General features: G+C 41.5%; 96 protein-coding genes and 4 pseudogenes (1 of these 100 running past the window's edge). 44 read left to right on the top strand and 56 right to left on the bottom strand.

Going from position 1 to position 115,343, the window contains the following annotated elements; translation table 11 throughout:
- Together Q4557_RS08405 and Q4557_RS08400 are read right to left on the bottom strand one after the other, a co-directional pair.
- A protein-coding gene (locus tag Q4557_RS08405; protein WP_303412055.1) for a S8 family serine peptidase crosses the window boundary here: on the bottom strand, positions 1-2,154 show its 5' portion. The gene continues 1,623 nt to the left of window position 1, outside the view; the window shows 2,154 of its 3,777 coding nt (coding positions 1-2,154); the start codon lies at positions 2,152-2,154; its stop codon lies beyond the left edge, outside the window.
- 206 nt (positions 2,155-2,360) lie between these two features.
- The gene (locus Q4557_RS08400) at positions 2,361-4,445 is read right to left on the bottom strand and encodes a winged helix-turn-helix domain-containing protein (protein WP_102476928.1); all 2,085 of its coding nucleotides are present in this window, start codon (positions 4,443-4,445) and stop codon (positions 2,361-2,363) included.
- Between the two features lie 782 nt (positions 4,446-5,227).
- Between Q4557_RS08400 and metK the strand changes: the two genes are divergently transcribed.
- Positions 5,228-6,379 carry a methionine adenosyltransferase gene (gene metK, locus Q4557_RS08395; protein ID WP_102439707.1) on the top strand — a complete coding sequence of 384 codons (1,152 nt, stop codon included), beginning with the start codon at positions 5,228-5,230 and terminating at the stop codon, positions 6,377-6,379.
- A gap of 142 nt (positions 6,380-6,521) precedes the next feature.
- Here the strand turns inward: metK and Q4557_RS08390 are convergent.
- A pseudogene (locus Q4557_RS08390) lies at positions 6,522-6,989 on the bottom strand (flavin reductase family protein); the annotation flags it as partial.
- A 450-nt stretch (positions 6,990-7,439) separates the two neighbouring features.
- On the opposite strand from Q4557_RS08390, the gene Q4557_RS08385 reads away from it, so the two are divergent.
- Positions 7,440-8,030, top strand: a complete 591-nt coding sequence (locus Q4557_RS08385; protein WP_157936101.1) for a GNAT family N-acetyltransferase — start codon at positions 7,440-7,442, stop codon at positions 8,028-8,030.
- A gap of 47 nt (positions 8,031-8,077) precedes the next feature.
- On the opposite strand, the gene Q4557_RS08380 is transcribed toward Q4557_RS08385, so the two are convergent.
- From Q4557_RS08380 to Q4557_RS08370, 3 genes are read right to left on the bottom strand one after another with little or no spacing between them, the layout of a single operon-like run.
- Entirely contained in the window at positions 8,078-8,443 is a 366-nt protein-coding gene (locus tag Q4557_RS08380) for a hypothetical protein (RefSeq protein WP_102439710.1), read from the bottom strand.
- 50 nt (positions 8,444-8,493) lie between these two features.
- On the bottom strand, positions 8,494-9,036 hold the full coding sequence (locus Q4557_RS08375; RefSeq protein ID WP_102439711.1) for a GNAT family N-acetyltransferase: 543 nt from the start codon (positions 9,034-9,036) through the stop codon (positions 8,494-8,496).
- The gene (locus tag Q4557_RS08370; protein ID WP_102439712.1) at positions 9,033-9,260 is read right to left on the bottom strand and encodes a hypothetical protein; all 228 of its coding nucleotides are present in this window, start codon (positions 9,258-9,260) and stop codon (positions 9,033-9,035) included. Before Q4557_RS08370 ends, Q4557_RS08375 begins: the two co-directional genes overlap by 4 nt.
- A 193-nt stretch (positions 9,261-9,453) precedes the next feature.
- On the opposite strand from Q4557_RS08370, the gene Q4557_RS08365 reads away from it, so the two are divergent.
- Entirely contained in the window at positions 9,454-9,870 is a 417-nt protein-coding gene (locus tag Q4557_RS08365) for an META domain-containing protein (RefSeq protein WP_303412048.1), read from the top strand.
- Between the two features lie 71 nt (positions 9,871-9,941).
- Here the strand turns inward: Q4557_RS08365 and Q4557_RS08360 are convergent, their stop codons facing one another.
- Both Q4557_RS08360 and Q4557_RS08355 read right to left on the bottom strand, forming a co-directional pair.
- Entirely contained in the window at positions 9,942-11,279 is a 1,338-nt protein-coding gene (locus tag Q4557_RS08360) for a dicarboxylate/amino acid:cation symporter (RefSeq protein WP_102439714.1), read from the bottom strand.
- Positions 11,280-11,475: 196 nt separating this feature from the next.
- A pseudogene (locus Q4557_RS08355) lies at positions 11,476-11,697 on the bottom strand (hypothetical protein); the annotation flags it as partial.
- A 275-nt stretch (positions 11,698-11,972) separates the two neighbouring features.
- On the opposite strand from Q4557_RS08355, the gene Q4557_RS08350 reads away from it, so the two are divergent.
- Positions 11,973-12,428, top strand: a complete 456-nt coding sequence (locus Q4557_RS08350) for a GNAT family N-acetyltransferase (RefSeq protein ID WP_102439716.1) — start codon at positions 11,973-11,975, stop codon at positions 12,426-12,428.
- Positions 12,429-12,518: 90 nt separating this feature from the next.
- Here the strand turns inward: Q4557_RS08350 and Q4557_RS08345 are convergent, their stop codons facing one another.
- The 3 genes from Q4557_RS08345 to Q4557_RS08335 form a co-directional block, all read right to left on the bottom strand.
- Positions 12,519-13,886 carry an L-serine ammonia-lyase gene (locus Q4557_RS08345; protein ID WP_303412043.1) on the bottom strand — a complete coding sequence of 456 codons (1,368 nt, stop codon included), beginning with the start codon at positions 13,884-13,886 and terminating at the stop codon, positions 12,519-12,521.
- 190 nt (positions 13,887-14,076) lie between these two features.
- Positions 14,077-15,369 (bottom strand): serine/threonine transporter, encoded by a 1,293-nt coding sequence (locus tag Q4557_RS08340; RefSeq protein WP_102439718.1) that lies wholly within the window; start codon positions 15,367-15,369, stop codon positions 14,077-14,079.
- Between the two features lie 498 nt (positions 15,370-15,867).
- Positions 15,868-16,641, bottom strand: coding sequence for a ribonuclease H family protein (locus Q4557_RS08335; RefSeq protein ID WP_102439719.1), 774 nt, complete (start codon positions 16,639-16,641; stop codon positions 15,868-15,870).
- A 102-nt stretch (positions 16,642-16,743) separates the two neighbouring features.
- Between Q4557_RS08335 and yjjX the strand changes: the two genes are divergently transcribed.
- The 8 genes from yjjX (at position 16,744) to Q4557_RS08295 (ending at position 24,940) form a co-directional block, all read left to right on the top strand.
- Positions 16,744-17,301 (top strand): inosine/xanthosine triphosphatase, encoded by a 558-nt coding sequence (yjjX, locus tag Q4557_RS08330; RefSeq protein WP_303412042.1) that lies wholly within the window; start codon positions 16,744-16,746, stop codon positions 17,299-17,301.
- An 81-nt stretch (positions 17,302-17,382) separates the two neighbouring features.
- Positions 17,383-18,423 (top strand): NADP(H)-dependent aldo-keto reductase, encoded by a 1,041-nt coding sequence (locus Q4557_RS08325; protein ID WP_102439721.1) that lies wholly within the window; start codon positions 17,383-17,385, stop codon positions 18,421-18,423.
- 148 nt (positions 18,424-18,571) lie between these two features.
- Positions 18,572-19,822 (top strand): cysteine desulfurase, encoded by a 1,251-nt coding sequence (locus Q4557_RS08320; RefSeq protein ID WP_303412041.1) that lies wholly within the window; start codon positions 18,572-18,574, stop codon positions 19,820-19,822.
- Positions 19,823-19,914: 92 nt separating this feature from the next.
- Complete coding sequence (locus tag Q4557_RS08315; protein WP_303412040.1) at positions 19,915-20,361, top strand: SufE family protein; 447 nt, start codon at positions 19,915-19,917, stop codon at positions 20,359-20,361.
- A 34-nt stretch (positions 20,362-20,395) separates the two neighbouring features.
- Entirely contained in the window at positions 20,396-21,577 is a 1,182-nt protein-coding gene (locus Q4557_RS08310; protein ID WP_303412039.1) for a membrane dipeptidase, read from the top strand.
- A 590-nt stretch (positions 21,578-22,167) separates the two neighbouring features.
- Positions 22,168-22,356: a hypothetical protein gene (locus Q4557_RS08305; protein WP_303412037.1), complete on the top strand. Its 189-nt coding sequence runs from the start codon at positions 22,168-22,170 to the stop codon at positions 22,354-22,356.
- Between the two features lie 447 nt (positions 22,357-22,803).
- Complete coding sequence (locus Q4557_RS08300) at positions 22,804-23,721, top strand: FAD:protein FMN transferase (RefSeq protein ID WP_303412035.1); 918 nt, start codon at positions 22,804-22,806, stop codon at positions 23,719-23,721.
- Positions 23,722-23,743: 22 nt separating this feature from the next.
- A complete protein-coding gene (locus Q4557_RS08295) occupies positions 23,744-24,940 on the top strand; it encodes a hypothetical protein (RefSeq protein WP_303412033.1) in 1,197 nt (398 codons plus the stop codon).
- A 132-nt stretch (positions 24,941-25,072) separates the two neighbouring features.
- Here the strand turns inward: Q4557_RS08295 and nqrF are convergent, their stop codons facing one another.
- The 7 genes from nqrF to cobA all read right to left on the bottom strand — a co-directional run bounded on the left by nqrF (position 25,073) and on the right by cobA (position 32,284).
- Positions 25,073-26,290: an NADH:ubiquinone reductase (Na(+)-transporting) subunit F gene (nqrF, locus tag Q4557_RS08290; protein ID WP_102438461.1), complete on the bottom strand. Its 1,218-nt coding sequence runs from the start codon at positions 26,288-26,290 to the stop codon at positions 25,073-25,075.
- A gap of 125 nt (positions 26,291-26,415) precedes the next feature.
- Positions 26,416-27,024 carry an NADH:ubiquinone reductase (Na(+)-transporting) subunit E gene (nqrE, locus tag Q4557_RS08285; RefSeq protein WP_076540866.1) on the bottom strand — a complete coding sequence of 203 codons (609 nt, stop codon included), beginning with the start codon at positions 27,022-27,024 and terminating at the stop codon, positions 26,416-26,418.
- A gap of 5 nt (positions 27,025-27,029) precedes the next feature.
- A complete protein-coding gene (locus Q4557_RS08280; RefSeq protein ID WP_076540771.1) occupies positions 27,030-27,650 on the bottom strand; it encodes an NADH:ubiquinone reductase (Na(+)-transporting) subunit D in 621 nt (206 codons plus the stop codon).
- A complete protein-coding gene (locus tag Q4557_RS08275) occupies positions 27,650-28,420 on the bottom strand; it encodes a Na(+)-translocating NADH-quinone reductase subunit C (protein ID WP_102438459.1) in 771 nt (256 codons plus the stop codon). The genes Q4557_RS08280 and Q4557_RS08275 overlap by 1 nt, the downstream gene beginning before the upstream one ends.
- Positions 28,410-29,627, bottom strand: a complete 1,218-nt coding sequence (locus tag Q4557_RS08270) for an NADH:ubiquinone reductase (Na(+)-transporting) subunit B (protein WP_303412029.1) — start codon at positions 29,625-29,627, stop codon at positions 28,410-28,412. The genes Q4557_RS08275 and Q4557_RS08270 overlap by 11 nt, the downstream gene beginning before the upstream one ends.
- Complete coding sequence (locus Q4557_RS08265; RefSeq protein ID WP_102438455.1) at positions 29,627-30,988, bottom strand: Na(+)-translocating NADH-quinone reductase subunit A; 1,362 nt, start codon at positions 30,986-30,988, stop codon at positions 29,627-29,629. The genes Q4557_RS08270 and Q4557_RS08265 overlap by 1 nt, the downstream gene beginning before the upstream one ends.
- 483 nt (positions 30,989-31,471) lie before the next feature.
- The gene (gene cobA, locus Q4557_RS08260; RefSeq protein WP_303412026.1) at positions 31,472-32,284 is read right to left on the bottom strand and encodes a uroporphyrinogen-III C-methyltransferase; all 813 of its coding nucleotides are present in this window, start codon (positions 32,282-32,284) and stop codon (positions 31,472-31,474) included.
- A gap of 238 nt (positions 32,285-32,522) precedes the next feature.
- Here cobA and Q4557_RS08255 point away from each other — a divergent pair, with 238 nt between their 5' ends.
- The gene (locus Q4557_RS08255; protein ID WP_102438451.1) at positions 32,523-33,422 is read left to right on the top strand and encodes a phospholipase A; all 900 of its coding nucleotides are present in this window, start codon (positions 32,523-32,525) and stop codon (positions 33,420-33,422) included.
- A 125-nt stretch (positions 33,423-33,547) separates the two neighbouring features.
- On the opposite strand, the gene Q4557_RS08250 is transcribed toward Q4557_RS08255, so the two are convergent.
- The 4 genes from Q4557_RS08250 to Q4557_RS08235 form a co-directional block, all read right to left on the bottom strand.
- Entirely contained in the window at positions 33,548-35,269 is a 1,722-nt protein-coding gene (locus Q4557_RS08250; protein WP_303412024.1) for a hypothetical protein, read from the bottom strand.
- 694 nt (positions 35,270-35,963) lie between these two features.
- Entirely contained in the window at positions 35,964-36,737 is a 774-nt protein-coding gene (locus tag Q4557_RS08245; RefSeq protein WP_303412022.1) for a phosphoadenylyl-sulfate reductase, read from the bottom strand.
- Complete coding sequence (gene cysI / locus Q4557_RS08240; RefSeq protein WP_303412020.1) at positions 36,730-38,421, bottom strand: assimilatory sulfite reductase (NADPH) hemoprotein subunit; 1,692 nt, start codon at positions 38,419-38,421, stop codon at positions 36,730-36,732. Before cysI ends, Q4557_RS08245 begins: the two co-directional genes overlap by 8 nt.
- Positions 38,422-38,521: 100 nt before the next feature.
- Complete coding sequence (locus Q4557_RS08235) at positions 38,522-40,306, bottom strand: assimilatory sulfite reductase (NADPH) flavoprotein subunit (RefSeq protein WP_102438443.1); 1,785 nt, start codon at positions 40,304-40,306, stop codon at positions 38,522-38,524.
- A gap of 341 nt (positions 40,307-40,647) precedes the next feature.
- Here Q4557_RS08235 and Q4557_RS08230 point away from each other — a divergent pair, with 341 nt between their 5' ends.
- From Q4557_RS08230 to Q4557_RS08210, 5 genes are all read left to right on the top strand, one after another.
- Entirely contained in the window at positions 40,648-41,841 is a 1,194-nt protein-coding gene (locus Q4557_RS08230; protein WP_102438441.1) for a Re/Si-specific NAD(P)(+) transhydrogenase subunit alpha, read from the top strand.
- Positions 41,842-41,846: 5 nt separating this feature from the next.
- On the top strand, positions 41,847-42,122 hold the full coding sequence (locus Q4557_RS08225; protein ID WP_102438475.1) for an NAD(P) transhydrogenase subunit alpha: 276 nt from the start codon (positions 41,847-41,849) through the stop codon (positions 42,120-42,122).
- A gap of 5 nt (positions 42,123-42,127) precedes the next feature.
- Complete coding sequence (locus Q4557_RS08220) at positions 42,128-43,507, top strand: NAD(P)(+) transhydrogenase (Re/Si-specific) subunit beta (protein ID WP_076540751.1); 1,380 nt, start codon at positions 42,128-42,130, stop codon at positions 43,505-43,507.
- Between the two features lie 203 nt (positions 43,508-43,710).
- A complete protein-coding gene (locus Q4557_RS08215; RefSeq protein ID WP_102531996.1) occupies positions 43,711-44,727 on the top strand; it encodes a sensor domain-containing diguanylate cyclase in 1,017 nt (338 codons plus the stop codon).
- A gap of 173 nt (positions 44,728-44,900) precedes the next feature.
- Positions 44,901-46,253 (top strand): MipA/OmpV family protein, encoded by a 1,353-nt coding sequence (locus Q4557_RS08210; protein WP_102438473.1) that lies wholly within the window; start codon positions 44,901-44,903, stop codon positions 46,251-46,253.
- Positions 46,254-46,359: 106 nt separating this feature from the next.
- Here Q4557_RS08210 and Q4557_RS08205 read toward each other — a convergent pair whose 3' ends face one another.
- Positions 46,360-47,391: a hypothetical protein gene (locus Q4557_RS08205; protein WP_303412018.1), complete on the bottom strand. Its 1,032-nt coding sequence runs from the start codon at positions 47,389-47,391 to the stop codon at positions 46,360-46,362.
- Between the two features lie 23 nt (positions 47,392-47,414).
- Complete coding sequence (gene hldE, locus Q4557_RS08200; protein WP_102438437.1) at positions 47,415-48,845, bottom strand: bifunctional D-glycero-beta-D-manno-heptose-7-phosphate kinase/D-glycero-beta-D-manno-heptose 1-phosphate adenylyltransferase HldE; 1,431 nt, start codon at positions 48,843-48,845, stop codon at positions 47,415-47,417.
- 103 nt (positions 48,846-48,948) lie between these two features.
- Here hldE and Q4557_RS08195 point away from each other — a divergent pair, with 103 nt between their 5' ends.
- Together Q4557_RS08195 and Q4557_RS08190 are read left to right on the top strand one after the other, a co-directional pair.
- Entirely contained in the window at positions 48,949-49,875 is a 927-nt protein-coding gene (locus tag Q4557_RS08195) for an LpxL/LpxP family Kdo(2)-lipid IV(A) lauroyl/palmitoleoyl acyltransferase (protein WP_102476913.1), read from the top strand.
- A gap of 206 nt (positions 49,876-50,081) precedes the next feature.
- On the top strand, positions 50,082-51,047 hold the full coding sequence (locus Q4557_RS08190; RefSeq protein WP_102438432.1) for a L,D-transpeptidase family protein: 966 nt from the start codon (positions 50,082-50,084) through the stop codon (positions 51,045-51,047).
- Positions 51,048-51,184: 137 nt separating this feature from the next.
- Here Q4557_RS08190 and Q4557_RS08185 read toward each other — a convergent pair whose 3' ends face one another.
- Complete coding sequence (locus Q4557_RS08185) at positions 51,185-51,397, bottom strand: hypothetical protein (protein WP_303412012.1); 213 nt, start codon at positions 51,395-51,397, stop codon at positions 51,185-51,187.
- A gap of 55 nt (positions 51,398-51,452) precedes the next feature.
- On the opposite strand from Q4557_RS08185, the gene Q4557_RS08180 reads away from it, so the two are divergent.
- Both Q4557_RS08180 and Q4557_RS08175 read left to right on the top strand, forming a co-directional pair.
- Positions 51,453-52,733, top strand: a complete 1,281-nt coding sequence (locus tag Q4557_RS08180; protein WP_133149796.1) for a pitrilysin family protein — start codon at positions 51,453-51,455, stop codon at positions 52,731-52,733.
- Entirely contained in the window at positions 52,730-54,355 is a 1,626-nt protein-coding gene (locus tag Q4557_RS08175; RefSeq protein WP_303412009.1) for a pitrilysin family protein, read from the top strand. The genes Q4557_RS08180 and Q4557_RS08175 overlap by 4 nt, the downstream gene beginning before the upstream one ends.
- 70 nt (positions 54,356-54,425) lie before the next feature.
- On the opposite strand, the gene Q4557_RS08170 is transcribed toward Q4557_RS08175, so the two are convergent.
- Positions 54,426-54,851, bottom strand: a complete 426-nt coding sequence (locus Q4557_RS08170) for a GFA family protein (RefSeq protein WP_102438428.1) — start codon at positions 54,849-54,851, stop codon at positions 54,426-54,428.
- Between the two features lie 141 nt (positions 54,852-54,992).
- Positions 54,993-56,387: an ammonia-forming nitrite reductase cytochrome c552 subunit gene (gene nrfA / locus Q4557_RS08165; protein WP_303412006.1), complete on the bottom strand. Its 1,395-nt coding sequence runs from the start codon at positions 56,385-56,387 to the stop codon at positions 54,993-54,995.
- Between the two features lie 249 nt (positions 56,388-56,636).
- Here nrfA and narQ point away from each other — a divergent pair, with 249 nt between their 5' ends.
- Together narQ and Q4557_RS08155 are read left to right on the top strand one after the other, a co-directional pair.
- Complete coding sequence (gene narQ / locus Q4557_RS08160) at positions 56,637-58,373, top strand: nitrate/nitrite two-component system sensor histidine kinase NarQ (protein ID WP_303412005.1); 1,737 nt, start codon at positions 56,637-56,639, stop codon at positions 58,371-58,373.
- Entirely contained in the window at positions 58,366-58,995 is a 630-nt protein-coding gene (locus tag Q4557_RS08155; protein ID WP_102438422.1) for a response regulator, read from the top strand. Before narQ ends, Q4557_RS08155 begins: the two co-directional genes overlap by 8 nt.
- Before the next feature lie 137 nt (positions 58,996-59,132).
- Here the strand turns inward: Q4557_RS08155 and Q4557_RS08150 are convergent, their stop codons facing one another.
- Positions 59,133-59,504, bottom strand: coding sequence for a YacL family protein (locus tag Q4557_RS08150; protein WP_102438420.1), 372 nt, complete (start codon positions 59,502-59,504; stop codon positions 59,133-59,135).
- Between the two features lie 257 nt (positions 59,505-59,761).
- Between Q4557_RS08150 and Q4557_RS08145 the strand changes: the two genes are divergently transcribed.
- Complete coding sequence (locus Q4557_RS08145) at positions 59,762-60,730, top strand: zinc transporter ZntB (RefSeq protein WP_303412004.1); 969 nt, start codon at positions 59,762-59,764, stop codon at positions 60,728-60,730.
- A gap of 55 nt (positions 60,731-60,785) precedes the next feature.
- Here Q4557_RS08145 and fkpA read toward each other — a convergent pair whose 3' ends face one another.
- Positions 60,786-61,538, bottom strand: a complete 753-nt coding sequence (gene fkpA, locus Q4557_RS08140; protein WP_303412003.1) for an FKBP-type peptidyl-prolyl cis-trans isomerase — start codon at positions 61,536-61,538, stop codon at positions 60,786-60,788.
- A gap of 150 nt (positions 61,539-61,688) precedes the next feature.
- Here fkpA and Q4557_RS08135 point away from each other — a divergent pair, with 150 nt between their 5' ends.
- The 6 genes from Q4557_RS08135 (at position 61,689) to pepN (ending at position 68,319) form a co-directional block, all read left to right on the top strand.
- Complete coding sequence (locus Q4557_RS08135) at positions 61,689-62,654, top strand: WD40 repeat domain-containing protein (RefSeq protein ID WP_102438414.1); 966 nt, start codon at positions 61,689-61,691, stop codon at positions 62,652-62,654.
- A 21-nt stretch (positions 62,655-62,675) separates the two neighbouring features.
- Positions 62,676-62,888: a SlyX family protein gene (locus Q4557_RS08130; protein WP_076540726.1), complete on the top strand. Its 213-nt coding sequence runs from the start codon at positions 62,676-62,678 to the stop codon at positions 62,886-62,888.
- 134 nt (positions 62,889-63,022) lie between these two features.
- Positions 63,023-63,559: a peptide deformylase gene (gene def / locus Q4557_RS08125; RefSeq protein ID WP_102438412.1), complete on the top strand. Its 537-nt coding sequence runs from the start codon at positions 63,023-63,025 to the stop codon at positions 63,557-63,559.
- Positions 63,559-64,926, top strand: a complete 1,368-nt coding sequence (locus tag Q4557_RS08120) for a COG3014 family protein (RefSeq protein ID WP_102438410.1) — start codon at positions 63,559-63,561, stop codon at positions 64,924-64,926. Before def ends, Q4557_RS08120 begins: the two co-directional genes overlap by 1 nt.
- A 68-nt stretch (positions 64,927-64,994) precedes the next feature.
- A complete protein-coding gene (gene lpoB, locus Q4557_RS08115) occupies positions 64,995-65,588 on the top strand; it encodes a penicillin-binding protein activator LpoB (RefSeq protein WP_175609517.1) in 594 nt (197 codons plus the stop codon).
- A gap of 97 nt (positions 65,589-65,685) precedes the next feature.
- The gene (pepN, locus tag Q4557_RS08110; protein WP_303411998.1) at positions 65,686-68,319 is read left to right on the top strand and encodes an aminopeptidase N; all 2,634 of its coding nucleotides are present in this window, start codon (positions 65,686-65,688) and stop codon (positions 68,317-68,319) included.
- A gap of 126 nt (positions 68,320-68,445) precedes the next feature.
- Here pepN and Q4557_RS08105 read toward each other — a convergent pair whose 3' ends face one another.
- On the bottom strand, positions 68,446-69,744 hold the full coding sequence (locus Q4557_RS08105) for an endonuclease/exonuclease/phosphatase family protein (RefSeq protein WP_368506492.1): 1,299 nt from the start codon (positions 69,742-69,744) through the stop codon (positions 68,446-68,448).
- A gap of 212 nt (positions 69,745-69,956) precedes the next feature.
- On the opposite strand from Q4557_RS08105, the gene Q4557_RS08100 reads away from it, so the two are divergent.
- From Q4557_RS08100 to Q4557_RS08085, 4 genes are all read left to right on the top strand, one after another.
- Positions 69,957-71,333 (top strand): DUF4397 domain-containing protein, encoded by a 1,377-nt coding sequence (locus tag Q4557_RS08100; protein WP_198589932.1) that lies wholly within the window; start codon positions 69,957-69,959, stop codon positions 71,331-71,333.
- 180 nt (positions 71,334-71,513) lie between these two features.
- Complete coding sequence (locus Q4557_RS08095; protein WP_102438403.1) at positions 71,514-72,077, top strand: CIA30 family protein; 564 nt, start codon at positions 71,514-71,516, stop codon at positions 72,075-72,077.
- Between the two features lie 92 nt (positions 72,078-72,169).
- A complete protein-coding gene (locus tag Q4557_RS08090; RefSeq protein WP_303411995.1) occupies positions 72,170-72,769 on the top strand; it encodes an HAD family hydrolase in 600 nt (199 codons plus the stop codon).
- 187 nt (positions 72,770-72,956) lie between these two features.
- Positions 72,957-73,940 carry a hypothetical protein gene (locus tag Q4557_RS08085; protein ID WP_102438399.1) on the top strand — a complete coding sequence of 328 codons (984 nt, stop codon included), beginning with the start codon at positions 72,957-72,959 and terminating at the stop codon, positions 73,938-73,940.
- A gap of 248 nt (positions 73,941-74,188) precedes the next feature.
- Here the strand turns inward: Q4557_RS08085 and Q4557_RS08080 are convergent, their stop codons facing one another.
- The 5 genes from Q4557_RS08080 to Q4557_RS08060 form a co-directional block, all read right to left on the bottom strand.
- A complete protein-coding gene (locus Q4557_RS08080) occupies positions 74,189-74,422 on the bottom strand; it encodes a hypothetical protein (RefSeq protein ID WP_102438397.1) in 234 nt (77 codons plus the stop codon).
- A gap of 120 nt (positions 74,423-74,542) precedes the next feature.
- Positions 74,543-74,890, bottom strand: a complete 348-nt coding sequence (locus Q4557_RS08075; protein WP_102438467.1) for a DUF3024 domain-containing protein — start codon at positions 74,888-74,890, stop codon at positions 74,543-74,545.
- 108 nt (positions 74,891-74,998) lie between these two features.
- Positions 74,999-75,829 (bottom strand): class I SAM-dependent methyltransferase, encoded by an 831-nt coding sequence (locus tag Q4557_RS08070; protein ID WP_303411992.1) that lies wholly within the window; start codon positions 75,827-75,829, stop codon positions 74,999-75,001.
- A gap of 131 nt (positions 75,830-75,960) precedes the next feature.
- Positions 75,961-76,806 carry a trypsin-like serine protease gene (locus Q4557_RS08065; protein WP_303411989.1) on the bottom strand — a complete coding sequence of 282 codons (846 nt, stop codon included), beginning with the start codon at positions 76,804-76,806 and terminating at the stop codon, positions 75,961-75,963.
- A gap of 124 nt (positions 76,807-76,930) precedes the next feature.
- Positions 76,931-77,275 (bottom strand): hypothetical protein, encoded by a 345-nt coding sequence (locus tag Q4557_RS08060; RefSeq protein WP_303411987.1) that lies wholly within the window; start codon positions 77,273-77,275, stop codon positions 76,931-76,933.
- A gap of 1,312 nt (positions 77,276-78,587) precedes the next feature.
- On the opposite strand from Q4557_RS08060, the gene Q4557_RS08055 reads away from it, so the two are divergent.
- Positions 78,588-78,803 carry a TIGR02450 family Trp-rich protein gene (locus tag Q4557_RS08055; protein ID WP_303411985.1) on the top strand — a complete coding sequence of 72 codons (216 nt, stop codon included), beginning with the start codon at positions 78,588-78,590 and terminating at the stop codon, positions 78,801-78,803.
- Between the two features lie 31 nt (positions 78,804-78,834).
- Here the strand turns inward: Q4557_RS08055 and Q4557_RS08050 are convergent, their stop codons facing one another.
- The 3 genes from Q4557_RS08050 to Q4557_RS08040 form a co-directional block, all read right to left on the bottom strand.
- On the bottom strand, positions 78,835-79,506 hold the full coding sequence (locus Q4557_RS08050) for a nitroreductase family protein (RefSeq protein ID WP_303411983.1): 672 nt from the start codon (positions 79,504-79,506) through the stop codon (positions 78,835-78,837).
- A gap of 63 nt (positions 79,507-79,569) precedes the next feature.
- Positions 79,570-79,743, bottom strand: coding sequence for a YbaM family protein (locus Q4557_RS08045; RefSeq protein ID WP_303411981.1), 174 nt, complete (start codon positions 79,741-79,743; stop codon positions 79,570-79,572).
- Positions 79,744-79,897: 154 nt separating this feature from the next.
- Positions 79,898-80,272 carry a PH domain-containing protein gene (locus Q4557_RS08040; protein ID WP_303411979.1) on the bottom strand — a complete coding sequence of 125 codons (375 nt, stop codon included), beginning with the start codon at positions 80,270-80,272 and terminating at the stop codon, positions 79,898-79,900.
- 421 nt (positions 80,273-80,693) lie between these two features.
- Between Q4557_RS08040 and Q4557_RS08035 the strand changes: the two genes are divergently transcribed.
- Both Q4557_RS08035 and Q4557_RS08030 read left to right on the top strand, forming a co-directional pair.
- Positions 80,694-81,425 carry a nucleoside-diphosphate sugar epimerase gene (locus Q4557_RS08035; protein WP_303411977.1) on the top strand — a complete coding sequence of 244 codons (732 nt, stop codon included), beginning with the start codon at positions 80,694-80,696 and terminating at the stop codon, positions 81,423-81,425.
- A gap of 1,403 nt (positions 81,426-82,828) precedes the next feature.
- Positions 82,829-83,299, top strand: coding sequence for a hypothetical protein (locus Q4557_RS08030; protein ID WP_102532013.1), 471 nt, complete (start codon positions 82,829-82,831; stop codon positions 83,297-83,299).
- Between the two features lie 271 nt (positions 83,300-83,570).
- Here Q4557_RS08030 and cydC read toward each other — a convergent pair whose 3' ends face one another.
- A complete protein-coding gene (gene cydC, locus Q4557_RS08025; protein WP_303411973.1) occupies positions 83,571-85,361 on the bottom strand; it encodes a cysteine/glutathione ABC transporter ATP-binding protein/permease CydC in 1,791 nt (596 codons plus the stop codon).
- Positions 85,361-87,241, bottom strand: coding sequence for a cysteine/glutathione ABC transporter permease/ATP-binding protein CydD (gene cydD, locus Q4557_RS08020; protein WP_303411970.1), 1,881 nt, complete (start codon positions 87,239-87,241; stop codon positions 85,361-85,363). The genes cydC and cydD overlap by 1 nt, the downstream gene beginning before the upstream one ends.
- A gap of 350 nt (positions 87,242-87,591) precedes the next feature.
- On the opposite strand from cydD, the gene Q4557_RS08015 reads away from it, so the two are divergent.
- The gene (locus tag Q4557_RS08015; protein ID WP_303411968.1) at positions 87,592-88,473 is read left to right on the top strand and encodes a sensor domain-containing diguanylate cyclase; all 882 of its coding nucleotides are present in this window, start codon (positions 87,592-87,594) and stop codon (positions 88,471-88,473) included.
- A 43-nt stretch (positions 88,474-88,516) separates the two neighbouring features.
- Here the strand turns inward: Q4557_RS08015 and Q4557_RS08010 are convergent, their stop codons facing one another.
- Positions 88,517-89,590, bottom strand: a complete 1,074-nt coding sequence (locus tag Q4557_RS08010; RefSeq protein ID WP_102438376.1) for a DUF3626 domain-containing protein — start codon at positions 89,588-89,590, stop codon at positions 88,517-88,519.
- A 277-nt stretch (positions 89,591-89,867) separates the two neighbouring features.
- Here Q4557_RS08010 and Q4557_RS08005 point away from each other — a divergent pair, with 277 nt between their 5' ends.
- The 3 genes and pseudogenes from Q4557_RS08005 (at position 89,868) to Q4557_RS07995 (ending at position 92,521) form a co-directional block, all read left to right on the top strand.
- A complete protein-coding gene (locus Q4557_RS08005) occupies positions 89,868-91,286 on the top strand; it encodes a DEAD/DEAH box helicase (RefSeq protein ID WP_102532017.1) in 1,419 nt (472 codons plus the stop codon).
- A gap of 304 nt (positions 91,287-91,590) precedes the next feature.
- Positions 91,591-91,953, top strand: a pseudogene (locus tag Q4557_RS08000) (DUF6445 family protein); the annotation flags it as partial.
- An 88-nt stretch (positions 91,954-92,041) separates the two neighbouring features.
- The gene (locus tag Q4557_RS07995; protein WP_303411965.1) at positions 92,042-92,521 is read left to right on the top strand and encodes a hypothetical protein; all 480 of its coding nucleotides are present in this window, start codon (positions 92,042-92,044) and stop codon (positions 92,519-92,521) included.
- Between the two features lie 102 nt (positions 92,522-92,623).
- Here the strand turns inward: Q4557_RS07995 and dbpA are convergent, their stop codons facing one another.
- From dbpA to Q4557_RS07960, 7 genes and pseudogenes are all read right to left on the bottom strand, one after another.
- Positions 92,624-94,027 carry an ATP-dependent RNA helicase DbpA gene (gene dbpA, locus Q4557_RS07990; protein WP_102438372.1) on the bottom strand — a complete coding sequence of 468 codons (1,404 nt, stop codon included), beginning with the start codon at positions 94,025-94,027 and terminating at the stop codon, positions 92,624-92,626.
- Positions 94,028-94,156: 129 nt separating this feature from the next.
- Entirely contained in the window at positions 94,157-95,038 is an 882-nt protein-coding gene (locus Q4557_RS07985) for a pirin family protein (protein ID WP_303411963.1), read from the bottom strand.
- Positions 95,039-95,237: 199 nt separating this feature from the next.
- A pseudogene (locus Q4557_RS07980) lies at positions 95,238-95,633 on the bottom strand (DUF2391 family protein).
- A 45-nt stretch (positions 95,634-95,678) separates the two neighbouring features.
- On the bottom strand, positions 95,679-97,091 hold the full coding sequence (fumC, locus tag Q4557_RS07975) for a class II fumarate hydratase (RefSeq protein WP_303411961.1): 1,413 nt from the start codon (positions 97,089-97,091) through the stop codon (positions 95,679-95,681).
- Positions 97,092-97,264: 173 nt separating this feature from the next.
- Positions 97,265-97,624, bottom strand: a complete 360-nt coding sequence (locus Q4557_RS07970) for a group 1 truncated hemoglobin (RefSeq protein WP_102438364.1) — start codon at positions 97,622-97,624, stop codon at positions 97,265-97,267.
- Between the two features lie 426 nt (positions 97,625-98,050).
- Positions 98,051-98,707 (bottom strand): hypothetical protein, encoded by a 657-nt coding sequence (locus Q4557_RS07965; protein WP_102438362.1) that lies wholly within the window; start codon positions 98,705-98,707, stop codon positions 98,051-98,053.
- Positions 98,708-98,929: 222 nt separating this feature from the next.
- On the bottom strand, positions 98,930-99,652 hold the full coding sequence (locus tag Q4557_RS07960) for a hypothetical protein (protein WP_303411958.1): 723 nt from the start codon (positions 99,650-99,652) through the stop codon (positions 98,930-98,932).
- A 281-nt stretch (positions 99,653-99,933) separates the two neighbouring features.
- Here Q4557_RS07960 and Q4557_RS07955 point away from each other — a divergent pair, with 281 nt between their 5' ends.
- Positions 99,934-100,161, top strand: a complete 228-nt coding sequence (locus Q4557_RS07955) for a hypothetical protein (RefSeq protein WP_133126443.1) — start codon at positions 99,934-99,936, stop codon at positions 100,159-100,161.
- 133 nt (positions 100,162-100,294) lie between these two features.
- Here the strand turns inward: Q4557_RS07955 and Q4557_RS07950 are convergent, their stop codons facing one another.
- A complete protein-coding gene (locus Q4557_RS07950; protein WP_102476887.1) occupies positions 100,295-100,744 on the bottom strand; it encodes an SMI1/KNR4 family protein in 450 nt (149 codons plus the stop codon).
- A gap of 413 nt (positions 100,745-101,157) precedes the next feature.
- Here Q4557_RS07950 and Q4557_RS07945 point away from each other — a divergent pair, with 413 nt between their 5' ends.
- On the top strand, positions 101,158-103,572 hold the full coding sequence (locus Q4557_RS07945) for an ATP-binding protein (protein ID WP_198589930.1): 2,415 nt from the start codon (positions 101,158-101,160) through the stop codon (positions 103,570-103,572).
- A gap of 167 nt (positions 103,573-103,739) precedes the next feature.
- Here the strand turns inward: Q4557_RS07945 and Q4557_RS07940 are convergent, their stop codons facing one another.
- The 7 genes from Q4557_RS07940 to Q4557_RS07910 form a co-directional block, all read right to left on the bottom strand.
- Positions 103,740-105,899 carry an ATP-binding cassette domain-containing protein gene (locus Q4557_RS07940; RefSeq protein WP_303411954.1) on the bottom strand — a complete coding sequence of 720 codons (2,160 nt, stop codon included), beginning with the start codon at positions 105,897-105,899 and terminating at the stop codon, positions 103,740-103,742.
- Between the two features lie 3 nt (positions 105,900-105,902).
- Positions 105,903-107,513 (bottom strand): ABC transporter transmembrane domain-containing protein, encoded by a 1,611-nt coding sequence (locus tag Q4557_RS07935; protein WP_198589346.1) that lies wholly within the window; start codon positions 107,511-107,513, stop codon positions 105,903-105,905.
- Positions 107,506-108,882: a TolC family protein gene (locus Q4557_RS07930; RefSeq protein ID WP_102438349.1), complete on the bottom strand. Its 1,377-nt coding sequence runs from the start codon at positions 108,880-108,882 to the stop codon at positions 107,506-107,508. The genes Q4557_RS07935 and Q4557_RS07930 overlap by 8 nt, the downstream gene beginning before the upstream one ends.
- Positions 108,879-111,110 (bottom strand): response regulator, encoded by a 2,232-nt coding sequence (locus Q4557_RS07925; RefSeq protein WP_102476885.1) that lies wholly within the window; start codon positions 111,108-111,110, stop codon positions 108,879-108,881. The genes Q4557_RS07930 and Q4557_RS07925 overlap by 4 nt, the downstream gene beginning before the upstream one ends.
- A gap of 2 nt (positions 111,111-111,112) precedes the next feature.
- Positions 111,113-112,462: an HlyD family type I secretion periplasmic adaptor subunit gene (locus Q4557_RS07920; RefSeq protein ID WP_102438345.1), complete on the bottom strand. Its 1,350-nt coding sequence runs from the start codon at positions 112,460-112,462 to the stop codon at positions 111,113-111,115.
- 43 nt (positions 112,463-112,505) lie between these two features.
- Entirely contained in the window at positions 112,506-112,829 is a 324-nt protein-coding gene (locus Q4557_RS07915; protein ID WP_102438343.1) for an Hpt domain-containing protein, read from the bottom strand.
- A gap of 184 nt (positions 112,830-113,013) precedes the next feature.
- Positions 113,014-115,343: cadherin-like domain-containing protein (locus tag Q4557_RS07910; RefSeq protein WP_303411944.1), on the bottom strand; the 2,330-nt coding region annotated here is incomplete at its 5' end.

Here is a 115,343-nt window from a genome sequence, read left to right as displayed (position 1 = left end):
ATCATTAATGAATGAAGCCACATAACCTTGATAACTGCCATTACCAAACTCATCATCAGGGTATAATTCACGACCCCAAGCTAAGTGATTCCATTCTGTTTGGAAAGTGTCTGGGTTCCAACCTAGATAAGTCGGAAACTCAATCGCGTTTGGGCGTTTAGTAATCGAGGTGCTGTGACGCGCTTTTACCATCCAACCAAGGTTAAGCTCAGGCTTACCTTCAGACATTAAGCTAATGTAACCATTTAGCTCAGTTGCTTTTAAGTTAGCGTCAGTATGATCCGCAGTGCTCATCAACGGCCATTGTGGCAGTTTATTAGCATCAACTATCATAGACACAGGTATAACCACACTTGAATTAGCAGGGATATTCACTGATTCAGGCAAGTTAAGTGTTAATGCTTCATGGGCAGCTTTATCACCGACCATTTTAAACGATAAGCTGTAGGTCTGAGCGGTATCTGAGACATTGCGAACAGTGATATTCTTATGAACTGTTTTAGTATCTGCAATTTCATGCATACCAAATTGAACGTAAGGTTGATTTGAAGCGCTTTCCCAAGCCACTAAAGGCGAGCTGATTGCAGCATCTAAATCTTCAACACCATGACCAATAGAATAGATTTCAGCAGGGGTAATTTCATCACTTTCTAAAATACTATCGATATTAGCAGTGTTAGCTAAAACAGCTTTAATTTCAGCAGGACCAAAACCTGGGAACTGACTTTTAATCACCGCAGCAGCGGCAGCAATTCTTGCAGCACCTGCCATAGAGCCAGAGCGCATACCGTACTTAGCTGCAGTTTCATCTGCATTGGAAATATGTACCACTGGCTGATTGTCAGTGAAAGTGACAATTTCAGGCTTTAACGTTTGTGAGCCACGCACTGGGCCCATTGCAGCCCATTCAGGTACAACAAGTGTTTCACCATCGTCAGCATAGTTTACTGCACCAACAGTAATTGCCGAAGTCGCACTACCTTCAGCTGAAATCCAGTTACGGTGTTTAGCTTCAGCGTCACCATAAAGTGAGTACTCAGCTAAATCTCCAGCATGAGTGACGACAGTCATACCTTGAGCTGATACACGTTCAATCATCAATTGCAGTAAGCTTACCGAGGCATTACCATCGATATCAAAAAATGCACCCGCGCCAGAAGCCTCTAGTAATGCAATATCGATACGGTCACTAATATCACCATCTTGGTTAGGGTCAAGAGCATGCTCAAAGGCTTGAACAAGTTTATCTAATGAAGGTCCTGACGCCGTAATATAAGTAGGGTCCCAACTTGCGCCCGATACGTTATAGACTTTATAAGCATGAAGTGATGCACCAGGTGCAAGTTGATGCACGATACTCGCAAGCTCAGTCCCCATGCCTGTAGGGTATACCCAACCATCCCAAGACTCATAGCTTAGGTTTTGATCGATTGGGTTAGCGTCATTACCGTAGTTTTCGCTTGAAAAATCCCAACCACCTGCAACTACCGCTGTAGGGAAGCCGCTATATTCAATAGCGCCATTTTCTAAGGCTTCTAAATAACTGCCAGCCGGTGGAGGCGTTTCAGGGTCATTATTTTCGCCATAAACACCTGAACCACCAAATATTGGTAAAGTGTAATCAATACCGGTAGAAATGATTGCAACGCTAACACCAGCACCAGCCGATTCATTGCCAGTATATGGAGTCAGTAAGGCGACTTCTTCATCGGCCATTACCGTAGCATTTTGCTGAACAGACTGAGTCGCTTCAGTTTGCTTAACGCTGCTAGTATTGCTGGCACTGAAAATACGTTGCACTGCATCAAGCGCCTTAACTTGAGCAACTGAGCCGCTTTGCAGTTCAACATTGATTATATTCGCAACTAACCCTGAACGCGCTGTTAATATTGCCTGCGGATCAATGGCTTTAATTTGGTTGAATACTTGATCTTGTAATTTGCTAACTTCAGCAAGGCGTTGCGTGTAATCGCGTTTATCACCTTGGCGCTCGATAGCTGCGGCATTTGTTAAATATAGAGTATAGGTCGCGCGTTCTTGCTGCTGAGCGCTACCATATGCTGATACTGATTCGGTCTGAGCATTCGCATGTAGAGCACCCGACAGAATGGCGGTTGAGACGCATAATGCGAGCGTGCATTTATTAAATTTCATTTCCATTCCTTCACGTTATTTTTTGTTATTCGGCCTTTTTCAGGCTCTAACCAATTAATAACGTGCAAGGAACATTGTCACAACAACCTCAGATTCATTTAATACTCATATTTATATCTGCGCTTGTCTAGCTTATATCTTTTAATTATCTTTTTTATTTAAATACAGGCATTTAACTACGAAAAACATAATACTAACAACACTAGTTAGAGGCGATAACCAACAACATCGGCCTCGTTAGCAACCTTTAATGTTAACAATAAAGACTGTTCATCAGCGCTTGATAAACCAAAAAACTTGCGCACTGTATTCGCTGGAAATGACATCACAGTTTGTATCTCGCCAGCAGCATTGATTCGTTGGATCAGGTCTTGTTTTACTGTGCGTTCGACGAAATATACAAAGCCATCTTCATAGTAAAATGAGCCAAAATCATATTTAGCTAAACGATCGGTAATCTGGCTAACTTCATTAGTATTGGCATCAAAACGCCAAATACCATTTAAATTAAACTTCGACATATACAGTATATCTGGGGACTCACCTTCAACAGCATAATTCCCTTGGCCAAACTTAATTGGCTGTAATTTATCATCAAGTGAATAACGATAAATGCCACTACTCTCATTTTCAGTGCCTTTAAAATAGATAGCCTTGCCATCTTTAGACCAACTGATGTTTTCGGCTGCAAGATCGCCAATATCAACTCTTTCAAATAGTTCCGACTGAATATTACCTAAATATAAGGTTTGTTTATCATTACGGTTGATGGTGACGGCAAACATCTCACTGGTGGGCGATACCCCCACGACCCCTGCATTCCCCATGCTTTTAGTCAGGTTTTTACTAGTGACTTGGTTATTTTTCCAGGTGGACCACAATTTTGAACGATTTGACAAAAATAAAATATCACCAGTCTTTTTTGAATAACGGGCATACATGTCTCGTGAAGATGAGGAGATTTTTCGCAGTACTTTTTGGTTTTGATAGCTCAGTTGTGCAATATACTCTTTTGAAATGTGCTCGCTAATAAATAGCGTCTCGGTCACATCGGAATAAGTGACGCTACTGATTAAGCCAGTAAATGGAATGGTATGCTGAACATTACCTAACAGATCAATTTTAGAAATCACTAAATTTGATCCTTCAATATGATTCACATAAAAGCTGTCATTTTGATAACTAAAGTCATAGTCAATAATACTGACACTATTCGCTATTAAATCAACAACATCACTTTCACCACGTTTTAATAGCAGGCTCATTTGAAGTGATGAACTTTTTTCTCTGATAAACGCAATTTCATCATTATTGGTCAATTGATGAGGCGAAAAGTCTACCTCGTTTTTACCGGGCTTGGTTAATTGTGTACTTTGCTTTGTCGACATCGAATATGAAAACAAAGCCACTCTATCAGTTAATTGCTTCGCAAAAATAAGTGTATCTTCATCATTTTTTGACCAGCTCAGTACTCGTTTAAATGGCAAATAAAAGCAGCCCTCAGTCACAAGATCATCGGTATTTTGCTGTAAATGCCTTACTCTTACTTGGCAAACACCACTAGCTAAAACTCGCACGTAAGCCAGTTTTTGATCGGACGGCGACCAAGCGGGAGAAGCTTCTTCACTATCGACAAACGAAATTAATTTCAGTGGCGAGTCATTGTTATTAAGCTCTTTAATATAAATTTTGCCCGGTTGCTGACCATTACGCCATTGCATCGCAAGGTATTTGCCATCATTGGACACGGCAATATGCTCTTCAACCCCTTCAAAATTGGTCACTTTACTTTTTATTGGTGACGCCAAAGCGGCTGCGGCTTCAGGCTCTGTAAAAGATTTGATAAATTGATAAGCGGAATAACTGAGTAGTATCACAAATGCGAGCACAAAAACTGCCAACACGGTATGTTTACGGCCTGCCTTTTTGTGAGTGATATCTGAAAGACTCGTCTCCTCATTAGCTGAAGAAATTAATGAAATCGGTAACACTAATTGGTAACCAAGTTTTGGTAATGTCAGCAGTAAATCAGCTTCAATATGTAAATCTTTAAAGGATTTTCGTATTAGCCATACTGAATTAGTGAAACCTTTTTCACCAACAGCTTGGTTACCATCCCAGATGGTATCAATTGCTGTTTGGCGAGAAACAATATGATCTGGACTATCAATAAACAGTTTCAGCAACTCAAACACTTTAGCCGACAACTTAATTGTCTTATCACCACAGCTTAAGGTCATTATGCTGCAATCTAACGTACACGGCCCTATTTGATACTGAAGTAATGCCATCAAGTCTCACCTAGTAATTTGTTATTATTATTATTTTCACTAGTCATCATAAATATAAATCAAATAAAAACCATTCTACGCACAAGTTGTTTGATACAAAATTAATTAAGCCACTGTTAATAAAGGAATTGACCAGTGTTACAACTTGTATCGAAATATAAACAGTCACTTTATATAAATAAATATTATGAGTTATAGCTTGGTAGTATACAAAATAGCGTACCAGCTAACAATTACGTTTACATTTATTTAACAAGCGATTTGTGTTGATATTAGCGCTTTTTTTAGTGATAAATGCTAAAGGCACAGCAGCATTATTTAAAATACAACTTACTTGTCTGATTTTATTCAATAAAGACACGAGGTTAACCACAGTATTTTTTCAGAGCTTAGCCTCTCTTAAGGCTTATCAAACTCTGTATAGGTACAATAAAGTGGAATCTTGCTGGTTTACATAAGGCTTAATGACCATATTTCTAGTAAGTCAATAAGGGGGCCTCTATTGATAAGCCCAAATCCACTGGCTAAATAAATTGTTTAATTTAGCATACAGCCTTAAAAAATATCACCACAAAAAACACATTAAACTAATACAATCATAAAGATAAGCACAACTAATTCCTAAACAAGCTTTTAGGTTGAATTTAATTATTTGCGGCATTGCACAATTTTTGACTTATTATCGTATTGGGGGGTGTTATCATTTTTAAATTCGACTAAAATAGACGTCTAGATGTAGATACCTCTACACGTTCAAATTCAAAAAGACGAGATTTCCCATTATGGCAAACCACTTGTTCACCTCTGAGTCGGTCTCAGAAGGTCATCCAGATAAAATCGCTGATCAGATTTCTGATGCAGTATTAGACGCAATTTTAGAGCAAGACCCTAAAGCGCGTGTTGCTTGTGAAACTTACGTAAAAACAGGCATGGTATTAGTCGGTGGTGAAGTCACAACTTCTGCATGGGTTGATATCGAAGAAATCACGCGTAAAACAGTGCGTGAAATTGGTTACACCCATTCTGATATGGGTTTTGATGCTGATTCTTGCGCCATTTTAAATGCCATTGGTAAGCAGTCTCCTGATATCAACCAAGGTGTTGACCGCAGTGATCCTGCAGAACAAGGCGCTGGTGACCAAGGTTTAATGTTTGGTTATGCCAGCAACGAAACTGACGTATTAATGCCTGCTCCTATTACTTACGCTCACAAACTTGTGAAACGTCAATCTGAAGTACGTAAAGATGGCACCTTACCTTGGCTTCGCCCAGATGCAAAAAGCCAAGTTACCTTTGCTTATGATGAAGGTAAAATTGTTGGTATCGATGCAATCGTTCTATCAACTCAACATCGTGAAGATGTTAGTCAGGAAGACTTAATCGAAGGCGTAATGGAAACCATCATTAAGCCAGTTTTACCATCACAGTGGTTAAACAAAGATACTAAGTACTTCATCAACCCAACTGGCCGTTTTGTTATTGGTGGCCCTGTAGGTGACTGTGGTTTAACCGGTCGTAAAATCATCGTTGATACCTATGGCGGCATGGCGCGTCATGGTGGTGGTGCTTTCTCAGGTAAAGACCCATCAAAAGTTGACCGTAGTGCTGCATACGCAGCACGTTATGTAGCGAAGAACATCGTCGCTGCAGGTCTTGCAGATCGTTGTGAAATCCAAGTTTCTTATGCAATCGGTGTAGCAGAGCCTACCTCAATTAGCATCGAAACATTTGGTACCGGTAAAGTATCAGAAGACGTATTAATTAAGTTAGTTCGTCAACACTTCGAACTGCGCCCTTACGGCCTAACAGCGATGTTGGATTTGGCTCGCCCAATTTACCAACAAACTGCTGCTTATGGTCACTTCGGCCGTAACGAATTCCCATGGGAAGCGACTGATAAAGCTGAAATCTTACGTGCTGATGCCGGTCTATAATTAGCCCTCATTACAGTATGTAAAACTAAAAAAACCGTCAATTGACGGTTTTTTTATATCTATAATTTGCTGATTGATTCAACTTGGACTATTTCGCTATAGTTTTATTTCGCTACAGTTCTGCAGAGCACATAAACTGTCACTACTTACGAGTAAGCTTAACCTTCTCTCTGGTTAAGCAGTAATCACTGCCGGCCATTCTTCCTATGGCATCTAATTTGTCACTATCGATTCTAAAATCCTCAATGATGTCATCTTTAACATGAATAGCGACGACATTACCTAATATTAAATGGCCTGATAACGGTTCATTGCCCAAATCAATAATCTGATTAAGCTGGCACTCAAAGCTAATTAGCGCTTGCTTAACGAGACTCGGCTTAACTATAGATGCTGGGGCTTTTTCAATGTTGGCATACTCAAATTCATCTATATCCGCAGGAATATGATGGCAAGTTTCATTCATCACCGCTAAATCAGGATAGCTCACTGTATTGATGACAAATTCACCCTGTTGGCGAATATTAGTTAACGTATCCTTTTCCTGACCATCATCCATGCCCATAGGGTTGAAACACAGCACTGGCGGGTTAGCGCTGGCCACAGTAAAAAACGAAAAGGTGCTAAATTGGCCACCCCATCAACAGAAATAGTGGAAACCCATGCGATGGGTCTAGGCGTTACTCCACCAATCAATAACTTATATATTTGTTGCTTACTTAACTGTTGTGGCGACAATAACATTAGGCTCTCGCAAATATTCTTAATAGGGTAAATCACATTCAACTTTAACAGTACTATGTCAGGTATGTACGCTGTATAGGTTTTAAAAATATGTTAACCCAACACATTTTGATCGGTTAAAGATGAAACTCCTTTGCAAGATATCAAACCGCTGTTCAGAATGACAATTGCTCAATTCTAACAAGGGAGTAATGAAGCGAGTCTTTTCTATCTAAGCCATCAATTAAACATTAAAATTGTGCCATCCAATAACAAAAGAATGAGCTTTCACCTTTCAGAACTTTATCGCTCTACATACTCAATAGGTAAAAATTTAATGCGTAAAACCCAATGGTTATTTGATGATGTCACTCAATTCAAAACGTCAATAGCACCAGCGATGACAGCCGGGCAACAAAAGTGCTGGTCAATGCTGAAACAGTTTTACAAACAACAGATGCCTTATTCAAAGCCAACAATGAAAGAAGATATAGCGGTGATCATGGCTCAAGATACTCAGTTACAGCAGTCGAATATTGATAAAGAAATGAATGAACCTGTTAATACAGTTTCTAGTGCCGCTATTGCTAAAGGAAAGAGTCGCAATAATCCTGACAATAGTATTATTGCGGTAGTAAGAATAAAGCCCATTGGCCAATATCAGTTGGTAACCGGCCTTGTCGTTGCTAGTGAGTATAGAGGCGGTGGACTTGCCCATACATTGCTAGCATTCATTGCTGAAAAACTAAAATGCGAGCAATGTTTTGTATTTTCCTTACCCCATTTAACCCAACTTTATCAAGAGCATGGCTTCAATGAGGTAAAACTGGCGACAAATGATATTCAACAACTTTATCTAAAACATCATTCACCACAAAAACCATTGGTGCTAATGCAGCTGCAGACTCAACTTTCTTCTAGAAAATAGTTTAAAAGCAACCGCTTGTTAAAAACTTCGCGTTAATAATCGTTTCGTTAACAGTGATCAAAATGCGCAGTTTCGACACACATAAAGGAAATCTGCTGTAATGATAAAACTGGTACATTCATCACTCGACCATTGTCAGTATCAAGTAGGTGATTGTCAGTACTCAGCACAATTTGCTCTTGATAACCATTTGAACGCCCGCATAAAATCCATTGGTCTTGCCATTTTACTGCATATATTGACTGAGCATTCCCGCTGGTTGTCGGCTGCTTATTAAGCTCAAATGCTTCACAATCCAAATCATTAGCCGCAAGCACACCCACTACAATTTTTAAATTCTCGAATGCTGATAGTCTTAACGACAAATAAGATGCAAATAACTCATTAAACAGCTGAGTTGTATTTTGTTCCATAGTGACCTCTTAAACCTCATCTTGATGTCTTTTTCGATGAGAGTACGATACTAATTAGCTAACACCAGTAAATAATAATCACGCTGCTGAAAGCCAAAATAATCGACCACTTCCATCGATGCCTTACGGGTATGTGCGGCAAAAGATAATGCATTATCTTCAGCAATGAAGGTGACCATATAAGGTAGCTTTTTGCCTACATGCCTTGCTAACTGACTAACCAGTTGTTCAAAAATACCTTGGCCGCGATGATTACTATGGATCCAAATAGGACCATATTGGCAACTGTTACTCTCAGATAAACGGCTATAACCCATTTCGATACTGGGTAAGCGCTTTAATATCGCTTGATAGATAGACCAAGATTTAAATAGGGACCAAGGGCCAGCAATAACATAACCAATAATCTTGCTATCGCAGCAAGCCAGCATTATCCAGCCTTGATTAATTAAGCTGGTAATTTGCGGCTCCGAAAAGTGTTGCCCTGCCATCCCCTGTCCATTTGCCCCTAGCTCATCATGCATATGAGTTAGCTCAAGCTGAGCAATTTCAGCGGCATCATCTCGTTGGGCTAATCGATAACTAACTTTCATTTATCTTGCTCATCATCAGTTGAGTTTACGGCTTGTTTTTGCGCCCAACTAAAAACCAGGGCTACCGGATAAGGCGCCATGATGACAAACCCAAGCCCAATTAAACACGCCACGACTAACATGCCAGAGACTTGACTAGCCACTTCAGTGAATAAATACAAACCAGCGCCGACGGCGACAAAAATCAATCCAACTGCATGCAAAATTTTAAAAATGTTACTCATTAAACTCACTCTTTTTGGCTAATAGCCTTATTGTATCGCCTTATCGGGCAGATTCGGCTGATTTAACATTTATTGATTAAATAAGGCGGTAATAAAATCAGTAAATTATCATTAATTATTATTCAAGATGAAAAAATCAATGTGACTCAGTATATACTATGGCTATTAACGACCCTATTTGGAAATGCCTCTCATGTTCAAACCTCTCCTCGGCGCGTGTTGTATTATTTTTGGACTCAGTGCTTGTCAAAGTGCGCCGCCTCCAGTTGAACAAGTCAATCTACTTGGCAGTTGGCATATTGAAACCGCGCTATCAAATCCTGTGATTGATAATAGCCCTGCACAAATTACCTTTGCTGAAGAAGGTAAATTATCTGGCAACAACAGCTGTAACCGCTTCTTTGGTGATTATAGCCAGCAACAAGATAAGCTAAGCTTAACGCCTGCAGGCACTACCAGAATGGCCTGTGTTGAAGTATTGATGCAGCAAGAGCAAAGTATTATGAAAGCAATGACGTTAGTCACCAATATCAAACAAGCGAAATCGGGTAAGCTATTACTAAAATCTCAAGATGGCGCCACCTTATTGGTATTGGCTAACCAAGATTAGCTTGCGATTAAACAAAAAAAGAGTGAAGCCATGGCTTCACTCTTTTTGTATCAATCGCTCACAGCATGATGCTAGCTAGGTATTTTTACCTGTGACTCAGTTTGTTGTAATTCAGTTTCTGCCTGCTGCACAATCATCGCAGACTGCTCCATATCCGCATTATAATGCTCAACATCAAGTTCATCTTCAGAGCGAGCAATCATAGTCGTTGCCACTAAGTCTCCTGAAACGTTAACCACTGTTCGCGCCATATCTAATATTCGGTCGATACCGGCAATAATTGCCACACCTTCAAGTGGTAAGCCTACCGTTGTTAACACCAAGGTCAACATCACTAAACCAGCGCCAGGCACACCCGCAGTGCCAATTGAGGCTAAAGTCGCGGTAAGAATAATCGTTATGTATTCAACCCAAGTTAAATCCACCCCAAATGCCTGAGCAACAAATAACGCAGTCACGCCCTGATAAAGCGCTGTGCCATCCATATTAATGGTGGTTCCCAGTGGCAATACAAAGCTTGAAATCTTTTTATTCACACCTAAGTTTTCACTGGCACACTTCATGCTCGCAGGCAGGGTTCCTGCTGAACTTGAAGTGGTAAATGCCACCGCCATCGCATTAGCAATGCCTTTAAAAAACTGCAGCGGATTGAGTTTGCCAAACACAGTTAATACTAAGCTGTAAAAACCAAGAATATGTAATGCACACCCCAAATAAACCGCTACAATGACTTTAATTAGCGGCAACAACATCTCTAAGCCATACTCACCTGCAACCCAAGCCATCAGGCCAAACACGCCATAAGGTGCTAACTTCATCACCATGTCAGTCAGCTTGTACATGGCTTCTGCTAAGCTTTCAAATAGCTTAATCGCAGGCTTGCCACGCTCGCCGATTAACACCAGTGAAATACCTAATGCCACAGCAAATACAATTACCTGCAGAATTTGACCACTGGCTAGTGCCGCGACAGGGTTAGTCGGCACAATATTAATCAAGGTATCCATTAAGCTTGGCGCTTGCTTTACATCGGCTGCAGCTGCTGCCCCTTTAAGACCAAGACCTGCACCAGGCTGCATGATATAACCGACAAGCAGGCCAATACTGATAGCAATCGAAGTGGTACCTAAATAAAAGGCAAAAGACTTAAAGCCAATTCGGCCCATTTTCGCCGTATCCTGCATCGAGGTCACACCAACAATGAGCGAGCAAAATACCAAAGGAATAATTAACATTTTGATGGTATTTACAAACAAAGTACCAATGGGTTTTAAATAGTTGGCATCTTCACCTAGGCTTACCCCAGTAATAATACCTAGCACCATACCTATGAGGATTTGTAACCACAAAGGAACTGACATCCAGCGAGACCAGGCCCGACCAAGAAGTGAAGGAGCATGTTTTGACATGATTTAAAACCCTGTAAAATTGATAGTTGAGTAATTAAGTACGCTGCTTATGATATGACTAACGAATGCACCGCTAAAGGTGGCATATATCACGATAAAAATCGGCGACGCATACTAGCATGACACCTCAACTACATTAGATGATCTAGGTCACCTTATAAGGTCTATACACTATAAATTACAGGGTTTAAGCGCATTAAGCTTCAAAAACAGTTTCAGCCTCATCAGTACCGACCTTTAGAGTATAAAGTGCTGCCGGAGGTCGCTCCCTTTCAATTAAGTAACTCCAGTAATCATCATCAAATCCCGCGAGAAAATTATTGCCCTCGCCACGTGATTTTAAGATTAACCACCACCAGACCATGCCCCAACAGCCAAAGGTGACTATGGTGAGCAAAAAATGCAACAAATGATTAATCGAAGGCTGTGTAAGCGATCTGACTGTAGTAGCATGAGCTAAGTGAATCCTATTAGGGTGGCTAAAATATCGCCTAACCCTAAATTGATAGCGTCGGTAAATCGATGAGCTGACAGCTTTATTAGCCTGAACCGTAGAATTTAATCCTGATTGACATTGAGCATGTGGCTTTGCCATAACTGCCCCCAAAAACAAAACAAGTATAATTATTAAGCATAGCAGCTTAGACTTTAGTCGAATAAAAATTAGCACTATTTTTATATCAAGGAGCCACAATGAAAATAAGAAAAGGCCAACTATCAGATTTATCAGCATTAGTTGAATTTAACCAAGCCATGGCAATGGAAACTGAGCAGCTTCACTTGGATAATGAACAGCTCACTAAAGGGGTGAGCACTATGCTAAGCAGCCCAGAAAAAGGCTTTTATTTAGTGGCTGAGATAGATGGTGACATCGTGGGTTCATTAATGGTCACCCTTGAATGGAGTGATTGGCGCGCAACTAACTATTGCTGGATCCAAAGTGTGTATATACGCCCGCAAAACCGCCGCCAAGGAATATATGGCAAACTTTATCAGCAAGTTAAAGCAATGGCTGAGGACATGGGTGGCGCGGCCAGTTTCAGATTATATGTAGAGCATGATAATCATGCCGCTCAGCAAACCTATAAGGCACTCGGCATGGAGCAAAGCCATTATTTGATGTTTGAACAGCTTCCAGAAGCTCACTAATCAGCGTCAACTATCAAAAAATCTCAATAAAAAAGGCTTTCAAATGAAAGCCTTTTTTATTGAGTTCAAGCTGTTATCTCAAACTAAAAATTAAGCACAAAGGTTAGTCACTTTAATGGCTAAGCCACCCTGACTGGTTTCACGGTATTTAGAGTGCATGTCTTTGCCAGTCTCATACATAGTCGCGATCACTTTATCTAAGCTTACTCTAGGCTCTGAATTACGACGAAGCGCCATACGTGAGGCATTAATCGCTTTAACCGATGCTATGGCATTACGCTCAATACAAGGCACCTGCACTTGACCTGCGACTGGATCGCAAGTTAAGCCAAGGTTATGCTCCATGCCAATTTCAGCCGCCATACACACTTGTGAAGGTGAGCCGCCCATTAACTCAGCTAAGCCCGCCGCCGCCATAGAACACGCCACACCCACTTCACCCTGACAGCCCACTTCAGCACCAGAGATTGACGCATTACGTTTATAAAGCGAGCCGACTGCCGCTGCTGCTAAAAAATAACGACTGCATTCTTTAGGGCCAACCTTTTGAATAAACTTATTATAGTAAGCTAATACCGCAGGAATAATCCCAGCAGCGCCATTGGTTGGTGACGTCACCACGCGGCCACCAGCAGCATTTTCTTCGCTCACAGCTAAGGCAAATAAGTTAACCCAATCAATTATTTCCATTGGATCATTACTTAAACGCTCACAGCGTAATAACTCACGATGTAACGCTGGCGCTCGACGTGACACTTTTAGCGGCCCCGCTAACACCCCTTCAGTATGACAGCCCTTTTCAATGGCGTTTTGCATGGTTTTCCATACTAAACTAAAGCCAGTGTACATCTCTTCTTCAGTGCGAAAACACAGCTCATTTTGCTTCATCAAACCGCTGATGCTTAAACCTGACTCTTTGCAGTGCGCCATGAGTTCATCAGCAAAATTAAAGTGATAAGGTACTTTTACCCCATTAGAGTGTATTTGATTAAACTCAGCTTCATCAACAATAAAGCCACCACCGATTGAATAGTAGGTATTTGAGTAAACACGCTCATCACCAATCCAAGCATGCAACTTCATCGCATTTTCATGTAATGGCAGCGTTTCAGGATGAAACACTAATGCATCAGTAGGGAACGCCACATGATGAATCGCATCACCAATGATAATTTCTTCGGTTTTAGCCACTTGAGCAATGAAATGTTCAATAGCTTCAATATCCACAGTTTCAGGCTCATTACCGGCTAAACCCATAATAATAGCGATATCAGTATGATGACCCTTTCCCGTTAGTGAAAGAGAACCATAAACATCCACGGTAAATTTAGTAATTTGTGTTAGCTGCCCTTGTTCAATTAAATCATCAACAAACCGATTAGCCGCTTTCATTGGGCCTACGGTATGCGAGCTTGATGGCCCAATACCAATCTTAAAGATTTCAAATGCACTAAACATAGATGTACCTCAACACTTTTGTATCTAAGCGCGCGGTTTTGGCTATCATGTCAAATCAACATCGATTGTAGTTAATCAGTTGAGTTAACTTAATTCACTTGGACCAAAACAACACACTAAAACAGCAAAGATAAAACAGAAAAGAGGAGCATCAAAGATACTCCTCTACTACAGCAAAACTTGAATTAATTTAGCTCATTAAGCCAAATAGAATCGCTGTCATAGCCAGTAAACCAGCAATAACCACAAACACATTACTAATGCGGCCACGGTAAGCTTTTAGCGCAGGTACTTTATGGACAGCATACATAGGCATTAGATAAAGGATTGCAGCAATAATCGGACCGCCCAACGCTTCAATCATGCCTAAAATGCTTGGGTTAATAACCGCAACAATCCAGATGCTGAAGAACATGAAAGCCAAAATGAATTTATTTAGCTTAGCCTCTGATACTTCTTTATTACTGCTACGTAATTGCTTAGTGATCATGCCTTTTAAACCTTCAGTCGCCCCTAAGTAGTGGCCAAAGAAAGAAGAAATAATCGCAATAAACGCAATAATAGGGCCAAAGTAGCTCACAAAACCACTTGAGTGAACATTGGCTAAGTAAGACAAAATAGCTAAGTTTTCACTCTTTGCTTCAGCAAGTTGCGCTGGGCTTAATGATAAAACACAAGAGAACACGAACAGCATCACGAAGCCTACAAGCATCATTGAGGTGTTACGTAAAATCACATCTGCTTTTTTAGCTGCATTGTTGCCATGCTCACGCTTAAGTGACACAGAGAATTGTGAAATTGCAGGAGAATGGTTAAAAGCAAAGATCAATACTGGAATAGTTAACCAAACAGTACCAAAAAACTCACCTGCCGATGGCACCACTTGCAAAGCATCCATTTTCCAGTCAGGAATTAAGTAAAATGACATAAATGCCAAAATCGCAACCAGTGGGTAGACTAAAAATTGCGTCACTTTCAGCATGAATTTTTCACCCGCAACCATCACTGACATCATGCCAATAATAAGTAATGCCGATAATAAAAAACGTGGCGGTGAGGCAAAGCCAAGCTGGTGAACAATAAAGCTATCAACTGTGTTAGTAATACCAACACCATAGATAAGCACAATAGGAAAAATAGCAAAGAAGTATAACAGCGTGATCGCTTTACCCGCATTAACGCCAAAGTGCTCTTCTACCACTTGAGTAATATCACTACCCGGATTCTTAGAAGAGCACACAAAGCGAGATAAACCGCGATGAGCAAGGTAAGTCATAGGTCCAATAAAAACGGCCATCATGACTAAAGGCCAAAAACCGCCCATACCCGCGTTAATAGGTAAAAACAAAATACCGGCGCCAACAGCGGTGCCAAATAGACTTAACATCCAAGTGGTATCTTGACGACTCCAGCCTTTAACTTGAGTTTGCTCACCTTGAGTTGCTACAGCAACATCCTGCGCACTGATTGAATCTCTTTGCATGGAATAACCTTTGAGGTAACTAATTTGGCGCGGAGAATACAGTGTTCTTATTTGAGAATAGTGACCTAGTTCATTTTTTTGATCCCACACAGCAATAAGAGAGGCGCAATGTGCGCATGATCAAATATTAACTTGGTTACTAATACAGCTTCATTAACAACAATTAATTTAATTGCCAACATTAGATACAAATGTTCAACTGCGAATGTACTGCAAAGTCACAAGCCAAAGGGGTTTAAACACTAATAACCTAGTGAATACTTGACTATTTCAATCAAGTAACTCAAGGTTTTTCGATGATAAAATAGCCTTATCACTGTCGAAAGGGAAACGAGAAGGTTAGCTTGAAATAGAAGATTAGCTTGAAAAAGAAAGTTAGCTGGAAATAGATAAGTAAGCTAAAAGCAAAGTTAATATTCACCCAGCAAAGCGTCGAATTTACATTTTTACAGCGGTAAATTCGACTCAACTGAAGTTATATACGATATAACAATATCGCTAGCCCGTTCTTAAACTTAATATGGCGGCGACATCCAGCGCCTTGTCATATTTGACAAACCCAGTCAGTTTTTGATCAATGGCATAAATCGACATACGGTCGGCCAATTCATTGCCTTCAATCCCCACATGAGCGGCAACGTGTTCAATCTCCATATCATCTTTAATGGCATCATAAAGTTCATGAGCCTGCTTAATGACTTCAAGATTGGCGATATCACCGGCAGTCTTGCGTTTCCAGCCTTTTGACTTCCAGCCATAAGCCCAATTAGTGATGCAATTAATCGAATATTGGGAGTCACTGAGTATTTTAACCGTTTGATTAGCCTTAATGGCCTTTTGTGCCACTAATATCGCTTGATAAAGCGCATTCAATTCGGCGCTATTATTGGTGCCATTGGGATTATATAAACCAAACCACAACTCAGCGACTGCGCCATTACGGTAAATCGCCATGCCTGAGCCCGCTTTACCAGGGTTGGGCTCACAGCCGCCATCAGTGAATATCATCACCTCATGAGTGGATAAATCAATCTTAGCTTTGCTGGTCGATGTTGTTTTAGTCGCAGTGCTAGCTTTACTTTTCGCGCTAAAAGCCGCTTTACCTATACTTTTACTTGCCGATGCGCCAAATGCCGCTTTAGCCTCTGCTTCAGTCGGGAAAGATTTGTATTTTGCTTGGGGAAATTTATCCACCTGCTTCTTGGTATAATCCCAACTGGTAAAAATGCCGGTCTCACGCCCTGCCCAAACCACATAAAACTTCTTCGCCATAATGACTTCTCTATAAAATCGCTTAAGATACTCAATGCGCACCAGTTTAGCGTATGACGTAGCAAAATCACCAACTGTTCAGTAAAACTTGGATACTAATTTATGCCTCAAGCACCATTAACGATTATTGTCGGCTCAAATAACCCCGTAAAAATCAATGCCGCCAAAGTGGCCATCAGTCAGTATTTTCCTGATCGTAAAATCAATTGCAGCGGCATGCATGCGCCCTCGTTAGTGGCCGAACAACCCATGACAGATGCAGAAACCAAATTAGGGGCCATTAATCGCGCCCAGTTTTGCCAGTCGCAATACCAATCAAATGCCCAAGAAGCTGACTTTTTTATCGCGATGGAAGGCGGTGTTGATAATTTTGACCATGGCCCTGCGACATTTGCTTATATGGCCATCATTCATAAGCAACAACTATCAGTTGGTCGCAGCGCGCTACTGCCATTACCCACTCAAGTTTACCAAGCGCTAGAGCAAGGTGAAGAGCTGGGCCATGTAATGGATAAACTCTTTAATACCCACAACATTAAGCAAAAAGGCGGCGCAATTGGATTACTCACTCACGGCTTAGCAACCCGCGAAAGCATTTACACCCAAGCGATTATTTTAGCGATGGCGCCTTTTATGAATGCTGAATTTTTCAACAATTAGTTTACCCATAGGAATAAGTTACTTTGTTTTATGGATAAAGATTGCTAACTTCGAAGTAACTCGTTTCCATAGGAGAATTAAATGGAATATCAACGCATAGCGCATTCTAGCCTTGATGTTAGCAAGATTTGTCTTGGTACCATGACATGGGGCGAACAAAATACCCAAGCCCAAGCTTTTGCACAAATGGATTACGCCATTGGTCGTGGAATTAACTTTATTGATACCGCTGAAATGTATCCTGTGCCACCCAGTGCTGACACCCAAGGTGAAACTGAGCGCATTATTGGTCACTACCTTAAACAAAGAGGTAATCGCGATAATTTAGTCATTGCATCAAAAGTGTCAGCCGCAGGCCCTAAAAGTGATTTTGTTAGACCAAACATGGCCTTAGATTGGGTCAACATCCACCAAGCAGTTGATGCATCACTTGAACGATTACAGGTTGATACCATCGACTTATATCAGCTGCACTGGCCTGATAGACACTGTAATTACTTCGGTGAGCTACTTTACGACCAACTGGATGATGAACATCAAACCCCTATTTTAGAAACCTTAGAAGCATTAGCTGAAGTCATCCGCCAAGGAAAAGTGCGCTATATCGGCGTGTCCAATGAAACCCCTTGGGGCTTAATGCAATACCTTCGATTAGCTGAAAAGCATGGCTTACCCCGCATCGTCAGTGTGCAAAATCCTTATAGTTTGCTTAATCGCAGCTTTGAGGTGGGCATGTCTGAAATCAGCCACCGTGAAGAATTGCCTTTGCTGGCCTACTCACCTTTAGCTTTTGGCGCATTAACAGGTAAATATGAAAATAATCAGTGGCCTGAAAACGCCAGATTAACGTTATTTAAGCGCTTTGCCCGCTATAACAGCACAGCAATGGCAATTGAAGCTACTCAAGCTTATGTGGATTTAGCCCGTGAGTTTGGTTTGTCGCCAACCCAAATGGCCTTAGCCTTTGTTAATTCAAGACGCTTTGTCGCTTCAAACATTATTGGCGCTACCAATCTTGAACAGTTAAAAGAAAATATCGATAGCCTTGATGTTAGTTTGTCCGCAGAGCTTATTGGCCGCATCAACGAGCTGTCTAACCTTTATCGCTTGCCTTGCCCATAACAAGTGTGAATAACAGGGGTTAATAAGACCTTTTGCCAATCAGCATATTGATGCTTGCAATAAGCGCTACAATCTATGAAGATCGTAGCGCTTTTCTTATGCTGAAGCGATAACTTCAGCGATTCATCATTAACTTAACGAGCTTTCAATGACAGTGCCTGTGGATACCGTTTTAATTAATAATACCTTTGATCACCAAGCGATCCGATCTCAGTTTCCAATATTGGATCAACAGCTAGATGATAATCCATTGTGTTATTTAGACACGGCAGCCACCAGCCAAAAGCCTGTTAGTGTCATTGAGGCAATGACTCAGTATTATCAGCATGATAACGCTAATGTGCATCGCGCCGCCCATCAGTTATCAGCCAGAGCCACAGCCAACTATGAACACGTTCGTCATCAAGTTAAGCAATTTATTAATGCTAGCCAAACTGAAGAAGTTATTTTCACTCACGGCACCACTGAATCTATCAACATGGTCGCTGCAGGCTTAAGCAAACAGCTTAAAGCTAATGATATTATTTTAGTTGATAGCGCCGCCCATCACGCCAACTTAGTACCATGGCAACAATTAGCCAAAAATACCGGCGCTGTGGTTAAACCCATTCCACTGAACGAGCATTTATCCATTGATATCAACGCTTATTCAGCACTGCTTAGTTTAAAACCTAAGCTTGTGGCCATAAGCCATGTGACCAATGCGCTGGGGTCGGTAAATGATGTCAGCCAATTAGTTGAGCTTGCCCAGCAAGTAGGTGCACTCACTCTTGTTGATGGCGCTCAGGCCATCGCCCATATCGATGTCGATGTACAACAAATTAACTGCGACTTTTATGTGTTTTCAGGCCATAAAATGTATGGCCCCACTGGCGTTGGGATCTTATACGGCCGTTATGCCGAGCTCGATAAGCTTGAACCGCTGCTAACAGGCGGCGAAATGATAAAGTCGGTGAGTTTTGAAGCTACCACCTTTGGGGAACTGCCCAATAAATTAGAAGCGGGCACCCCAGCGATTTCAGCGGTTATCGGTTTAGGCGCAGCAATTAGTTTTATCAATGGACTGCCAAAAGCTGAGTTACTGGCCCATGAGCAAAGCTTACTGAACTATTTGCAAAATGAACTCAGAAACTTAGGCGATATAACCCTTATTGGTGCAACGCCGCATAATATTGGCGTGGTTGCGTTTAACTTGGCACAAGAGCATCATCAAGATGTTGGGATACTACTTGATCAACAAGGCATAGCCGTTCGTTGTGGCCACCACTGCGCCATGCCATTAATGCAGCAGTTAAACATTAAAGGTTGTTGCCGAGCATCCATTGGCCTCTATACTAATAAGCAAGACATTGACCTGTTTATCGCGGCGCTGGGTAATGTTAAAGATCTACTGTTATAGCCTTAAGTTATAGCCTGATGTTTTAGCCAGGCTTTTTAACCTTAGCTTTATAGCTGCAAATACTCTCCACCACCTGATAGTAAATTGAGAAAATGACTAACCAATTACCACAACCCCAAGAGCACTGTTTTAAATCGCTAGATAATAAGGTCGCACAAGCCGTCAGCGCGATTGAGTCAGCAAGCAACTGGCAAGATAAATACCGTCAAATCATGCTGGTTGGTAAAGCCCTACCGACACTTGATGATGCCTTTAAGCTAGAGTCAGCCCAAGTAAAAGGCTGCGAAAGCCAAGCGTGGCTTTACCATAAAGCGATTGATGGCAAACATTTTTTTTGTGCCGACAGTGATTCACGTATAGTTAAGGGTCTAATTGCTATACTGTTATATGCAACTCATACAAAAACCAGTGCCGCCATTAGTGCATTTGACTTAACTGAGTATTTTGAACAATTAGGACTTAGCGGCCAATTAAGCCCCTCTCGTACCAATGGGCTTACCGCACTCGCCAATGCTATTAAGCAATACGCCGCAAACTAATCAATAATGATTACGAGCGTTAAAAGGAATAACAATGTCTGAAAGCGCTTGTAACCAAAACAGAAGAACCCTACTTAAAGGGATCGCTGCAACCAGCTTACTTTGCCCGCTGTATAGCACTTCTGTGTTTGCCGCCTCCAAAAAGCGCCTCTATATTGATGGTTTATCATTTCTGCCCGAAAACCTAGCAGATGTTCGCGAATCAAAACTTGATGCTTACATCTGTGATATCTCCGCTATCGAACCTATTACACAGCCCGATGGCACCACCAATTACAAACGCACCTACCAAGCCTGTATTGAAAGTATAAAACAGGCTAAAAAAGTGGTCGATGATAACCCATCAGTGTTATTACAAGGGCTAACAGGCAACGACATTGCCAAAGCCCGAAATGAGCAGCGCACCGCGGTGTACTTTCAAATCCAAGGCGCTGACTGTGTTGAAGCCGATGCCGATAACGCTAACAGTGGCGATAAGCCTTGGCCACAACTAGACCAATTTCACCAACATGGTTTACGGGTGCTGCAATTAACCCACCACTACGGCAACCGCTTTGCCGGTGGCGCATTAGACAATGATGGCTTTCAAAGCCTCAATAAGCCACTGACCGCTGATGGTAAGGCATTAATCGCCGAGCTTAATCGTCGCAATATTCTTATCGATGTCAGTCACTCAAGTCCGCAAACCGCACTGGATACCGCTAAAGTCTCCACTAAACCCATAGTGCAAAGCCATGGCGCTGTGCGCTCCATCGTCAATAATGCTCGCTGTTCACCCGATGAAGTGATCCGCGCTATTGCCGACACTGGCGGTGTGTTTGGTATTTTCATGATGAGCTTTTGGCTCACCAATAAGCCTGTGCCGACCATTGATGATTATATTCGTCAACTTGATAGGGTCGCTAGACTGGGCGGCATGGATGCAGTAGCCATTGCCAATGACTTTCCGCTTCGAGGGCAAGAAAACTTACTGGCGTTAAATAACAATAACGCTGAAGGGGTTAAACAATACCTGGGTTGGTGGCAAAGTCTTGCTGATAAAAATGTATTAGGCTTTGACCATACGCCAGAGCATGTGGTGATCCCAGAATTTAACCATATCGACAGAATGAACCGTATTGACGATGCACTGGCCAAAGCCCGTTATAAGTCGAGCGACCGAGATCGTTTCCTCGGTGGCAACTGGCAAAGAGTGCTTAAACAAGTGTTGGTTTAAATTACATCAGATTTAGAACTCTGGATTTCACACTGTATTTCCAAACTTCGTTTGGATTAACATCGTGGCGCTTCGTTCACACCTGATTTATTTTTTTAAATATTTCCAAACTCCGTTTGGATTAACGTCGTGGCGCTTCGCCCACACCAGATTTAGACTGTAAGTTTCCTTTGTGTATTTCCAAACTCCGTTTGGATTAACGTCGTGGGTTTTCCACCCACACCCGACCAAAAGGGTATCAACAGCAATACCCTCTTGGATCACCCTGCCGCCCCTAACGAAAAATGCTGAAAAGCGCATAGTTTTCGATGGGGATTGATCCAGCTTTTAACTTCGTTTGTTGTTAACTTCAGACTTATTCGAAAATGCTAACGCTTCCGATGGTGCATCCCTGCACCGCGAAAGCTATGCTCACATCCATGTGAGCATCACGCTATTTTCTTCAACGTCCTCAATTCAAATTGAGTCTTTTGGATTTTTAGCTTTATATCTTTTTAATCTTTTATTTGGCACGAATACAGTCAAATCGAAGAAGCAATAATCCCAGTGTAGATGCAGCAGCGAACTTCTGACTGCCAAGGATGGCGGGAATGTCATTATTTGTCGGGAACAAATATGACCAAAACATGGCGAAGTTTCACAGTGTGAAACGCTCTGAGCGAGAGGCATGGATGCCGAACTGGCCGTTTAACATGGATGTTATTTGTTTTCGCAAAGCCCACATGGATGCGTTTGCGGCGTGTCTTGGATATATCAAAATCAATGTTAGCTTTGTGTGATAAAAACAACGACAGAATTGCATATTATAGAAATTAATTATGCAGAAAATAGAATTTAAAAACGTCAACAGTAAAAATACAAAAAACTTAGTTCTTATTGTATTTCTGGCGAGTAGTTCACAATTACCCCTGTTATAAAAGTTATTATTAATAATAAAAACTCTTCTTCATTAAAATATATAATAGTTAAGCATATACTAATTAATGAATATATAAATTGACCTGTAATATAACTTTAGAATAAATATGACTTCAATCTCAAACCCGAATAATAAAAGTAGTAGTAAAGTTTACATCCCTTCATGACAATGTAATCTATAAATCTAATTTTTAGATTACTACATTATGAAAAAAATAATTTTTAACATTTCTATCTTTCTATTTACTTATATCATTATAAATTCAGTTGCATCTGCCCAGGATATGAAAAGCCTTCGGGGAGAGACTATGGGTAATAAATATAAAGTTACTTGGTTAGAAACTAAAATATCTGCAAAAAGAATGGCTGATATTAGAAGTCAAATAGAACAACGTCTAGATGATGTGAATCAATCAATGTCAACTTGGCGTAAAGACTCTGAAATCAATAAAATAAACAACTCACCTAAAGCTACACCCATACGCATTAGTTATGACATGAATCACGTCATAACTAATGCTATTCATGTTGCTCAACTCACTAATAATGCACTGGATATCACAGTTGGGCCTTTAGTTAATTTATGGGGGTTTGGCCCTGATGGCCAAGTCACTGACTTACCATCAGAACAAGCAATCGAAGCAGCCATAAAATCCACCGGAATTAGCAATATAACCCTTAAGAATCAGTATCTCACAAAAAACGCGGCCAATCTAAAAATTGACCTTTCAGCTATAGCAAAAGGTTACGGTGTCGATGTCGTAGCTGACGTATTGGAACGCAATGATATTCATGACTATCTAGTTGATATTGGCGGGGAGTTAAGAATTAAGGGATTAAATGCTAGCCAACAGGCTTGGAAGGTGGGAGTTGATAAACCCTTTGCTTATTCAACAGGACAAATGGAAATTATCACCCCTGGGGACTCCGCCGTCGCGACATCGGGGAACTACCGTAAATATTTCGAAAAAAATGGCCACTACTACTCGCATTTAATTGACCCTAGAACAGGAAAACCCGTATCTCATACCGTTGTTTCAGTCACGGTAATTGAAAAAAATTCTATGACAGCTGATGCATTGGCTACCGCCTTTATGGTGCTCACTGTTGAGGAATCATTGGCTGTTGCCAATGAACACAATATCCCAATCATGATCATTGAGGATAAGTTTGGAGAGTTGATTACTCACCATTCAGAAAGCTTTGAAAAATATATTAAAGAATAGTTTTAAACTATTAACAGGAAAAATGATGAAGAATAAATTTAAACTAAGTGTATTATGTATTGCTGTATTAGGTATGACTGCCTGTAGTGATGATGATAAAGATACATCTGGGCTTGAAAGCCAAATAAAACAGCTTGAACAAAAAAATGCTGAATTAAACTCTCAAAATACAGAATTAAGTTCAAAAAATGAATCATTAGCAGAAGACAATGCTAATTTAACAACTAAAACTGAAGAACTTCAGGATAAAGCAGTAGGCTACATTTCTACTTTCAACCAACAATGCGCTGAAGAAGGCGTAATGTTTGATTATATTGACCCGAATGCGCCAGCAGAAGAAGCTCCGCAAATGTCCGCCTTTGCTTCAGCGATGGCAGCTAATGAGTGTTCTAGTTGCCACACTTACGACAATGATGATCCCGTTGAGATTCCTCATGGAAATTTTGGAAGTTGTAGTAATTGTCATGATGGCCACAATGAAACACCACCTGTTGATCCGGGTAATCCACAGGATCCAACGTTCCCACAACCTGAACCAGACGACAGTCTCGTTGATGGAAAAACTGGGGCATCGGGTTCTTTCTACTACGGCAGCTCTTCATTCCTAAACGCTGACTATTTAGCACAAAGACTCAATGGTAGTATTTACAACTACGAGTGGGTAGAAGCCACAGAAAGTGGTGAAAATACCGCTAAGACATTGAAAACAGCTTGTGGTTTAGAAAATCGTGAATTTATTAAAGACATGTACCCTAACGACGGTAAAGAGTACAAACTAAACGGCTTTAATAACCAAATGGGTTCTAAATTAATTTCCACTGTTAGTAAATTTACTGATGAAGAAACAACTGAAGAAGTTGAATTGCCTAATGTTGCTATTTTCGGCTACGGCATGAAACTAGAAGATAATGGTAACTATTACGCCTCGATGAATATTGGTAAGAATAACACTTGTTATAATGCAGTTATGCATGGTGACGTTCGATTGGCATATTACGAATACTCACCAATGCTATCAAGTAAGCCTGATCGTAATATGGGTGCTCGAATTTTAGGTACTATTGATTACGAGCGTACAGCACTAAAAGGATTTGACTGGGTTACTGAAGTTCCAGGACTTGGTGCTGGAGAAGACTTTACTCCATCGGATGTTGACTGGACAAACGTTGGTTCTTGTTCATTAGTGATTAAAGTTGATGGTATTATTCCTCTAGGATAATTCACACATTGCGATATAAAAAAGCTGAAACCTAGGTTTCAGCTTTTTTTATTTTTGAAAACTTACTTTTAGTAGCTCATTTTTAGTTAGCTTGTTTATCTTTAATTAACGCCAAGCCTTTCAAACTAAACACTAGCCACCAAAGTCATCTAGCAAGATATTTTCTTCTTCAACACCTAAGCTTTCTAGCATGCTGATCACAGAGGAGTTCATGATTGGAGGGCCACACATGTAGAACTCACAATCTTCTGGCGCTTTATGATTTTTAAGATAGTTTTCCAATAATACCGTATGAATAAAGCCGGTATAGCCGGTCCAGTTATCTTCAGCTAAAGGCTCTGACAAAGCTACATGCCATTCAAAGTTGTCATTTTCAGCCGCTAAGGTATCAAAATCATCTTGATAAAAAATCTCTCGCGCTGAACGCGCTCCATACCAAAATGACATTTTACGTTTTGTTTGCTTACTCTTAAGTTGATCAAAAATATGCGAACGCATCGGCGCCATACCTGCACCACCACCAACAAACACCATTTCTGCGTCTGTTTCTTTGACAAAAAACTCACCGAAGGGCCCTGAAATAGTTACCTTGTCGCCAGTCTTTAGATTAAAGATATATGACGACATTTGCCCTGGTGGTAAATCATTGCTTGGCGGCGTAGCAATACGCACATTCAGCATGATGGTGCCTTTTTCATCAGGGTAGTTCGCCATTGAATAAGCACGCAATACATCTTCATCAACGGTTGAAACTAGGCTAAATAAGTCGTACTTATCCCAGTCATCACGATATTGCTCAGGAATATCAAAATCAGCGTATTTCACCTCATGGGCAGGGGCTTCAATTTGAATATAACCACCGGCTTTGAAATGAACATCCTCCCCTTCAGGGACTTTCAGCAGCAGCTCTTTAATAAAGGTCGCTTGGTTGTCATTAGAAACTACCTCACATTGCCACTTTTTAACCCCAAAGATCTCTTCATCCACTTCTAGTTCCATGTCGGTTCGCACCGCAACCTGACACGCTAACCGGCAGCCTTCTTTGGCTTCTTTTTTGGTGATGTGGTCAAGCTCTGTGGCTAAGATATCACCGCCACCTGATTTCACTGTGACCCGACATTGGCCACAGGTGCCGCCACCGCCACAGGCCGATGGAATAAAAATACTGTTGCTCGCCAGTGCGCCAAGCAGTTTATCACCAGCAGGTGTGCACACACTTTTGTCTGCATCACCATTAATGCCGATGGTGACATCACCCGTACCCACCAATTTGCTTTTGGCGAATAAAATTATCATTACCAGCAAACTTACCACTATGGTAAACATGCCTATGCCAATTGCCATTTCCATTAAATGCACCTTCTCAACAGTTGCTGATAACAAGCAGTCTCATGGGTCAGTTTTACCAAAACCACTGATTCAAGCATGAGTGAGTCATCTATAAGCGAATTCAAATTTGTTTGCATTTTCACGCCTTACAAAGTGATGCCAGCAAATGACATAAAACCTAATGCCATTAAACCTGTAGTAATAAAGGTAATGCCAATTCCTTGCAGCCCTAGTGGGATAGCATGAAATTTCATCCGTTCACGCAGCCCGGCGAGTAAGACAATGGCCATCGCCCAGCCCACTGCACTACCTGCTGCAAACACCACAGATTCGCCTAAGTTATAATCACGGTTGGCCATGAAAATAACCCCAGCAAAAATGGCACAGTTCACCGTTAGTAGCGGTAAGAAAATACCTAAAGATTGATACAGAGTTGGAATGTATCTTTCTAAAAACATCTCCAAAATCTGCACTAATGCGGCAATCACCCCAATAAAGGTAATTAACTGTAAGTAGCTTAAGTTAAGCTCAGGGAAGCCTGCCCATGCCAGTGCACCTGGCGCAAGGATATTCACGTAAATCAGCTGATTTACCGGTACGGCTAATACCATCACCACAATCACTGCAATGCCCAAACCAAATGAGGTTGAGACCTTTTTAGACACCGCGAGGAAGGTACACATGCCTAAGAAAAAAGACAGTGCCATGTTGTCGATAAAGGCCGCTTGAATAAATAAATTAATATAGTGTTCCATTGCCATTATCCTCTCTTACGCTGCACAACATTGATCGCCCAAATCATCACGCCGATCAAAAAGAATGCGCTTGGTGGCAAGGTGAACATTTCATTGGCAAGATACCAACCACCGTTTTCGATAGTGGTAAATATCTCTTTGCCAAATAAGGTTCCGCGTCCTAGTAGCTCACGCACAAAGGCGACACTTAATAAAATCACCCCGTAGCCCATGGCATTACCTAGCGCATCAACAAATGCCAAATGCGGTGGGTATTTCATCGCAAAGGCTTCTGCGCGGCCCATGATGATACAGTTGGTAATAATCAAACTGACAAATACAGATAACTGCTTTGAAAGCTCATAAGCCACGTCCTGCAACACCATATCAACGATAATTACCAAAGAGGCAATCACCGTCATTTGCGCAATAATACGCACGCTGCTAGGGATAAAATTGCGAATGCTCGAAATGATCACATTGGAGCACACTAAAACAAAGGTCACCGCCAGTGTCATTACCAATGCGGTTTGCATTGAATTACTCACAGCCAGTGCAGAGCAGACCCCTAGCACTTGCATCGCCACTGGGTTATTGGCAAAAATCGGTGAGGTCAGAATTTGTTTAGTTGAGATAGTCGTACTCATTATTTCGCCTCCGTAGTGGCAAACTGGTTAAGAAAGGTTTGATAACCTTCTACACCAAACCAAAATTCAACCGCACGTTGAATGCCCATGCCCGTTCGGGTTGCGCCACTAACGCCATCAACACCGTGAATATCGCCAGCTTTAGCACCGCCTTTGATAACCTTGATGGAAATTTTGCCTTTATCATCAAATAGCTGCTTACCTTTCCATAAGTCAGTCCACTGGGGATCTGTTACAAAATCAGCAATACCAGGGGTTTCACCGTGTTCGTAGAAAATAATATTCTCAACGGTATTTAAATCAGGCTTAAGGGCTAAATAACCATAAATCATCGACCACAGTCCTTTACCATAAATGGGCATCACCACACTGGATAATTGACCATTAGCGTCAAAGACTTCAAATACGCGGATATTATCCGCACGGCTTTTAATTTTGGCGGTATCTTTTTTAGGTTTTGATGATGTATCTGGGTTTATCGCTGCCATACGCTCATCAAAATCAAGTAGATTGTCATGATCAACAAACTCACCCGACTCTAGATTGACCATTTTAGGGCTTACTCTTTGTTCAAATAATTCCCTAAAATCGCCGCTGCTGATATCAATATTGGCGGCCCGTAATACAAACTGCTGCACTTCATCACGCTTTTTAACCAGCTTACGTTCTTTTAAAATTTCAGCGGTACCGGTGATCATAAACGAACAGACTAAACTCAGGCTGATGATAAAAATCATCGTGCCAGCTATGCTATCTTTCTTAAAGGCCATGGCGTTTTAGTCTCCGTTTAATGTTGGCACGAACCACCAGATAATCGAATAATGGCGCCCATAAATTTGCGAACAATATCGCCAACATGATCCCTTCAGGCAATTTCACGTTCAACACCCGGATCAGCACCGTCATAAAGCCAATTAATGCGCCATAGGCGTATCGACCACTGCGGGTATATGAGGCGGTCACTGGATCGGTTGCCATAAACATCATCCCCAGTGCAAAACCACCGGTAACTAAATGCCATGTCCACGGCATAGAAGCCATAGAGCTTTTCGCAGGTCCAACTAAGTTAAACAATATTGCTGTAGCGATCATGCCGAACATAACCCCAGCAACCACTCGCCAATCTGCCACTCGAGTTAGCAGCAATACACCGCCGCCAATCAAAATAGCTAAGGTGCTGGTTTCACCAATAGAGCCTGGAGTGAAGCCTAAAAATGCATCTATCCATGCAGGATCTGATAAGGCGCTAATCCAGCTAACATCGGCAAACATATTCGCGCGACTGGCTGCAGCTTGGGTTAAGGTGGTGGCACCTGAAAAACCATCAGCAGCAACAAATTGGCTTAAGGCTGCGACTTCTGTGGGGTAGGCAAAATAGATAAAGGCATAACCGGCTAACGCTGGGTTTAAAAAGTTATAACCCATGCCGCCAAACATTTCTTTGGCTACGATAACCCCAAAGGTCACTCCTACAGCAATAATCCATAAGGGTGTCGATACCGGCACTATGATAGAAAACAGTAATGCTGTAATAAAGAAGCCTTCATGTAATTCTTGGCGCCGCACTTTGGCAAAAACCACTTCCCACACTAAACAGACAAACAAGGTCATTAGGTAAATTGGCACATAATAACTCGCACCATAAGCCATTAAGCTGACAAAACCTGATTGTTCGGTTAACTGGCCAAACAGCATTGAAAACAAGCCAGCCTGCCAAGCCTCAGGTTGAGTTGCCCCAGCCATGATGGCAATTTGCGCTTGTAAGCCTAGGTTGTACATCCCAAAAAATATGGCGGGCAGTAAACACATACCCACAATATGCATGGTACGTTTTACATCAATGGCATCACGAACATGCACTTTACCTTTGGTACTGCGGCCACGAGCAATCCACAAGGATCGCAAGTAACTTTTCATCGAGTCGCCATGAGCATAATAGCGATCTTGATGATCCGGTTTCTTTTGTTGCTGACTCATTAACCTTCCCTCTCGATGATATCTAGGCAAGCACGTAACTCTTTACCAAAGTCATACTTTCCGGGACAAACAAAGGTACAAAGTGCTAAATCTTCTTCATCTAATTCTAAAGCGCCTAATAGCTGTGCTTCATCGGTATCTCGCACCACCAGATCTCTCACCAACAAGGTCGGTAAAATATCCAAAGGCATAACGCGGGCAAGCTGACCAAAAGCCATCATCGCACGAGGAGAGCCACCTGCATGGGTGGTAAAATCAAACAGTTTTTTAGTACGGCTAAAACCTGACATCATGATACCTGTCAGTGAGAACTTTTCTTTATTACGGCGCACCCAAGGTAATAACTCGTGACGGGCGTTTTCAGTTAGTACACAAACTTGATTATGATAACGACCTAAATAGTTATAAACCCCAACTGCGGTATGGCCACAAAGTACGGAGCCCGATACCACCCGTGAGTGAATATCTTCAATTTCATTTTCGACTAGCTCACCCAAGTCTGCCCCTAATTGGGTCCGCAGTAACCTTGGTTTTAACACATTGGGTCCAGCAAATGACACCACTCGCTCATTAAATAGCTCACCGGTTTGAAACAGCTTGCCAACGGCAATCACATCTTGATAGCCAATATGCCAAACTACCCGCTCAACACTTACTGGATGCAGCAGATGGATATGAGTACCCACCAGCCCAGCGGGATGAACGCCGCCAAATTGATATGACTCAACTTGAGCTAAATCATGGCCGGGTAACGCCTCACCTTGATCATGACACAGCATCACTTTACCATCGGTTAACCGGGTTAGTGCCTGCATTCCCACAGCAAATGCTTGTGGCTGCTCAGCGATAATCACGCGAGGATCGGCCGCTAACGGATTACTGTCCATGGCGGTCACAAAGATTGCCGATGGCCTAGTATCTAACGCGGGAATTTTTGAGAAAGGGCGGGTTCTTAATGCCGTCCATAACCCACTGTTAACCAGATTGGTTTGCACCGCTTCGCGGGATAATGCCAAAACATCATCGCTAGTAGCAAAACTCACGGCTTCATCGCCTTCGCAACGGATCACCACTGATAATAGCACCCGTTTTTCGCCCCTGTTTATGGCAATCACTTCGCCACTCGCAGGGGCAGTAAAGGTCACTCCGGCAATCTTTTTATCTTGAAAAAGCGCTTGGCCTTTTTTAACGATATCACCTTCTTCAACCAACATAGTCGGCTTTAAACCAACATACTCTTCGCCTAATATGGCAACTCTGGTTGGCTTTGCTGTGACGTCGATTATTTGTTGCGGCTCACCCGCTATAGGCACATCGAGGCCCCGTTTAATTGTTATAACCTGATTTGAGGATCCAGCCATTACTTGTAACCTTTAAAATTCAGATACCACATAATAAATAGATTTGTGACCTAAATCCGCTATTGAGGTCACACCTTTTAATAAATTGTGAAATAAATGTACTAATAACACCTAAATTCGACCAAAAATTTGAACCAAGACCGATATTCAATTTCAAAACAGGAACTAAAGCACAAAAAACAGCATCCAAAACGCTACCCAATGCTGAACTACCCCATGTATCACAATTTAACATAGACACAGTTCACATTAATCTCAATAAAAGCTGTATAAGAATTACAGAAATCAAAATTTGCTAGGTAAGCACTGAGATAATAATTAAGTTTGAAGCAATAAGAATGACAAATATGGGATAAGTATGAAATGAACATGTTAATGGCAAGCCTGAGCAGCTAAAAACAAAAAATGGCCAAGACTGTCGTCTTCGCCATTTAAATTCATGCGGTTAAAATTATCGGTAAATATAGCTTAAGATCAAATCCGCTAAATACCCACTTGAGACTGAATTGGTGCAGCTGAGTACTCTTGAGGATTAAACCAATTGAGGCTGTCTGCCAATGACACCACCTCACCGATAATCATCAATGCTGGCATTTGCAAAGCAGGATCTGCAGCCAGCTGCGATAACTCACTTAACTTACCGATAAAGCGCTGTTGAGATGCGGTCGTCGCCTTAGAAACAATAGCCACAGGCGTATCACCATCACGGCCACTACTCATTAATCCATCACGGATAATCTCTGCGTTCAAAATGCCCATATAAACCACTAAGGTATTATTTGGATTTGCATAACCTTGCCAGTCCATCGGCCGACTTTGTAATTGGCAATGACCAGTAATAAACGTCACTCCTTGAGCAAAATCTCGGTGGGTTAATGGAATGCCAGCATAAGCAGCTGTGCCACTAGCAGCAGTAATACCGGGGACAACCTCAAAAGCAACCCCTGTTTCTGCTAAGGTTTGCAGCTCCTCACCGCCACGACCAAAAATAAACGGATCACCACCTTTAAGGCGTACCACGTTTTTGCGAGTGTAAGCTTTTGTCACCAGTAACTGATTTATTTCATCTTGCCCAGCACTATGCTTGCCAGCACGTTTACCCACAGCAATTTTTTCAGCGCTTTGTGGGATTAAATCTAAGATGTCTTGGCTAACGAGGGCATCGTACAGGACAGCATCGGCTTGCTTTAACACCCGATAAGCTTTGAGGGTGAGCAGCTCAACATCTCCAGGCCCTGCACCGACTATCCAGACTTTCCCTTTGGCCCCTTGACCCGGTATCGAAACCAATTCCATTTTTCAAAACCCCACAATGTTTACTTAGCATCAAATATAGCCCTTTATATATTCCATATATAATAGATAATACTTAGCTTTTATTCCATTTAGTTATATGAGACCTATTAAGTGGCATTTAAAAACCTTGGTAAACTAGCTGCACAGTTACCATACAAAGCCCAAGCTCAAATCATCAGTACTTTTCATTTTTAACCATAGTGTTAGTCTAGAAAAATATAATTAAAGGGAGCTTTTAATGAAACCAACATGGATCCGATTATGGTTTAGCGCAGCCATTGGTTTAGGAGTAAGCCAAGTGGCTTTAGCTGAAGACTCACTCGTTGATGAAAGAGTAAAAGACGAGCTTAAAACTTCAGAGGAGCGCTTTGTCATTACCCCCCATAAAGTTAATTACATTTTGCCATACACCTATAATGACAACCCTAACACTGACCCATATACAAACTTTACAACCAATGACGACAATGAAGAAGTCATCGATAACGCTGAGGCTAAGTTTCAGATAAGCTTTAAATTCCCGCTGTGGTATAACGTTTTTGGCGACAATGGCCACCTCTATTTCGCCTATACCAACCAGTCTTACTGGCAAGTCTATAATAAAGAAATTTCCTCCCCTTTTAGAGAAACTAATCATGAACCGGAAATGTTCATGCTATTCAATAATGACTGGCAAGTGGCAGGGTTAACAAATTCGTTTTGGGGTGTAGGGGCTGTGCATCAATCTAATGGTCAATCTGGTTCACTTTCACGCAGTTGGAATCGAATTTACGGCACCATGGTATTTGATAGAGGCCCTTTTGCATTAGGTCTAAAGGCGTGGTGGCGGATCCCTGAAGATGAAAAAGCAACACCCAGCTCGCCTGAGGGTGATGACAACCCCGATATTGAAGACTATATGGGCAACTTTGAGTTAACAGCCGTCTATGGCCTTGATGAGCATATGTTTACCTTAATGGGGCGCAATAATTTACAACACCCAAATAAAGGCTCCATTGAGTTTACTTGGAGCTATCCGATATTAGGCAATTTACGCTTATATACCCAGTACTTTAATGGCTATGGCGAAAGTATGATTGACTATAATCATCATAATCAGCGCATTGGGATCGGGGTTTCGATTGGTGATATTCTTTAAAATAGGCCATCACAAACAATAAAAACAGCCATAAAAACAACAATAAAAACAATAAAAAAGGTGAAGCTGCAGTTATATACAGTTCACCTTTTTTGTTATCAATACCCGACTAGCTTGTTAGCAACTTAGTAAGCTTTACTATCACCGCGAGTAGAGATTGAAATACCTTTATCGGTAATATCCAAGTTTACCTGCATGCGCATGTCATAATCTTTGAGCATTTCTAGTTCTTCTGGCACTTGCTCACCGCTTTCTTCAATGAGTGAAAATACCGGTTTCAGCACTTTTTGATAATCAATCGACATATTCGCTAAGCCATTAGCGACCAGCGGTTCTTTAGCCAGCTTATTAGCTAAATCCTCACCTTTATCACCACTATAAATCACAATGTGCTGATCTTTAATAGCCATTTGAGCGCTTACCCCCATTGAAGGTGGCAGCATTAGCAATGAAGACACATCGATGGGATCACCATTAGTCTCCAGTTGAACTTGGGCTAACTGAGGCACAAATGGCTTAATCATGTTTAATAGCATTTCTGGGTTTTCAGCCGATAAGCTAATCAGTGCATCTAGGTGCTTAAAGCCAGGCTCACCATTTTCGTCAGTTAACGAAAAGTCGACTATGGTGGCACTCATGCCCTTAACCCCATTGGCCATGCCTGTCATCATGCCAAGCATTGCCGGATTTTGGCCGCTGATTTCATATTGCATTTGCGCTAGTGCTTCACACTGATAACTGGGCGTTTGTAAATCTTGCCAAATTTCAGTTAATGCTGGTGCTAATTGCGCCGCATCAAGCCCCAGTGCTATGGACATGGCATTGTCAGTTAGGCTATTAGTGAAACTAGGAATAAAACCACGCATTTTATTAAATGCACCTAATATCACTTGGTTGTTAGATTCAACCACCATTTGGGCATCAAACTGCGCTTGTTTACGGCTAACATTAAATGCTTTTAAGCCCATAACCGTGCGCGGCCAATTTGCAGCGATAGCATCAAGCTCTGTTTGACACTCAGCCGTTTTAAACTCTGCAAAAGGATCACTGCCAGTGCCGTCTAACTCGCCTAATTTAGATAACTGTTTAGCCAGCATATTGCCATCAGTTGAGGTTAATCCTTTCACTAATTCCACATGGTTTATAAAGCTTATACTGTCGTTTAAGAAACCATGAGTCTTAATGATATCTTCAACAATGCCACTGTCACTAATTGGATTATCAACTTTGGATAATCCCAGCGCCGTTGCTAATAATTCTGGTTTATTGAAGGAGGTATTTAAGGTTACTGTTAACCAGCCATCTTGCTGGGCAACAACTAAATCAATCGATTCATCGTCATCAATAAGTGAATAAGCACGATACTCAAGGCCTTCAATGGTTGCCGTGGTGTGGGCTAAACCGCTTTCTTCTGACGCTTTGTCCAATACTTTCCAAATAGCCTGTTCATCAGTGACTTGCACCTTAAAAACAGGCAACGCCCCTAGCGTGTAGGTATATGACTCAATCTTGGCAGGCAAACCAAAGGTTGTTAAAAACAGTTCAGGGTCTTCAAGGCTAGTTAAATAACTTTTATATAAACTGACAAAAAATCCCTCTTGGGCACTTGAATATGGACCGGCTTGCTCAATCTGCTCTAGCTGGGCAATACTATTTTGCCCCATAGGCATTGAATACAAATAATCTTCTAAAGGAAACGGGGTAAGTTGCCCTGAAAAAAATAAAGTATCAGCGGGAATATACGCTAGCATGTCGTTATCTGTAGTGGTTGCACCATCGTTATTCGATAGCATGTATGCGCCTGCACCAGCAGCGGCAATTGCAACAGCGATAGCCAGTTTTTTCATTATTTTGTGCTCCATAATTCACATGTAAGTAATAACAAGTCACTCTTCCTTGAGAGTAAATGCTTAGTTAATGCCAATAACTCAAATAGGTTAAGCATGGCAATAATTTAGCACACTTTTTATCTTCAAATCATATCGATGAATGACAAAGCACTGGAACTAAACAAATATTAATCATCAAGGGCTGGATGAAAAAAACGGTTATGAGGATATAAAAGCAGATGATGTATTACAGGGGAAGGTTGCTCGGTTGGCCACAATTAAGACCAACCGAGACAACCAAAAGATTATGCTTACGCTAGCAAGCCAATCACTACACACTCGTTTTACGAGCGAGGCTTTGGAGGTACGTGGCGTGCAAAAACATGCCTAAAGTGTCGACAAAACCATCTACGGGAACTTCTAAATTTAGACTATAGAATTAACAAATGCCTAATTGTTTTTGGCTAAATATCACGATATAAAGCAACAGAGGTAAATATCAGTCATTGGTTTTAATACTTTGGTCGAAAGCAATGTTAGCTATTAATAATAAGCGCTCGCATTAGCAGTAAATATTAACCTTAGCGACCCATATGTTGCGTTCAACATCCCTATTGACACTTTTATTGAATCCCAAAAATATTAAACTCAAAAAAATATCAGCCTCATTGGACTGATATTTTTTATAACCAAATGACTAACCTGCAATTGGCTAAATTTCGTAATGTAATCCACATTCACGCTTCAAGCCATTAAAACGGGTTTCTTCTTCGCTCATTCCTAGCTCTAGGGGTTTGCTTGAATGGGTATCGCCAACAGACACATAACCTTGCTCCCACAGCGGGTGATAAGGTAGTTGATGCTCACTAAGGTATTCATGGACATCTTTGTTACTCCAATCAATGATGGGCAGTAGCTTATATTTATCACCATGAATAGCTAAAATGGGCAGCGCTTCACGGCTACTGGCTTGCGAGCGACGTAGCCCGGCAAACCAAGTGCCGACATTTAGCTCAGCCAAAGCACGTTGCATAGGCTCCACTTTATTGATGCGATTATACTTTTCTAAGCCTTCGAGATCTTGCTCCCAAAGCTTACCGTAACGGGCTTCTTGCCATGCAGATGACTGCTGGGCGCGAAATACCTGTAGATTTAAATCTAGTCTTTGGGTTAACTCATCAATAAATTGATAGGTTTCAGCAAACAAGTATCCTGTATCCGTCAATATCACCGGAATATCTGTCTGCGCTTGGCTTACCATATGCAACATAACCGCCGCTTGAATACCAAAACTTGACGATAAAGCATGTTCGCCAGGCAAAAAAGCTAATCCCCAAGTGACTCGCTCTTGCGCGGTTAAATCGGCTAAAAAGCGATTCACTTTTTCTAGCACTATTTTTTGCTCAGACTTCGGAGCAGTTAATAGTGCTTGCAACTCATTGTGATTAATCATCGTGTTAACCTCTGTAGCTAACGCATTAGCCATGAAAATCTACAGCTGCATCGTTCACTGCTTTAATAATGCCAAAACGAACTGTAAAGTTACCGAAGGTTTCACCCGCATCACGTTCTAGTACATACAAGCCGAATATTCTGTCTAATTCAGCTAAAATTTCAGCTTCTTGAATATTCTCTTTGTACATTTTATTAAGGCGTGTGCCTTCAAAGCTTGCACCTAAATACAAGTTATAACGTCCCGGCGCTTTACCTACTAAACCAATTTCGGCTGCGAACGGTCTCGCACAGCCATTAGGGCAACCTGTCATTCTCACCACAATGGCTTGCTCGCTAATACCATGCTTAGCTTGCAGCGCATCAATATGGTCAATAAACTCTGGGAAATATCGCTCCGCTTCGGCCATGGCTAATGGACAGGTAGGCAGCGCCACGCAGGCAATTGAATGGCCGCGGGTTTGACTGATAACCTTGCCAAAAAAGCCATGCTTACGGGCTAAATCTTCAATCGCAGCTTTATCTTCTTCTGCAACCCCAGCAATAATCATGTTCTGATTAGAGGTCATTCTAAAATCACCTTTATGGATTTTGGCGATTTCTCTTAAGCCTGTTTGCAGCGTCTGACCAGGCTCATCTTTAATACGACCACTTTCAATGAACAAGGTTAAATGCCAGTTGTTATCTAAGCCTTGAACCCAACCATAACGGTCACCGCGATCGCCAATCACTACCTCACGTTTAGGTTCAAAACTCACCCCTGCACGCTTTTCAACTTCTGCTTTAAATTCTGCAACGCCATGATCGACAATGGTGTACTTCAAACGTGAACGCTTACGATTGACACGGTTACCCCAGTCACGCTGAACTGTCATAACAGCTTCAGCGAATTTAATCACATCGTCAGTTTTAATAAAGCCAAAATCATCCGCTAGACGTGGGAAGGTTTCCACTTCACCATGAGTTGAGCCCATACCGCCACCAGCAACTAAATTAAATCCGACTAACTCACCCGCTTCAGCGATGGCAATAAAACCTAAGTCATTGGTATAAACATCAACATCATTGTCTGGGGGTACTGCTACAGCCATTTTAAATTTACGTGGCAAGTAGGTTTTACCGTACACAGGTTCGTTAGTTTCAGTATCAAGCAGCTTTTCTTTATCTAACCAAATTTCAGCATAGGCGTGAGTATGAGGCAATAAATGATCTGACAACTCTTTAGCCACTGCATAAGCCTGTTGATGTAACTTAGATTCAACAGGGTTTGGGTTACACATTACGTTACGGTTAACGTCACCACAGGCCGCAATAGAATCTAACGCCGCTCTATCAAGGCCTTGGATCAGCGTTTTTAAATTACGCTTTGGAATGCCGTGATATTGAAAGGTTTGACGGGTGGTTAAACGAATACTGTTTGATGTCGTTAGCGTTGATGAGATTTTATCCACATCCAACCATTGCTCAGGACTACAAATACCACCTGGTACACGGGCTCGTAACATGAAACTGTATAAAGGCTCTAGTTTTTGTTCTTTACGCTCATTACGTAAATCACGATCGTCTTGCTGATAAAAGCCGTGGAATTTGATCAACTGCTGATCGCCATCACTAAACGAACCGGTAACTTGGGTGTCTAAGCCTTCTTTAATGGTGCCGCGCAGGTAATCACTGTCGGTTTTTAAATATTCATTTACTGCTAACTTTTGCTCACTCATCCTGTGGCCTCTATCGATGCTTTTATGACGCTGGTGATATCAAATCACCAGCGTGTATATTATTTTCGTTATGCTTATTTCGAACTCATGCGGTATTCATTTAGTAAACGTCTTTTTGATAACGTTTCGCACTGCGCAACCCTTCAAGGTAATCCTCAGCGCCCTGCGCATCTAAACCACCATACTTAACTGCGACATCTAGTAAGGCTTGATGGACATCTTTTGCCATACGCTCTGCATCGCCACAGATATAAAAATGCGCGCCATTTTGTAGCCATGCCCAAATCGCTTCACCTTGCTCTGCAATCCGGTGTTGCACATAAATTTTATGTTGTTGATCACGTGAGAAAGCCACATCGAGGCGCGATAAATCACCCGCTTTTAGGTACTGTTGCCACTCAACTTGGTATAAAAAGTCTTGCTCAAAATGCGGATTACCGAAAAATAACCAGCTATCGCTGTTAACGCCGTCTGCTGCACGTTGTTGCATGAAGGCTCTAAAAGGCGCCACACCAGTGCCAGGGCCAACCATAATAACTGGAGTGTCGCTATTTTCTGGCAAACGAAAATGCTTATTCGGTTCAACGTAAACCTTAACTTGCTGACCTTCTTCTGCAGATGCTAAGAAGTGCGAAGCGCCGCCAAAACGCGCTTGACCCGCACGCTCATCTTCAACCAGTGCCACGGTTAAATGCACTTCGTTTTCCACTTCCGCTTGGCTAGAGGCAATTGAATATAAACGCGGTGTTAATGGGCGTAATAAACTTACTAAGGTTGCGGCATCGATTTTTACTGGATACAAACTGATTAAATCAGCTAATTGATGACCTAATACAAACTGGCGAGTTTGCTCTTTATCTGCAGCAATCGCGCTAAGCTCTGCATTCCCCGCAAGCTCTGCCCATGCCGTCACAAGACCCGGGTAAAGTTGGGTTAGCTCTTTTTTATCTGTTAATGCTTGTTGTAGCGATAAGGTATTTTTACTGACCACAACTTCAGTTGACGGGTCTAATCCTAAACCGCTAATCACTTCAGTGACTAAAGCCTCGTTATTGGTAAACCAAATACCTAAGGCGTCACCCACTTGATAACTGATACCAGATTCGCCTAAATCGATTTCCACGTGGCGAACATCACGATCAGAATCACGACCAGTAAGCTTTTGACTTAATAACACTTCTGCTTCATAAGGATTTTGCTTGGTAAATTCGCTTTCACCCGCCGCTTTGGCGCTATCAATTGACACCACGCTGGCACTGCTAGTTTCAACTAATGGCTCAACCGCTGTTATTACCGACTCAAGCCATTGCTCTGAAGCTTCTTCGTAATCAACATCACACTCAACTAACGGCAATAACTCTGTTGCACCTAAAGCAGATAAGCGTTCGCTGAAGTCTTTACCGGTTTGACAATAAAACTCATAGCTTGAGTCACCCAAGGCCAAAATTGAAAAGTTAAGTTGATCTAACTTAGGCGCTCTTTTTGAAGCAAGGAACTTATGTAATTCAATAGCATCATCTGGCGCTTCACCCTCACCGTGGGTACTCACCACCGCGATTAAAATGGTTTCTTGCTTTAACTGACGCACATTGTAATCAGCCATCGAGCTTAAATTAACCGTAAAGCCTTTAGCGGATGCCTTTGCAGCTAACTCTTTAGCGATACCTTGACCATTACCCGTTTGACTACCAAATAAAATTGTCACAGTTTGCGCTGCACTAGCCTCTGGCGCACTTGCTGTTTGCCCTTGATTTGAAGATGCAGCCAAATAGCCACTAACCCAAGCTAATTGCACCGCAGATAATTCAGAAGTGAGCTGTTTTAGCTTGTCGACTTGTCCTTGAGACAATGGCGATGCGAATGAAGAAAGTTCTTTTAACAACATTGGAGAGCCCTATAACAGTTTAATATCATCAGATTACTCCGATTCTTTAAAACCAAAAAAGACTAAAAGTTAATTCTTTATTCCATTAAGGAATATGCAAAGCTGCATTTTTAAGCTACAAAAGTGTGGTCTAGTGCAAACTTTTGGGTCTGAACTCGGTAAAAATGTGATTTAGCGCATTATTTACTTGTTTCAAACCTAATAATTGCCAGAATGAAGCACCTAAAAAAATGTGCACCATAAAAAGGCACTTAGAAAAAATGAGTATTTAAAACAAAGTTGTATTAAATACTCACACGACCCGACCCTTCCCTATTTACACTAACTAAGAGGTTGTCCTTTTGAAATTAGGTCTACCGAAAGAGAGTCACCCAGGTGAGTTACGCGTTGCGTTAATCCCTGCCAATGTGACCGCATTATTAAAAAAACAGCTACAAGTGATCGTAGAATCAGGCGCTGGACAAAACGCAGGCTTTACCGACGACGATTATGTCAAGGTAGGCGCCACTATTGCTTCATCACGAGCAGCGCTACTGAATGAAGCTGACATCATTACCGTGGTGAACTGTAAGGGTGAGCAATTCGATGAAATTAAAGCGCTAATCAAGCCTCAGCAACTGCTGATTGGCATGATGGACCCGCTGATTAACCCGCAAAATGCCCAAGCAATTGCTGACACGGGTGCCAGCGCGATTGCCTTAGAACTTATTCCACGTATTACCCGTGCCCAAAGTATGGATGTGTTGTCATCAATGGCAACGATTTCAGGCTATAAAGCTGTGTTACTCGCCGCCCATAAAGCGCCGCGTTTATTCCCAATGATGATGACAGCTGCTGGGACATTAAAACCCACTCGCGCCTTTATTATGGGTGTGGGTGTTGCGGGACTTCAGGCCTGCGCCACAGCTAAGCGTCTTGGCGCCGTTGTCGAAGCCTATGATATTCGCCCTGCGGCGCGCGAGCAGATTATTTCTGTTGGTGCAAAACCGGTTGAGCTTGATATTGAAGCCGAAAACACTGAAACCAAAGGCGGTTATGCCACCGAGCAAAGTGATGACTTTTTAAAGCGTCAACAACAAGCGATGGCGAATGTGTTAGCACAACAAGATATTGTGATTACCACTGCAGCCATTCCAGGCCGTAAAGCCCCTGTGCTTATCACTAAAGAAATGGTTGATGGCATGAAAAACGGCACCATCATTGTTGATTTAGCGGCTGAATCAGGTGGTAACTGTGAATTAACCCGCGTTGATGAAGTTATTATGCACAACGGCGTGATGATCTTAGGGCCATCTAACGTACCTAGCACTGCAGCGAATCATGCCAGCCAAATGTATGGTAAAAATGTCGAGAACTTACTGAACTTAATCGTCAGTAAAGAGGGTGAACTGGTTCTTGATTTTGAAGACGAAATCGTCAGAGACACTGTTGTTGCCCATGGCAAAGAAGTCACCAGTGCTCGCCTAAGAGATTTATTGGGTCTTGCGCCTTTAGCAACGCCTGAAGCTGACACCAGTGTAGAGGAAAAAGCATAATGGATATGACCTTACTATTATTACTGACGCTTTTTGTCGTCGCAGTATTTTTAGGTGTTGAGCTGATCACTAAAGTGCCACCGACACTGCACACGCCATTAATGTCTGGTTCGAATGCTATTTCAGGTATTTCACTGGTAGGCGCCCTACTGTCAGCAGGTTCTGGCGGTGGCATGATAGTGAATGTACTTGGCTTTATCGCCGTAGTGCTGGCTACCATCAATGTGGTCGGTGGTTACATGGTCACCAACCGTATGCTAGCTATGTTCAAGAGGAAATAGACTCAATGACAACAATTATTTATTTGGCTTACCTTGTTGCCGCAGTCCTGTTTATTCTTGGTATTAAAGGACTGACAAAACCTAAAACAGCGGTTCGTGGCAACCAATTATCAGCCATGGGTATGTTTATTGCTGTGGTGGTAACCCTATTTGACCAAAGCATTCTTAGCTATGAGTGGATCATTGCCGGCGTACTATTAGGTGGCACCATTGGTGCAGTGATGGCGACTAAAATTAAAGTCACCGACATGCCGCAAATGGTTGCACTGTTGAATGGTTTTGGTGGTGGTGCTTCACTGGCCATTGCTGCGGCAAGTTTCCTTGACCCGACTGCAGCTACTAGCATGGTGGCGTTAATTTCTATCGGAGCGACCATTATTATTGGTGCAGTTACCCTTTCAGGTTCATTTGTGGCTTTTGCTAAGCTGCAAGAGCTTATTTCAGGTAATCCAATCAAAGTCCCAGGTAATAAAATCCTTAACGCGCTGCTGCTGATCACTGCGTTTGGCTTAGCCATTGCGCTAGTCATTAACCCTGCTAACGTCAGCTTAATGTATGCTTTAGTGGCTGTGGCAGTGGTCTTGGGTGTGTTATTAGTGGTGCCAATTGGCGGCGCTGATATGCCGGTTGTTATTGCACTACTGAACTCCTATTCTGGTATCGCCGCGGCAACGACTGGTTTCATTACAGGTAATACGGTATTGATTATCTCAGGTTCACTGGTTGGTGCATCAGGAATTATCCTCACACAAATCATGTGTAAAGCCATGAACCGTTCATTATTTAACGTCTTATTCGGTGTGATGGCTGAAGGCGGCGAGAAAGTCGATGCAGATGAAATTTACGCAGGTAAAGTAAAATCAACTTCGCCAGATGAAATTGCCATGATGCTAGAAACCGCTGAACGTGTGGTTATTGTCCCAGGTTACGGTTTAGCCATGGCGCAAGCACAGCATGCAGTACGTGAGCTCGCTAACGTTTTACAAGAGCGTGGAGTCGATGTGAAGTACGCGATTCACCCTGTTGCTGGCCGTATGCCTGGCCACATGAACGTGCTACTTGCAGAAGCTGAAGTGCCTTATGAACAGTTAGTTGAAATGGATGAGATTAATCCACAATTTGCGCAAACGGATGTGGCGATTGTCATTGGTGCCAATGATGTCACCAACCCAATGGCACGTGAAGATAAAGGTAGCCCCATCTATGGTATGCCAATTCTAAACGTCGATAAAGCCCGCACCGTGGTGGTAATTAAGCGTTCATTAAGCCCAGGGTTTGCAGGTTTACCTAACCCATTATTTGCCATGGATAATGCACTTATGTTATTCGGTGATGGTAAAAAAGGCATTGTTGAGCTGACGCAAAGCTTAAAAGAAGCTGATTAATTTTCAACATGTTAGATATACCCCCTAAAAAGGCCGCTTAGCGGCCTTTTTATTAATAAGCGCTTCATTTCTATCATTGGGAGAATAAGTTATCAATAATCATACATTCTCATTCTTGACGAATTTATGAGTAAAATGTACAAAGGATATACCGATTGCTTTTCAAGCTTTAGCTCGTTTTAACACAAGGATGATTTTCTCAGATGGACCCATTGGCTTCACAAATTCAACAGCTCACAGCTCAGTTAAATCAACTCACCCAAGAGAATGATTTACTTAAGCAGAAACTAAAGCTGTGTGAAGAGAAGCTCTCAGCAACACTCGATGGCACAGGCTTGTGTCTGTGGGAGCAACATATCCCTTCTGGCGATCTGACCATTTTCAATCAAGAATGGGGCGCATTGCTGGGTTATACCCTCGAAGAGCGAGCGGCAAATATTTCTAGCTGGAAAAGCCATTTACATCCTGAAGATAAAGACTGGGTCATCAAAGCTTTTGAAGATCACCTCACAGGTAAAGAAGAGGTTTATCGCGCCGTTCATCGGATGATCCATAAAAATGGCACCACCAGCTGGGTTTCAGACAGGGGACGTATTGTGGAATATACCCCAGATGGTCAACCCTTAAGGATCATGGGCACTCATATTGATATAACCCAAGAAAAGCGCTATGAACTTGACTTAGCTCGCCTTGCCCACCAAGACCCTCTCACCGACTTGTTAAACCGTACTGCGATTGAAACAGCATTCCAGCAGATACAGAAAAATACCAATTTCCAATCAGGAACATTACTATTTATCGATGTCGATAACTTTAAAGGGGTTAACGACAGGTATGGTCATCATTTTGGGGATTTGGTGTTAGTAGAGATAAGCAATACCCTAAATCATTATTGCCAAAAGTTAATTTCTAAACACAAGGTCAGCATAGCCCGACTGGGTGGCGATGAATTTGTGATAATTACCGCTATTGCAGACTTCGCGACTATCAGTATGTTCGCCGAAGCATTAATCAATCACTTTAAACAGTTACAAACAATAGATGATAAACCGCTATCACTGGGGTTAAGCATTGGTATTAGTCGTTTTAATCAACGAGACCAATTCACCCACGTTTGCGAGCAAGCAGATAATGCCATGTACGGTGTAAAGCAATCGGGTAAGCATAACTATTCTTTTTGGCAGCAATCAGTCAAAATAAAAATGCACCAGTTAGGCTAGCAATGTCGCGTTAAAAAAATGCTGTTAAAATTTTTCGCTGTCACATTCACCAATATCTACATGCTATAATCCTGAAAATAATATAAAAATTAGTGTTTACTTAGCTTTTTACCACCTCTTATCCTGCTAGGTAATAAAAATTATTGTTGATAAAGATTAATGGTAAAACCTCTATGCCTAAAACGTCCTCTTTACTTACCGCATTTGTTTGCTTAAGCACATGCTCTTTTTCTGTCATCGCTGACAATGACCAAACCAAAACGGTTAATCCACCAAGCAAAGCTGAGTCTCATGCAGATGTAGAATACTTCCCATCAACCTGGGGAGTTGGCATTGGTGTGCGTAAAGCTGATATTCCTTATGCCACTGAAAATGATGATGTCTATGACGTCATGCCATTGATTGAATTTGAAAATGATTATTTTTATTTAAATGGCTTAGAGGGCGGGGTTCATTTATGGAAAAATGATGAACATCAAGTCAATGTTTATAGTCGTTTTCGGTTCGTTGACATCCCTAAAGAATATCAAAATCAAACCCAATCTGACGCCTTTGATTTTGGTTTTCAATACCGCTTTCAAAAAGACGGCCTAGAAGCTGATGTTGCCATCATGAGTGATGGTAACAAGCGCATGTATGGTTACACTCGTACTCAATACCACTGGCAAGGCGGTGATTGGCAATTAAATCCTTATGCCGAATTCCAATGGAAAAGCAACGATTTCAATGAACATTACTATGGCTTAGAGCTAGCCGATCCCGGTGCTGGATTGGCTTTTTCAGCAGGGGTTAATGCTCGCTATCACCTTGCCAGTAATTTATACCTATTGGGTAACTTTGGGGTAACCCGCCTTGAAGATGATATTTATCACTTGCCCACCATTGAAAATCAATATCAATTTGAGTCCTTCTTAGGCTTTGGCTTTTTCCCTGATAATAAAAGGCCCAATACCAATCCAGTCCCTAAAGAAAGTGGCGAATTTTTAAGAGTCGCACACGGCTGGGCAACGCCTTCAAGCTTGAATGACATTTTAACCGGGAATGCCAAAGGCGATCGTTACAACAATCAAATGACCTCCCTTTTCTATGGTATCCCACTCAGTAATAGCTTATTCAACTTACCCATTGATTTATACTTAACAACAGGTGCTGTTTGGCATCATGACTCTGAAGTACAAGATAACTTAGCTGAAGGTGTACTTGCAGTTAAAGCCTTTTACACCATAGATTTAGGCTGGCGTTTTCGGATCGGGGTTGCTGAAGGGTTATCTTATGTCTCTGATGTCACCTACATTGAAGGCAGCGAACTTGACGAAAAAGATTATCGACCCTCAAAACTATTAAATTACTTAGACTTTTCATTTGATGTTAACTTGGGAGATGTGTTCAACCACGCCCCAATGAAAAACGCATGGCTAGGTTATAGTATTCATCATAGATCAGGGATTTTTGAAACCAGCTCAGCTTTTGGCCGCATCAAAGGTGGCAGCAATTACAACTCGGTTTATCTGCAGTGGCATTTTTAACTTAAAAACATTGCCATAAAAAAACAGATTGTTAGTACATTTAAAAGCGACTTAATTAGTCGCTTTTTTATAACGTTTAAGCTCGAGGTTACAGTACTAATCAGAGTTATAACTTATTGTGCTCAGCCTCTTTGTTGACTAATTGCGCCGCCTCAGAGAATTGCTCAACCAACCACTTATGGGCCTTATCCTCGCCCATTAACATGACTAATGTCGGGGAAATAACCTCAATAAGTCGTTGTTGTCGCCAAAATATATATTTAGGTAGCGCCAGCGTTGCACCTCGGCCAAATGTGCGTTGCACTAGGCTGGAGATTTCAGCAATTTCAGTGTCATCAAATCGCGCTAGCTGCGGAAATATTGTGGCAATAAACTCACTGTAGTGGTCAAAGCCTTGTATGTCTTTAAATTGATATTGGCTCAATAACCAGTGTAACTGCGGTGAGCTCCAATGGCTCATATTATGTCGATTGTTAATCAAATCCATATTACGGCGATGAAACTGCTGCCAAGCTAAATCCAAATTAGGGTGCGTTTGCGCAATACGCCACACTAAATACATGTCAGCCAACCATTCATGCTGATAGGCAGACAGCGTACTGGGAAGTACATCGCCGATTAAGGCAATATTCTCTAAATGCCCTACTTCATGCCATAGGGTTAATTTAAATTGTTCTAACAGCGCTAACTGATAGGTCAACCCATTTACAGAGGACATCGATTGGGTGAGAGGCAGCTTAGTGCTGACGATAATAATGCCGGCTATATCATGGTGATTAACCGCTAACACCATCGCGGTTTTAGCACCTAAATGAGCGCTGATTTGCGTGTCTCTCGGTAATTGGTTCACTACCTCAACAGGTAACGCATTCAAGCAGTTCGGGTAATGGCTTTCATCGCACACGATTGCCTGCTTGTTACTAATAGAGATCCAACTAAATGAGCTTGAGTAATAGGGGGTGATGGTGGGGGCGAGTGCGGTTTTTATCTGAAAAGGCAAGTGAGTATCAGCCAGCAATGGCTGACTGATCACTAGGGTACTGATTAGAAATGCTCTCTTTAAAACGGCACTGTCTAAAATAGCACGGATTAAAATAGCACGGATTAAAACGGCACTCTTTAAAACAGCACTGGCCATTAAGTACAGTGCCCGCCTATTCACTACTTGTTAGCCATGATATTTTCAATAATAGCCGTAGTAGAGACGCCGTCTTCAAACCCAAGAATTTCGACACTACCACCAGCAGCCATCACCTCTTTACCACCGGCCACTTGTTCGACTTTATAGTCCCCGCCTTTTACCAACAAATCCGGTAATAAGCGGCTAATGACGCGCTGCGGAGTATCTTCACTGAAAGGAATAACCCAATCAACTGACGCTAATCCCGCTAAAACAGCCATACGGCGATCAACTTGATTCACTGGGCGACCATCACCTTTTAAACGCTTCACTGAAGCATCATCATTAACGGCAACAATTAAACGATGGCCCAATTCTTTTGCTTGCTGCAGATAGCTTACGTGGCCTGCATGTAAAATATCAAAACAGCCATTGGTCATGACTACCTTTTCGCCGCGAAGACGCGCTTGCTCAATGGCGTAAGCTAATTGATCTTCAGTCACCACGCCAAAGCCTGACTCGCCTTGATTTAAAGCTAAGGCCCCAATGAGTTCAATTCGGGTTACTGTTGCGGTACCTAACTTAGCCACCACCACGCCTGCAGCAATATTAGCGATAGAACAAGCCTGTGCTAACGAGCTACCCGCTGCCAGCGAACTTGCTAATGCTGAAATAACCGTATCTCCAGCACCTGTCACGTCATAGACTTCACGGGCAACTGTTGGGATATGCAGTTCAGCATCATCATGACTAATCAGCGTCATGCCTTTTTCAGAGCGGGTCACCAAAATAGCAGTAAAATCGTTATCTTTAATCAGCTTTTTGGCTTTTTCGATTAAGTCAGCTTCACTGGTTACTGGGCCCACAACCGCTTCAAACTCGCTCATATTAGGGGTGATTAACGTCGCACCGCGATAGCGTGAAAAATCACTGCCTTTAGGATCTACCAGCACCTTTACGCCTTTAGCGCGGGCTTTAGCAATAAAGTCGATTGGCGAGTCAATCGCACCTTTGGCATAGTCAGATAACACCAATACATCGACGTTATCTAACAGCGCTTCACTGCTATTTAATAAACTTTCGCTATCAGCTTTAGGGTATTTTTCTTCAAAATCTAAGCGGATAAGTTGTTGATTGCGAGAAAACACTCTTAATTTGGTAATCGTTGGTTTATCAGCAACGGTTAACCAGCGAGGTTCAACCCCTTGGGCTTGAACACCAAGGGTTAACGCTTTAGCATTTTCGTCATTACCGACAATACCAGCAAGCTCAACTTGACCGCCAAGGGCAGCAATATTTAATGCCACGTTAGCAGCGCCGCCGGGACGGTCTTCTATTTGATTGATGTTAACTACAGGTACTGGCGCTTCTGGTGAGATTCGACCAGTAGGGCCAACCCAATTACGGTCAAGCATGACATCGCCGACCACTAAAACACGGGCTTTTTCGAATGCAGGAAGAGATACCTTCATAGTAAACTTATTCTTTTGCTGATATTAAACCGTGATTGTACCTAATTTTGCTCTAAAATTAAGTTAGAATAGCAACTAATTTTGATTTTTGGATGAGTTCCTCGTGGTAGATAAAGCACAATTTTCCTCGCATTTATTGCACCCAAAGCATTGGCCATTATGGTTTGGTGTTGCTCTTATGAAGCTGACCCAGCTATTACCGCTTCGCTGGCAAATGACACTTGGCAAGGGTTTAGGCCGTTTGGTTTTAAAACTTGCTGCGAGTCGCAGACATACTGCAGAGCGCAATTTTCAGCTGTGTTTTCCTGATATGCCAGCACAAGAACGCGAGGCACTGCTTAAGAGAAACTTCGAAGAAACCGGTAAAGCCCTATTCGATACCATCAACGCTTGGTGGTGGTCTGATGAAAAAGTGCAGCAGCATATGACCATTAAAGGCGATGAGCATGTGCGCAATACCCTAGATAATGGTCAAGGCGTCATACTGTTTGCAGTGCATTGCTTACCGTTAGAAATGGGCGCGAGAATGTTTGGCCAGTTCCAACCGGGGATCGGCGTTTACCGCCCTCACAACAATCCCGTGATGGAATACTTACAAGTCAAAGGCCGCCTGCGCTCGAATAAAGGCTTAGTACCAAAACGTGATTTACGTAAGATGGTAAAAAGTTTAAGAAACCCAGATGTGATCTGGTATACCGCCGACCAAGATTTTGGTCGCTCAAGTGCAGTATTTATCCCGCTATATGCCGTACCCGATGCAGCGACTATTACTGGCGCTACCACCTTAGCGAAATTAGGCCGCGCCAAAGTATTACCCTTTTTTGTCGAACGTAATGATGATGACACGGGTTACAATATGGAAATTTTAGCGCCGCTTGATAACTTCCCCGGTGAAAATGAGCTCGAAGATGCTATTCGTGGCAATAAGATCATTGAACAATTAATTGATCGTAACCGTAATCAATATATGTGGCTACATCGCCGCTTTAAAACTCGGCCAACCAAAGAAACCCCCTCTTTATACAAATAGCCAGCAGAGTTAATATTAACTGTAAAATATCACTGGATAACGACCATAGCTTGAAATAAGCGCAAAAATGATCAAGTATCCAGTGATAAAAATAGCGAAACTTTAGTTTAAGTTTTCATCAGATGTTGAGATTTATTCTGCAGGAGCACTGATAACACTCACCAAAGCCATTGTGATCATCACTCACATAGGAAAACATCCACCTTATGATTAAGTCTTTTTGCGCCAAATTGATTGTTGTTTCTACCATGCTGTTTAGCGTCCAAGTGGTGGCGGTAGAATATGCTTTACCCGCTAAAGACAGTCGTTTAATTGGTGAAAATCAATATTATGTTGTACCTGAAGGTAAATTAACCCTAGAAGCCATTGCAGATCAGTTCCAACTCGGACTGAGCAATATGCTTGAAGCCAACCCAGGCGTTGACCCATACTTACCTAAACCAGGTAGCACCTTAGTGATCCCCCATCAGTTGATCCTACCGGATGCACCGCGTAAAGGCATCGTGATTAACAGTGCTGAAATGCGCCTATATCACTATAAAAAAGGCACCAATATTGTTGAAGTACTCCCAATTGGTATTGGTCAAGTAGGCCGTGACACCCCTGAAAATTGGGTGACTCAGGTTTACCGTAAGCGGGCTAACCCAACCTGGACTCCCACTAAGCGTACCCGCGAAATTTATGCAGCCAGAGGCGAGACCCTTCCCGATGTGTGGCCAGCAGGTCCAGATAACCCAATGGGGTTGTTTGCCTTATATGTAGGTAATTTATTTGCGATACATGGCACGAATGCCTCTTTCGGTATTGGCCTGCGCGTCAGTCAAGGCTGCGTCAGGTTACGTGAAGATGATATTGAGCATCTATTTAACACAGTGCCAGTTGGCACCCGAGTGCAATTTGTTAATCAACCGATTAAAGCCACGGTTGAGCCCGATGGTAATCGTTATTTAGAAGTGCATCAGCCATTATCTGAGACCCAAGAGCAATTTGATTCATCTGAGCCACTTCCATTGACCTTAAATAAAAAAATTACTGCTGTTGTAGCTAATGCTGACACTGACTCATTTGTACTAAAGCGCTTACTAGAGCAGCGCACCGGTATACCTACTCGAATTAACAGCATGCAACAGGCAAAAAACCAAGACATGGTTAACCCTGTCGATTCAGAATAGCCGCTCAATAGCCAGCAGCGAATAACAATAAGTCATTTTGTTAAACACCTATATTCAAGCACTTACCATATGAATATTTCATTGATAAGTGCTTGAGCTCTTTATCAATACTCAGTAACCTAAATCAAGGGTTCACTTTATACACTGGGTAATAGATTGAAAGCCATCACTGCCATTTCTGCTTTACTATCAGTAACCTTGCTATCAATAACCTTGAGTGGCTTCATCAGCCCAGCTATTGCCAGTTCCCCCACATCACTATCTACATCACTATCTACATCTACATCTACATCAGCGTCATTGACCGAATCAAGATCAATAGCCCAGCAGTGTGACCTCACTGATGGCATAACTAAGCTTCAAATACTTGAACAGCAGATCGCCCTCAGTGAACTGGATAATGGTTTGATTATTCGCCAAGTGAATTTACCCAGTCTCAATACGGTGGCCATTGCCTCGCAATTTAATGTGGGCTCCCGTAATGAGCAAACAGGGCAAACGGGTTATGCGCATTTATTTGAGCATTTACTGTTTAAAGGCAGTAAAAATGCCCCCGATGAAAGCTACCCACAACAAATGAGCGCCCTTGGAGCACGTTTTAACGCCAGTACCCACTTCGACTACACCAATTATTATGTCACTATTCCAGCTCAAGCCTTAGAGCAGAGCCTGTTTTTAGAGTCCGACAGATTTATTCAACCGCAACTGTCAGAAACCACGGTCAAAAATCAGCAAGGCGCGGTGTTAGAAGAAATGGCCACCAGCATTGATAACCAACCCTACATTCGAAAGGCAATGGAGTTTCTATTATCGCAAGTCAAAGGCAGCCAATATGGTCATGCCATCATTGGCAGTAAGCAAGATGTTCAAGGCGCCAGTGCCGCTGAACTCATGGCATTTCATCAGCGCTATTACCGCCCAGATGCCATGCAAATATCCTTGGTTGGCCAACTCAATGACCGAAGTGCTGACTGGCTAACAAAGTACTTTGGCCACTGGCAAGCTCCCACTCATCCGCAAGATAAATTTAGCAAAATCGATCTAGGTACAAAGACTAACGCTATCCACGCTGAAATCATCGATACTCGCGGCCCATGGCCTGCATTATTGCTGGCTTGGCATACGGTAGGCAGACAAGATCGCGATTTTGAGGCAATTTCATTACTGCAAAGCTATCTTTTTCAAAATATCGCCAATGCATTAACCAAAGCAAGCCTTGCCAACCCGCCCCATATGCTCAGTTATTCAGTGCCATTAACCATGGACAATCACGGCGTCACTAATCTGGTATTGGTCCCCAGAGCCAACACCTCATTAGATGAACTTAATCAACTAGTCAGTACTATCCTTAAGCAAGTCGCCAGCCAAGGTATTGAGCCCAATGTATTGTGCCAACTTAAAAGTATTGCCCTTAATGACACGCTAATTAACTTTACTGATAGTCAACAATTGGCTATTCATTTATCAAATACCGCCAGTCGCGATAAATTCTTGCCGCTCACTCAGCCATGGCAGCGCATAAACCAAGTCACTAGCGATGATATTAAAACTGTCACCCAGCAATACTTTATCGGCAAACAAGTTCGCCTTGATTTACTGCCGCCTTGGTACATTCGCTGGGGCAAAACCTTACTTGAATGGTTACCCCAAGGGATGGCTGAATCTTTAGAAGAGTGGGCATTATGAAAAAGTCGCATTCAATTCTCTGGGCAAAAATAATCGGCTTAGCTGTCTTTATCTGCTCACAACAGGCTTGTCAGCATGCACCTATTAGTTTCACCCCTGCACAGCCGCCCAATTTAGCAAATTATAACGATTTGCCGGTATTCGGTAGTGAAAAAGTACAATTGCCATTAAGCGCAATAGTCTCGCCGCAAACCATGTCATTGACTACAAATAGTTTTTTACATCAATGGTCATTAACTGCTGACTCCTTTGCCCAGCAAGGACATCAGCTATACTTAGTCGGCATATCAACTCAGACTGCCATTGCTAACCCCGATATTATTATCGCAGCCTTCAAACAACGGCAAAAACACATGGCCAATACTCAAGTGCTAACCGCCGTGCAAGCAGCCTGTTATGACAGCATGCGCTTTAGGGCCAGCCTGCACAGTATCGGCATCAGTATTAATTGTATGGCAACCACAAAGCTTAAATCGGAACTACTGTGGCAGTTTTGGGATAACCAAGCGGTGAATGAGGTCAATATTGCCACTATCAAACGCAATCTTAAATTGAATAAGCACATAGGCGCTTTCACTGGTAGCGAAATAGATCTCGCCTTTAGAAAGCAATTACTGGGCAGCCAACACCCTTACAACCAAAACATCAATAATAACGCTGTGATTGATGAGTTAACCCATTCCAGCTTATCTGCATTGCACACTGAGCTGCGACAACAGCTGCAGTGGCACTTGTTTGCGCCACAATTTAGCCCGCAATTAACCAATACAAAAGCGCAGACCTTAAAAGCAAATACCTTAAAAACGAATAGCTTAAAAACGAATAGCTCAAAGACTCAAATAGCTCAGCACGTCACATCGCTGCCGAGTTGGCTATTAACAGAAAAGCCAGATTCAAGTCATTCAGCTTTCGATTCAAGCGCTCAAACAAGTGCTAAAGCAAGTGCTAAAGCAAGCACTATAAATTCAAGCACAGTTGAAACCAGCACTGCAAAGGATAAAATCCTTTATATCATTGATGCGCCAGACACTGTGCAGACCCAAGTCAGAATTGGACTCGTCACAGCTACAGCTGATGCGACAGTGCAAGATGCCAATACTTGTCAGATGATTGCCGCGCTATTAGGTAGAGGTTATTCAGGGCGGTTATTTTATGATTTACGTGAAGTGCGCGGCTTAAGCTATGGGGTTTATGGCCGCTGCGTCAATGCGCCATTGAGTCAATATATGTATTTTTATGGCAGCACCGCATTAGAAAACTCAAGCGCTTTTATAAAAGGGATGCTGGATCATTTAAGTCTTATCACTGAGCAAACCGCCTCACAAAACGAAATCAATGCCACTGTGACCTACTTACAAGGTAAGCAGCAACTTAGCCTTGATAGCCCATTTGGTAAAGAAAGCCTCTACATCCGTCAATTATTAAGCGGCCAAACCACGGCTGAATTTAGCCAAGGGATGAAGCAACTTCAACAACTGACTCCGATGCAATTATTGCAACAGGCCAACACCTTGAGCCTAACCACGCCTATCGTAGTGCTGCGCGGTGATGCCGACAAAATCAGCGCAGACCTACAGCAAAAACTGCCCACATGGGAGCTTAGGCAGTTAGAGCCTGATTAACTGTATTTGAAGCGAAAATTAGCTGTATTTGAAGCAACAATGAACAGCAGCTGAAGTCGATCAAAATCAATCAACTGCTTCTTTCATATTGATAACGCTGACAATCGTCGACAATATTAAGCCAGCTAACCTGATTTTGAGTATAAATGTGGTAATTGGGTTTCACTGAACTTGGCTTATCAAGGGATGCGATGGTTAAAGTGTAATAATCAGGATAGCGGCGGTCTCGATAACTCATAGTACAGCCACACTGAGCGCAAAAGCCCCTTAGTATATGCTCAGAAGAGGCATATTCAGTCACTGCGCCAGCGATCCAGCTTATCTGCTCAAACTTAAAGTCCATCCAAGCTTGAAACACTGCCCCAGATGATTTTTGACACTGCACACAATGGCAATAATCGGCATCAAACGGCGCAGCACTGACTTGATAGCGAATTGCGCCGCACAAACAACCACCCGTGAGCATAGCTGCCTGCTCAGTTGATTTATCATCCATATAAACCTTCAATTGTTAAGCCTGTAAACCTTAATTAAAGCATAAATTTACCCCAATAAAAAAGCCCTCAAAAGAGGGCTTTTACAAGACATAATGACCTAAGCTCTAGTGCTAAGTTCTAGTGCTAAGTAATAGTGCTAATTAGTAAGTCGCTTCGCGCTTTTCAGCTTCAGCATCCCACTTAGGCGCAAGTTCTTTTAAGAATCTTTGCTTATCAGCATTCATTTTGTCCATATCCATGCCAAGTGCTTCCTGTGCTTTCTCTTTAGTAGAGATATCAGGGATAGCGATTGGCATTTTAACGCCTTTAACAGCAAGTAGTTGAGCTAGCTTGATACGTGCATCAGCGGCTTTATCAACAGCGCCACCTAAAATACGTAATGCTTCAGCTGGAGCATGTGCAGCAACACCGTGAGATGCAGTTGCAAAGTCCCAACGCCACTGGCTGTGACGGATATCCATTAGGATAGGCTTCATTTCAGCTTCAGTTGCACCAGCGTCCCATGCAGCACCCGCTTCGAAGTGAGCGTGTACAAGTTGAGTTTCAGCTCTTAGCTTGATTTCTGTAACACTTTTTTGATTAGCATGTGTTACTTCCATCATGAACTCTTTAGTCTTGCCTTTATGACAAGTTGCACAAGTTTCTTCGAAACGATCAAATGGGTTACCCACTTTATGATCGGTAAACTTACCTTTACCATTTGCTTTAGCAACACGTGGCATGTGACAGTCAGTACAACTTACGTTGTTCTTACCGTGCATACCTTGCATCCAAGTTTCATAACCAGGATGTTGAGCTTTTAGCATAGGTGTTTTAGAAATAGCGTGAGTCCAATCAGAGAAATTGATGGCATCGTAGTAAACTTCCATTTCTTCAACAGTTGTACCGTTATCCCAAGGGAATTTCACGAAACCTTTATTTTCTTCAGTTTTCTCGAAGTAGTACTCAACGTGACATTGACCACAAACCATAGATTGCTTGTCTTTACGAGAAGCTTTATCAAATGGCTTATCAATTGCTACTAGAGCGCGATCAACATATGGACGAGAAATACGTAGTTTTGGTGAACCTTTTTCATGACAATCGCCACAGCCAAGACTGTTAACGATTTCAGGACCGCCTTTAGCCCATTTACCTTTGAAGTAACCGTCTTCGCCTTGCTCTTCGATCATGCGAGGTACATCAGGGCTTTTACAGCTCCAACATGCCATAGGCATTGGGCCGTCATCAGGTCCTGTTGGTGCGCCAGTACGTAATGTATTACGTAAGTCAGTCACGGTGTAATGGTGACCACGTGCTTTATTGTAATCCTTAGCAAAGCCGTAACCTGCCCATAACACAACAAGGTTTGGATCTTGAGCTAACACATCAACAATTTCATCACTTTCTGAGGTAGCATGCCAAGTTTCATATTGAAGCTTGTACTTATCTTTATATACTTCATTTCTAGGTTCTGTTTTATCACTAGCCATTGCACTAGTCATCATAAAACTGCTTGCTAATAATGCACTTAGTGCAACAATCTTTCCTTTCATCTTCATCACCGTTCATCTCCGTGTTACATTTTATATTTGAATAATCACGACATCTCTATTGGCAAACTTATACATTTAAGGTTCAATTAAGAATACCCCTTAATGAGTATTAAGCAATAAGCTTGCGCTAGATCAAAGTGTTAATATGTTGTATGTCACATATTTGCTATCCTGTTAACATAATGACAAGACTCTCAATGAAAAAATTGAGTACTTTGTGTTCAATAATATACTTAAGTTGGGTAACTCATGGCGCAGCGAGGCAGTCTCACATCAACAATATTAAGACTAATGTTAGTACTAATATTTATTTCTTCCAGCCTAGCTGTGTACTCAATTATTAATCTTTCATTTAGTATTGGCGATGCCCGAGCCATTAATGCTTCCGGCTCATTAAGGATGCAAAGTTACCGCTTAAAGTTATTTTTAGAGCGAGAACCACAGTTATTGAATGAAAAAATAAATCAGTTTGAAGAAACCCTAGACTCTGAAGCACTACAGCGCTCCAATGCTTGGTATAGCCCGAAAGAACTTTCAGACCAATATTTATTGGTCATTGATAAATGGCAACAAATGCGTTATTTCATTGAAAATAATGAAAAACCACTCTATACCGCTGCCCTAAAAGACTTTGTTGATACTATTGATTTACTGGTGCTAGAAATGGAGCGATTTGCGGCATTTAAGCTCAGAGCATTAGTTATAAGCCAAATAATCGGTTTATTTTTAATGCTAATAGTGGCAAGTTTTGCGACCCGCTATACCCGCAAAAAGATGGTGCAACCGATACTGCAATTAATGGATGTGGCCAATTCAATATCTAAAGGAAAATTTAACGTTGAGGTGCCAGCCACAGACTATATAGAGCTGCACTCATTAGGGGTCGCTTTCAAAAAGACCGCCGCCGAGCTTGATAGGCTATATCAAGACTTAGAAGGCCAAGTAAATGAAAAAACCACTGCCTTAACTCGCGCCAATAATGAGTTGAGTTTTTTATATGACAACTTAATTATGCTTCATGCTGACAGACTGGATTACAAAGCATTGGGCTTAGCATTAAACCAGCTGCAGCAATTTGAAAGTCTTGATTTTTTACGCCTTGTTATCGAACATGATGACCATTCAATCGATACCATTGAGGCTGATACAGGCTGGCCATCACCTGAACATATCCTAAATAAAGAAAGCAAACTAATCCCTGTTAAGTTTGACCTTAAACTGGAAAATAAAACCTTAGGTTATCTGGAAGTTATTTCTCTAAAGCCGATCAATAACATGTTATTTGTCAATTTCGCTATGATGCTAACCCGCTCTATTGTGATCCATAATGCCACCGAAGAGCGCCAGCAATTAGCTTTAATGGAAGAGCGCGCCGTGATTGCCAGAGAGCTACACGACTCTCTAGGTCAGCTATTATCATATTTAAAAATTCAGGTGAGTTTATTAGGAAAACAAATTCAACCAGCACATAAAACTGAGAAAGTAGCATCACAATTAGCTGATATTAATGAAGGTGTTAGCGTAGCATACGGTCAATTACGAGAACTATTATCCACCTTCCGCTTAACCATTAAAGAGCCTAATTTAAACCAAGCCATTGAAGTCATGATTAGTGAGTTACGTAAGCAATCTGGCATTAACATTGAGCTTAAATATAGCCTTTCGCAGCACCTATTTGCCTCAAGCCAGCATATTCATGTGCTACATTTAATGCGTGAAGCAACCATTAATGCCATAAAACATGCCAAGCCAAATAAAATAGTTATTGATTGTTTTTTAGCAGACTCTGGTATGATACAAATCAACATAAAAGATGACGGCATTGGTGTCTCTCACTTAAAAGAGCGGGATCAACATTTTGGCATCGGCATCATGCATGAGCGTGCAACTAAATTGCACGGCACGGTAAAGTTTGACAATAATCCGCAGGGCGGCACAACTGTTTCCCTCGTATTTCCACCCCAGCAGGAGCCTTTAAATGGGTAAACCTTATTCTGTACTCGTAGTTGATGACCACCCTCTACTTCGGCGTGGCATCTGTCAGTTAATAACCTCAGATAGCGATTTTAAACTATTTGGTGAAGCCGGAACGGGGTTAGATGCATTAACCGCAATAGGTGAAGACGAACCTGATATTATTTTGCTCGACCTTAATATGAAAGGCATGTCAGGCTTAGATACCTTAAATGCTATGCGTCAAGAAGGAGTCACTGCTCGTATTGTGATCTTGACCGTGTCTGATGCTAAACAAGATGTGGTGCGGCTATTACGCGCTGGCGCTGACGGCTATTTACTTAAAGATACTGAGCCAGATTTATTATTAGAGCAGCTTAAAAAAGCCATGCTTGGCCATCGCGTTATTAGTGATGAGGTCGAAGAATACATTTATGAGCTGAAAAATGCTGATAATGATGAAACTTGGATAGCCTCGTTAACCCCACGTGAATTGCAAATTCTCAAAGAGCTTGCCGAAGGTAAAAGCAACCGCGTGGTCGCTGAAGATTTACATATCAGTGAAGGCACGGTAAAAGTTCACGTGAAAAACTTATTACGTAAAGCCAATGCTAAATCAAGAACTGAAATGGCGGTAAGATACTTAAACCACTAACTTCAGTCGCAGCTACTTGTGCCCATTGAAAGTGTTTAGGCCATAAAAAATGGATGACAGCCACTGGCTATCATCCATTTTTATCTCTAAAGCAATAATAAACAGCTATAAGGTCAAGATGCCTGACGAAACATCAACTAGGCTCTGGCGATAAACTCAACCCAACTCTTTAAGGCACTTTCAAAGTCTTCTAAACCACAAAAGGCTTCTGACTCTGCATCATACATATTCATTGACTCTTCCAAGTCAAAGTCTTCATCAAAATCAATGGCATTGGTATAAATCCGCACCTGCTCACTGTCAATCGCGATAGACAAATCGTTACTTTGCCACGACCAGCCTGCTTTTTTGCTGGCCCTAATTTGTTCAATTTGCTGCAAAATATCGTGGCATTGGGATTTATCAGTACCAAGTTGCTCAGCAAAAAATCGTCCGAGTATCGCATGCTCCATACTGAATTCTGCAAACACGGTGCCGTCTAGACTATTACGGCGAAATTCATATTCCATGGTAAAGCTCAATTAAATAAGGCATTAAGTCTATTTTAACTGATATTGATGCAAACTGCTTAATTACAGCCAGTAAATAATTAAAAATACCCCGAATGGTATTTAAACTTACAGCATCTAAAATGCCTTAATAAGGCATTAGCAAGTAGGTTAAATAGTTAGCGGTATATTTAATGCTAAGTGATAGGATAGGCATTACCAACAAGATAAATCCGCTTTTAAACCATACACCATACCGCCTAGGTATAAGGAATCATATGGAATCAGGTTTTATATATTGCTTATTATTATCAGGTCCTAATGCTGGTCAAAGTTTAACACCTGAGCAAGTTAACCAATGGCAGCCTGCAGATGGTTTATTGTGGCTACATCTGCGTTATAGCGCAGCCGATGCCATAGCGTGGATTAACAACGCCCAATTACCCGCCACTGAAACAGACACCCTACTGGCAGAGCACACTCGCCCAAGGGCTCTTAGCACTGCAGATGGTATATTAATGGCTTTACGCGGAGTTAACCTTAACCCCAATTCAGCGCCAGAAGACATGGTGTCGATGCGCGTTTTCGCCCAGCCACAGCGGATAATCTCTACCTGTGAACGGCCACTACAATCGGTAAAAGATATTGCTCAACATATAATAAGCTCACCTGGTTCTATTGATTCTAGTGCTGATTTTCTTATCTCTTTATGTGAACGTTTAACTCACAGAAAAGTAGAACTCATCCATAATCTTGAAGATGAACTAGATAATCTTGATGAGCAGGTGTCTGAGCATAACAGCCAAACTTTACGCTCCGATATTGCTGATCTGCGTAAGCAAACGGTTATTTTACGGCGATACTTTTCGCCCCAACGGGATGCTTTTTCGCGGCTACTCAATGACAGCCACTTGCTCTTTAATACTGAGCATAAGCTTCGCATTAGAGAAATTAATGAAGTGCTCATTCGGGTCATTGAGGATTTAGATGCGGTGCGTGATAGAGCCAGCGTCACTCAAGAGCAGCTGCAATCAGTGCAATCTGAGCAGCTTAATAAACGGCTTTATTTTCTGTCACTGATCTCAGCAATATTTTTACCATTGGGCTTTTTAACGGGCTTGCTTGGGGTCAATATTGGCGGCATACCTGGTACTGATAGCCATTTAGCGTTCAGCTTATTTTGTGCAGGACTGTTTGCCATTATTGCGCTGCAAATGTGGCTATTTTATCGCTTTAAATGGTTGTAGTGATTTTCAGACAATAAAAAAGGACGCTTGGCGTCCTTTTTTATTATTCGAAAAATTACTGCGCAGCTGGTGCCGCTTGTGCTTTTTCGATAGACAGCAATTCAACTTCAAATACTAAGGTTGAATTAGCTGGGATAGTACCAGTATCACGTTCGCCGTAAGCAAGTTCTGATGGGATAACGAACTTGTACTTAGCACCAACAGGCATTAATTGAACACCTTCAGTCCAACCAGGAATAACGCGGTTTAGTGGGAACTTAGCTGGCTCACCACGGCTGTATGAGCTATCAAACTCAGTACCGTCAATCAAAGTACCTTTATAGTGTACTTCAACCGTGTCTTCAGCAACTGGAGTGTCACCTGCACCCGCTTCAAGTACTTCGTACTGTAAACCAGATTCTGTGGTTACTACGCCTTCTTTAGCTTTGTTGGTTTCAAGGAACTTTTGACCTTCTTCAACCGCTTTGCTGGCTAATAATGCAGCTTGCTCAGTACGCTTTTCGTTTAATTTAGTGTCTAAACCTTGAAGAACCACTTGCATCTCTTCTTCAGTTAACTCTAGCGAATCAGCTAAACCATCGCTAAAACCTTGGATAACTAAAGTTCTATCAACTGCAAACCCTAACTCTTCTTGTTCAGTAATATGACCCGCCATGTAACGGCCAATAGAACCACCAACACTGTAAGCTTCTTTTTGTGCATCCGTTGTTAATTCAACTTTTTTAGCAACAACTTCTTGCTCTTGATTACACGCAGTTAGACCAACTACAGCCAATGCAACTAACGATAATTTGTAAATAGATTTCATTAAAGCTTCCTCAGCACTCTTGAGCGGTTACAATAACCTTTAAATGTAAAATTTGTATATATTTGGCCACTTTATACTAATTAAAGTGTTTTTAGCAATGGCCGTAAGTCATATCAACGCCAATAAGACAACATTTATGGGAGTAAGTTCATGGTTAGGATCATAATGCTGATATTTTGCATTTGCTTACTCATAGGTTGTCATCCCTCTGCCACACACGTCTTTAGCGTCACTGATGATGCCAGTTACAGCGCCAGCTTATCTGAAGATGGCCAATATGCACTTGTTAGTACAGCAAGTAATGGGATTTTATGGTGGGATCTCAAGGCTAACCAGCTAAAATACCATTGGCAGCATGGCAATAGTGCTAGCGAAAGCGATAATAGCGTCTTTGATACAGCGATCTCTGCCAATGCGCATTATGCCGCGACATTATCTAATAGCTCATTAGTGATTTGGAATATCCAAAGTGGTAAATCCATTGGCTGGTGGTCCTTGCCCGCATCAGCACAATCGGTGGCGATTGCTAATAATGCCCAAACCCTAGTGGGATTAATTGATGGCTCAGTAATGTCATTGGCACCAGAAAAAAATCTGATTAAATTTTTGGGCCATAATGAGCGCGTTTCAAGCGTGTCAATTTCCGCTGATGGCCAGCGGGCACTAACAGGCTCCAATGATGGCTCTGTTATCTTGTGGCAAGCACAAACAGGCCAACCGATTCAGCAATGGCAACTTGAGTCACGCCTTAGTAAAGTACAATTGAATCAGCGCGGCAGCTTGAGTTTTGTCAGTGATATTAAAGGTCATGCCTATATCTATCACAATGACACTGGCGCACAGCAATCGCAATTGGCCATAAACCGACGCCAAATGACCTTTAGTAGTGCCAGGTTTATTCATCAAGATAAACAGCTAATAACAGGCTCACCTTCCAAAGAAATTATATTATGGGATACAAAAACTGGTAAAAAACAAACAACAAGGCAAATTCAGCTGACGAAAAACAGCCAAAATAGAGGTGCCGTTGTATACTCTATTGCAAGTGATGAAAATCAAAACATCATCAGTATCAGTAATCAAGGTTTAGTAGAAACATGGGGCAACTTAAAATAGTGCCATGTTTGGAGAAGATTAATGCAAGATGTACATCAAAAAATTGATGATTTAGAAATGAAAGTCGCTTTTCAAGAAGCAACCATTGAAGATCTCAATCAAGAAGTGATTAAATTAAATGACCTTGTTGCGTTTCAGCAACATCAATTGTCATTAATCGTCAATAAACTACAAGCGATTGAACCCAGTAATATGGCTTCTCAAGCAGATGAAACACCACCGCCACATTATTAATCTATGCTATATAAGCCATGATGAGCTAAGCCGCTATGAGCTAGCTTTTAGATAACGTGGTCGCTTTATTATTAACATTAAAGAGTCAAGAATTCGCTTGATGTTATCAAGCTGAATTTTCAGTAAGGGATTATATGCTAGAAAGTAACATTCTAACGATTGCTAAAACCGGTGCCGCTATTTTAACTCACCAAACTCAGCCCGTTGTTACTTTTGATCAAGCTCTGGTTCAGCTAACCGACGATATGATGGCCACCATGCTGGCAGCCAATGGAGTCGGGATCGCTGCGCCACAAGTGTTTAGTAATAAAGCGGTATTTATTATGCATTCAAGGCCAAATGCGCGCTATCCCTCAATACCCACAAGCCAAGCAACCATAGTTATCAACCCACAAATAATTAGCAGTTCGTTAGAGGTGGAAGCGGCTACAGAGGGATGCTTATCAATCGATAACCAGCGTGTTAGCGTCTATCGGCATAAACACATTAACGTGGAATACCAAACCTTAAGCGGTAAGTGGGTAACACAACAGTTGAGCGGCTTTGATGCCCGCATTTTTCAACATGAATTTGATCATTTACAAGGTATTACTTTGCTAGAAAGGATAAATATGCCAGATCAGCAACAGGCCTTCGACCAAGAAAAATCACGGTTGCAGGACGTATGCTAATGAAAGCACTGAGCAGTATTTTCCTATTGCCAATCCTGTTATCAGGCTGCGCTTATAATAGTGTGCTGATTAACTACCCTTCGCAAATTGCGCCGATTAAACAGCAACTCAGTGGCCCAACACCCAGCGCCAAACTTAATGAGTTGGCCGGTGAAATTGATACCAATGATGGCCTACTTTACGCCCAAGAAGCTGGCCGAGTAGCGCAAATATCGGGTGATTTTGATGCCAGTAAAAATTATTACCAACAAGCCATCAAAGCCTATCAAGCCTTTGATGACAGAGCCGTTATTAGCGCCTCAGACTTAACCGCCACCGCCAGTAGCCTAGTATTAAACGACAATGCCATTCCATATCGCGGCCCAGGCTATGAGCGCATTATGGTGCATCAATACCAAGCCTTTAACTATTTATTTGCCGGCGATCCCCAAGGGGCGTTAATTGAAGTGCGCCGCAGTAATGAGCTGCAAAGCAGTGAGCAGGCGCGCTACCAAAAATCGCAAAAATCAGTGCAAGCCATGGCTAATGGCACCATTGATAGCGAATTAAATAAATTAGGCTCAGCGGCTGGCACTGTCACCAGCTCCTTTTTAAATGCCTACAGCTATTACACCACAGGTTTACTACATGAATTACTCGGCGAGCCCAATGATGCCTATATTGATTACCGTAAAGCGGCTCAAATAAGCCCGAATAATAAATACCTCCAACAAGATTTAGTCAGGTTAGCCAAGCAACTTTCAATGCCGCAATATGATGAATTCAAACGCCGTTGGGGAGATGCCATTTTACCTAAACAAGGCCAAGGTCAGGTGGTGATGGTGGTTGAACGTGGCTTTGTCCCCGAAAAACAAAGCCTGACCGTGCCGTTTACAATTCATGGCAACTGGCAAACGGTGTCATTAGCCACTTACCAGCCCTATAACCAAGTGATCCCGCCCTCAATCATTCAAGGTTTTGGCACAGTGCTAAAAGCTGAGCCCATTGCCAATATCGATGCCTTAGCCATTAATGCCTTAAAAGAAGATTTACCCGGCGCATTGGTTCGACAAGCCGCGCGGGTCTATACTAAATCAGAGTTTACTCGCAGCGTCGAAAGTGGCAGTAAACGCCGTAATAATGAAGCCGATGCCGCCGCCATATTAATGCAAATTTTCAATGTAGTAACAGAGCAAGCCGACAGAAGAAGTTGGCTAACGCTGCCAAGGCAAGCGCAAATAGCGCGCCAATATATTGAGCCAGGCGCCTATCAAGTCAGCCTAGGTAACAGCCCAGCTGCGACCATTAATGTTCACGCTAATCGGGCCACCTTAATTTGGGTAATAGAAACTGGCAATCAAACCCGTTTTTATTCAATAATAATTTAATACGACTCCTATTTAACGCGACTTTTTAAAAACAACAACTTTACCTTTTATCTAACATGGAACTTACTATGAAACATTTTAAACTGATTTTTGTTTTAGCTGCGGTTATTGGGCTATCAGCGTGTCAATCTAAGGTTGAGTATGGCGATGCCACAGAAGTAGAAACCGTGAATGAAAACTTCGGTTCAACGGATCTACAAGTCATTGCCGCCAAAATGGTCGACAGCATGTTAACCTTCCCACCAGTGATCGTAATGACCCAAAACGATCGCCCAATTATTTTCGTTGATAAAATTAAAAATAAAACCTCAGAGCACATCGACACTGAATCAGTCACTGACACCATCAGTAACAAGCTATTACGCTCAGGTAAGTTCCGCTTTATTGACATGACTAAAGTCGATTCAGTGCGCAAGCAGCTTGATTACCAAAACAATGCTGGCATGGTCGACCCATCAACTGCGATTAAGTTTGGCCGCCAAGTGGGCGCGCAATACATGCTATACGGCAATCTTTCTAGCATAGTAAAACAAGATGGCAGCACTAAAGATGTTTACTATAAAATGACCATGCGTCTTATGGACCTTGAAACAGGCTTAATTGAATGGTCTGATGAAAAAGAAATCCGTAAAGTAAAATCGAAGTCTTTCTTAGGCATGTAAGCCTATTCGATTTACAATCATAAGCCGACGTCACGTCGGCTTTTTTATAGCAAAAATAACAATAATAAAAACATCAAATTAGGTTAGGGAAGAATTTGTGAACTCGTTTAAGTCTGCGCTTATTGCACTGGTCTGCTCCAGTTTATTTGCCTGTAATGCCACCGCGCCCAATATCAAACCCCGAGATGGCAGCGAGAACATCACTCAGGGCCAAGCTAAAGCTCGCTCAAATGTGGTGTCAGAGGTAGATTACCAACTCAGTTTTACCCTCACTGGTGAAACCCGTTTTGAGGCCATTAGCAAAATAGATTTTAGCCTTGCAAGCACAGCGGAAGCATTAACCATCGACTTAAACCAAGCCAATATCAGCAAATTATTGATTAATGGCAAAAGCCTTTACCCTAACTACAATGGCGCATACCTCACCATTAACCCGCTGCTTTTATCAAGTGGCAAAAACACCATTGAGATAAGCTACAGCCGCGAGCACAGTACCAATGGCGAGGGCTTGCATCGCTTTGAAGACCCCGTTGATGGCAAGGTATATTTGTATTCCCATTTTGAACCCGCTGCTGCCCAGCAAATGTTTGCCGTGTTTGACCAACCCGATTTAAAAGCCAGCTTTCAAATTACTGTTGAAGCGCCGCCAAGCTGGCAGGTGATAAGCACCATGGCTGAAACCCATATTGAAGATCTTGGCGACAGCAAAATTTGGACTTTCCCAGCGACGCCAAAACTGAGCCCTTATAACTTCTCAATGCATGCTGGGCCTTATCATGTGTGGCAAGATAACTCAGGCAAATACCCCATGCGTTTATTTGCCCGCCAATCTGTGGCTGAGCAAGTTAACTATCAAGATTGGTTTACTTACACCAAGCAAGGCCTCAGCTTCTTCGATGATTACTTTGGTATTGACTACCCTTTTAAAAAGTACGACCAATTATTAGTGCCTGATTTTCTCTATGGCGCGATGGAGAATGCTGGCGCCATTACCTACTCAGAAAGCCGCTTTATGGTAAAAGACACCATGACCGCCGCCCAAAGGCAGCGGTTAGCTGGGGTTATCATGCATGAAATGGCGCACCAGTGGTTTGGCAATTTAGTGACCATGAAATGGTGGAATGGCTTATGGCTCAACGAAAGCTTTGCCTCCTTTATGGGCACCTTGGCCACCAGCGAAGCCACCGAATTTAACCACGCTTGGCGCAGCTTTTACGCCAGTGGCAAGCTAAAGGCGTATCAGCAAGATAGCCTAGTGACCACTCACCCCATCGAAGTTCCTGTGGCCAGTAGCAATAATGCCTTTGATAATATTGATGCTATTACCTATTCAAAAGGCGCGTCGGTGTTAATGCAATTACGCCATTTACTGGGCGCTGAGACATTCCAACAAGGTGTGCAGCAATACCTTAAAACATACAGTTATCAAAATGCCCAGTTAGCGGATTTTATTAATAGCCTTGCCAAAGCCAGTAATCGCGACTTAAGCCAGTGGACACAAGAGTGGCTGTACCAAGCTGGGGTTAACACCTTAACAGCCCAATACCAATGTAAAGACCATCGCATCAGCAAGTTTTCATTGCTACAAAGCGCCCCAAGTGAAGACTTTGCCACCCTGCGAGAACAAAAAGTACAAGTGGCATTATTTAGAGCAGCGCGGCATTTTATTCACCATAGCACCACGGTAGCGGTCACTTATAAAGGCGCCATTACCGAGGTACCTGAACTTGTAGGCGAGTATTGCCCAGACTTGGTTTACCCAAATTTTGATGATTGGGGCTTTGTAAAGGTTGAGTTAGATCAGCGCTCGTTTAACACGGTAAAGCAGCAGTTAGCTAAGGTCAGTGACCCATTACTGCGGTCAATGTTATGGCAAAGCATGTGGGACAGTGTTAGCGATGGCCACACCTCATTAAAGCAGTTTATTAATGTCGCCTTAGTTAATGCCCCATTAGAAAAAGACTACACCATTTTAGGCCAAGTCATTGGCTACTTAACAGAGGTGCAAAAAAACCTTCATAGCATGGCGCCTAACCATAAATCTTATGCCACTAAAGTCAGCAAAGCGCTAACACAAATGAGTTTACGCATGACCATGGAGCACCACGACGATGCTGATTTTCAGCGCCGTTGGTTTGATGCTTATATTAGCTTAGCCAGCGACAATGCCGCCCTTGGGCACTTAGCCGATATCTTGGCTGGCATTGCGCCGATTAAAGGGTTAACTATCAATCAGGATTTACGTTGGAAAATAATCATTCAATTAAATCGCTATGATTACCCTAATAGCGCGGCGTTGCTGGCAAACGAAAAACAACAAGATAACAGCGACAGTGGCCAAAAATCTGCCATTGCCGCAGAAGTGTCTCGCCCTCAAGCTAGCCTTAAACGTCAATGGCTACACAAGATACAAGATGACAGCCGACTGCCCTTTGCCAAAGCCCGTATCGCCATGGATCATCTTTACCCAAGCGAACAAAAATTACTGAGCGCCGCTACTGCGGAGCAGCGTTTAGATACGCTAAGTGAGATTGATAAAAAAGGCCCGGTATTTATGCGCGCTTACAACCGAGCATTAATCCCCATGGACTGCACCAATGCCAATATTGAAGCTTTATCTGAAGTGTTAAATACCCAAACGGGATTATCGAAAATGACTCGACGGGCGCTATTAGAAGCCCGTCAACATGAACAAACCTGTGTCACCATGAGTGAGGCCTTAGCTTATTAACAATAAGCTTGGCGCTCGCTTTTTGAATCAGCTTTTTGAATCAGCTTTTTGAACTAGCCGTTGAACTAGCCTTTGAATTAGCCTTTGAATTAGCTTTGTAAATCAGCTCAGTGAACTCGCGTTAGGCTACTGCCTAACGCTAAAGGTCATCATAATAGGCGCGTGATCAGTACTATCACTGTCACGTTCATATTCTGGCCTAACTAAGTGTCTATCATAGGTTTGATAGGCGCTGACCTCAGCTAAGTTTCTTGGATGCGAGGCATCAAACTCACAACTTGCCAAAATATAATCTAAAACCGAGCCGGTATTGCCATAATAATGGGTTGCTGGCCTATCATGCTGATGTAAATCAGGCGCTGGCGCATCATCAATATCGCTAGTCGATTCATCTGCATTAACACTAGATTCATATTCATCTTGGGCTAAGGTGGCATTGAGCTTTTGCCCTGCTTGAAACAATTCATAACTATCAAATAAGCTAAAGCGTTCAAACTCAGCTTTAAGATTAACGTCATTCAATACTTTAAGGTTTGGATCGATAATATCGCTTCTAAACACGCGTTTACTGTTAGCCCTAAAAGCCTCCAGCGCAGTGCTTTGAATAGAATCGTTAAAATCACCCATTAATAACACCGGCAGCTGATTAGCCTGGCGGCGTTTAGCAATTTCATAAAATAATAACGCCGCTTCACTGCCCCGCTGCATATTCGATGCCCACGTACCAAGGGCTTGTCTGGCCATAATATCCGCGCCACCAGTCATGCCAGTATCGGCTAAGGTGTCAATACCCATGCCACTGCGTTTAGACTTTAAATGCACCACATAACACTCACACTCACCAAAGTGAGGTATGTTTACCCTTGCCAGTAACGGTTGGCGGCTAAAGCTAAAATCACTGGCAATGCCCATCAGTGGCAGCAGTGAATCATCAACGCTAATTAAGGCGGTTTCGGTGATCGGAAACTTAGAGGCCAGCGCCACCACTGGGCTTTGATAAACATAGTCACTGACTAAGGTGGGCTCATCTAATACCGCAAAATAGTCATAGCCTAAAGGGAGCAATAATGCTTTTAAAGCATCGGGGCTAAAGACTTCTTGAAAACCAATCATGTCAGGTTTCTGCTCAGTGAGATAGTCAGTTAACCAGCGACATTTTTTTTGCCACTGCTGATGGGAATAAATATTTTCAAAATCATAATAAGCTGCAGGTGGCTCGATGAAGTTGAATAAATTAAACGAGGCCACCCGATACTGACGTGGCGTTTTTTGTGCAACTTTAGGGGGAATGTCAGCGTCGATTTCAGCAGCGACATCTGCCGCTATTGACAGTAACAGATCATTATTTTGATCCTTTTGCAGATCTTTTTCTAGATTATTTTTAAGAGCTTTATTCAGAGTATTTTGACGGCTTTTTAAACTCACACGCGACACCTTACAACACCGATTAAGACTACAGATTATCCCCTATTCACCCCTATGTCGATGTTTGTCATACCGACTAAAAATCACCCTATTAGAATCTCTAAAACCAACAATTGTGTTTAAAGATTAAATAAAAACATGATCCTAAATTAGCAAGTGCCGTATTACCCATCGACATGACAATACGACAAAATGAATTTGAGGATATAAAGATGAAACGGAAATACTCCCTTGGTCTGTGCTTTTCACTAATCGCCCTAACCGCTTGTTCAGATGATGACGATGACAAAATTGTTATTGAAGAAACCCCCAATATTGAATATGCCCAAGTACGAGTTATTCACGCATCAAGCGATGCGCCTATGGTTAATGTCACTGCCGATGGCGCTCAGTTATTAGCCGATGTCGATTACGCCGTTTCAAGTGGTTTGTTAGAAGTTGAAGCCTCAACCTACGCCATTACCGTAGATGCAAAGCTTGCAGATGGCACCACTACAACGGTATTGTCAGCCGACTTAGCCGCCGCTGCTGATATGGAATATACCGCCGTTGCTTTAGGTAACGTCAGCGATGAAAACTTGATGCTCAAGTTGGTTGCCAATGAAAAAGCCGACATCACCGCAGACAATGCCCGAGTGCAAGTATTACATGCTGCTCCTGATGTGGGTTTAGTGGATATTTACGTCACCGAGCCAATGGCAGACATCGCCATGATGGAGCCAACCTTATCGGCCAATTACATGGATAACAGTGATCAGCTTGAAGTGCCGACCGCTGATTATCAAATTCGAATTACCCCAAATGGTGACAAAACCGTGGTGTTTGATTCAGGCACAGTCAATTTAGCCGCAGGTAATGATTACTTCATTTCGGCAATCCCAAATGAATGGTCAGGTGACTCTCCTGTAGCGCTGTTAGTGGCATTACCAGATGCACAAGTACTTTTAAATGATGTGAGCAGTGGTAGCGACATCCGTGTAGTCCATGCCGTAGCAGACGCACCTGCTGTTGATGTGTTTCTTGATGGCAGCATGACTCCCGCCATTGACATGCTATCGTTTGGTCAATTTGCAGGTTACGTCAACATCCCAGAAGGCATGCACACAGTCACTGTGGCAGCTGATGCTGATAACTCAGTTGAAGTGATTAAAGATGCCGAAGTCGATTTAATGCTAGGTGCCAGCTACTCAGTGCTCGCAGTCGGCTCTTTATCTGACAACGACATTAGCCCTTGGGCCTTTGCCGAGCACACTCGCCGCATTGCAACTGAAGCTAGATTAAACGTCATCCACGCTTCGTACTCAGCGGGTAATGTCGATGTTTACCTCACCCCTACAGCCGACATCAGTGCATCAGAGCCTGCGCTAACAGATGTACCATTTAAAGCAGCGTCAGGTAGTTTAAGTGTTGCCCCAGGTGATTACACCGTAAGCGTCACTGTAACAGGTACTAAAACTGTTGCCATTGGTCCACTGCCAGTGAGCTTAGCTGCAAATGGGCTATACAGCGTTGCTGCAGTGGATGCAGAAAATGACACTTCTATGTTTTCAGTTATTCTAATGGATGACTTTGTTGCCGAAGAAGAGTAACAACCAATTCAATACTGATATCTACCCAGTATGAGTATTGATTAAACACGATTTACCCGTCCCTGCGTTACCTTTTGCGACTTATTCCTCACCCAGATAAGTCGCTTTTTTTACTAAAATCATCAATCAAAACCATAACTCAACTTAAATGCCAGCTAAACAACCTTGAGGCACAGCATTATGCTAAAGTTATTTCCGCTTTATATTGTCACTTTGGTGTTATTTCATTTACTCAGCATAAAGGCTTTCGCCATGGAAATTCAGTTTGATAACCCCAATCATGTCAAAGAGGGCAGAATAAGTAATGACACGGTAATGGGCGGATTATCGGCAAGTCAGCTTGACTCTCAACAAGGCCAAAATGCCGTATTTAGCGGTAATGTCTCGCTAGATAATAATGGCGGCTTTGCCTCGATAGAGTTTCAATTACGTCAAACAGCCCCTTATAGTGACCGTATTACCCTTAGGGTCTTTGGTGACGGTAAACGCTATCAATTACGCCTAAAAACCGCCAAACTGAGTTTTGGTGAAGCCTATGCCGCCGACTTTGATACGCAAGCGGGGCAATGGAGTGAACACACATTTACCGTGACAGATTTTCAGCCACGTTTTCGGGGTAGAAATATCAGCGCGCCAGCGTTAAAATTTGCTGATATCAGCCGCATTGGTTTACTGATCGCAGCCAAGCAGCAAGGCCCATTTAGTATTACCTTAGATACGCTGGTATTTGATAGCCACATATAAGCAAAAGCTAAGCACAAGCTGAGTAGAATCAGAGCATGAGCACGAAAGGCTATCGCCCATCAACACCCTATTTTTGACTGCAAGGATTAGCAATGAAAAGTTTGGCCGGCATTAAAGGCGTCATTTTTGATTTAGATGGCACCTTGGTTGAATCAGCACTGGATTTTAGCCAAATAAAACAGGAATTAGGTTGCCCATGCGATGTTGACCTACTGGATTTTGTCGCCGATATTACCCATCCGCCTTTGCGAGATAGAGCCAACCAAATTATCTTGGCCCATGAAACACAAGATGCCACGAATGCCAAAGCCTTGCCGCATATGCAAGAATTGCTCAGCAGCATTGAACAGTTAAGTTTGCCCAGCGCCATTGTTACCCGCAACAGTAAAGCGGCCACGGCCACCAAGCTTAGGCAAAATAATATCAATCTCGAACTGGTATTAACCCGCGAATGTTATCCCGCCAAACCCGCCCCAGATGCACTGCTGGCCATCGCCACCACTTGGGATTTAGACCCTGCGTCACTGATTTATGTGGGCGATTATTTATATGATATTCAAGCGGCGAAAAATGCGGGGATGAAGTCGGTTTTTATTAATCATAATAAGCAGCCTGATTATCAATCTCAGGCAGATTTTATCGTTAATGATTTACTGCAATTACAACACGCGATTATGGCGTCTAATAGCTAGTTAACTCGCTACTTTAGGGGCGTAGTTGGGATTGGTTTGTAACTCGTTTTTGGAAAAAATGAGTTTACGTTCATTTACAATACATCGGCTAATATATCCGCCTTGTTAAGAAAACTAATTCAACTCATTGCTCTACATAAATTAAAAACTACACTTAAGATTCATACTTATTACTGGATTTTCATCTATGATTACTGCAAATAATCGAGTTTTCGCCCTTTCATCAATCGCCTTATTGTTGGCTGGTTGCTCCCCAACAGCCGACCTAACTGTTAGCGAAAGCATCAGCGATTACAGCGGTTCAGCCAGTATTACCCAAGGTCTTGCAAACACAATAGAGGCTAATCTTTTTGAGTGTAAGAATGGCAGAAGCCGTGTTGCTGGCATTGGTGAAGTAATTGATGTTGACGGTAAGGTTTGGATTGTTCCTGCCGAAAATCATTTTACTACCGCAACAAAAGCAATCGACCTATATGAAGAGTGTAACAACATAACTCCTCAAGGCATTGCGGACGTGGATGAGGACTCAGTACCTGTTGCAGTTATTGATGCAGACGGAGAAGAGATCACCGGTTACATTTTTGCTGACAATTACTTTGAGTTATACATTAATGGTCAGCTTGTAGCAGTAGACACCGTACCATTCACGCCATTTAACTCTAGCATCGTAAAGTTCAAGGTTAACAAACCTTATACGATTGCTGTAAAGGTCATTGATTGGGAAGAGAACTTAGGCTTGGGTACTGAAGACAACCGTGGCAAAGCATACCACCCTGGAGATGGTGGCTTTATCGCAAGCTTTAGCGATGGCACTGTGACAGGGGCAAACTGGCAAGCACAAACGTTTTATACCGCTCCTATCTATGATTTATCCTGTTTAAGCGAAGCTGATGGAAAACGCTTATCAGCCACCTGTACAACGGAAGGTACAGATAATGGTGAGAATGCTTATGCCGCCCACTGGGAAACCCCAAGTAGCTGGATGGAACAAGAGTTTGACGCAACCTCATGGCCTCAAGCAACACAATATTCAGAAGATGAAATCGGTGTAAACAACAAAAAGTCTTACATGAACTTCATTGATAAATTCAGTGGTGCTGGAGCAAGCTTCATCTGGTCAACCAACGTTGTATTGGATAATGAAGTCCTACTTAGATATGAAGTGAAATAACTTTAAAACCTCGGTTACTCGCCCTATTCAGCAAACAGTTATGCTTTGACACTCCATAAGCATAACTGTTTGTGTAGATTACCTGCCAACAACAAGCTTTCAGCCTTGCTAACTCATTTGGGGTGCAGTGGCTAATAAAGTCTGGCCACTACATAAAACATTAACAATGGGTGGCACCTTTTTCCTGCTGAAGAAACCACTATAGCCAGTAATGAAACAAGACTACTTATAATTTCGTATTTGCTCATTTATTTAAACCCCTTGAACGCTTTCTTTAACATATTTTCAATTTCTTTTTTAGCTTCTGGAATAATGACTTCCTTAGCTTGCTCAATACCTACCTCTTTAAGGTCTGCCAGCATCATTTCAAATTTACAATGATTACATTTAACAAAGTCATCATCTTGTACATTATCAGGTTGTTCAAATTCAGTTTCACCACACTGTGGACATTGAATCTGTATGCTTTCAGTTTTGATCATGGCAACTCCGAATGTACGTGTAACGCCGCAATAATCGGACTAAAATTGCGGGTTAACATGTGTAGCAAAGCGAAGCGTAACCCACTGTTTTAGTTCCGTTATAACTACCTTGCTATACGTTTAACTAAAAAAGCAATCGTACTCATTTTGACCAACAACATTCAAGAAATCTTCTAGGTGTTTGACTGTTGCTACAGGTTCATATACATGCCATTTAAGATCAGATTTTTGCCAATAGATCTTCCACACTTTTTGCGTTTTCACATATGTAGCTTTCGCAATCGGAATATCTAATTTTTCCGATGGATTTCTAAAGTTAGCTCTAATTTCAAATAGCACAACGCTTTGATTTTCAATTTGATAACTAATATCAAGCTGGTCTCTTACATGAACAGGAGGCCGATGCTCATCAATAAACTTATCTAACTCTTTCTCACAACGCTTTATTTCAAACTCACTGATTGCCATGATAAAACTCATCTCTCTGAATGACGTATAACGCCTCGCATCAGCGGTCGACCGAAGACCGCGAAGCGGGCTTTGGGCGATCCGACTGCATGCGCTTGTTATATTTATTCATACTTTTTGGATAATAATCTCAACCGGAGCAATCAAATCGTTAGCTAAATTATCGACCATGTTCTTAATTTTATTGGAAGTGCTTTCTTGCATCAGTGTATGAAGACCCAGAGGGGGTGGACCTCCATTAGCCTCTGTTTTAGCACGTTGCTGTTTAAAGAATTCCAGTGAAAAATCACGGCGATTGTTCTCCTTGGAGATTTCAAAGCCAGCATCGCTTATAGCTTGTTTGTATTGAGCGGGAGTAGATAGTTTGCTAGTACTGCCTTCGGTCGCCCATGGAACTGGATAAATCAACTCACCATCATTTTGTCGCATAATGTCATAAACGCCGAAGGTAGACCCGGGTTTTAGCACTCGAAATATTTCGGCAAATAGCGACACTTTATCATCGATATTCATGCCTACGTGGAGCATATAACCTCCATCGAATGAACTATCTTGAAAAGGCATCGACAATGCACTCCCCTGCTCAAGCGTTATATATTCATCAAGATTTAACCAGCTACATAGCGCCTTTCCTGTCTCAATATACTCAGGTGTTAGGTCGATACCAGTAACACGGTTTTTGTATCTAGATGCGAGATATCTAGCGGCACCACCTAAACCACAACCGACATCTACTATATAGCCCTGCTCAGAAAAGTTGAGCTGATCAAATAGATTGTCTGTTGCCAAGCGTCCTCCGATATGGAACTCATCGACTGGCGCAAGGTCCTCAATTGTCACATTCTCGGTTGTTTTACCTAGAGCTGGGAGTGCTGCTTCAATAGCTTCAAGCAAACTGCCATGTAAATAGTGGTCTGATACGGATTTATCATACGACATAAAAATAACCTCCCGATTTACTGATTATGAAATATAACGCTGGCATAAATGGCGGAACAAGTTTGGTAGTTTTATTGCGTTTCTTTGCAATAAAAATCGCCAAGCTTGTGGAGTCCATTTGATGACCCTTGTTAAATTGCATTTGGTTTTATCCCAATATCAGAACATACCTCAGGTAAGATTTCGTCTGTTAGGCCAGAGGGAAGTTTTTCTAATTTTGGCCTTGTTAATTGTAGTTGAACAGCCTTGTCACCACTTGTAACTTTGTCAATCCAAGGCTTAAAGTAGGAAGCTCTTGAGTAAACCTCTTGAACTCCATATTTACCTATACCTCCACCTTCAACTCTAGAACTAACACCAAGCAAGTAATTTGTTCCATTAGATTTTAGAAATGCAGGTCCTCCACTATCTCCTCCACCAGAAACCCCTTCTAACGGTAAAGCTGAATCTCCACTATCAAAAACAAATTTTAATAATGGCCCATCGGCCATAGTAATTATATTTTGAGCTTTACGTAACACCCCGTTATTTTCATAGTTATCCACCGTTTGGCCAATTAAACCATTACCAGTACCACCTACACCGATAAACCAAGTTGGTTTTCCAAGCTCATCAGTATTTCCGTAAACAGTTGCAGGCTCAATTCCCGTTACAGGATTAATTAATTTGACTAAAGCTATATCGTGACTTTTACCGGGTTTGTAGTCTCTATGGACAAATACACTTTCTACTTTATGCAGACCATTATTGAACGCTACATAACTTTCGGGGGTCACACAAAATGTGGCATGCGCAGCGGTCACTATCCAATCAGGTTTAATTAATGTTCCATGTGCGCCATCAACATAGAATGTTGCCAATGGAGCAAAATCACTTGGCATAGCCTGGTACTTTTTGTCATCAACATCATGACGAACAACTATTGCTGAAGACGAAAAACTTAAAATAAACAATGAAATAAATAGAAATATACGCATGACTTCCCTTTGCAATTTAACGCCGCACTAAGCGGACTAAAACAGTGGGTTAAAATGTGTAGCAAAGCGAAACGTAACCCACTGTTTTAGTTCCGTTTAAGTGCCTTGTTATAACGTTCTGTGCTTAAAACCATGCATCATCTTTATGGACGTATACACCATCAGATAAATACACATAATCATCAGGATTACTCAAAGTGTCACCACCATCTTTGACATCTAACATTCTTAGGTGTTTCTCAACAATCTCAGATGAAACTCTTTGCCAACGAGTGTCATACCCTTCAGCAGTTTGAGCACGATAACCATAGTTTTTTCCATTATCTTCATTAGTGATAATCACGATTTCACCAACACTTGGGTTTGGGCAGGCTTCATGCATTCTCTCACGCCAAGCATCTAAATCTCCCGAAGTTAAACCGCTAGGGTCTGCTTTCCATGTTCCATCGTCACGAATTGTTTTTGTCATTATTTAACCTTAATTGAAATCGACAGCTGATTATGAAAACGTTATAACAGCTTATTATCCAGCGTCTCGGATAAATCCCTGCTTATAATTAATTTTGAATTCAATTTATCATGTAACTTACTGATGTAAAAGAACTAATACCTACTTTATTGGCCACATTAAGGTTAATCACTCCGCAAAGTTGAGCCTGAACATTTATCGGGTCCATTGTTACTCAATATGAATAACATAAACCCATGAAATATATAAGTTAAACTTTCAACCTCAAATTTATCGATGCCAATTGACCTGATTTTGGCTTCGATAATAATGAAAAATTCTTAGAGGATTAATATAACTGCGTTAATACACAGTGATATTAAGCTTTAAACTTCATTTATATTGGCCCCGTTACAGCAGGCCATTACTTCAATCTAACCAATTGCCTGCCGCAGGTGATGTATAGGATATACAAATGTCGCGATCACATGGTCAATGATGTTCCCGACATCATCATGACATTTCCCAAATCCCTATGGGTCAGATGTGAAAGAGCGACCTTATGTGCAAGCACTACTGTGACACGCTGCATTCTTTATATAAATCAAAAGGTCCCTGAAAGCTCTGCCAAAACAAATAACATCCTTGTTAAACGGCCAGTTCGGCATCCATGCCTCTCGCTCAGAACGTTTCACACTGTGAAACTTCGCCATGTCATGGACGGTCACAGCTGCGCTTACACCGGAATTTTCATATCTTCGATTTAGCCTCATATATTGCGGCAAGTAAAAGCTAAAGAGTTGAAGATCTATTTGCCTCCGACTCAATTTGAATTGAGGACGCAGAGAAAATAGCGTGTGCTCACATGGATGTGAGCATAGCTTTCGCGGTGCAGGGTCACTCCTTAGCATCCATGCCACCGTGACATTTGTAAATCCATTTACTTCAGACTCACCATCGGAAGCGTTAGCATTTTCACTATTTATAATAAACAGGGGCCGAAGTTAGCAACAAACGAAGTCAGAAGCTGGATCAATCCCCGTCGAAAATTATGCGCTTTTCAGCATTTTTCGTCGGGGGCTGAGGGATTGTTAAGGGGGACAAGCAGTTTCCCCCTTGACTCTGGTGTGGGCGAAGCGCCACGACTTTGATTTTTACATGGCAAAATAAATTGAGGGCAAGTGTGAATGTGAAAAAACCACAATGTTAATCCAAACAGAATTTGGAAGCAGAACCCTTCTATAGCTGAACCTTTTAACCCGATTCAACGTAATAACGTAATGAGGTAAATAAACAATCAGATGAGATATAGACCACCAACTAGGAAAAATGAATGAACCCATTACACCCAAAAAAGTTACTTCATAGTAAGTGGACTAAGGTCAATGTGACCGAAAAACTAAAACACTTTTCAATCACCAAAGTCAGCTTTGATGAAGACCAGAATGTCATAGAATGTTTAATTCGAGCAGAACTTAGCGGACAGGAGTTTGATATAAATTGGCGGGATTTAAAAAATACCAGCCTCTGGTTACAAGGCTGGAAATAATAAGCTTACCAATAACGATTTAAGTGAGTAATTAAATAAAATCACATATTTCGTTTAATGGTTTTTTCTGTAATGCATGTTCAGGCACTGTCGCGCCCTCTCCCGGATAACCTGCGATGATAAGCATATAAGGTCGCTCATTATCATTGTCTCTACCGCAAACTTTACTCAAAAATGACATAGGTTTTGGGGTATGGGTTAATGTTCCTAGCCCTGCATTGTGCAGCGCCTGAATTAAAAACCCCGTAGCGATACCGACGGATTCATGTACGTAATAATTCTGCTTTTGCTCACCATTATCTTCGCTGCGTTTTTTAGAAAACACCGCAATTAACCAAGGGGCGGTTTCCAAATAAGGTTTGCTGGCATTAGTGCCTAATGGCTTTAAATTATCGAGCCACTCTTCACCGCCGCGACCGGCATAAAATGCTTGTTCGATGGCTTCAGCTTGCTGGCGAATTTGCGCTTTAATCTCAGGGTTACTGATGGCGACAAAGTGCCACGGCTGATGATTCGCGCCATTTGGCGCTGTCCCTGCCGCTAAAATACATTGCTCAATGACCTGCTGAGGAACCTCTCTATCAGAGAACTTACGTATCGAATGACGGCGTTTTACATTTCGATAGTTTTGCTGCGCCCGTTCAATCATCTCTGCTTGGCTATATTCGATGAAATCAGTCAGTGGTAAGTGAGCTTCGGTCATATCTGTTCCTTGATTATTTTAGTTCGACCATGTGAGTGGTTCTCAAGCCGTTACTCCGGGCAATTACGTGCCCTGTTGCTGCTTTTTTTTGAAATCAGCTAAGGTGATTTGTAATGCTTCAATCGCCGTTGTGGTATCTATTTTATTTTCTTCAAGTAACTGAATTAAATCGACCGCAAGTTGAATGGCTTTAGGCGCATCATTCAAGGCTGATGGTTGCGGGTTATCTGTGGTCATTTGCGTTATCCAATATGTAAAGTAGGCCTAACCATACGCACATAATGATTGCGTTAAGGCTCAGCCAATATGTTAACTCAGTAATTGTTGTTGGCCTGCGGTTTCTTGTAAGCCGTTAGCTGGCAGCTTTGTTATAAAACACATTAACTCGCAATTAAAGTGAAAAGTTAGCAATGGCTTTTTGAATGCCCACCACATCAGTGCCTTTTTTTAGCTCTTTAACTATGGGTTGCTCTGTGCCTGAAATATAAATTTTCAGCTCGGCGTCCATATCAAAGGTGCCTGCGGTTTCAACAATAAAGTGGGTCATCGATTTATAGGCTATCGAGTGATAGCTGACTTTCTTACCTGTCATGCCTTGTTTATCAATTAAAATAAGCCGCTTGTCGGTAAACACAAACATATCGCGGATCAATTTATAGCCCAAATGCACTGACTCATTGTCAGCCAAAATTGGCGCAAGCACTTGCTCTAATTCTGCTAAATCAACTTCTGACGAGTTACCTAATATCGCATCAAATAATCCCATAACGTCTCCCTGTTTTTATGTTTTCAAACTGAATGGTCAGCTTATTCATTATATTTATGCCACAAAATACTGCGCTATCTTGATGATATTAACAAGCTTATTCCATGCTAAAACCGACACTTATTAGATGTTCAATGACAGCAGTTATGTACTGATAACCCGGTAATTCCCTATGCAATAGCGCTTTTGTGCGCACTTATTTTGAGCCGTATTAACAAGCTTATTCCATGCTAAAACCAATACTTATAAATGTTCAATAGCAACTGCTATGGACTAATAACACTGCAGTAATCCTGCAATTACCTATGCAGCAGCGCTTTTGTGCGCACTTATTTTGAGCCGTATTAACAAGCTTATTCCATGCTAAAATCTCTGCTTATAAAAAAGAGTCAACATGCTGGCTTGGTACTTTAGGAAAAATATGAATGCTGCAATAATTGGTGCCACAGGGCTTATTGGTGCAGATGTGTTACTTGGATTACTGGCTGATGAGCGCTACCAGCAAGTAATGGTTTTAGGTCGACGTCTGCCACAACTGGCTGAAGGCACCCACGGCATCGACAAGCTCAGCTTTATTCAATGCCAGCTAGAAGACATCCCCAGTTTATCCATTCCGATCGACATCGATCATGCATTTTGTTGTTTAGGCACCACCATTAAGCAAGCGGGTAGCCAGGAAAACTTTATCAAAGTTGACCACACTGCCGTCATCGACTTTGCCAAACTCATAGCCCAAAATAAAAGCCTAAATCAAAGCCCAAATCAAAGCCAAGCTGGGGTGAAATTATTTGTTGTGACAGCCTTAGGTGCCAATGAAAAATCGAATGTATTTTACAATCGGGTAAAAGGCCAAGTACAACTAGACTTAAGCTTAATTCCATTGTCCAAACTCTACATATTTCAGCCAAGCTTGTTATTAGGACATCGGGCGCATCAGCGAACCTTAGAAGATATAGGCCAGAAGTTTTTTGCTATTGCCTCTGGGGTATTTATCGGCCCTTTAGCCAAGTACAAACCCATTACAGGCAAGCTTGTGGCAGACAATATGTTGGCTATTGCAATACAAGATAAAGAGCTAGTAAGTGATACATCGTTAGAGAGCAAAGCTGTTAGGATTATTGATAATAAACAGATGCATCGACTGGTTAACTGAGTTTTGTCCCCAAGGTTTGGTACCATGTTGAAGTTATCATTTTGAAAAAAGTCAAGGTCGTGGCGCTTCGCCCACACCAGACTAAAAGGGAGTGAACTGCGACTCCCTCTTAGAACACCCCGCAGCCCCAACGAAAAATGCTGAAAATCGCATATTTTCAACGGGGATTGATCCAGCTTTTAACTTCATCTTTAGCCGCCTTCGGTCATTGTCGAAAAGCCCTAACGCTTCCGATAGGCCATCCATGGCCTAACGAAAGCTAGCTTGGCATCCATGCCAAGCTCACGGCCTTTTCTCGATGACCTCAATTCAAATTGTGCATTCTTAGAAGATCAAAATACCTATACAACTTAAGCTTTCTAGCCCTTTAAGTTGTCACAAATACAGTCACATCGAAGAGACAATAATCCCAGTGTAGATGCAGCAGCGAGCTTCCAAAACATGGATGTTTTGGCAGAGCCTACATGGACGTACTTGCAGCGTCTCGCAGTTGTATCTGCACATAAGCCTGCGGCAGGCAATGGATTAGATGGAAGTGATGGAAGTGATGGATTACAGTAATTGCCCCAATATAAACGAAGTATAAAGTTGGTGGCTGTAACGCATTTATGTCCCAAAATGTGTTTCGCAACTCAAAAGGCAAGTTGGCCGAATAAAGCTTTGGCTTTAGAAAAGCTAATGATAAATGGGTTTGCTTAGTCTATAAGCTATGCCTGTCCTATCTTTGCTTTTCAGCAAAAGCATCGTTAATTGGTACTTTGTCATCTTTCAACCGCCAATCTAAAAATATGATTTGATCGTTTAATGTGGCATGGAGCTTAAAACTGGAAGGTGTCACTATCTTGTTGATTTATAGATATTAGATAGAGTTGTTTTACTAACATAATTTCGAATAAGTACCACTATAAGTGATTAGGAAAACCTGCGGCGCTAGAGTATTTATTGAAACTCACGCTAAATAAGCATCTTAAAACTACTTGAATAGTGGCTACATTATCCCCATCTAATTTATATGGCTAGATGGAGTGAAAATGGATTTACTTAACTCAATTGGTATAAAGGATGTGCTTCTTCAATACTGTGTTGGAGTCATTCTATTTCTTATTTTAGTTAACTCTTTGTATAAAATGGTTATTTTGGGTAAGAAAATGTCCAAAGGAGCATTTATATTTTTGGCAATTTTCCCTTAATTTCAGTTTTTCCGATCCCGCCCCCAGCATTTAAAAATGTGGAAAAAGCGAAACAGGAGCAACATAAGAGAAAAGAGGATAGTGGTGATCCGCCAGATGAAGAGTGAGGTTAATTATAGTTATAGTAAATTAAGCCACTAAGCCTTTTAATTCTTCATTTCAAATTTGTGCGCGAAAAATTCTAAATCAAAAATCCGATATTGAGCGAATATCATGGCCGATAAATATCAATCTGACTCACACAACAATCAAAAGGATAATTTTATGATTTTCAAGGAAGAATCAGTATTTAAAACAATAATACTATGTATGCTGACGTTAGGGGGATATTTGATGTATAAATTGTATACATTTTCAGTGCAAATTAATGAAAATACAGAAATGAAAATTTCAAAAGTATTTATGACTATAACTATTGTTTTGTTCTCGGTCTCACTTATTACTCTTGCTGTTGGTTTATTCTATTTACCTGAGAAGAAAATTTTAATCAGTTCGCTAGGGTTACATGTTCTTTCTACCGTTTTTGATATTTCATGGATATTAATGGTTCGTAATCGAATGAATCTAATCACTGGCGCCAAAAAAGGTGAGGCTCTGTGGTTGGATCCACTTAAAACTTCACTATTACATGTTATTTATATGCAACATAAGATAAATCAGGGCCATGAGCAAAGCTCCATGTAACAAAAACTTCTATTAGGTGACTAAAGCTTTAGATTGGCATTATCTCATATCCGATTGTCATACTTTCCCTAATGAGACTCATCATCTTAAGAGCTTTAACTCTAACAAGCTTTTGTCCAGAAATGAGTTTCAATCTTTATAGTCTGCAAGTAACCAGCTCAATTTGAAGCTAAAACAAAAAACGCTAATCGCTTGGTTCAATCCCAAGTCGATTAGCGTTTTTTTGTTGCCATTATCGTTTCAAAAGAGCTTTCAAACAATAACAGTCCTATTAAGCTTCTTTGGCTAAATGCTTATATAAACTTTGGTATTCAGCACAATCTTGCATTAAGTCTTCATGGGTGCCACTGGCGGCAATCAGCCCATTATCCAGCATATGAATTTGATCCATTTCAGCCATGGCGGTGAGTCTGTGGCTTATCATCAGTAAGGTTTTACCTTCAGCAAACGTAAACAGTAAGCGTAAAATTTCCCGTTCGGTGCGTTTATCAAGCCCTTCGGTTGGCTCATCAAGCAATAAAATAGGCGCATCACGCAGTAATGCACGAGCCACCCCAATTCGGCGCTGTTCGCCACCTGATAACTGACGCCCGCCGTCACCAATCCAGCTGTCTAAACCAATTTCTTCACCGCGATCTGTAGCCGTTACGGACTCAAGTAACGTGCCTAAGCCCACTTGCTTTAACACTGCGATTAAGCGCTGATCATTGGCCTTTTTCTTTTGCCCCTCAACATAAGGTAAGGCAATGGTTAAGTTATCGCGTACTGTGCCAGCAAATAAATGCACCCGCTGACTCACCACTGTCATCGCGTTGCGTAATGACACTTCGTCATAGTCAGCAATATCATGACCTGATAATCTGATTTGACCTTGTTGCGGCATCCACTCACGGGTGATCAGTGCAAGCAAGCTTGATTTACCACAGCCCGTTGGCCCAAGTAAGGCCACTTTTTGGCCTTGGGTTATATGTAAATTAACCCCGGTTAAAATTGACCGCTCAGCTTGATAGCCAAAGTGAATGTCGTTTAACTCAAGTTCTGTAGCAGCTAATTCACCCCCTTGAAATTGGCGCTCACCGTACTGAATATCCCCTTGCTGATCGGTAATTTCAGTAATACGTTTAGCCGATAACACACAGCTAGATAAATGCTGAAACGCCCCAGAGATTGGCATCATCATTTCAATTGACGCCATAGTAGCAAACACCATTGTCGCCATTAAGGGGCCTGGCGGCACCTGCGCACCAACGCCTTGTCCAGCAAGATATAACATCATTACCACAGCAAAACCGTTCACCGCAATCAATAGCCCTTGGCTAAAACCAGTAATATTGGCCATGGCTGTTTGGCTGTTAAATAAGGCTGTTTCAGCATCACGTAATTTTTGTCTATAACGATCATTAGCTGCAAAAATGCTTAATTCAGCTTGTCCCTGAATAACATCAAGGATTAACACTCTAAAGTGGCGCTTAGCATCTACCACAGCCTCACCAGGTTTTCTGCCTAAGCGATAGAATATCAATGGCAGCACAATCCATACACTCAGCAACAAACCACATAGGCTTAACGCTAGGGTTAAATCAAACCAAGATAAAAATGCATACAAGGCAATGATGGTCAATAACGACGCTGTCATTGGCACAAGTAAGCGTAAATACAAATGATCTAAGGTATCGATATCGGCCACTAGACGGTTAAGCATGTCGCCTTGTCGTAACCCTTGCAGATTACTGGCACTAAGCGGAAACAGCTTTTTCCAAGACCAAACCCGTAAATCCGTAAGTAATTTAAAGGTCGCCTCATGGGTAGCTAAGCGCTCACCATAACGACTTGCGGTGCGGGCAATAGAGAAAAAACGCACCCCACCAGCAGGAGTAAAAAAGTTAAAGGCTAATGCCGTGGCTGCAGTTAAACCCGCGATGGCGGTTGCGGATAAAAACCAGCCCGATAATGACAATAAACCGATACCCGCAAGGATAGTAGTACAGGTAAGAAACAAGCCAATGGCCATCATCAGCCATTGGCGTTTAAACAATTTAAGGAACGGATATAAAACTTGCATTATTTATCCTCCTTAGTGCCAATGCTCTGCGCCATTTCGGCTTGGTTATTTACGTTTGCCGCGTCAGTATCAGATTCAGCAGTAATAAACAGTGATAAACCATCATCTTGTTGCTGCATTGATTTGAATAAACCCGGTTGCTGGCTGAGGGTTTTATAGTCGCCTTGTTGCACAAGTTTGCCATTATCAATCACTAAAATATTATCCATATCTTGTAGCTGGTCTAATCGATGGGTGATCATCAAGCTGGTTTGTTGCAACTTGGCTTGATTAAGGGCGGCGCTAACCAGTTGCTCACTTTGGTTATCAAGACTGGCGGTGGGCTCATCCAACAAGAATAAGCTCGCAGGTTGCGACAACGCCCGCGCAAGGGCAATACGCTGAGCTTGTCCCACTGAAATACCCGCTGATTGGTCACTAATAATGGCATCAAGCCCTTGGGGATGAGCCTGAACAAAATCAGCAATATTGGCTTGTTGCAGTAACGCCATAATCTCAGCATCGCTGAGCTGTGCGTTGCCTAGGCTGACATTATCGCGGATAGAGCCATGGAACAACTGCGGGTCTTGACCTAACCAAGCAAGCCTTGAGCGCCAATAGTTTTTATCAAGTAAACTCAGCTCAGCGGCATTAATTTGCAGTGAACCTCTGTAAGGTAAAAAGCCCAGCAAGGCATTTAATAAACTGGTTTTACCGGCGCCACTTGGGCCAACAATAGCAATATGTTCGCCGGCTTTAATGCTAAATGAAATCGGCCCTAATAAGGGTTTTCCCTCTAAGGTGAGCACTTCAAGATCTGTTGCGGTGATCACAATTTTACTGAGATCGGTGTTTCGCAGCTGGCCAGTTTGCTCGCTAAAGTTTTCGTCAACTTGCTTTAATGGATTAGGATGTTCAAGAAGTTCTACCAAGGCTTCTGCTGCACCAATGGCTTGTGCTTTAGCATGGTAATGGGTGCCTAAATCACGTAATGGCTGAAAAAACTCTGGCGCTAAAATCAGCACAAACATACCGGTAAATAAACTAATTTTAACCCCATAATGACCAAAATTAAGGTGCTCTAGGTAGCTAAAGCCAAAATACACCGCCAGCACAGCGATAGATAGCGCGGCAAAAAACTCCAGTACCGCCGAACTTAAAAATGCCATTCTCAGCACTGACATAGTGCGTTGCCTAAAGTCTTCTGAGCCAGTTTCGATTTGCTTTACTTCAGCTTCTGCGCGGTGAAACAGCTTGAGGGTACTTATGCCCTTTAAGCGATCCATAAAATGGCCGCTTAAACGTGACAGCGCGCTGAAGTTTTTACGATTAGCATCGGCGGCGCCCATGCCCACTAAAATCATAAACATGGGGATCAACGGCGCTGTGGCCAGTAAGATCAGCCCTGAGGCCCAATTGAGCGGAAATACCGCCACTAAAATAATTAGCGGAATAAACGCTGCCAGCATCATTTGCGGTAAATATTTAGCATAAAAATCGTGCAGATCTTCAACTTGCTCAAGAACCACACTGGCCCATGCCCCTGCTGGTTTACCTTTAATAAAAGCTGGACCTAAATCGGTGAGCTTATTGAGCACAGCTTCACGAATGTCGCCACGAAGGCGTTTACCCGCTTCAAAACTCAAACGTTCTCTAGCATATGCCAGCACCGCTCTGACTAGAATTAAACTAATTAAAGCGCCAAATTGCAGCGTAAAACTGCCCATGGGTAATTCCAGCATGATCACCCCATGGAGGATGGTCGCCAACAAGTAAGCTTGGGCAACAATTGCCACCCCATTAGCGGCCCCGGTAAAAATGGCTAATTTAAGGAAAATACCACAAGATGATTTCTGCGATTTAAGCCAGTGAGTGAGGGACTTTTCTAAAGTTTTATCCATTAGATTCCTGAAGAGAAATACGCCTAGATTGGCGCAGTAAAGTGTGGAAAATTGCCGCAGTATCGCAAGCTAAAGCCCTAGATTACAGCCGCCACCTTAGAAGTGTTAACTGACTCACACAATACTAATAAAAATTATAGTAGGTAAAGCTTATTAACCTTGTTTAGAGGGTTAAAAGATCTGCTTAAAAACCACAGCGGCTTTGATGACCAGAGCCATAAAAACTCCCCATGACTAAAACCATAAACATTGCTACGTTCAAATATTAACCATTGACAAATACCCTAATTCTACCCACATTTAGTTAGTCCTTTTTAATGACTAAAAATTCACTGTGGAGATGCAATTAAATGCAATTTGATCTTCCTGCGCTGCGGGCCCAAGCATTTGATTATTTATTTGATGCTGTGGTGGTCACCGACACTGAAGGTGTTGTGATCGATTGGAACGCAGGTTCTCAATCTTTATATGGCTATAGTAAAGCCGAGATACTGGGTCAACACGTCAGTATTTTGCATTCGCCGGAGGATACTGAATCTATCACCGAACAAGTGATGTCTGCAGTGGCCAAGCATGGCAAGTGGAGCGGTGAAATTCGCTTTAAACATCAAGATGGCACCATAGGCTGGATTGAGTCCATGTGTATCCCGCTGTTTGATGAGCAACAGCAGTTTCTCGGCGCACTCGGCATCAACCGCGATATCACCAAACGCATTGAAGATGCCCAGCGGTTATTAAACCTTGCCTATTACGATCAACTCACCCAAATGCCCAATCGTCACTTACTCACTGACAGAGTCGGACAATATATCGAAAGAGCCAAACGCAATAACAGTCGTTTTTGTCTGTTTTATATTGATTTAGACGACTTTAAAAAGGTCAATGACAGCCTTGGTCATAAGGAAGGTGATCAAGTGCTAATAGAAGTGGGCCGCAGGTTAAATGCCCAAATCAGAGATGCTGACACCATTGCTAGAATGGGTGGTGATGAGTTTGTCTTAATGATTGAAGGCATTCACGACAACAACGACATTGCCGCTGTGGCAGATACCTTAATTGCATGTTTATATAAGCCCTTTCAATTGGGCGAACAATCGGTAAACGTTAATTGCAGTATTGGTATCGCCACTTACCCTGATTCGGGTGAATGCTTTGATAGTTTGATTAAATCAGCTGACTTTGCCATGTACAAATCCAAGCGCCAAGGCGGAGCAACCTATCGTTTTAGCTAGCCTTATCAGGCTGCTGATTTAGCTACAGGCTTTAGCAAGTCGCTTAAGCCGTTGGCTCAGTTGGCGCAATCGCACCAAATTTCACTAACACATGCCAGATTAACTTCAACTGCTGTAACTGCTGTGCTTGCTTACCGCGCTCACTCCATAACATTGGCTTTAAGGTGAGATCCATTGCCGCTTTGCCAATTAATTGTGCGGTGATTAAGCCGTCTTTCGCAATTGCTTGAGCAAGTACTGGCATATCAGGGCCACGAAAATCTTTTGGCACGCTATCAACTGTTAATTGATAACCCTGATGCCACAGCAATCTGATGTCATATTCCTCACACAGGGCTTGCATGCAATCCCCCACTTCAGTGAGTTTAAAACTTGGGTCTGCCACCAGATAAGCAATATCATCATCCAGTGATACATCACCGTGGATCTGCGCTTCGATATAATGATCAAGATTACCTAAGGGCTGGCGAGCAAAGCGTACATTAACTTCCATAGGCAGCTGCTGTAAATGCGTAATAATCTGCGCCGGTTTGATATTAGCCAGCCCCAGCGCATAATGGCGCTCAAAACTTTCACTAAGTAACGCCGCTAAAATCACTTCAAAACACTGCAGCGTGCCCTTTTCTTTTGGCAAGCGATATGAATCCATATAACTAAAACTGCAGCGAGATAACACTTGGGGCTTTGTAATGAAGTAACAACTACCAAAACGGGGTGCTGGGCCTAGTGGGCAAAAACCTAAATCTAAAGCGCCATATTTAGGCCGATGTTTTACCCCAGAGTAGCATTGACCAAACAGTTGGTTCTCCCAATGATCTCGAGGGCCACCTAATTCAGGTGATAACTGGCCATTGGAGATATGAGTCTCAAACTGGGTTTTATAATAGCCATCTTTTAATAGCCCAGCAGCCACACTGAGCCCGCGACTATCAATGCGATCGGGATGAAAATGCAGTGCCACTTGGCCGTGGGCATGTAACTTTTTCATTCCCTGCTGCACATCTTGGCTGGAAATATTAGACATCAGCAAAATATTTTTAATCACCGAACAGGCTTGTTCACGAAGGCAAGCCAGCGTTTTTTCAATATGAACTTGCGCGGCAAACTGCGGTTTCATTTATCGCGACTCCATTCGGTAAGTGATTGTATTTCATTGTATGTTAAATAGCCGACTTTGCCATCAAAGATTAATCCTTATTCATCGATTTCGGCCATTGTGCTGAGTGAAAGTACCGCTAACACCAGCGTTAGCTGTGGATGCCATGCCCTAAGGCCAAGGGTTAAATTGGCGATTTATTAGCACTTATGCACCTATTCAGGTAAGCTTCACGCCCGCCACATTCTGGCTCCCATTTATTGTAAACAACGTTAGCGTTGACCAAAGAGATCATTCTATGAGTTTTGCCTCCCTTGGCTTAAGTGCAGCAATTTTAAAAGCTGTTGAAAAACAAGGCTATGACACGCCTTCCGCTATTCAAGCACAAGCGATCCCTGCTGTACTTGAAGGCAAAGATGTTATGGCTGCAGCACAAACCGGCACCGGCAAGACAGCAGGTTTTACCCTGCCACTACTAGAATTACTTTCAAAAGGTCAACGTGCACAGCGCGGACAAGTTAGAGCCTTGGTATTAACTCCAACACGTGAATTAGCCGCTCAAGTTGCTGAAAGCGTGTCAACGTATGGCGCAAACTTACCGCTAAAATCTGCAGTGGTATTTGGGGGCGTATCTATTAACCCGCAAATTGCAGCACTAAGAAATGGCGTTGATGTTTTGGTGGCGACACCGGGTCGATTATTAGATTTATGCCAACAAAAAGTATTGAGCTTTAGTCAGCTTGAAGTGCTTATTTTGGATGAAGCCGACAGAATGCTGGATATGGGCTTTATTCGTGACATTAAGAAAATCTTAGCCATGTTGCCAAAGCAACGTCAGAACTTAATGTTCTCAGCCACCTTCTCAGATGAAATTCGCGAGCTGGCTAAAGGCTTAGTGAATAACCCAGTTGAAATTTCAGTAACGCCACGTAACGCAACAGCGAACACGGTTGATCAAGCGGTATACGCCATTGATAAAAGCCGTAAAGCTAAAATTCTAACCAAGCTAATTAAAGAAAATGATTGGCATCAAGTGTTAGTTTTTTCACGCACCAAACATGGCGCCAACCGCTTAGCAAAAAACCTAGAAGCTGATGGCATTAAAGCGGTTGCTATTCATGGTAACAAGAGTCAAAGCGCTCGTACTAAAGCTTTAGCTGACTTTAAAGCGGGCACTGCACAAGTGATGGTGGCCACCGATATCGCTGCCCGTGGTATCGATATTGACCAACTGCCATTTGTGGTTAACTTTGACTTACCGAATGTGCCTGAAGATTATGTGCATCGTATTGGCCGTACTGGCCGTGCGGGTGCATCTGGTCAAGCGGTATCATTAGTGAGTGATGAAGAAGTCAAATTACTGCATGATATTGAGCGTCTTATTAAGCGCGTAATTGAACGTAAACAGATTGCCGGTTATGAAGCATGTCATACTTTGCCTGAGCCGAATTTGAATCGCGCTGGTGGCCACAACAGCAACCATAAAAAGCCGAACCCAAATCGCCGTAAGCATGCGAGCCAAAACAGCAGTGATAGATCAGGTAAACCAGAATCTAGACATCACTCTCGTCAAAACTCACGTTCTGATGCTAATTCAGATGCCAGTGGCGCAGCGAAAAAGCCGCAACGTCGTCGTAACAATAACACCTCTGCAAATAGCTCAAGCTCTGCAAGTGTTGACCCATATGCGAATGCAAGACCGAAAGCGCGTAGCTAAAGTTAGTCAGCGATGAGTTAATAAAGGTATGAAGACAATGTTTTTCATACCTTTTTTTATGGCTTTTTCTTTAATAAAATGGAACCTAAAGCCTTCATAACACCCGATTAAAACACAAGATAAAAACTCTTAAAAACAACAAGAACCACTTCATTAATGCATAAAGTACCCCATGACAATTTATTGTTCTCAAAAGACAGTGATTGCATACATTAACTAACAACAGAAAATAACAAGGCGGCGGATAAAAAGCGCAACTGGCACCGATACAGCTTAATGCCACACAAACTATGCCCACTTTGATTCGTTAACCAGCCAAAATATGACGGCAGTACATTACCTCAACGGTAGTGACTTGGGTGGTACCTGTTTCTATCGTTACAAGGGAACTGAGAAGCTGGGTTTATCTGTCGATGACAAAGAAGTGATTATAAAAATGGTTGAGGATGTAAAAAAGGCTGCCAATAACAGAAAAGGCTATATGGATGACTCAGATGAGTTATTTGAAAAAGTGTTCAGTGTTGATGCTAAACCCAATCGAATTATCATCTATTCAGGTAATTTACTTCATAGTGCAAACATCACTGAGCATATTGATTTTGATAAGAAGTCACCTAATAACCGCACCTCAATTAACTCTTTTTTTCGTGTGGGAGCGTCGATGTAGATGAACTAAGTTTAACTTGGGATAATTGTCCTTTTATTATTAAATAAATGACTTAACGCTTTATTTAATACATAGTTAAAGGAATATTTTGCTTAAATTTGAACGGATTCAACAGCAACGGCATACACTTGTTACAGCAAGCGAAGCCGCCCCTGCTAACGCCAAAAAAGTCGAACAAGAAATAATTGTTCGCTATGACCGCTTCACTTCTCGCTTCGAAGTCATACATCAAGATAAAAAGCTCATTTCGCAATTGATCTACTGTTTGCCCTTTAAGCGGTTCAAGTTCAGTATTGATCAGCAAGACTATCAAATTAATATCTCTTTCTTTGTTGTCTGGCAATCAACGCTTTATAGATTAACGCCTTCCTCAACTAGCTGCAGCCAAGATAATCTTATTAAAACTAAATCGCCTGAAACCAAGGTTGCTAAAATCAAACCGACTAAATCAGAAGTGACTAAGACAAAAGTAATTAGCGAGCTATTACCTCAAAGGCGCAGAAAATCGCAACTCCTAGCCTGCTATGTACTGATGATGAGTATACTAAAACTCAGCTTCATTTTATGAGCAATAAACTTATTCCACAGATACAAAAAAGCGAGTTTAGTATTCACTAAACTCTCTTTCAATTCAGTAAGTAACGCTGACGTTACCGACTAAAGTTCAGACCTACAAGAACCAAGCGCGGTAGGTTTTACCTTTTAAACGGCCTTTAGTGATCTTGTTAAGTGCCTTTTTAGACGCGGTGCGTTTCACTGCCACAAATGAACGGATATCGGTCACTTTAATTTTGCCAATGTCTGCGCCATCAATGCCATTTTCGCCAGTTAAACCACCAACGATATCGCCAGGGCGAACCTTATGCTTCTTACCTGCATCGATTTGAATGGTAACCATCTCAGCTTCAAGTGGCATTTTCGTTAACGCACTCATGGCTGGTAATGCTTCACCGTCGATTTCGCGGCCAATTAGCTCACCGATTTCAACCATACGATGACCATCTTCATGACTATAGAAAGTGTAAGCTGCGCCAGTACTGCCCGCACGACCGGTACGGCCAATACGATGAATATGTACTTCGGTATCGTAGGCAATGTGATAGTTAAATACCGCGTCTAAGTCTTCGATATCTAAACCACGAGACGCCACATCGGTTGCCACTAATACGCGGGCACTTTTGTTGGCAAAACGCAGTAACATTTGATCGCGCTCGCGCTGCTCTAAGTCGCCATGTAAGGCTAGTACGCTAAAACCTTGTTCAGCTAACGTATCCGCCACTTTTTGAGTTTCACGGCGGGTGTTACAAAACACCACCGCACTTTCAGGCTGCTTATCCAGTAACAATAACTGTAAAGCCTCCATACGTGCATGATTGTCTTCGGTTAGATAAAAATGCTGATCGATAGTGAGGTTGTCGTGCGTCGCTTCAACCTTAACCATTAATGGCTTATACATGATTTGATCAGCAACCTGCTTAATTTGCTCTGGGAAGGTCGCGCTAAATAGCAAGGTTTGACGCTCACGCGGCGTGTCTTCAATAATTTGGTCTAATTGCTGCTGAAAGCCCATTTCTAACATGCGATCGGCTTCATCTAAAATCAGCATGTTAACGTTGCTTAAATCTAAGCGATTGCGATCAAGATGATCAACAATACGTCCTGGGGTGCCAACAATAATGTGCGCGCCATGTTCCAATGAACCAATTTGTGGTCCCATTGGTACGCCGCCACACAATGTTAGTACTTTCACGTTATGAATGCCGCGAGCTAGAGTACGGATCTCTTTTGCCACTTGGTCGGCGAGTTCACGTGTTGGGCACAACACCATGGTTTGGATGCGAAAACGTTTCACATCTAACTTGTTTAGTAAGCCCAAACCAAATGCTGCAGTTTTACCTGAGCCGGTTTTTCCTTGGCCAATCACGTCATCACCTGCAAGGATTGCTGGTAAGCTCTCAGCTTGAATTTGAGTCATTGACTCGAATCCCATGGTTTTGAGATTTTCAAGCAAATCAGGTTTAAGATTTAGTGATGCGAAAGCCGTATTAGCGGCTTGTTGAGTAGACTGACTCAAGGCGAATATCCTCTGATATAAAACGGGTACTGAAACAAAACGAGTACAAACAAAACAGCCAAGATATTTATACCTTGGCCTAATTGCATATTGTAGCAATTTTATCCGCACATGGCAGATATATCTTTGCTAAATGATCTTACCAAAGCGCCCTTGTTGGTAATCATCTACTGCTTGATCTATTTCAGCTTGGCTATTCATCACAAAGGGGCCCATATGGACTATTTTTTCATTAATGGGTGAACCTGCCAGTAACAATAACCCTGTCTCGGCAGAGATAGCATTGTTAAAATGACTTAGCTCAGCTGACAATAACAATAACTGTCCGGCGCTGGCCGTCATCAAGTCTCCATTGGCGGCGATATATTCAAGCTCACCTTGATAGATATAGGCATGAACCACCTCATGGCTGGATAAATCAATACTGGCGTGGCCATTAGCTGCGAGCGTTAAATCCGCAATGGCACCATTGCCCGCCAAGCCTTGAATACTCGAGACTAATTCCTCAGCGTCATTGTCCCTATCATTGCCAGCAAATTGCCAATGGCCAGCAAGCGCCTTTAACTGCGCACCGTCTTGGTTAGTACCCGTTGGATTAGCCTTTTCTGAGGTATCTTGATAGATCGCCGGACGCATTTTGTCTTTAGCGGGCATATTGAGCCAAATTTGAAAGCCATGTAGGCCATCTTCAGCATCGGCTAATGGCATTTCAGAATGAATCACCCCACTGCCAGTACTCATCCACTGCATATCGCCAGCGCGTATGGCTTTAACATTACCTAATTGATCGCGGTGTTCAAAGCCACCCTTACGAATATAGGTAAAGGTTTCAATACCGCGATGAGGATGCGGTGGAAAACCACCAATGAAATCTTGCTGATCATCTGATTTGATCTCATCAATCATTAAATAAGGATCAAAGCGGGTATTGATAAAATCCGCAACCCGCTTAATGTTAACCCCGTCACCATCCATTGCTGGTCGAGCGCTAAAACGGCCTAATACTTTCATGATGTTCTACTCTATGAGTGATTAATAGCCTTAGCTTAACAAGCAACTAATCGAATAAATATTGCAATAAAACGCTACTTTTAGTCGATTTAATCGAATAGTTATTAGCGGCCAAATTGAACGGTCATAGCTGAATACTTATTGCTAAATACTTATAGCTAAAGAGGCAAGGTTATTTTACAGGTTACTCTTTTAAGGCTTACACTTTATCAAAGCTATCCACCACTATGGCGCCCATAGAGGCTGGCATAGTAATGATAATAATCCGCCGTAATGAGGTTATGGGATCGTCTAATAAGGGTAATTTATTAAGGCATAATAACACCTAACTCACTACCAAGGCCGCCATCAAATAAGCGATCACAATCCGAAATATAAACACAATAACCCGTGATTTAACATCATGTTGAAACACGCTGTGATAGGTAAATAACCCCAAAAATACCACCGACAACACAAACAGCATCATGACGTTGATTAAGGGTAAAGTCTCACCCAGTTTCCACGCTTCTTCAGAAAAAGAAATCGGTACAGCTAAAGCAAAAGCGCCGACAAATATTTGGCTGGCATCTTCCATATTAAAATTAAGTTTCATAAGCAACTCTTTACTTAGACGGTGTTTTAAGCGAGATCATTCGATCTAAGGTTTGCCTTTAGGTAAATCACGGGGCGCTAGCATCTTCTCTACCACGACCCACTGATTAAACTGCGCTTCGGTGAGTAATCCAAGGGCAAGGGCTGCCGCTAGTAGTGTCGAGCCATCTTGATGAGCTTTTTTGGCGATGCTGGCGGCATTATCATAACCAAGGTAGTCATTAAGCGCGGTTACCAGCATTAATGACTCATCACAAAACTTAGCAAGTTGTGCTTCATTGGCACTAATACCGCAAATACATTTATCAGTAAAACTGCTACAACTATCTGCCAGTAAAGCAATTGATTGCAGTAGGTTATAAATCATCACTGGCTTAAAGGCATTGAGCTCAAAATGGCCATTGCTGCCTGCCACTGAAATGGTTGTATGATTTCCCATAACCTGCACCGCTATCATAGTTAACGCTTCACATTGGCTCGGGTTCACTTTAGCGGGCATTATCGATGAGCCGGGCTCATTTGCAGGCAGATTAATTTCCCCTAATCCACAGCGCGGCCCTGAGGCCAAAAAGCGGATATCGTTAGCAATTTTCATCACACTGACGGCCACGGTATTTAATGCACCACTGGCTTCAACAATGGCATCATGGCTCGCTATGGCCTCAAATTTATTGGTCGCAGTAATAAAGGGCAATTTAGTCAGCTTGGCAACTTGCTGAGCAAAGCTTATATCAAAGCCTTTAATTGAGTTCATGCCGGTCCCCACAGCAGTGCCGCCCTGAGCCAACTGTAATAACGCAGGCATTACCGCTTCAACTCGAGCAATGCCATGACTCATTTGGGCACTATAACCTGAAAACTCCTGACCTAAGGTCAGCGGAGTGGCATCTTGAATATGGGTTCGACCGATTTTTATAATATGATTAAATGCTACCGATTTTATCGCTAGCTGCTGCTGTAAATGCCTTAATGCGGGCAACAATTGCTGGTGTAACTCCAGTACTGCTGCGATGTGCATTGCAGTGGGAAAGCAGTCGTTTGATGACTGGCCTAAATTACAATGATCATTTGGGTGCACGGGGGTTTTACTGCCAAGCACGCCGCCAAGCAATTCAATGGCGCGATTAGCAATCACCTCATTGATATTCATATTGGTGTGAGTGCCCGAGCCAGTTTGCCATACCGACAACGGAAAGTGTTCATCCAGTTTGCCTTGCATCACCTCGCCAGCGGCCTGTTCAATCGCTTGACCAATATCAGTATCGAGAATGCCAAACTCCATATTCACCTTGGCCGCACATTGCTTCACCATTCCCAAAGCATGAATTAATGGCTTGGGCATCGTCTCGCCCCCAATAGCGAAATTGATTAAGCTGCGCGCCGACTGAGCGCCATAGTATTTATCCGCAGGCACCTTTAATGGCCCAAATGAATCCGTTTCTGTGCGAAATGTGCCCATAAGGTTATCCTTTGCAGCCGAGCTATTGATGACACAAGCTATAGAGCTGGTTTGAAGTCTGCGTTAACAGATTAGTGATAAGAGACTAGTGATAAGAGACTAAGTCGATCCTGAATAACTGGTTAACTTAGCCTACTCTCGGGGTTAAGTGAGCCATTTAGGGCAGTAACAAGCTAAACCAACACGATATCTGATCGCATGCTGTACAAAATATACAGCGCTTGTTCTTGATCCCGCTGGCTAATATTATTCATTTCAAATGCCTGCAATGCATCATCCAGTACCGCCATAAATTCAGCCGCCGATATGTTCATGCCTTTATGTACCGAGAGCATATCTTGGCCTTTATACACACTTGGGCCGCCAGTTCCTGCAATGAAAAATGTCGCCGCGGCATTTTTTAGCGCTACGGGATCTGATTTGGCAAATCTTGGGGAGATTGTCGGGTTGGCCATATGCAAATCGACCAAGTCATTTGCAATACTCTCAATGCCAGCACTGCCGCCAAGTCGTTCATACAGTGAATTACTCATAAACTATATCCTTACTTTGATTCAGGTGAATCACATTGGCGTTTAATATTTAACAGCGAGTTTATTACGAAGAAATATCACGCCACTCGCCCTAAAGGGCACTGATAAATTGTAGGCTAAAATGGCGAAATGAGAGGGCTGCGACTCAATAAATAGGACTATTGATTGAGCAAGGTTATAGGTTGGCAAAACTCAATTAGGTTTACTTCTAGCTTTTAGGTGAGCTTTGAGAGAGCGCGTTGAGACTTTATATTAACACTAAGATTTAGCACTAAGATTTAGCACTAAGATTTAGTGCTAGTTTTCAGCCTAGGTTTTGGTGCTAGTTTTAGCCTAAAGCGCCAACGTTAGCTGCTGATAAAAATTGCATCTTGCATAATACCTTAAGAGATCAATCCAATCTGCCAAAGAAATTAATTAACCCCCTTACTCGAGTATATTTTCGTTTATTTTCAATAAACAGCATTTAAAAAAATAGCCAAGCCAACTAACAATACCAATCAGCTTAAAGCCATCCTCAAACAAAATACGTGAGTCACCAATAAAGGCCTCGATTGGAGTTTGAAACTGATCAACCAACACTGACAAAGCAAAAAAAACAAAGGCGAGCAGCAGAATTAGATACTGCGTTTTTAGGATGCACTTTCTGAAAACCACCATCCAGCAAAACATTAAACTGAAGTAAGCCAATAGAAAAAACTTCTCTTTGATAGCTAAATAACGCGGAAAAATATAATCGTGCAGCATAAAAAAGTCGTCACATAATAGCAGCGTGGTTAATAGGCCTGAACACAACATAAATACAGCGAACCACTTTTCTTTAGGCTGATGACGAAAAACCTCCCAAGTTAAAAAGCATATGGTCGCAGCAGCTGCCCACAATAAAGCGCCAACATTTGATGTCACCCCAGTTAAAGGATTCACTTCTGCCGTCGCAGCGAGATCACGGGTAAAAATGCCAAAAGGTAAATCCATTGTGGTACTGGCGAGGATAACAAATAGCAATAAGGCAAGGGGTAAAAAATAGAGAAGAAAGAAGAAACCGGTGAGATTTTTAGCCTGAGAAACTATCTGCATGTTCATGTTTAAACTTTTCCTAAACGTTTTGGCAGGCTCACCCATTAGAGTCGACTATTTAAGTTATAGTCGTAACTTGGGTGATAGTAAACTTTAGCGCTTGGGGTTTTAGCTGTGTGTTCTTGTGACTTGAATGAATGGAAAAACCCTATAGCGATCAATCTGCTTTCACAGTTTTCTTACTATAATCCGGTAAAGTATGTGCAACTCTACGGCGAAGATCATAGCTTATGATTCTGAGCGATAAATAGCCAAACAAAGCTTTCTATTAAGCATCTCTCGATATAAAGCACAGTTTAATATTGCGATGCCATACATTTCAAACGCCTCTTCAAATACTCGGCGCAGTTTGTACAATAAGTCAGCCTTGGAATCGACTAATCCGTTTTCCAACATCACTGCGCCTAGATATTCAAAACCAATAGCCCCGGTGAGAAAAATACTCCCTGAAAGTACAAAATAAAAAGCGCTTTGTTTTGATAATGATCTTAAAAATGGCACTAGCGAGACGCCTACAACAAACACAAACAACCCCCCAAAAGGTAACCATGTGTGTGAGCTAATTAAGGCCGGTATGATGTCTTTCGCAGCAAGGTAATCATGAATATTTGAAAAATTTTCGTGTACCCCTACGCTCTCATCACAGGATAATAATAAAAATAGCACTGCTAAATATAACCAATAATTAAAGCCTTTATGATGATTGGTTTTTTCAAATAGATATAAAACAAAAAACAATATTGACGCTAATAGTAAATTTAATACCGAGAAATAAGTCGGAAAGCTTTGCTCATTACCTACGTCAAATAACGGCAAGAAACCCAATACATATTCATGTCCAGTGATATGAGCATAAATATAGGCAGCGAGCCCAGCAAGAACCAACAGGGTGACTATTGAGAACTGAGTAATACAGAATGTAGATAATTTGATATTCAATTTTATGTCCACAACCACTCCTTGCATCGCGTCATCTGAATTAAACTCAAGGCCTGTGCAGTTTAAATTTCAAGCAAACAATAGCTTAAACATAGCTTTGCGATACCGCTTATGTAAAGTAATATTCTGACTAAAAACCAACAAAAAAGGACTCGATATCGAGTCCTTGGATGAATTAGCCTGAATTAACACAGTGGCCAAAAAATGCCCCCAAATTAAACTTCGACTCTTATACTTCGAGCCTTACATTAACCATATTAGCGGCTGTTATTGGCATCGTACTTGAGAAAACAGTGCTGTTTGAATCGTGGAATAAATATCTAGTTAACCTCTGTTTTTCGGCAACCATACTATTTCATTTGATCCCTACTGCCACCGAGATTATGACCCGTTTCCCTATGGATGACCCCATAGTGACATCATTAGAAGACCCTTTATTGCAAAAAACATTCTTAATCATTTTTATGGTATTTATCAGTTTTGTTATTTACCAAATGAACTGGTTACGCAAACAAAAATAATCCATAAAAAACCGGCTTAATTACTTAAGCCGGTTTTTTCACTAACAGAAACTTACACTTAAAATCAATATACTTAGACAGTTAACCTACTGGAAGCTATACAATAAGTAACTTAGCTAGTGATAAATCCGCTTTAAAGATCATTGAACTGCTGTAGCCATTCACTGAACGAATTAGACACCTTTTCAACCGTCCCCCAACCTTGATTATAAAACCACACAGCCACATCTTGCTGCTGAGTTTGACACTCGGTTTGCTTAAAGCAAAACATGTTGCCCTTACAATCAGAGGCAAACAAAATATGCCCTTTTGGCATGCCGCTCATCTCATATAAGTTGGACAGTAACGCCACATCTTCAAGGCTTAAAAAGTCCTGCACTTCAGAAATATCGACACCTAAATCGCAAATTTTTGTCAATACATTAGGGGTGTGCACCAAGCCATAGGTTGAGATTAAATACTTATATGAGTCTGGCAGCACTGCCGTCAGTTTTGCTTCAAGTTCAGCGATAAACTGACTCTTTATTGGCACCATGGCATTTTTACTGCCCCAGTTTTTTACAAATAGATCGATGCTATTCATGCCTACATATTCCCAAAACAACTAAAGCCAGAATACTGGCCAAAAAATTGTGACTAAAATACCAGAGAAACCCAAAAAGTCCGCGGTTTAACTGTAATTAATATTAGTTGACCACTTGTATCTTGAAGCTTTGGATGATTAGCAATCTGTATCACGCTATGTGCTTCCCCAAAAACGGCAAGGTTTTTCATTATATTCAAGCCCTACCCATGTCAGCCTGAAACAATGCAGGTATGAGTAAGCTAAACCTGCTGCATTTTGTTTGTACTGTGACTGATAAACTTAACCTATGGCTTGATTTTATCAGTGTTTTATCAATCTTTTTCTGTTTGTTTTCTGATATTAATATGATTTACAACTATAGTTATTAGATAGGATTGGCAATGATAATGGATTACTAAAGGTTTATGGATATGAAAACTTTTGCACGACTTAATCTTAAGCAGTTAATGGCTGTTGGTGCGGTTTCAATATTTATTATTTTGATACTTTTTTTAATCGCCAATCAAAAAACTATTCAACAGCGACACGAGCTCGGAGTGTTTCAAAATAAGATATCGCTTGCCTCCAATACCCTTTTACAACTTCGCCGATTGGAAAAGGATTTTATCCTAAGACGTGAAGAGCAATACATCACCCAGCTTAATTACAGCGAAAGATTATTAGAGCAACAACTGCTGGATATCAATAGCATATTGATATCCCATGACTTACAAATAGACTTTAACGGCCTTGACAGTATCAAGAGTGTCGCCCGCTATACCAACACCTTTAACGAACTTAGCAAGCAAACCTTTTTGATTGACGGAGATGACCTTGAACCTGGTTATCAAGGCAGATTTAAGCTTGCGGAGCTGGCATTTGAGCAAGATGCTTTGCAGCGTCATGATGCTGAATTAAACCTGGTACTGCTTGATATTCAGCAGCAGACTTTCGAGTTTTTCTCCAGCTTTGACCCAAAGCAGCTTGAACAAATTACGCTGCAATTTGACACGCTTGGCTCACTTCTGGGCCGAAATAATATCGATAAATCCATTACTCGCCATTTAGAAGCCTATAAAAACGCATTTTTCACGCTACAAACTGAACATCAAAAGCTTGGCTACGACTATAAATCAGGGCTACAAGGTGAGCTTCGCGCCTCGATTCAACAGGTTGAAGAGGAGCTTGATGGGTTATTTAATCAACTTCCAAGCATGATAGATGAGAAAATTAAAAATTACTTATTGTATGACTATCTGCTTGCCTTATTATTATGCTTACTTATCTTTATAACCTTATATACGGTCAACATTGCCAGCCATCAACTTGAAGAAGAACTGATTGACGCTAAGCAAGATGAAATAAAGGCCAATCGGGCTAAAAGCTCGTTTCTCGCGAATATGTCCCACGAAATACGTACTCCGTTAAATGGCATTATTGGCATGACCGAGATCCTCACAGACTCTAATTTAAACGCCATGCAAAAAGACTATTTAGCGACGATAAATGCATCCTCTCAAACACTATTAATGCTTATCAATGATATTTTAGACCTCTCCAAAATTGAATCGGGCAAGTTTGATATTAATGTTCACACTTGCGCCATAAAAGAAGTTATCTACGATACAGCAGCCCTTATCGCCCCCAAGGCACAGCAAAAAGATATCGAATTGCGTATCGATATGGATGCACAAATACCGACGTTAATCCGTGCCGATGAGCAAAAGCTAAGACAAATTTTGATGAATCTGGCATCAAATGCGATTAAGTTTACCAGCTCAGGTTCAGTGCAATTTACCTTGCGACAACAGCCATTAAAAAGCGCCCAAGACCATAAGGTTAATTTATATTTCTCAGTAAGAGATACTGGTATTGGAATAGATGAGGACAAACAAAGTCAGGTATTTGAAGAATTTAAACAAGAAAGCAATAGCACCTCTACTGAATTTGGTGGCACAGGTTTAGGGCTGGCTATTTCAGCAAAAATGGTTCAAATGATGGGCAGTAAAATTGAAATCAACTCAACCAAAGGAGTCGGCTCAGAGTTTTATTTCAATTTGATTTTAGACAAGCAGGCCCATACAGCCCCTGCTAAGCCAGCTCAAACCATTTATTACTGTGCTAACGAGCATGAAACCCTATTACTGCAAAATTTGGATGAATTTAACTACCCTGTCATCTTACTTAAGGCCTTTGATGAGCTGCCTGAATCAATATCAGACAGTGCAGTATTACTGCTCAAGCAAACTCCCACGACTAAAGCCTCTGACATCATTAACATAACTAAAGCTTACCCAAACTTGCCTGTGGTGCTATCTCGTCATAACAATGATAGCAAGGATGACTTTGGCGAATCCATTTCTGGCTACGTCACAATCCCATTGTTAGGGCTTAGATTAGATACCTTACTGAAAACCGTCACAAGATCAGTTACTGCTGACATTGAAAGCACTCAAGCGACGATGAAGAGTGACAAACTTATTTTGCTGGTGGAAGATAATAAAATTAATCAGAAAGTGGTTGAAATTAACTTAAAAAAATTAGGAATAAATTACAAAATTGCCAACCATGGTGGCGAAGCGCTAGAAATATATAAACGTCACCATAAAAACATCGAATTGATACTGATGGATTGTATGATGCCAGTTATGACAGGCTTTGAAGCCACTGAGGCCATACGCGCTTTTGAAAAGGTAGAAGGCTCAGAGCCTGTGGTTATCATAGCCTTAACCGCTTCAATTTTAGATGATGATATTCAAAAGTGTTACGATGTGGGCATGAACGATTATTTACCTAAACCCTTTAGACGCGAAATTCTGGTAGAAAAGCTCACTAAATTTATTTGATGTCTTTTATCTGTGCTTTATTTATAGCGAAACTCAATTCACAGCTAAGCTCAATTAAAAGCCCACTACAAGAATACACTACCAAATTTGACTGATGAAAAAGGGGGATTAAAAGTAGCCTCCTTAGACCCTGTTGAAGCGAATACCATCTGCAAAGGCTACGGCCTTTAATACAATATTTTAGACGCCGCTGATAAGACCTTATCAGGCGTACCAAAAAACTTCTGCGCCCCCTCTTCATCCAGCAGTAAACACAGATCTGATGTTGCCACCATGGCCTTCTCATTGCTGGTATAGATCACTGTGCATTTCTTTAAATAGCTAGAAAAAAGCGAAGTTAAATAATGGCTATTTTCTTTTTCTGAGCCGACAAATGGCTCATCAATAATAAGAAATTTTTGCTGACAACTACCAATACCAATCATCAGCTTTATTTTTCTTAAAATACCATCTGGTAAGCTTTTGATTAATCCGCTGGTGATCAGTGTTGACTTACCTTCTGGCAAGTATTTTTCTAAATGAAAAAAGCTGATCATTTTATCGATATGGTCTTCATCAACATAGCCATTATAAAGCCGATAATTAGCCAGAATTGACCCTTGGTATAAATGAAAGTCAAAGGGGATATAGCAGATGCTATTTCTATATTTGAAGCTATTAAACTGGGTAACATTATAATTATCTAGCGTGATTTGACCTTGAAAACGGGTTTCAATCCCCCCTAAAAGGTTCATTAACGTGGTTTTACCTACCCCAGAAGGCGCACAAACTGACACTTTCTGGCCTTTGCCAACACGAAAAGATAAGTTAGTTAACCCTTTTGAAAGCCCCGTATAACGATGGGTTAGCCCGGTGACTTCTAACTGTCCCTGAAATTGATTTAATGGCGAGCTTTTCTCCATTTTATTGCGGTCATCATCTAGTGACATTAGCGCATTAATTTGCCCCGTTGAAGCTTTAATAGTATCTATTTTGGCTAAGGAATTATAAATCCCCATAATTGGCGTTAGTGCCTTCCACACTAAAATGATAATCGCCAACATAGCACCTGCATCTGTCGTGCCTTCCATCACGCCTGACACCGCGGTGACAATACTGGTGATGCCGATAATTTGAATCAAACTACCACCCATACTCTGCACTTTGCTGTTAGTGGTACTAACTTGGTGTGAATCGCTTAATCGTTGTATTAACGCTGAATTAAAACGTGATTTTAATACCGAAATTAATGGTAACCCTTGAATTGAGGAGGTATTGGATAATATTTCATTCCACTGATAAGAAACCATCGCATTGGCTCTAGAACTTTGAGAAGCCGATTTTGAATAGATGTAGCGGCCATACACACAAAAGCCCACCATGACTAAAATACCAGATATTACGGTTATCGCCGCGGTGCCAGACATGATGACTATGGCAATGATAAAAATAAAGATAAAAGGTAAATCAAAGTAGCTTAAGCTTGATTCAGCTGTCACTAACTGCCTAAATTGGTCAATATCTTTGAGTCTGGCTAACTGTGAAGATGTACCAGCACTTGATGTCATCGCATAGGGCAGCCACAGCAGTTTAGACAAAACACTGTAAGAAATATAACAAGAGAGCTCTTTGCCTGAGGTTGCTAGAATTTCCATACGCTGCTTTTTCAAAATATATTCGAAACAAGCGACCATCACAGCCCCTGCTGAAAGCCACAATAAGGTAGAAATCGAGCCTGCACTTAAGGCAAAATTATATACACTCATAATAAAAAAAGGCTGCAGGGCGCCCAACAAGTTGATCCCTAAACTCAGTTTAATGAGATCTTTAAATTCTGCGTTATATCGATAAAACGAATATTTAATCCAATTCTTTTTATCTTGAGACTCTGGCGGCGGCTCTCGAAATAACCGAGAGTAACTTGATATGTAACAAATCGATGCGACAAACTCGCCGCTGGGATCAAACACATATTCGAAAATATTGTCATTTTCATAATCATATAAGAAGCAGGTTTTATCGTTATAACTGAGTAAAATATAATTTTGATGTTTTAGCGAAATAAAGGCCGGACATGTGACCTCGTGTAATTGATCTTTTGTTTTTATATCAATGCTTAGACACTCATAGCCAACTCTGGTTAATGTGGCTTTAAATGCGCTAAGGTGGTTGTCATGATGAATAAAGACATCGGATAAAATACTGGGGGTCCCTTCCCACTCTAATGCAATCAACGCATAGGCTATGCCATTTAATAATGGCGTTTGTTCAAAGCGCTGCTGATACTCACCATGCTTAAAGTGCTCTAGTCTTTCGTTAAGCTCATCAAATGCTATTAAAGTATCCATTTTTTAACCCAATGTAATCGTTTCAACCAGGGTGTCAGTATTGGTGATTTTATTACTCACTATGACAAAGGAGTATTTTCCGGTGCGGGGCCTCAAACAAGAGAGCAAATTAATGGCCACTTCTTTATCGTAAACAAGATCAAAATCATCAATAATAATAACCAACTTGTTATTTAATAGTGCTCTTACAATAAGTAATAAAAAAGAAACCTGACGAGAAAATACTTTACTATTACCGCTACTGAGCTCAGTAAAAAAACCGAGTTTGAGTTGGTCGATATCTTCTTTTATTGATAAAGCTTCACAAAGAGAATATGCCGCCTTATGTAATTGCGGCCTAAAACAAGTGATATTATCTATGATAGTCCCTTCAATAAAACTGCTGTTTTTATCTATAGTTACAACAAGGTTAGCATCGATATTCTCTTCTTGAGATTTTTGTACAATGCGCTCAATTAACCGGGTTTTACCACTACCCGACTTGCCTTTTAGTAGGGTTATTTTTCCCTTAGTAAAAGAGATTTCTCGATTATTAAAAATTATCTTGGGGATCCTACTGTTGTAGGCTAATAACGCTTCGTTAGCTTTATCACTGGCCAACACACTTGAACCAGAGCTAGTGTTAGGCTCTTGCCCGGCAGCAGACTCAGGCGAGGTGCAAGCCGCTTTATTGGTATTTTCCATCAGCAACATTTCATTCAAGCGATCAATATAAATTTTATTGATTTTCCATTGTCCCATAGTTCTCATCGCTTGCTGATACGGGCCAAAATAGCGGTTAGTTAATAAAATAATAGCCGCCATCACCCCTTGGCTCATTTCTGTTGCGATCACGCTAAGGGCACCATTAATTACCACTACCGCCACTGAAAGCTGCTGCACCAAAGAAAGAATTAAGGCAAAATTTGATTCCTGTCTTTCAAATTTAGTACTGAAATGCTCTCGTTGTTCGATCATGTTATTCATCAAGTTTTCAACTCGGTATTCCATGGTGCGACTTTTAATATCCAGTGGATATGACACAATCTCGATTATTTTAGAGTTTGTAATCCCCTCAATAGTCGACTTGGTTTCTAATAACTGCACTTTTTTACTTGTTGAAAAATAGGCAATAATAAATAGAAATAATGACGCTACACTGATGATAATACCGGTATTCAGATTAATGACCGCCAGTACGACTATGGTCACAATACAAGTAAATATATTGATAAAAGATGACACTAAGTCGCCACTAAAATAGGATTTTAAGCTGGGGATCGTATTGAGTCGTTCTAAGTATTCACCGACTTCAAGCTTTTTAAAACGGGTGATATTGGCATGACATACCGCCTGAAACAGTTGATTGGTGATTTTTCTTTCAAACTTATTACCAATATCAGCAATAAGGGTTTCTTCTAATGCTTTCACTTTGTAATCTAAAATTATCGCTATTAAAATAATTGAATAGATAAAATACAAAGTGGAAGTTGCTTGATTTGGCAGTACCCGGTCAAAGATAATCAAAATTGCAAATGGTAGCACCAACCCAAGTAAGGTCGTCAGAATACTTGAAGTGAATAGAAAAACTAAGTCGATTATCGACAGTTTAGGAATATAGGATAATTTATTCATCAGCTTCCTTTTTCAACTTTTCAAGCACTTCCAAATCAAAATTATTCTGTATCGGCACCATACTATTTGATAATGCACTAAGAATATTAAGGTCAACTGGGCCGAGTAAGGCGTCAAACTTAGTCATATTGATGATGTAATCATATTGATTAGAATAAAAATCACGAATACTGTTGTATAAATTTGACTCTGAAGAAAGTAAATCCGTTAATGTTTTAGTTCCGATTTTATAAGCTTTTTGCGTTCCTTTATAAACTGAGTAGTTCGATATAATAATTTTCCGCAACAAATTAATTGATGTGACATTGTCATTAATTTGATAAATCAACTCATCAAATTCAACTCCTGCGTCATCAATTGATTGCCTATGGTTAGCGATACTCTGGAATATTTTATTCTTATTTTTTTGATATTCATAATAAGTGGAGCCACCACTCATTATGGGAACATTTATATTTAAAGAGTAGCTGATATCATCGTTATAGGTTTCAACATTATTATTGCTATCATTGACACTATAATTTGCCGACGCTGAAATGGTGGGGTAAAAGCCTGATTTGGTTTTATCCAATGTGGTTTCTGATTTTTTGATATTGTATTGTGAAATAATAATGTCGTAGTTTTTATGGGCTAAGTTTTTTTTAAGCTTACTTTTGCTTCTTGATGGGATCTGTTGATAGTGCTGATTTAATTGGATATCAAACTTAGGTTCGAGCTTTGTTTGGGTTGTAGAATTGAGCTTGATTAGAGAAATCCTGATGTCTTTTTCAATGCTTGCCAAGCTTTTTGCATTTTGCTCCTTCTTAGCATAGGCCTCATAAACATCTGTTTTGGCCACATTACCCAGCTCATTGTTTCTACTAATTTGCTCTAGGCGTGCTTGAGATGACTTTAGCTCCGCTTTGGTGGCTTTATGCTGCGCTTTGAATTTTAAATAAGAGAAATAATTTTCAACCACCTTGATGATAATATCATTGAGAATTTTATTATGTTTTATTTCATTTATTTGTAACTCTAACTTGCTCAAGTCGTAGTCATATACGATAGAGTAATCCAGTAATACCTGTGACAAGGATAAACTGTAACCATTACTGTTATAGTCATTATCGGTACGACTACCGTCATCAGGGTTAGGATAGGTGGTTTTAGATTCATTCCAAGTGGAATTTGCCTGAATATTCACGGTTGGTAAGAAAGGCGAAGTCCCTTTTTGTAGATCATATTCTGAAGACACTAATTCAAACTCAGAACTGATAATCTGATAATTATTCCTCAATGCCTGATCAATTAACAAAGATAGCTCTGATGCCCTTGTAGAAGCAGCATTAACAACACACAACAGTATTAAAGCGAATTTAATAATCTTCATTTATTCGCCTTATTAATTGCTAGATACTTTCTTAATACATTAAAAATCTCATCTTTTTTATAGGGCTTATGGATGACATAATCCATGCCCGCACTGATACATTTTTGATGTTCATCGTTACTGGTTAAAGCGGTCGCACCGATGATGACCCTGTCAGGCAGATTATTTTCATTGTCACTCTGTCTGATCCTTGATGTCGCCTCTAAACCATCAAGATTAGGCATAATACAATCCATAAACACCGTTTTATAATCGCCCACTTTGACTGACTCAATGGCTTCTTTACCATCATTAGCCGTATCACAATCAAAACCTAAATCAGTGAGTATTTTCTTCAAGATAAATTGCTGCAACCTATCATCTTCAACGATTAATATTTTTTCTGATTTTTCATCTACCGCTGCGTCTTCGTCTTTATTTATATGCTCAACAATATGGGCGATAAAATCACTGGGTGGACAAGGGTGATAAAAGACATGATCAACATGTTCGTAGAGCTTCTCATCGATATTTGAGGATGATAACGACAAGAATATTTTGATCACTTTCTTATTCAGCCTCGCCTTTAATATTTTACAAAATGACTGTAAATTTACCCCCTGAATAGTATTGGTTAAGATGATGCCATCTTGGGGTGAAAGCTCCTTTATAGATTGAAATAATTCATTGCCGGTGCGGGCAATAATCACTTTAGCCCCTTGATCTGTTAGCATTTGTTCAATCACATCAACTTGCATATAAGATGCACCACAAATTAGCAGCGTTCTGCCGTAGAGCTGGTTATTTTCAGTCTGATAATCAACAGGGGTGACATCAAAAGAGATCCGCACTCTTGATATGTCATCAATATTTTTTTGAATGACATGATATTTTTTTATTTGATTGAGTAATGTTTTAACCAATGCCTTGTTGGTTATGTCTTTTTTAGGTACGACACCCCAAGCTAAATTTTCGATATGCTCCATGGAGGGTATATCTTGATCATAGAGGTATAGATCAATATTAATCTGTAACTTCTCAACCCTTGTTGCCGAGCTGCAACTTAAAGAAAACAGTACGTTACGACAGTTGGAACTGGAGATTGTTTCGGAAATTTGCATCAGCAAAAGCCAAAATAAACCAGTATGATGACCATAAAAGGATAAGGGAATAGTATTTGCGACGTAACATTCTATAAGTTTATTTTGTTGCTTAGATTTTGTTGATAGTAGTACTACTAATTCACTAATTAAATTGTAAAAATCGACCAACTTTGTGCTAGAAGATGACTCTACTGTTGAAAGTAAATTAAAATTTTCAGCAAGGTTTTCTAATGTTCTGGTCGCAGTGGTGATCTCTTTGGCCTGTAAAACCTCTTGAACATTCTCTTTATTGACCAGTAGATCAATGCCCCCGTGTATGGTGTTAGTTATGCCTCTAATTTCATAACCTAATAAGTTATACAGCCTTTGGTATAAGTCAGTTTTACTCATTTGCTGCTCTAACTTTTCAAAACTAAACAGCAGCATGGAGTAGATTTTTTTTTCATCTGAGCTTGAGTCAATATCTGATAAGCGATGCTTTAGAGAACTATGATTGAGGGTTTTAACGTCACCTAAAATATGATGAAACGACTTCGATAATCTGCTCTTTTCTTTTACTGTGTATCGAATTTGCTTCCTTATCAGGTACCAGCCAAACACAAAAAAACCAAATATGGCGGTATTGATGGCAAAAAATATCGCCATTTGGGATTGTGAATTTTGCTTTATATCAGCTGCTAATTTTTGATTTAGGTTAGCTGAAATATCACTAACTTCTGCTAAACTTCCTTCGATATCAAGTTTTAATGTATTGATATCTTTATGATCATTATACTTTTTTACATATAAGTTAACGTAGTCAAACTTTAACAGACCAGCAAGGGATATAAGTTTTTTTTCAGTAGATGCGATAGAAATGAAAGACTGTACGTCTTTAGCAATTTGCTGCGTCAAAACAGAAATTTGAGCCTTATTACATGGTGAGCGCCCTACTTCGCATAAGGAGAGGGTGGCATTTAATATTTCAAGTTGATCGACGATATTGTTTGAGGTGTTAATGAGTGCATCTTGATTAGCCGTGACGGCAGGCTTCTGACCAGAAACGGTATTTTTTAGTGAATAAACCACCTGGCCGAGAGTTAATATCAGCACAATAGCAAAAGCAATTTTAATTTTTAGCGCATTATTATTATATTTTACATTCATGTTTAACGCTCATTAAACGACTCTTCTAACGCAGCCATTATAGGTTTAAGAGCATAATCAATAATTTTTCTACTGCCTGTTTTTACATCTGCAGTAAATTCCATATATGGTGCTAAGTGGTACTTAACCCCTTTATTTTCTAGATAATTTTTATTGATTGTGAGTTCGGCTAGAAAAAATTCTTCTTCTTTTTCTTCGTATGATCCTCTCGAGATAGATGAAATCACCGCATCGATAACACCGTATTTAGCAAAATTATAGGCATCAAGCTTTAGTTTTACTTTTTGGCCTTTAACGATAAAACCTATGTCTTTGCGGGCTATTTTTATCTCAGCTCGTAAAGCATTATTTAACGGCGTGATATCAGCAATGCTATCCCCTGGCGATATAATGGCAGAGATATAATTATAATTAAGCTTATCTACTGTACCGTCTACCGGTGAATAAACAAACAAGCGATCCACTTTATCTGAAATCGATGGCAGCATTTTTGACTTTATTGAAAGCTCTTTGTCTAGCGCAACAACCTTGGTTCGATATTCGCTATCCCTAATAAACTTGGTGTTTTCCAGTTGCTTGGTGAGACGAGTTAATAAAAAACCTTCATTAACTACTGACTCCTCTAAATTTTCAATTTCACGCAGCATATTCATTTCTTGCACTTGCATATTAAGCACGTCGGTATATGACGCCATTTCTTCTTTATACAATTGCTCTTTTATGGCGAGTTGCTTTTTAATTATGTTTAACTGGGCTGTAGAAGAAAGTATTCGCTGTTTCATAGAGTCGATGATCACCGTTTTATGGGCAATATCATGCTCCATTAAATCATCACTGGTTACATTTTTGCTATTCTCTTCTCGCCATTGCTCTTGCTGTATTTTGAGCGTTTGTGGATAGTCTTTAAAGGCTGAAAAGTCGGGTTCTTGTTGGGATATTAAAGATTCGTATTTTATTAGCTCTATCCTAAGCTGATTGATTTCAAAAAGATTAACAGCAAGATCACCAAGCTTATCTTTTGATCTTAATTGTGCAATTTTTTGGCCTTTGTAAACAATATCGCCAGGGGCGACATAGAGTTTTTCAAGTATCCCTCCTTCTAAGTGTTGCACTTTTTCGATATCTGAGTTTAGAAGTATTTCCCCTCTTGTGGCCACAGTAATTTCAAGCTCTGCTTGTGAGCCCCATATCAATAAAATAAAGAAAAAGACAAATGCAACCGAGGAAACTTTTTGTGAACTATTACTGCTGTTTTTAGCTATTAATACGCTAGAGCTATCAGAATGAACACTGTTAATAGACTCCTCGATGATGTCTTCAAAGTTTTGCTCAAGATTATCTTTACCTTTCATTTATCTCCATCACTACCTTGTTATGTCAATGAAATAAATTTTTTTAAACGGAAAGGCTAACCTGCTCAGCAATTTTTGATAGGTGTTGCTGTATTACATCTATTTGCTGCCTGCTTGGCATTTCGCCCTTTTTACTTATCCCCTCGGCCTCCCTAATCAATGGAACAGCATCTTCTTCGCACAAGTTAGACAAAGAACCTGATAAGGTATGAAAAACATGAAAAAGCGCCTCTGTATCCTGAGTACTATAATGCGCCTCAATGGTTGTTGCGGCATCAGCATTGCACTCTAAATACAAACCTAATAGCTCTTTTACGCACTCTGTATCACCATCAAACATGTCACTTAACGCTGTTATATTTATCATATTTAAAACTCATTTTGACTTGGTTAACACCACCTAAATTGACGACTTAGGTACTGTGTAATTACGATTTAATAATCCCTAATAATAACTTTAGTTTAAAATCCAGATATCTCTATAAAAAACATATATTTTATAAAGATACCTGCACTTTAACGTCTTATCACTGTAAATATTTAATCGTGATTTATATTGAATCAGCCAATGTCGTTGAGTCATCCTCTGTTGTTGTATGAGCGCTATCATCAAAGCTGGCGCTGTCATCCATAACGTCAATACCGAGATCGGTGTTATCACCTGAAGTCCAATCTCCTGCATTACTATCATCAGAGCCTGTGATTAATTGTTGCGTATCAGCACTTGAGCCATCCATTTCATAAGAGGAATTAACGTCAATGGCAATAGACGTTGCAGCTCCATCAATTGGTTGATCCATGCTATTAACACCACTCATGTCCATATTAATATCACCGCTAAAGTTTTCTGGTATTTCTAGCTTGACTGGTTGACTTAAGTCCCCAGCAATTAAGTATTCACTTTCTCCTTGCTCTATACCTGACTGAGGCGAAACACCTTCTGGTAAACCAGAAATAATCACATGGTCGACTTCACTGTTTGAGCTGATATCTGTTGGTATGAATACATTTACACTGCCACCAGGTGCTGCTGTATAGTCATAATCTTCAGATTCATTCCCTACTGCAGAGCCAAGGGTTATTGAGCTATCGACTGTATCTGTGCCATTACTGACACTGTAAGTTAAGTCTAAAGAACCTTGTGAATCAGTATCTTGCTCAACACTATAGCTACCATCAAGTAAATCGATAACGACTGCATTTTCTGCCTGCACGTTTGAAACAGTTAAATTATCACCTTCTATACTTTCTACATTTTCAAGTAACTCATCAACAGTTACGATTGTTGCAGCTGGCGCTTCGATACTTGCCTCGGCAATATTATCTACTGCTGCCTCTGTGTTTATTGCCGATATTTCAAAATCAACCGAATGAGATGTGCCGTCATCTACGGTAAAATCGACAGTGACCGGTCCTTGATAATCAGGATCTGACCAGAATGTCCATGTCTCATTATCGTTGTCTATCAATACTCCTTCTTCACCTGAATAACTCACGCTTTCAACATTGACAGCCTCTGAATCTAAACCTTGAGATTCCAATAAATCGCTGGCCTCTAAAAGTACGTAACCATCATCATTCATGGCAAATGCTTCTTCATGTGGCACATCGTTCAATAATGGACTGTCATCCTCTACTGAACTTTCATCGCCAACATCTAAAGTAACTGAAGATACTGTGACAAAGAAATTACCGTTGTAGTCTTCTGGTGGCGTCATTGATAAGTCTTCAAGATTCCATTGGGTTATATCAACAACCTGCCCTTCTTCAGTGATAGTCATGGTATTGGTGCCATCACTCACTACGAAGCCTACTGGGTAGCCTGTCATCACAAGACTTTCCATTGTTTCTGATGCATCAAGCATTTCAACATTAAGTGAGAAATGACCCGTGCTATCTTCAGCAAAAACAAGTGGCCCTTCATGAGCTGTGGTAATAACAGTACCGTCAGCTACAGGTCGAATATAAATAGGTAAGTCGACCGTTGCTTCACTATTTCCATCTGTTGCGACGATCTGCAAACCTGCGGTACCAGCAAAATCACCTGTCGGGCTAAAGGTCCAGGTTCCATCACCATTGTCAGTAATACTGCCGTCAGCCTCCTCACCATCTGCGGTAACCACTTTCGAAATGGTTAGTGAGCTGTCAACATCACCGAATAAGGCTAATAAATCAGCTTCGCTAAAGGTTATGTCGCCATCTTCTTGAATAGTCAGATGCGCATTACCATTTTGGAATGGTGAATCATCCACTGGGATGATATCCATTGCCAATTCACCTTCAACTTCCTCTCCAGTTTCATCAGAAATGGTATAACTTAATTCTATTAAGCCATTGAAGTGCTCAGGAGTAATGAGGTTATAAGTACCATCCTGATTCTGTGTTAGTGATGAGTTGGCAGGTTGACGAACCGATAGATTATCTAACGTCAGATTATCACCATCGATATCACTTGCCTGTGAAAGGATATAGTTAGGGTCAATGGTTATGCTGACGTCTTCAGTACCCTCTAGATTGATAGTAGGTGCTGTCGGTAAATCATTAATTGGATTTACTGTTAAATCCATTGCGGCAGAAACAGTTGCTTCACCATCTGAAACATCAAATGTCAGCCCTAAATCGCCGTTGTAATCTGGATCTGGTGTAATGGAGAATGTGCCATTACCGTTATCAACCACACTGCCATTACCATTAACAGCTAAATTACTAGCAGTTAACTCATCACCATCGATGTCACTGGCATTAGCCAGTAACTGCTCTTGCGTGACCGTAATAACACCATCTTCATCCATAGTGTAAGCGACATTGCCATCAACTACAGGTGCGTCATTAACCGCCAGTGTAGTGATGCCTGCGGTGGTTTCAGCAGTGGCGCCGTCAT

Source organism: Shewanella sp. 5_MG-2023 (genome assembly GCF_030547465.1).
Taxonomy (GTDB): domain Bacteria; phylum Pseudomonadota; class Gammaproteobacteria; order Enterobacterales; family Shewanellaceae; genus Shewanella.
Note: the sequence above shows the minus strand (reverse complement) of the source record. Positions and strands in the feature narration are given on the sequence as shown.

Coding starts and splice junctions, on each gene's coding strand:
- Q4557_RS08400 (WP_102476928.1), bottom strand. CDS start 4,445: ATGGCATTACTTCAGTATCAAATAGGGCCGTGTACGTTAGATTGCAGC.
- metK (WP_102439707.1), top strand. CDS start 5,228: ATGGCAAACCACTTGTTCACCTCTGAGTCGGTCTCAGAAGGTCATCCA.
- Q4557_RS08385 (WP_157936101.1), top strand. CDS start 7,440: ATGCGTAAAACCCAATGGTTATTTGATGATGTCACTCAATTCAAAACG.
- Q4557_RS08380 (WP_102439710.1), bottom strand. CDS start 8,443: ATGGAACAAAATACAACTCAGCTGTTTAATGAGTTATTTGCATCTTAT.
- Q4557_RS08375 (WP_102439711.1), bottom strand. CDS start 9,036: ATGAAAGTTAGTTATCGATTAGCCCAACGAGATGATGCCGCTGAAATT.
- Q4557_RS08370 (WP_102439712.1), bottom strand. CDS start 9,260: ATGAGTAACATTTTTAAAATTTTGCATGCAGTTGGATTGATTTTTGTC.
- Q4557_RS08365 (WP_303412048.1), top strand. CDS start 9,454: ATGTTCAAACCTCTCCTCGGCGCGTGTTGTATTATTTTTGGACTCAGT.
- Q4557_RS08360 (WP_102439714.1), bottom strand. CDS start 11,279: ATGTCAAAACATGCTCCTTCACTTCTTGGTCGGGCCTGGTCTCGCTGG.
- Q4557_RS08350 (WP_102439716.1), top strand. CDS start 11,973: ATGAAAATAAGAAAAGGCCAACTATCAGATTTATCAGCATTAGTTGAA.
- Q4557_RS08345 (WP_303412043.1), bottom strand. CDS start 13,886: ATGTTTAGTGCATTTGAAATCTTTAAGATTGGTATTGGGCCATCAAGC.
- Q4557_RS08340 (WP_102439718.1), bottom strand. CDS start 15,369: ATGCAAAGAGATTCAATCAGTGCGCAGGATGTTGCTGTAGCAACTCAA.
- Q4557_RS08335 (WP_102439719.1), bottom strand. CDS start 16,641: ATGGCGAAGAAGTTTTATGTGGTTTGGGCAGGGCGTGAGACCGGCATT.
- yjjX (WP_303412042.1), top strand. CDS start 16,744: ATGCCTCAAGCACCATTAACGATTATTGTCGGCTCAAATAACCCCGTA.
- Q4557_RS08325 (WP_102439721.1), top strand. CDS start 17,383: ATGGAATATCAACGCATAGCGCATTCTAGCCTTGATGTTAGCAAGATT.
- Q4557_RS08320 (WP_303412041.1), top strand. CDS start 18,572: ATGACAGTGCCTGTGGATACCGTTTTAATTAATAATACCTTTGATCAC.
- Q4557_RS08315 (WP_303412040.1), top strand. CDS start 19,915: ATGACTAACCAATTACCACAACCCCAAGAGCACTGTTTTAAATCGCTA.
- Q4557_RS08310 (WP_303412039.1), top strand. CDS start 20,396: ATGTCTGAAAGCGCTTGTAACCAAAACAGAAGAACCCTACTTAAAGGG.
- Q4557_RS08305 (WP_303412037.1), top strand. CDS start 22,168: ATGTCATTATTTGTCGGGAACAAATATGACCAAAACATGGCGAAGTTT.
- Q4557_RS08300 (WP_303412035.1), top strand. CDS start 22,804: ATGGGTAATAAATATAAAGTTACTTGGTTAGAAACTAAAATATCTGCA.
- Q4557_RS08295 (WP_303412033.1), top strand. CDS start 23,744: ATGATGAAGAATAAATTTAAACTAAGTGTATTATGTATTGCTGTATTA.
- nqrF (WP_102438461.1), bottom strand. CDS start 26,290: ATGGAAATGGCAATTGGCATAGGCATGTTTACCATAGTGGTAAGTTTG.
- nqrE (WP_076540866.1), bottom strand. CDS start 27,024: ATGGAACACTATATTAATTTATTTATTCAAGCGGCCTTTATCGACAAC.
- Q4557_RS08280 (WP_076540771.1), bottom strand. CDS start 27,650: ATGAGTACGACTATCTCAACTAAACAAATTCTGACCTCACCGATTTTT.
- Q4557_RS08275 (WP_102438459.1), bottom strand. CDS start 28,420: ATGGCCTTTAAGAAAGATAGCATAGCTGGCACGATGATTTTTATCATC.
- Q4557_RS08270 (WP_303412029.1), bottom strand. CDS start 29,627: ATGAGTCAGCAACAAAAGAAACCGGATCATCAAGATCGCTATTATGCT.
- Q4557_RS08265 (WP_102438455.1), bottom strand. CDS start 30,988: ATGGCTGGATCCTCAAATCAGGTTATAACAATTAAACGGGGCCTCGAT.
- cobA (WP_303412026.1), bottom strand. CDS start 32,284: ATGGAATTGGTTTCGATACCGGGTCAAGGGGCCAAAGGGAAAGTCTGG.
- Q4557_RS08255 (WP_102438451.1), top strand. CDS start 32,523: ATGAAACCAACATGGATCCGATTATGGTTTAGCGCAGCCATTGGTTTA.
- Q4557_RS08250 (WP_303412024.1), bottom strand. CDS start 35,269: ATGAAAAAACTGGCTATCGCTGTTGCAATTGCCGCTGCTGGTGCAGGC.
- Q4557_RS08245 (WP_303412022.1), bottom strand. CDS start 36,737: ATGGCTAATGCGTTAGCTACAGAGGTTAACACGATGATTAATCACAAT.
- cysI (WP_303412020.1), bottom strand. CDS start 38,421: ATGAGTGAGCAAAAGTTAGCAGTAAATGAATATTTAAAAACCGACAGT.
- Q4557_RS08235 (WP_102438443.1), bottom strand. CDS start 40,306: ATGTTGTTAAAAGAACTTTCTTCATTCGCATCGCCATTGTCTCAAGGA.
- Q4557_RS08225 (WP_102438475.1), top strand. CDS start 41,847: ATGACCTTACTATTATTACTGACGCTTTTTGTCGTCGCAGTATTTTTA.
- Q4557_RS08220 (WP_076540751.1), top strand. CDS start 42,128: ATGACAACAATTATTTATTTGGCTTACCTTGTTGCCGCAGTCCTGTTT.
- Q4557_RS08215 (WP_102531996.1), top strand. CDS start 43,711: ATGGACCCATTGGCTTCACAAATTCAACAGCTCACAGCTCAGTTAAAT.
- Q4557_RS08210 (WP_102438473.1), top strand. CDS start 44,901: ATGCCTAAAACGTCCTCTTTACTTACCGCATTTGTTTGCTTAAGCACA.
- Q4557_RS08205 (WP_303412018.1), bottom strand. CDS start 47,391: ATGGCCAGTGCTGTTTTAAAGAGTGCCGTTTTAATCCGTGCTATTTTA.
- hldE (WP_102438437.1), bottom strand. CDS start 48,845: ATGAAGGTATCTCTTCCTGCATTCGAAAAAGCCCGTGTTTTAGTGGTC.
- Q4557_RS08190 (WP_102438432.1), top strand. CDS start 50,082: ATGATTAAGTCTTTTTGCGCCAAATTGATTGTTGTTTCTACCATGCTG.
- Q4557_RS08185 (WP_303412012.1), bottom strand. CDS start 51,397: ATGCCATCAGTGAGGTCACACTGCTGGGCTATTGATCTTGATTCGGTC.
- Q4557_RS08175 (WP_303412009.1), top strand. CDS start 52,730: ATGAAAAAGTCGCATTCAATTCTCTGGGCAAAAATAATCGGCTTAGCT.
- Q4557_RS08170 (WP_102438428.1), bottom strand. CDS start 54,851: ATGGATGATAAATCAACTGAGCAGGCAGCTATGCTCACGGGTGGTTGT.
- nrfA (WP_303412006.1), bottom strand. CDS start 56,387: ATGAAAGGAAAGATTGTTGCACTAAGTGCATTATTAGCAAGCAGTTTT.
- narQ (WP_303412005.1), top strand. CDS start 56,637: ATGGCGCAGCGAGGCAGTCTCACATCAACAATATTAAGACTAATGTTA.
- Q4557_RS08155 (WP_102438422.1), top strand. CDS start 58,366: ATGGGTAAACCTTATTCTGTACTCGTAGTTGATGACCACCCTCTACTT.
- Q4557_RS08150 (WP_102438420.1), bottom strand. CDS start 59,504: ATGGAATATGAATTTCGCCGTAATAGTCTAGACGGCACCGTGTTTGCA.
- Q4557_RS08145 (WP_303412004.1), top strand. CDS start 59,762: ATGGAATCAGGTTTTATATATTGCTTATTATTATCAGGTCCTAATGCT.
- fkpA (WP_303412003.1), bottom strand. CDS start 61,538: ATGAAATCTATTTACAAATTATCGTTAGTTGCATTGGCTGTAGTTGGT.
- Q4557_RS08135 (WP_102438414.1), top strand. CDS start 61,689: ATGGTTAGGATCATAATGCTGATATTTTGCATTTGCTTACTCATAGGT.
- Q4557_RS08130 (WP_076540726.1), top strand. CDS start 62,676: ATGCAAGATGTACATCAAAAAATTGATGATTTAGAAATGAAAGTCGCT.
- def (WP_102438412.1), top strand. CDS start 63,023: ATGCTAGAAAGTAACATTCTAACGATTGCTAAAACCGGTGCCGCTATT.
- Q4557_RS08120 (WP_102438410.1), top strand. CDS start 63,559: ATGAAAGCACTGAGCAGTATTTTCCTATTGCCAATCCTGTTATCAGGC.
- lpoB (WP_175609517.1), top strand. CDS start 64,995: ATGAAACATTTTAAACTGATTTTTGTTTTAGCTGCGGTTATTGGGCTA.
- Q4557_RS08100 (WP_198589932.1), top strand. CDS start 69,957: ATGAAACGGAAATACTCCCTTGGTCTGTGCTTTTCACTAATCGCCCTA.
- Q4557_RS08095 (WP_102438403.1), top strand. CDS start 71,514: ATGCTAAAGTTATTTCCGCTTTATATTGTCACTTTGGTGTTATTTCAT.
- Q4557_RS08090 (WP_303411995.1), top strand. CDS start 72,170: ATGAAAAGTTTGGCCGGCATTAAAGGCGTCATTTTTGATTTAGATGGC.
- Q4557_RS08085 (WP_102438399.1), top strand. CDS start 72,957: ATGATTACTGCAAATAATCGAGTTTTCGCCCTTTCATCAATCGCCTTA.
- Q4557_RS08080 (WP_102438397.1), bottom strand. CDS start 74,422: ATGATCAAAACTGAAAGCATACAGATTCAATGTCCACAGTGTGGTGAA.
- Q4557_RS08075 (WP_102438467.1), bottom strand. CDS start 74,890: ATGGCAATCAGTGAGTTTGAAATAAAGCGTTGTGAGAAAGAGTTAGAT.
- Q4557_RS08070 (WP_303411992.1), bottom strand. CDS start 75,829: ATGTCGTATGATAAATCCGTATCAGACCACTATTTACATGGCAGTTTG.
- Q4557_RS08065 (WP_303411989.1), bottom strand. CDS start 76,806: ATGCGTATATTTCTATTTATTTCATTGTTTATTTTAAGTTTTTCGTCT.
- Q4557_RS08060 (WP_303411987.1), bottom strand. CDS start 77,275: ATGACAAAAACAATTCGTGACGATGGAACATGGAAAGCAGACCCTAGC.
- Q4557_RS08055 (WP_303411985.1), top strand. CDS start 78,588: ATGAACCCATTACACCCAAAAAAGTTACTTCATAGTAAGTGGACTAAG.
- Q4557_RS08050 (WP_303411983.1), bottom strand. CDS start 79,506: ATGACCGAAGCTCACTTACCACTGACTGATTTCATCGAATATAGCCAA.
- Q4557_RS08045 (WP_303411981.1), bottom strand. CDS start 79,743: ATGACCACAGATAACCCGCAACCATCAGCCTTGAATGATGCGCCTAAA.
- Q4557_RS08040 (WP_303411979.1), bottom strand. CDS start 80,272: ATGGGATTATTTGATGCGATATTAGGTAACTCGTCAGAAGTTGATTTA.
- Q4557_RS08035 (WP_303411977.1), top strand. CDS start 80,694: ATGAATGCTGCAATAATTGGTGCCACAGGGCTTATTGGTGCAGATGTG.
- Q4557_RS08030 (WP_102532013.1), top strand. CDS start 82,829: ATGGCCGATAAATATCAATCTGACTCACACAACAATCAAAAGGATAAT.
- cydC (WP_303411973.1), bottom strand. CDS start 85,361: ATGCAAGTTTTATATCCGTTCCTTAAATTGTTTAAACGCCAATGGCTG.
- cydD (WP_303411970.1), bottom strand. CDS start 87,241: ATGGATAAAACTTTAGAAAAGTCCCTCACTCACTGGCTTAAATCGCAG.
- Q4557_RS08015 (WP_303411968.1), top strand. CDS start 87,592: ATGCAATTTGATCTTCCTGCGCTGCGGGCCCAAGCATTTGATTATTTA.
- Q4557_RS08010 (WP_102438376.1), bottom strand. CDS start 89,590: ATGAAACCGCAGTTTGCCGCGCAAGTTCATATTGAAAAAACGCTGGCT.
- Q4557_RS08005 (WP_102532017.1), top strand. CDS start 89,868: ATGAGTTTTGCCTCCCTTGGCTTAAGTGCAGCAATTTTAAAAGCTGTT.
- Q4557_RS07985 (WP_303411963.1), bottom strand. CDS start 95,038: ATGAAAGTATTAGGCCGTTTTAGCGCTCGACCAGCAATGGATGGTGAC.
- fumC (WP_303411961.1), bottom strand. CDS start 97,091: ATGGGCACATTTCGCACAGAAACGGATTCATTTGGGCCATTAAAGGTG.
- Q4557_RS07970 (WP_102438364.1), bottom strand. CDS start 97,624: ATGAGTAATTCACTGTATGAACGACTTGGCGGCAGTGCTGGCATTGAG.
- Q4557_RS07965 (WP_102438362.1), bottom strand. CDS start 98,707: ATGAACATGCAGATAGTTTCTCAGGCTAAAAATCTCACCGGTTTCTTC.
- Q4557_RS07950 (WP_102476887.1), bottom strand. CDS start 100,744: ATGAATAGCATCGATCTATTTGTAAAAAACTGGGGCAGTAAAAATGCC.
- Q4557_RS07945 (WP_198589930.1), top strand. CDS start 101,158: ATGAAAACTTTTGCACGACTTAATCTTAAGCAGTTAATGGCTGTTGGT.
- Q4557_RS07940 (WP_303411954.1), bottom strand. CDS start 105,899: ATGGATACTTTAATAGCATTTGATGAGCTTAACGAAAGACTAGAGCAC.
- Q4557_RS07935 (WP_198589346.1), bottom strand. CDS start 107,513: ATGAATAAATTATCCTATATTCCTAAACTGTCGATAATCGACTTAGTT.
- Q4557_RS07930 (WP_102438349.1), bottom strand. CDS start 108,882: ATGAAGATTATTAAATTCGCTTTAATACTGTTGTGTGTTGTTAATGCT.
- Q4557_RS07925 (WP_102476885.1), bottom strand. CDS start 111,110: ATGAATGTAAAATATAATAATAATGCGCTAAAAATTAAAATTGCTTTT.
- Q4557_RS07920 (WP_102438345.1), bottom strand. CDS start 112,462: ATGAAAGGTAAAGATAATCTTGAGCAAAACTTTGAAGACATCATCGAG.
- Q4557_RS07915 (WP_102438343.1), bottom strand. CDS start 112,829: ATGATAAATATAACAGCGTTAAGTGACATGTTTGATGGTGATACAGAG.